Here is a 110,434-nt window from a genome sequence, read left to right on the forward strand (position 1 = left end):
GGATATGTCAGGGGCAGAAATCATCCAGGCCAATCAGATCGGCGGCACGGTGATCGAGGCGTTGGCGGGCGGGTCGGTCGTTGTGGAAAATGTCGAACGGATCGCGGGCGACCGGGCCGCGGAAACCGCGCTGTTTCACCTGCACAATCTGGTGCTGGCGGAAGAGGGCTGGTTGATGCTGACCGCCAATGACGCGCCGTCGCGTTGGGGGCTCACCCTGCCTGATCTGCGATCCCGTATGGAAGCCACCACGCTGGCGCGGCTGGACGCCCCGGATGACATGCTGTTGTCAGCGGTTTTGGTGAAGCTGTTTGATGACCGGCAGATCAGTGTGAACGCCAATCTGGTCGAGTACCTTCTGCCGCGCATGGAACGATCTTTGGCGGCCGCGGCGCAGATGGTTGAGGCGTTGGACCGGATGGCGCTGGCCGAAAAGCGCCCGGTCACACGGGCCTTGGCGCAGCGACTGTTCGGAGCGGAGTGATAAGGGGCTTTGCCCCTCGCCTCATCAGGTCAAGGGCTCCGCCCGTTCTTTGGGCGAATTGATCCCCGGATCAATTCCGAGAAGCCCTCGACCCCCGGGATATTTTTGACCAGAAAATAAGGAGCGCGCACGGCATGCGGTTTGCTGGACAAGAATGCGGCGCGGGCGTAACGTCATCTCTCTGTTACATATCCCAGCGATAGAGCCGTCATGACCAAGCCCGACACGCCGCACACCCCGCTCGCCGATTTCCTGCACGCCCCCTTCCCGCAGCCCGTCGATCTGCCGGACGAGGACACCGCCGGGCCGAAGCGGTTTTTCAATCGCGAACTGAGCTGGCTGGGCTTCAACTGGCGGGTGCTGGAAGAGGCGGAAAATCCTCGGGTGCCGCTGTTGGAACGGCTGCGCTTTTTATCCATTTCGGCCACCAACCTGGATGAGTTTTACACCGTGCGTGTGGCGGGCCTGCGCGAACTGGTGCGTGAGGATGTGACCACGCCCGCGGCCGACGGGTTGCTGCCCGCCGAGCAGTTGAAGCTGATCGACGAGGACGCGCGCGCCCTGATGGCGCGCCAGCAATCCACCTTCAACGCGCTAACCGGGCAGATGCGCGAGCACGGCATCACCATTGAAAAGCGCGACAACCTGACCGACGCGGATCGCGCCCATCTGGACCATGTGTTCCTGACCCAGGTGTTTCCGGTGCTGTCGCCGCTGGCGATTGACCCGGCCCACCCCTTCCCGTTCATTCCGAACACCGGGTTCACGCTGGCGCTGCAACTCGAACGCAGTTCGGACAAGCAAAAGCTGAAGGCGCTGTTGCCGATCCCTCATCAGATCAACCGCTTTGTTCGCCTGCCCGCCCCCGACGGGCAGGCACGGTTCCTGACGCTGGAAGATCTGCTGCTGGAACATCTGGGCAGCCTTTTCCCCGGCTACGTGGAAAAGGGCCATTGCGCCTTCCGCATCCTGCGCGACAGCGATCTGGAGGTCGAGGACGAGGCCGAGGATCTGGTGCGCGAATTTGAAACCGCCCTGAAACGGCGCAAACGCGGCGAAGTGGTGCGCATGAAGATCACCCAGGGCACGCCGGATGCCCTGATGCGGCTGATCAAACGCGAACTGCGCGTGTCAGATGACGAGATTGTCGAGGTGGACGGCATGATCGGTATGGCCGACCTAGGGGAATTGGTTCTGAAAGACCGCCATGATCTTCTGTGGCCCAGTTTTTCCCCCCGCGTGCCGGAACGTGTGCAGGATCACGAAGGGGACATGTTTGCCGCGATCCGGCAAAAGGACATGCTGCTGCACCACCCCTATGAAACCTTCGACATGGTGGTGCGCTTTCTCAACCAGGCGGCGCGTGACCCCAATGTGGTGGCGATCAAACAGACGCTTTACCGCACGTCCCATGACAGCCCGATTGTGAAAGCGCTGTGTGAAGCGGCGGAGGATGGCAAATCCGTCACCGCCCTGGTCGAGTTGAAAGCCCGCTTTGACGAGGCCGCCAATATTCGCCAATCGCGGCGCCTGGAACGCGCGGGCGCCCATGTGACCTATGGGTTTATCAACTATAAAACCCACGCCAAAATCTCGACCGTGGTGCGGCGCGAAGGCGATGAACTGGTGACCTACACCCACTACGGGACCGGCAACTATCACCCTATCACGGCGCGGATTTACACCGACCTCAGCCTCTTTACCTGTGATGCGGCCCTTGGACGGGATGCAACCAAAGTCTTCAACTACCTGTCCGGCTATGCCGAACCTCAGGGGCTTGAAAACCTTGCCATTTCTCCGATCGACCAGAAATCCACCCTGATCAAGCGGATCATGCGCGAAGCGGAACTGGCCAAGGAAGGCAAACCGGCTGAGATCTGGGCCAAGATGAACTCATTGGTGGAACCCGATGTGATCGACGCGCTTTATCAGGCGTCTCAGGCCGGGGTGAAGATCGACCTCGTCGTGCGCGGCATCTGCGGGCTGCGCCCCGGCATCACAGGCCTGTCGGAAAACATCCGGGTGAAATCCATTGTCGGGCGGTTTCTGGAGCATTCGCGCATTGTCTGTTTCGGCAATGGGTACGGGCTGCCCTCGAAAAAGGCGCGGGTTTACATGTCCTCCGCCGACTGGATGGGGCGCAACCTGAACCGCCGGGTGGAAACCCTGGTCGAGATCAAGAACGCCACCGTGAAGGCCCAGATCGTGAGCCAGATCATGGCGGCCAACCTTGCCGATGTGGCGCAAAGCTGGGTGATGGGGCCGGATGGAAAATTCATCCGCCCGGACCTGAGCCAGCTGGATCACCCCTTCAATTGCCACCGCTTCTTCATGGAAAACCCGTCGCTGTCGGGTCGCGGGTCGGCGGGGGCCTCGGACGTGCCGAAACTTGCGCACAGCCCCGAGGAGCGGGCGGATCTGGATTGACCCATTCCGGATTGACCCATGCCCCCAAACACAGGCATAGTCACGCCGTAAACAGGGGTCACCGGCGGGGATTTCCAGCATGAATACAGAGACTTCCACCGACGAGTGGGGGCCTTTTGGCCGCCCGATCTTTGAAGACCCCTCGGCGCGGGCGCTCTCGCGCGTGGGCGTCGTTGATGTGGGGTCGAACTCGGTTCGGATGGTGGTGTTTGACGGCGCGGCCCGTTCCCCTGCCTACTTTTTCAATGAAAAGATCCTCTGTGGGTTGGGCAGCGGGCTTGCACAAACCGGATATTTGAACCCCGAAGGCCGCGCGCGTGCCCTGGCGGCAATTAAACGATTTCAACTTCTGGCCAAGGGCATGCATTTGCCGCCCTTGACCGCCGTGGCCACCGCCGCGGTGCGCGAAGCAACCGATGGGCCAGACTTCCGCGACGAGGTTCTGCGCGAAACCGGCCTGAACCTCTATGTCATTGACGGCGAGGAAGAAGCGCGCTTGTCGGCACAGGGGGTGCTTTTGGGCTGGCCCGAGGCCAAAGGGCTGATGTGCGACATTGGCGGCAGCTCGCTGGAGCTGGCAGAAATCACCGGCGGAGAGGTTGGCAAACGGGTCACATCGCCATTGGGCCCGCTGAAGCTTGCCGATGTGCCGGGGGGCAAAAAGGGCCTGAAGGCCGAGATTGCCCGCGTGGTGGATGACCTGGCCGCCGAGATGGGCACCGATCACAAACGCCTGTTTCTGGTGGGCGGCAGTTGGCGCGCCATTGCGCGGCTGGATATGGAGCGGCGCGGATACCCGCTGACCGTGTTGCACGAGTATCGTATGCCTCAGAAATCCCTACAGAAAACCCTGAGATGGATTGAAGAGGTGGATCTGGAAGAGGTGCGGCAGGCCACTGGCACATCCGCCACCCGTATGGCGCTGGTGCCAATTGCCGCGCAGGTTCTGAAACGCCTCATCCGCACCTTCCGCCCCAAGGACATCGCCGTCAGCTCTTATGGTATTCGCGAAGGTATGCTTTTTGAACAGATGCCCGAGCGGATCCGCAAACGCGACCCGCTGATCGAGGCCTGCCGCTTTGCCGAACAGAAAGACGCGCGTGTGCCGGGCTTTGGCAAGGCGCTCTATGAATTTGTGATCCCGCTCTACAAATCCGCGAAATGGGAACACAAGCGCCTGATCAAGGCGGCCTGTCTTTTGCATGATGTCAGCTGGCGCGCGCATCCCGATTACCGCCACGAGGTCTGTTTTGACAACGCCACCCGCGCCAATCTGGGCGGGCTGACCCATGAGGAACGGGTGTTCCTGGGTCTGGCCCTATTGCATCGGTACAAAAACAGCCGTCAGGGCTCACGCTTTGAAAACCTCTTTGAAATTCTGGACGAAAAAGACATGACCCGCGCCGAGGTCCTTGGCAAGGCGATGCGCTTTGGCGCGATGTTTGCGGTTGATGGTCCACAGGACAAGGCCGAGCTCAGATGGTTCCCGAAAAAACGTGAACTGCATTTGCGGCTGACGCGCGACGCCCGGGATCTTTACGGCGAAGTGGCCGCCAACCGGTTTGATGCGTTGGCCGAAGCGCTGGACGCCGAACCGATCGTCAAGACGCTGCGCTAAGCCGGCGCCCTCTTTTTCTTGCCTGAAATACCTCGGGGTGAGCCTCGAAGAGGCGAGGGGCAGCGCCCCTTCCCCCTGCCCTGATCGCGTCGCGCTTGACAGAATCCCCGCTCTGCGCCACGACTGTCAATGATGGTTCCCGGGCCGTTCAAACTGAACATCCGGGTGAAAAGGGAATGTGGTGCGGCCCCGTCAAAATCTGGCGCGGCCTAGTCCACAACTGCCCCCGCAACTGTAAGCGGCGAGTTGTTTCGATAGACCACTGGGTTGGCCGACGCGCCCCCGGGAAGGATCGAAACCGCAATGACCCGCAAGTCAGGAGACCTGCCATCGAATGAAACTCAACCCGGGCGGGGTGCCCCGGCAGGAGGATCGCGCAGTGGCCCCGTGCCCCTACCCGTCCATCTTGCCACCACATCCCGCGACCTTACGCGCGGAGGGCGTCATGAACCGGACCCAAACTCAGACGGTGGGAGAGACCACAAAACCAGCCCCAATGCGGGCCAAGCAGGATATCACGCTCTGCACCATCTGCCCGCACAAGGACACCGCCTGCCAGACGGGATTTGCCCTGATGGCCCAGCTGCAAAGGGCGATTGCCGCCGCGGGTGACAGTATCGAAGACGGGTTTGAAATCTCGGGCTATGCGGAAATGGGCGGCTGTGACCGGCCCTGCCTGCTGGCCTATCACGGCACACGCGACACGACCCACCTGTTTGGCGATGTCGACGAAGGTGCGGATATTGATGCGCTGGTGACCTATGCCGAAACCCATGCGGATGCGCTCAACCGTGGCGAGACACCGCCGATGCCCGGGGGCCGCCCCCCATCCGCCGTTTTGGCAATGGCATCCGGCATGGCGCTGGCCTGACGTGACCTTCGGCCAGACCGAACTTACAATTCGGTCTCGCCATCCCCATCGATGTTGTCCCCCGGCTTCGGGATCACCGGGTCTTTGCGGCGGATGATGATATCCCCGTTATCCAGGAATTCCGGCGGTTGATAGGCCGATATGTCATCCATTTCCAACAAGAGCTTTTGCCAACCCTTAGCCAGGCCTTCAACCATATCGCGGGTCACCTGATCTTTCAGAGGTTCCATTTCCTGCGCCAGACCGTCCAGAAGCATCTGGAAACCGCGCGACATCATGTCGGCACCTTCCTGCATCTCAGAGGGCGGGTCCTCTGCCAAAGCCGCAGGGCTTGTGGACAGAAGGGCGATCCCGATCACGGCGGCCCATTTGGTGGGTAATTTTGCAATCTGTGTCATGGGAAGAATATGGGGGGTGCCGGGGTACATTTCCACCCCGTACACCGTCCCGTTCACCGCCCCCTTCCCCGTCTCTCAGAGGTCAATATCCAACGTGACGGGGAAGTGGTCAGATGCGGTCAGCAGCGCCTCGCGCAGCGCATCCGCGCGGTAACATTTCGGGTCATCAAACGGATGCCAGATCCGCCACTCCGGCTGATACGCGCGCAGGTCCTGCGAAATCATCACATAGTCCAGAAGCGCCTGCAGGTATCGCTTTTGCTGCGGGATGTAAAACCGTGCAGAACTGGGCCGCGCGCCGATGCGGCGCGACAGGGTCTGGGCTGCGTGCGGATCATACAGGCGGGGCGCGCTCCCCTCGCCCATCACAATCTCGACCCCCGATCGACCGAACAGCTTTTCATATTCATCCAGCCCGGGACCATCGTTGAAATCCCCTAGCACAATCATGCTGTGCCCGGCGTCCAGATGTTGATCCACGCGCTGTCGGATCCAGATACATTGCGCCATCTGTTTGCGGCGGTTTTCGATACTGATGCGCATCGCCTCTTCGGCATTGCGCGCCCCATGCGGGGCCTTGGATTTCACATGCACGCCGATCAGGCGCAGCTTGCGCCCGTCTTTCTTCTGGGTCAGCGCCACCTCGAGCGGGGGTTTGGAAAACCGCACCGGATCGGGCGAGGCATCGATATCAAGATCCAGTTTAAACTCGGCATCAAAGCGCGGGGCGTATTGCCCCTGCGCCGCGCCCCACGGGTCATGTTCGGCCTCATATTGATCGGGGTCATACAGAAGCGCAATTTCCTGCTGCGTGTCATTGGCAAAGCCAATCATCGCACGGCGGGCGCGCAGGCCAAAGATGCGGGCAAAGGTTTCCAGGGCTTTGACAGAAGAGCGGCGGCGATTTTGGTCCGGGGCTTCGACCACCATCACCAAATCTGCATCCATCATTTTGAACACCACTCCCGCCGCCTTCAGTTGCGCCCGACGGGTCACGCCGCGCCGCGTGGCCAGCTCTTCATCCGCCAGTGGGCGGCCGTCATCGTCAAACAGGGTGTTGAACCATTCGACATTATAGGTGGCAATCCGCATTGATCAGACCCCGTTTTCTATGGGCTTCACCTGCTGCGCGTTGATTTCTTCCCAGGCGCGATTGACGGCGATCAACCGCTTTTCCGCCAGCTTCACGGCCTCTTCCGGCACACCACGGGCGATCATCACATCCGGGTGGCTGTCACGCACTTCGCGTCGCCACACCTTTCGGATATCGTCCAGCGTCATGTCTTTGCTCACCCCCAGAACCTGGTAGGGGCAAGGGTTGGCATCCCGCACAAACCGTGCGCGCAGGGCAAGGAACTTGCTTTCCGGCATGCCGAAAATCTCGGCCACGTGGCGCAGGAACTCATCTTCGTTCGGGTGGTATTCCCCATCCGCCATGGCGATGAAGAAAAGCCCCTCCATCAGGTCGGCAAGCGCGGGATCGTCGGGGCCAAACATGTCAGCAATACGTTTGGCATAAAGGTCAAACCCGGCCACATCGGTACGCGCGAGGTTAAACACCCGGGCCGCCTGCGCCTCTTCCGTGCGTGGGATGGTAAACACCTCGCGAAAGGCCGAAACCTCATCACGGGTCACCAACCCGTCAGCCTTGGCCATCTTGGCCCCCAACGCAATCACCGCAATGGCAAACCCGGCCGACCGTTCCGGCGGCGTGCGCAGATGCGCAAACACGTCCGACAGGCTTTCGCCCTTGGCCAGCGCCGAAAGCGCCTCGGATATGCGGGTCCAGATCGACATGGGTCTTTCCTACACGCTCTGATTTGGAATAACGAGAAGAAAGACCAGAGTTTTCCTTTGCCATCCGCTTGTCTGCACAGAGGTTGCCAATTGGTCGCAGGACGACGAAATCCGGACTGATTCAGGCGCACAGAGCTTGAAAATCGGCCTCTTGCATCCAATCTAGACTGAAACATGACCAAAACAATCAGGGATCCGCATGCTCACCCGCTTTTTCGACAGTTTTTTCCGCCATGACGCCGCCGGTGGTATCATTTTGATGCTCTCGGCCATCGCCGCATTGATCGCGGCCAACTCCCCCGCTGCGTCCACGTTTGCCAGTGTGTTCGACGCGAAGTTTTCGGTCCTGATCAATGACGACGGCCTGTCAAAGCCATTGATCTTGTGGATCAATGACGGGTTGATGGCGATTTTCTTCTTCCTGATCGGGCTGGAGTTGAAGCGCGAGTTGCTGGAAGGCAAGTTGAAAAATCCGCGCGATGTGGTGTTGCCCGGCATGGCAGCGGTGGGGGGCATGGTCGTGCCGGCTGTGATCTATGCGGCAATCAACTGGTCCAACCCGGCCACTTTGGGCGGCTGGGCCATTCCTGCGGCCACGGATATTGCATTTGCACTTGGGGTTCTGGCGCTGTTGGGCAAACGCGCCCCCACCGCGTTGAAAGTGTTTCTGCTGACGCTGGCGATCCTCGACGACCTTGGGGCGATCATCGTGATTGCGCTCTTTTACACCGCAGAACTGAAGGTCTCGTACCTGATTTACGCCCTTGTGCCGTTGGTGCTGATGGGCTGGCTGAATATAAAGCGCGTCCACCGCGTGGCCCCCATCCTGATGTTGGGGGTGGTGCTGTGGGTGCTGGTGCTGAAATCCGGCGTCCATGCGACTTTGGCCGGGGTGGCCACGGCGTTTTTCATCCCGCTGACGGATAAATGGGGCAAATCCCCCCTGCACGCGCTCGAACATGCGCTGACGCCTTACGTGTTTTTCCTGATTGTGCCGATCTTTGCCTTTGCCAATGCGGGGGTGAGTTTCGAGGGCATGTCGCTGGCGGCCCTGATGGCCCCTGTGCCGTTGGGCATTGCGGCTGGCCTTGTGGTCGGCAAGCAAGTGGGCGTCTTTGGCCTGACCTGGCTGACCGTGAAAACCGGCCGCGCCCACCTGCCCCATGGGGTCGGCTGGCAGCATATTTACGGTGTCTCGGCCTTGGCCGGGATCGGTTTCACAATGTCGCTTTTCATCGGCGGGCTGAGCTTTTCGGACCCGGCCCTGATGAATGATGTGCGCCTTGGGGTACTGCTGGCCTCGGGTCTGTCGGCCCTGATCGGCTTTGCGGTGCTTTATCTGGCGGGCAACCCCGTCGAGGCGGCGCAAGCCAAACCCCTTGCGCAGGATCAGGCACAGGCTTGATCCCGCCAAACGCGAATTCAAACACGATCCCAAACACGATCAACGGGCCGTCCTGATGGGCGGCCCTTTTGCGTTGGGGTCAAAGCATTTTCTGCATCAACACCAGATCATGCCAGGCGCCGAATTTGTGCCCGGCCTCCGGGATCCCCCCCACTTTCACGAAGCCAAGGGCGGTGTGAAAGGGCTCCCCCATCGGGTTCGACCCGGAAATCCCCGCGATCAGGGAATGCACGCCGGCGGCCCGCGCGTGATCCTCAAGCGCCCGTATCAGCGCACGCCCCAGCCCGGCCCCGCGCGCGTCCGGCGCAAGGATGATCGAATGTTCCTTGGTGTGGGCATATCCCGCGCCGGACCGAAACGCGCCATAGGCGACGTAGCCCACAACTTCTCCGTTCCGCGTGGCGACGAAACAGGCGTCAAACCCGCGCAGCGCCTCGGCAACCTCGTCCAGAGTTTTCTCTGTGCTGTTGAAGGTGATCAGCGTGTCACGAATGGCGTGGTTCCACAGCCGATGAATGGCGGGGATGTCGTCTTCCGTGGCCGGGCGGATCACAGTTGCACCATACCTTTGGGCGTATCGATCCAGGCGGCAAGGCCGGGGGGGCCGGAGTGCAGCGTGACCCGGGGATCCGCCACCAGGGGCAACAGCGCCACCCGCAGCGCCTCGGCCTCGGGATGGGTGATTTCCAGCGCAACGAGGCGCAGCCCCTGATCGCGCAGGGTGTTGGTGGGCGGGTCGGTGTGCCACTGCAACAGCCCCGGCGCGCAGGCCGAAAACGGCAGGCGGCCATTGTCCGGCACCGCCATCTGCCAGCGGTAATCTCCGCGCGCCAGATCCAGCACATCCCCGGATCCCTCTGGCGCGCGATGCAGGGCCTCGTCCAGATCGGGCACGTTCACCACCCAATTGGTCAGCCGGGCGTCGCCGGTGAAATAATCCAGATCAAACCAGCGCGCATGACTGGGGGCCGTCGCGTCAGGATCGACGGCGATCACCTCAAGATAACAGGTCGGCCCCAGCGACAGCAGCCGGTTATGGGTGCCCATCACAGGATGCGCGCCGCCCCCCGCCATGGGGACGCCCAACGTGGTTTCGACATAGCGCACCCCTTCGTCGAGGGTGGCCGCGGATATAACAAGGTGGTCGATTTTGCCCAGTGCCATGGATCGTTCTCCATTTGCCTTGGGGAAGATGCTGGCGGGAATTGCCGCCAGCATCAAGAGATTTATGTGCGGTCAGGTCGGGACCGGCCGCCACGCAGGCATCAGCTGCGCACGTCGCGCACGATCTTCAGCACCTTCTCGGCCGCCTCCGGGATATTGGTGCCCGGGCCAAAGATGGCCTTCACGCCGTTTTCATAAAGGTAATCATAGTCTTGCTGCGGGATAACCCCGCCACAAATCACGATGATGTCCTCGGCGCCCTGCTCTTTCAGCGCGTTCACCAGTTGCGGGGCCAGCGTTTTGTGGCCTGCCGCCTGCGACGAGATGCCGACGATGTGCACGTCATTGTCGATCGCATCCTGCGCGGCCTCTTCCGGGGTTTGAAAGAGCGGACCAACGTCCACGTCAAAACCGATATCGGCAAAGGCGGTGGCGATCACCTTGGCGCCCCGGTCGTGCCCGTCCTGGCCCATCTTCACGACGAGCATGCGCGGGCGGCGGCCTTCGGCCTCGGCAAACTCTTCGACCGATTTCTGGATCTGGGCAAAGCCCTCGTCGCCTTCGTAAGCGGCGCCATACACCCCGGCCAGTGTTTTCACTTCGGCGCGGTGACGGCCAAATTCTTTTTCCATTGCCATGCTAATCTCTCCGACTGAGGCGCGGGCGCGGGCGGCTTCAACAGCCGCTTCAAGCAGATTGCCACCCTCTTTTGAGCGGCGGGTCAGCTCATCCAGCGCGGCCTGACAGGCCGCTTCGTCGCGGGTTGCGCGGATGTTTTCAAGACGGGCAATCTGGCTTTCGCGCACGGCCATATTGTCCACGTCAAGGATTTCGATCTCGTCTTCCTGGGCCAGCTTATATTTGTTCACGCCAACGATGACTTCGTCACCCTTGTCGATCATCGCCTGGCGTTTGGCCGCTGATTCCTCGATGCGCAGCTTGGGCATACCGCTGGCGACGGCCTTGGTCATGCCGCCCATCTCCTCGACCTCTTCCATCAGGGCCCAGGCCTTGTTGATCAGCTCATCCGTCAGGCTTTCGACATAGTAGGAGCCCGCCAGCGGATCGACCACGTTGGTGATACCGGTTTCTTCCTGCAAGATGATCTGCGTGTTGCGCGCGATGCGGGCCGAGAAATCGGTGGGCAGCGCAATCGCCTCATCCAGCGCGTTGGTGTGCAGCGACTGGGTGCCGCCAAGGGCGGCCGACATGGCTTCATAGGCGGTGCGGATCACGTTGTTATAGGGGTCCTGTTCCTGCAGGCTGACGCCCGAGGTCTGGCAGTGGGTGCGCAGCATTTTGGAGCGTTCAGATTTCGCGCCAAATTCGGTCATCACGCGGTGCCACAAGGTACGCGCGGCGCGCAGTTTCGCGGCTTCCATGAAGAAGTTCATGCCGATGGCGAAGAAGAACGACAGGCGGCCTGCGAATTTGTCTACATCCATACCGGCCTCAATGGCGGCACGCACATATTCACGACCGTCGGCCAGCGTATAGGCCAGCTCCTGCACCAGGTTCGCCCCGGCCTCTTGCATGTGATAGCCGGAAATCGAGATCGAGTTGAACTTCGGCATCTCGTTCGAGGTATATTCGATGATGTCCGAGATGATCCGCATCGACGGTTCGGGCGGATAGATATAGGTGTTGCGCACCATGAACTCTTTCAGAATGTCGTTCTGAATGGTCCCTGCGAGCAGCGATTTGTCATGGCCCTGCTCTTCGCCCGCCACGATGAAATTGGCGAGGATCGGAATGACCGCCCCGTTCATGGTCATCGAGACCGACACTTTATCCAGCGGGATGCCGTCGAAGAGGATCTTCATGTCTTCGATCGAGTCGATCGCCACACCGGCCTTGCCCACGTCACCCACCACGCGGGGGTGGTCACTGTCATAGCCGCGGTGCGTGGCCAGGTCGAAGGCCACCGACACGCCCTGCTGACCGGCGGCCAGGTTGCGGCGGTAAAAAGCGTTCGATTCTTCTGCGGTCGAGAAGCCCGCATATTGGCGGATGGTCCACGGGCGGCCCGCATACATGGTTGCCTTCACGCCACGGGTGAAGGGGCCAAAGCCGGGCATGCCGCCCATATGGTCCAGATCCTTGGTGTCCTCCGCCGTGTAAAGCGGTTTGACCTCGATCCCTTCCAGGGTGTCCCAGGTCAGATCCTCCAGGGCACGACCGCGAAGTTCCTTCTCGGCCAGTTCTTTCCACTTGGCTGTATCGCTCATGGCGTCTTCCTTTCCATCGCCCGTCTGATGGGCGTCATAGCTCTCGCCCGCGTCCCCGGGCGCATTCACATTCTGCAGGGCTGGTCATCCGCCCCGGTTGAGGTCACATTCCGCCGGATCAGTAGGTATCCCCGGCGGCAAAAAACAGTTTTCGGTCCACAGGATCGAGCACGATGACCCCGTCAAGCTCTGCCGAATAGGCCAAAAGCGCGCCCGGCCGGGTCATGGCAAGGCGGAACCCGGTTTCGATTTCGTCATTCAGGCAAGGGCCCACCTGCGCGGCGGCGCCCAGGGCGTGTTTGCCAAACCAGCCGTCATTGGCCAGCAGCATGGCTTCGGTCATTTCATGCGGGGTCACGCCCTCCATGCGAATGCCCGCAAGGCCCACCAAGCCATAGATCCCCTGCGCCTCGGACGGGCTGTCGCCCAAAGGCAGGCTTGGCCCCACGTCGTTGGTGCGGGCGCGAAACACCGCCGCCGTACAGCGCATGCCGCTTTCAAAAGACAGGGTTTCACCCAGTTGGAACCACGCCGACAAGGTCGCGCGCAGACTGCTTTCGCGATGCAGGTCACAGCCGCCCAGCGTCAGCAGAATGCCGGCGGCAACGGTTGCCTTGAGGGGGGACAGGGGGGAAACAGACAGGGTCATTGCGCCCCCTCCGCAAATTCGAAATGGGCACCTTCGGGAAGGGTTGGGACAAATTCATCCAATTTCGCCCCGAGCGGGGCAACATGCTCAGGAGAGGTGGCATAAAACGCCACCCGCGACTGGGCGATGATCCCGTTTGACACATCCAGCACCAGATCCCCGAGCTTGACCCAGTTCTCTCCAACCGCCTCATACAGCCAAGCTTCGTAGATCATCGCAAGCTCGACCCCGGTCTGATCCGCCAAGGGCCCGGCCCAATGCGGGGCTGGGTCAGATTTGCGGATCGCCAAAGCATCTTTCGAGGCCAGCCCCCATAGATCAAGCACATAGTTTGGATTGCGCCAGACCACATATCCCAGATCATTCACGGCCACCGGCGCCTGCACGTATTCCTTGGCAAAGCGCGCCATCTGCGCCTGTTGCAAAGACACGGCCCGCGGCGAAACAACACCGCGAAGCATCGTGTCTTTCCAATATTCCTGCCCGAGGAACAACAGAACCAGCAATAGGACCAGACGCATCCGCGAAGAGGCTGCGACATAGCCAAGCACCAGAACGCCCATCGCAAACAGGAAAAACAGCGCATAAATCTCGTAGCGGTTCATCCAGCCGAACTGGCCCAGCAGACAATGGCCGGAGAACGCAAAGAGGGCTGGGGCCAGAACCGCATAGGTGGTCCAGAGCTTTGAGCCGCGCGGCAAACGGATCAACTGTGTCAGCGACCAGGCCAGGCCGATCAATCCGGGAATGGCCCAGAAGCGATAGGGGCGAAGCCATGGTTGCCCGCCCAGCTTGGCCAGCACCGAATTGGGAAGGGCGGACAGGCCAAGGGATTTCAGGAACGCCATATAAAGGATCAGCGGCAGCAGAGTGGCCAGCCCCAAAACCAGTGCCAGACGCATCCGCCCATGTAACATCAAAAACATGATCGCCGCGGCAGAGACCGCAAGCCCTTCGAACCGCAACAGCGGACCAAGGATCACGGCGGGCACGATTAGCCAGAGGCCCTCATCGCCACGCGCCTCAAGCTGGATACCGCGCACCACGGCCATGGTGGCCCAGACATGCAGCGTATGTTCCATGCCCGCAAAGGCCAGCCCGGAAATGTTCAGCGCCAGGGGGCCGGCAAGCGCAATGCCCCAGCTAAGCGGGTCGCGCCCAAGCGCATCCGCCACCACCCGGCCCCACAACCAGGCGGCCCCAAGCAGCCCCACAACATTCCAGAAGATCGGCACATAAATCTGCGCGTCTTGTCCCGCAAACGGCAAAAGCAGCAGGGAAAACAGCGGAGAAGAGGAGGCGGAGGCGAACTCGCCCGCATTTACGCCATACCCACCGGCCATGATCTGTTCGGCCATGGCCATGTGGATATAGACATCATCAAGAGGAAATTCGAACATGCCCGCCAGGCGCCAGGACAGCCCCACCAGAAGCAGGTATCCCGCCAGCGCTGCAAGACTGCTTGCGCTGGCCAGGGCCCGTCCGGTGGTGGCCACAGGATCATCCTGCAGCCGATCCTGAAACGCCAGGCTGGTCATGGGTTATTCGAACTCCATGATCACTTCGTCGACCGCCAGGCTGTCGCCCGCGCTCGCGTTGATCTTTGACACCACACCGGTTTTCTCGGCGCGCAGGATGTTTTCCATCTTCATCGCCTCGATGGTGCAAAGGGCCTGCCCTTCCTGCACTTCCTGCCCCACTTCGACGTCCAGTTTCACAACCAGACCCGGCATCGGGCACAGCAGCATTTTCGAGGTATCCGGCGCGACCTTCTCAGGCATCAGCTTGGCAAGTTCCGCCTGACGCGGGGTGCGCACGCGCACGTCCAGATCCGCACCGCGCGACCGCATGCGGAAGCCCGAGGTGATCTTGTTCACCTTCAGCACCAGCTTTTCGCCATCGATTTTGATCTTTGCGAGGCTGTCGCCCGGGGTCCAGTCGCTTTCGACGCGCAGCTTGGTCCCATCATCGAACTTGACCGTGGACCCTTCTTTGTCGGCTTTGATTTTCACTGCAAACTCCTGATCTTGCAGCGTCACAACCCATTTTTTGCCGACCTTGCGTTCGTGGTTGTCCATCCGGCCCGAGATGCGGGTGCGGCGGATTTCAGCGACGCGGTACATGGCAGCGGCCGAGGCGGCGATACGTTTCAGCGCCTCCTCGTCGAGGGTCACGCCCTCGAACCCGTCCGGGTACTGCTCTTCGATGAAGGCCGTGGTCATGTCGCCCGAGATGAAGATCGGGTGATCCATCACGGCCGCAAGGAACGGCAGGTTGTGGCCGATGCCTTCCACTTCAAAGCTGTCAAGCGCCACGCGCATCGCCTCGATCGCCTCGTCCCGGGTCGGCGCCCAGGTGCAAAGCTTGGCGATCATCGGGTCGTAATACATGCTGATCTCGCCGCCTTCATAGACGCCGGTATCGTTGCGCACCGCATGTTTGCCGGATTTGGCATCACCCTGCCATTTATCGTTCTCCAAAAGCGGGCCAGCGGCGCGCTCTGCCGGGGGACGATAGGCGGTCAGGCGACCGATTGAGGGCAGGAAGTTGCGATAGGGATCTTCGGCATACAGGCGGTTTTCAATCGCCCAGCCCTGCAGTTTTACATCGTCCTGGGTAATGGTCAGCTTTTCCCCGGCGGCGACGCGGATCATCTGTTCCACAAGGTCCACGCCAGTGATCAGCTCGGTCACCGGGTGTTCCACCTGCAGGCGGGTGTTCATTTCGAGGAAGTAGAAGTTCTTGTCGCCATCGACGATGAATTCCACGGTGCCCGCAGAGGAGTAACCCACGGCCTTGGCCAGGGCCACGGCCTGTTCGCCCATGGCGCGACGGGTCTCTTCATCCAGGAAGGGGCTTGGGGCTTCTTCGACAACTTTCTGGTTGCGGCGCTGGATCGAACATTCACGTTCGCCCAGATAAATACCGTTGCCGTGGCTGTCGCACAGCACCTGAATTTCGATGTGGCGCGGTTGGGTCACGAACTTCTCGATAAAGATCCGGTCGTCGCCAAAGCTGCTGGCCGCTTCGTTCTTGGATGACTGAAAGCCTTCGCGGGCTTCGTCATCATTCCAGGCAATCCGCATGCCTTTACCGCCGCCACCGGCCGAGGCTTTGATCATCACCGGATAGCCGATTTCATTGGAAATCTTCACGGCCTCTTCCGCGTCCTCGATCAGACCCATGTAACCGGGCACGGTGGACACGTTAGCTTCTTGGGCGATTTTCTTCGAGGTGATCTTGTCGCCCATGCTTTCAATGGCGCCCACCGGGGGGCCAACAAAAGCGACGCCAGCGGCCGACAGGGCCTCGGCAAACTTCGAGTTTTCCGACAGGAAGCCATAGCCCGGATGCACCGCCTGTGCGCCCGATTGCTTGATCGCGTCCATCACCTTGTCGATGACAATGTAGGACTGGTTGGCGGGCGGCGGGCCGATATGGATGGCCTCATCCGCCATTTCCACATGAAGCGCGTTTTTATCCGCATCCGAATAGATCGCCACGGTTCCGATGCCCATTTTGCGGGCGGTCTTGATCACGCGGCAGGCAATTTCGCCCCGGTTCGCAATCAGGATCTTATTGAACATGTCCTGTCCCTTCTTCATGTGTATGCGGGGCGGACCCCCGCGGATTGGCAACAAAAAACCCACCAGAGGCGAAACCTCTGGCGGGCGTATTTTCGCGATGGGCGCACAACTGGCGCGTCATCGAAATTTCATAATGACCAGACTGGTCGGCAGCTGCCTCAGCAGGCCCCAACGTCGTCGCACAGCGCCCCAGCACCCGCGCCGATGACGGCCCCGGTAAGCACATTGCCGTCGCTGACGCCCGAGATGACAGCCCCGGCTGCCGCCCCCGCGCCTGCACGTTCAAGATCGTTCCACTGGCACCCGGCCAGCACAGCGGCCACGCAGAGCCCTGCGAATAGTTTTGCGATTTGCATGTTTCACTGCCTTGATCAGTTGTATGAGTGGCTCTGGTAGAGCGCCGATCGCGACGTGGTGCAAGCCCGCCTACCCGCAATGCGCGAGGGTTCGCGCAACGGATCGCCCGTGCGCAAAAGAAACCCGGCTCAGACCAAAAGGTCTGAAACCGGGGAGAAGAAGGGGAAGGGTTGTGGTTTCGACGAACCACGGCGAAACGCGGGGATAATGCGTCTGCCTGTGAAAGAGATTGGCACGCATTCGCCCCATTGCAAGAGCCCAGCCCGAAAGACCTTGTCTTTTGAGCCGGTTCTTGCCGGTTTTGAATGTTGCCAAGCGAATTCATGCCTAAACCTCACCAAACACTTCGGGAAAGGCAGCACGGGCGCGATCAACATCGATCACCAGCATCGCTTCATAGCTGGATGCATCAAACGGATCTTCGGCGGGGATCACCTCGCGGCCAAAAAGCCAGCTCAGACGGCCAGCATCAAGATTGCCACGCTCAAACGGCTGATCGCCAAAATTTTCCCACAGCGCTTGCATAAAACCTGCATCAGCCCGGCGGTCGGCCGGTTTACGATCCGCAAAGCGTTCGCGCGCCTTCAACTCGGTCGCGCCGGTTTTCGACGCACGGCGCAGGGTGAATTGATAGTCGGTGCCGGGCAAGCGGCCCGGAAATCCACGGTGTTTCAGCATATATGGCAATGCCATGTCAGAAGCCCTCCCAGAAACAGGCCCCATCCTCGGGGCGGTAGGCTTCGAAATACTGGGTTGCGTCGGGGTCTGCCACACCGAACTCGACCGCGCGGTCGGACAGCACGATGATGATCTGGTCCGGCAGCTTGCCGGCAGCAACCTCAATCCATGGCAGAACATAGTCCTGACACAGGGCCTCCATGTCATCAGCGGCCTGAACAAAACTCACATGGGTCATATCACGGGAAATGGCGGGCGCGAGAAAGCGATAGCGCAGGGCGGTGCCCACGGCGCTGTCAACATCCCGGATCACATCAAGAAATTCAATGGGTTGGCCAGAAGGGACCGAGATCACCATGTCGCGATCCCAGTCTTCATCCTTGGCCTGACCCGGCGCAGGCAAGGCAAGGGTCAGGGCGAGGGCCGCGGCCATAGCCCCTGCCCCGCCCCGGCCGATACAGCCCTGATATGTCTGCGCCAGTGTCATTGTCTTACGGTCTCAGCCTTGCCTTACAGCGGAATGTTGTCGTGTTTTTTCCACGGGTTCTGCAGCTTTTTGCCCCGCAGCGAGGCGAAGGCACGGCAGACGCGTTTGCGGGTGGATTGCGGCTGGATCACCTCGTCGATGAAGCCACGCTCTGCGGCCACAAACGGATTGGCAAACCGATCTTCGTAATCGGCGGTGCGCTGCGCGATCTTCTCGGGGTCGCCCAGTTCCGAGCGATAGAGGATCTCGGTTGCGCCCTTGGCGCCCATCACCGCGATCTCGGCTTTCGGCCAGGCGTAGTTGAAATCGCCGCGCAGGTGTTTCGATGCCATAACGTCATAAGCACCACCATAGGCCTTGCGGGTGATCACGGTCACTTTCGGCACCGTTGCTTCACCATAGGCAAAGAGCAGTTTCGCACCGTGTTTGATCACGCCGCCATATTCCTGGCCGGTGCCCGGCAGGAAGCCCGGCACGTCGACCAGCGTTAGGATCGGAATTTCGAACGCATCACAGAAGCGCACAAAACGCGCGGCCTTGCGCGAGCTGTCAATGTCGAGACAGCCAGCCAGCACCATCGGCTGGTTCGCCACAACGCCCACGGTCTGCCCTTCCATACGGACAAAACCGGTGATGATGTTCTTGGCGTAGTCTTCCTGGATCTCGTAGAAATCGCCCTCGTCACCGATTTTGGTGATCAGCTCTTTCATGTCATAGGGCGTGTTCGGATTGTCCGGCACCAGCGTATCGAGGCTTTCGTCAATCCGCGAGGGGCTGTCGAAGAACGGGCGCACCGGCGCTTTGTCGCGGTTGTTTTGCGGCAGGAAATCGACCAGGCGGCGCACTTCGGTCATCGCCTCCACGTCGTTTTCAAAGGCGCCATCCGCGACCGAGGATTTCTTGGTGTGGGTCGAGGCGCCGCCAAGCTCCTCGGCGGTCACAACTTCGTTGGTCACGGTTTTCACAACATCCGGACCGGTCACGAACATGTAAGACGTGTCTTTCACCATGAAGATGAAGTCGGTCATGGCGGGCGAATACACGGCACCACCGGCACAGGGCCCCATGATCACGCTGATCTGCGGCACCACGCCCGAGGCCATGATGTTGCGCTGGAACACTTCGGCGTAACCGGCCAGGCTGTCGACCCCTTCCTGGATCCGCGCGCCCCCCGAATCGTTCAGGCCGATAATGGGCGCGCCGTTTTGCATCGCCATATCCTGGATCTTGCAGATCTTTTCGGCGTGGGTTTCGCTGAGCGATCCGCCAAACACGGTGAAATCCTGCGAGAAAACATAGACCAGGCGACCATTGATGGTGCCCCAGCCGGTCACAACGCCGTCACCTGCAGGCTTGTCATCTTCCATACCAAACTCGGTACAGCGATGGGTTTTGAACATGTCGAACTCTTCAAACGAGTCCTCATCAAGCAACAGCTCGATCCGTTCACGGGCAGTCAGCTTGCCCCGGGCATGTTGACTGTCAATCCGGCGTTGACCGCCCCCGAGGCGGGCTTTGTTACGGCGGGCATCCAATTCTTCGAGGATATCTTTCATCTGGCGGCACTCCTTGATTTCAAGGAAACCTAGCCGGGATTGCTGCATCGCAAAAGGAAAAAGGGGCGAATTTGCAAACTTATTGCAATGCGTTTTTTGCAAATTGCATAGTTGCAAATTTGATCATCATTCCCCGGACTAATACCTCAAATCACCGGAAATGATTGGACCTCTCTTCGGCACCGGCGTAGCGATAGGTCATGTCCTCCTCTGACGCCAGCCTGTTGCCCAAGTCGCGGTTTCTTGACCCGACAACACCCCCCAGCCTGTTCACCCTGACCTTTGTCGCGGCGATGGCGGCGGTGTCAATGAATGTGTTCCTGCCCTCGCTGCCCGGCATGGCCGCCCATTTCAACGCGGATTACCACTTGGTGCAGCTGTCCGTTGCGCTTTACCTGTTTGTGAACGGCGCGTTGCAGATCGTGGTCGGGCCCTTGTCCGACCGGTTTGGCCGCCGCCCGGTGATCCTGTCGGGCTTTGCGATCTATATTCTGGCGACGCTGGGCTGCGTCATGGCCCCAACCATCGAAGTGTTTCTGGGCTTTCGCATGATGCAGGCCACAGTGGCGGTGGGCATGGTTGTGTCGCGCGCGGCGATCCGCGACATGGTTCCGGGGGATCGGGCGGCCTCGATGATCGGCTATGTCACCATGGGCATGTCGCTGGTGCCGATGTTGGCCCCCACGCTGGGCGGATTTCTGGACCAGCTTTTCGGCTGGAAGGCAAATTTCTGGCTGCAAAGCCTGACCGGCCTGCTGGCGCTGGCATTGATCTGGCGGGATATGGGGGAAACCTCTGCCCGGCAATTTGCGGGCTTTGGTGCCCAGTTTCGGGCCTATCCTGCGCTGCTGTCTTCGCCCCGCTTCTGGGGCTATTGCCTGACCGCCACCTTCACCTCTGGCGCATTCTTTGCCTATCTGGGCGGCGCACCCTATGTGGGCAGCGAGATCTACCACATGGAACCCTCGCGCCTTGGCCTGTTTTTCGGCTCGCCCGCCGCGGGCTATCTGGTGGGCAACTTCCTGTCGGGACGCTATTCCATGCGCATGGGCATGATGCGGATGATCCTGGGGGGAAGCCTGGTCACGGCAGGAGGGATGGCGATGCCTATCCTGCTCTTTGCCTTGGGGCTGGGCAATGAGTTCGTCTTTTTCGGCTTCATGATCCTGGTCGGCGTCGGCAATGGCATGACCCTGCCCTCCACCAGCGCCGGCATGATGTCGGTGCGACCGGAACTGGCGGGCAGCGCCGCCGGGCTGGGCGGCACGTTGATGATGTGCGGCGGCGGGGTGATTTCGGGCTTTGCGGGCCTTGCCCTTGGCGATGGAAACTCGGCCATGCCCTTGTTGTGGCTGATGTTCCTGTCCTCAATCATCGCGGTTCTGTCGATGATGATGGTGCTGAAGCGTGAAAAAAGACTGGGAATTCACTAGGCGCCCCCACTGAAAATTCGATTTTGACGGCACCGCTTTGCAAATGCTACTGAGAGGAATGCAATAATTTGCAAACCTCAGGCAGCAACCCGCAAAATCGAGGTGCCCCATGGCCACACAGAAACTCTATGCCGGTGTCAAACTGCGCGAAATCCGCTCGCGCCTTGGGCTGACACAAAAGGTATTTGCGGAAAAGCTGGGGGTCAGCCTGCCCTATCTGAACCAGATGGAAAACAACAACCGGCCGGTATCGACCGGGGTGGTGTTGGCGCTGGCGCAGGAATTTGGATTTGACGTGGCTGAACTGTCCACCGGAGATGCGGAGCGGCTGGTCAGTGACATGCGCGAAGCCTTTGCCGACCCGGTCTTTTCCGACGCCCCCCCACTTGCCGATCTGCGCCTAGCGGCCTCCAACGCCCCGGCGTTGGCCCACGCCCTTCTGGAACTGCACCGCGCCTATCGCATGGGGCATGAACGTCTGGCCGCGATGGATGAAAACCTGGGCGAGCAGAACATGGGCGAGCCGCGCAGCGCGCAGGCCTCCCCCTGGGATGAGGTGCGCGACTTTTTTCACTATTGCGACAATTACATCGATGCCGTGGATCGGGCGGCGGAGCATTTTTCCACAAATGCGATAACCCGCGGGTTGGGCAAATATGCGATGGCCGAAACCACATTGACCGAGCGCGGCATCACCATTCGCCACGAAGATTGCCAGACCACGCGCCAATATGACCCCGAAACCCGCACGCTGACCCTGTCAACCCGCCCCCCGCGCGCCACGCAGGAGTTTCAGCTTCTGATGCAGGTGGCGCTGATCACTCAGGACGCCCTATTGGAAGCCACGTTGGATTTTGCGCGGTTTCAGACGGACGAGGCACGCTCGATCGCCAAACTGGGCCTGGCCAACTATTTCGCAGGTGCCGCCCTGTTGCCCTATGCTGCCTTTCTCGAGGCGGCCCATGAGACGCGTCATGACCTTGAACGGCTGGCCGACCGGTTTGGGGCCTCCATTGAACAAGTGGCCCACCGATTGTCGACCCTGCAACGGCCGGGCGCAAAGGGCATTCCGTTCTTCTTTGTGCGTGTCGATCAGGCGGGCACCATCACCAAACGCCACTCGGCCACGCGACTGCAATTTGCCCGGTTTGGCGGCGCATGTCCGCTGTGGAATGTGCATCAGGCCTTTGAAACCCCGGGCCGTTTTCTGCGGCAATTGGCGCAGACGCCGGACGGGGTGAAGTATTTCTGCCTTGCCCGCAACGTGACCAAATCCGGTGGCACCTTTGCCGCCCCGGTGCGCCGCTACGCCATTGGGCTGGGGTGTGAAGTGAAACACACCGGCGCATTGGTGTATGCCGATGATCTTGACGTGTCGAATGACGCCGCCTTTGAACCGATTGGCGTCAGCTGCCGGATCTGCGAACGAGCGTATTGTCACCAACGCTCAGTTCCTCCCCTTGAACGCAAGCTGCGGGTCGATCCATATTCACGGGGTGTTTTGCCCTATGAGATAGACAGATAATGATCAGACGAACTTTTGTGCTTTATATCAGTGCCTTCCTGATATCGCTGATTTCTTTGCCCCCTTCGGGCGCCCGGGCGAACCCTTTTGAGTACCCGGTCTTTTATTCCAAGTTCAGTCCCAAACAGGTACCCGTTGAAAAGGCGCAGGGCGGTCGGCTGAAAGGGTTGATGAAAGAGGTTCGGAAGGATGGGTTGGTTTTATGGGTTGCCAAGCCCAAAGACGGCCACCCAACAGTGATGTTCTTTCACGGCTCCACCGGGGGGCTTGCAAAACGAGCATGGAAATACAGGTGGTTTGTGACACGGGGCTTTGGCGTGGTTGCTATGAGTTACCCTGGATCATCTGGCAGCAAGGGCCGTGCCAGTACGCAATCAATTATGACCGCCGCTCATAAAACCTATCAGGCCATCCCAGGGCTGGTTGGCCAGACCAAGGTCGTTGTGATGGGGGAAAGCTTTGGAACCGGAGTAGCGGTTCGTTTGGCGTATGAGCTTGCCCGGAAGGGAACACCGCCAGCGGGTATCGCCCTGCAGGCCCCTTATACCTCGGGATATGCGCTTGTGCGCCACCAGGCACCGCAGATCGCAAGACTGTTTAAAGGACGCGCCGACCCCTGGCCGAGTGACCGCTATATTCGCAAACTCAATGTGCCCCTGTTCATCATGCATGGGGGGAAGGATAAACGCGTTCCGATTGCGCATGGAAAACAGCTTTTCAAACTGTCCCCGTCCCAGCAAAAGCTTCTGATTACGCGTGACAACGCTGGCCACGGCAATATCTTCGTAAAAGATGGCGTCCGCCCTGAGTTTGCGAAGTGGATGCGCGCGCGCATGTGACCGCAATCAAAAAAACCCCGCTCGGATGAGCGGGGCAAGGGAGGTATCTTGTTGAGTTTCTCCCGATCCGGGATCAGGCGCTGAGCATTCGGTAGATTTCGTCCTTCAGAGCCGCGCGTTTTTTGCGCAGGTCCTCTTCATTGAACTGGTCGGTCGGCTCCACGTTGGTCTCTGCACGGTGCACCGCACGGTTCACCTCGTGATATTCATCGGCCAGCTTGGCAAAATGGGCGTCCGATGTTTTCAGACCTTGCATCTTCTCGGCAAATTCCGGGAATTCTTCGTGCAACTCGTGGGGGGTGTTGGACATTCGCGGCTCTCCTCTCGCTTTGTTCGATATCAGAGTGCGCCCGTGGATGAGTCGGGGCTTTGACGCGGATCAAAAAGCACGAGGTTTTATGTCGGAAATTGAATGTGAGGGCGGCAGGGGCGCTGCCCCTCGCGAGGCAAGCTCGCTCAGGGCTCCGCCCGTTCTTCGGGCAAAATGGTCCCCCGGACCATTTTCGGGAAGCCCTCGAACCCCGGGATATTTAAAGCGTTTCGGGATGAACTTGAGACACAAGTTTGCCCCGAAACGCCCATGACATTGATATCTTTTGCTGCGTTTCGGTTTTCCCCTGTGTCAGGTTGAAACCGAAACGCTTTGAAGACCAAAGATGGCAGGCCCCTGCGCTATCTTTGGTCTTCAAATATCCTGGGGTGAGAACCGAAGGTTTGAGGGGCAAAGCCCCTATAAAAAACAAGGGCGGCCCCGAAGCACCGCCCTTTTTCGATTTTACCGCTGACTGGTTTTCCAGTTTGGATTGATCCACGGGCCTTCATTGGCGCGCGGCAATTGGCGACCCAGAATGTGATCTGACGCCTTTTCACCTACCATGATCGAGGGCGCATTGAGGTTGCCATTGGTGATGCGCGGGAAGACGGAACTGTCAGCGAGGCGCAGCCCATCCACGCCGATCACCCGCATCTCGGGGTCGACCACGGCGGTGGGATCATCGGCGCGGCCCATGCGGCAGGTGCCGCAGGGGTGATAGGCGCTTTCGGCGTGTTCGCGGATGAAATCATCCAGCTCGTCATCCGACTGGTAATTCACCCCCGGCTGGATTTCATGCTTCACGAAAGGTTCAAACGCGGGCTGCGCAAAAATTTCGCGCGTCAGGCGCAGGCAGGTGCGGAAATCCACCCAGTCCTGTTCGGTGGACATGTAGTTGAAAAAGATCCGCGGCGGTTCTTTCGGGTCGGCGGATTTCAGGGTGATTTCCCCGCGGGACGGCGAGCGCATCGGGCCGGTATGGGCCTGGAACCCGTGCCCTTCCGCCGCCGCCTGCCCGTCATAGCGCACGGCAATCGGCAGGAAGTGATACTGAATGTCCGGATATTCGACGCCCGCGCGCGAGCGGATAAAGGCCGCGCTTTCAAACTGGTTCGACGCGCCCAACCCGGTTTTGGTAAAGAGCCACTGCGCGCCCAGAATGCCTTTCCAAATGAGGTTCCAGTAGCGATACAGCGTGATCGGCTGCTTTGACGCATACTGCATATAGACCTCGAGGTGGTCTTGCAGGTTCTGGCCCACGCCCGCGCGGTCGGCGACCACATCAATCCCATGTTCCGCCAGATGCGCGGCAGGCCCGATGCCGGACAGCATCAGGAGCTTGGGCGAATTGATCGAGCTGGCCGCGATGATCACTTCGCCCTGCGCGTGGATTACTTCGATCTTGCCACCACGTTCCACCTCAACCCCGGTGGCGCGACCGTCTTCGATCACCACCTTGCGGGCAAAGGCGCGGATCACCTGGCAATTGCCGGTCTTTTGTGCCGGTCGCAGATAGGCATTGGCGGCGGACCAGCGGCGGCCTTGCCAGACGGTCTGCTCCATCGGGCCAAAGCCCTCTTGTTGTTCGCCATTGTAATCCCCGGTGACTGGGTATCCCGCCTGTGCGCCTGCATCCACAAACGCCTGAAACAGCGGGTTTTTACGCGGCCCACGGGTGACATGCAGCGGGCCATCCCTGCCGCGCCAATCCTCATCCCCGCCATGCCCTCCGGAATGCCAGGTTTCCTGCCGTTTGAAATAGGGCAGCACGTCGGCGTAAGACCAGCCATCTGCGCCCTGTTCGGCCCAATGGTCAAAGTCACGCGCATGACCGCGCACATAGACCATTCCGTTGATCGAGCTGGATCCACCAATGACCTTGCCACGCGGGGTCACCAACCGGCGCCCCCCCAGATGCGGTTCCGGTTCGGTCTGAAACCCCCAATCATAGGTTTTCATGTTCATCGGATAGCTGAGGGCCGCGGGCATCTGGATAAACGGCCCCGCATCCGTGCCGCCATGTTCAATCACGATCACTTTTTTGCCTGCTTCCGCAAGACGGTAGGCCATGGCACAGCCTGCGCTGCCGGCCCCAATGATCACGTATTCTGCTTGCATGTCTTGATCCTTAGAACGGCGCTTCGATCTGGCTCATCCGCACGTAAACGGTCTTGAGCTCGGAATAATGGTTGATCGCGGCCTTGGAGTTTTCGCGCCCCACGCCGGATGCTTTGGACCCACCAAACGGGGCCTCGACCGGCGCGTCATTGTAGGAGTTGATGAAACAGGTGCCGGCTTCGAAATTGGCCACCACGCGGTGGGCGCGGGTGATATCCTGGGTAAAGACGCCAGCGGCCAGTCCAAACTCGGTGTCATTGGCGCGCGCCATCACCTCTTCTTCCGTGTCAAAATCCAGAACCGCCATGACCGGGCCGAAAATCTCTTCGCGCGCGATCACCATGTCGTCTTTTACATCGGCGAAAACGGTGGGCTGCAGGTAGAACCCCTCGCCCTCGATGCGCTCGCCGCCATAGGCCACCCGCGCACCTTCTTCGCGGCCCTTTGCGATGTAATTCATCACGATATTCAGCTGCCCTTCGCTGACCATCGGCCCGAAAGACGTGTCAGGGTCGAGCGGATCGCCGATCACCGCATTGTCCAGACGCTCGGACAGGCGTTTCAAAAACGCCTCCTTGATGCCCTTTTGCACAAAGACGCGGGTGCCGTTGGAACAGACCTGACCGGTGGAATAGAAATTGCCAAGGATCGCCCCCGACACCGCATCATCCACATTGGCGTCGTCAAAGACGATCATCGGGGATTTGCCGCCCAGTTCCATCGTCACATGTTTCATCCCCTCGGCGGCGGCGGCATAAACCTTGCGCCCTGTCGGCACCGATCCGGTCAATGAGACCTTGTTCACCTCGGGGTGGGTCACGAGGGCCGCGCCCACATCGCCATAGCCCTGCACGACGTTGTACACACCAGCGGGCGCGCCCGCCTCGACCAGGATTTCCGCGACTTTCAGCGCACAAAGCGGCGTGGTTTCCGAGGGTTTGAACACCATCGTATTGCCACAGGCCAATGCAGGCGCCCCTTTCCAGCAGGCAATCTGGGTCGGGTAGTTCCACGCGCCAATGCCCACGCAGACGCCCAGCGCCTCGCGCCGGGTATAGACGAAATCGCCGCCCGGCAGTTGGATGTGCTCTCCGGTCAGCGAGCCGGCCAGACCGCCGAAATACTCCAGCGCATCGGCCCCGGATGTGGCATCGGCAACTGAGGTTTCCTGATACGGTTTGCCGGTGTCATAGGTTTCCAACACCGACAGATCATGGTTGCGTTCGCGCATGATGTCGGCGGCGCGGCGCAGGATGCGGCCCCGTTCGGTGCCGGACATGGCTTCCCATTCCTTCTGTGCGGAACGGGCTGCGATCAGCGCACGTTCGACAATCTCATGCGTCGCGGAATGCAGCCGCGCCACCACCTCGCCGGTGGCCGGATAAATCACGTCGATCGGCGCACCATTGGTGTCTTCGACATATTCGCCGCCGATGAAATGGCTGGCTTTTGGTTGGGTTTCAATTTTCATGACTTGCCTCCGGCGGGGGTATTGGTGGTCAGAAGAAAAGGTGCACGCGGATCATTCGCCCCGCGGGAACCGTTTGCTGTCTTCCAGATTGTCGAGATTCATGTGGTTGCGCATGTAGCGCTCGGATGCTTTTTGCAGCGGCTGGTAGTCCCAGGGGAAATAGGCCCCGTTGCGCAGCGCTTCGTAGACGACCCAGCGCCGCGCCTGGCTTTCGCGCACCTCATTGTCATAGGCCGCCAGATCCCAGCGCGCATCGGCCTGCGCCCGGAACCCGGCCAGCACCTCCGCATGGGCCGGATCTTCGGCCAGGTTGGTCAGTTCGTGCGGATCCTTGGTGACGTTGAACAGCTGATCGGGGTCCAGCGCACAGCGGTTGTATTTCCAATCCCCCTCACGGATCGACACCAGCGGCGCGTAAGAGGCCTCGGCGGCATATTCCATCGCCACCGGGCTGGTGCGCGCCTCGCCTTGGGCCAGCGGCAGCAGGCTTTCACCATCCACCCAGGGCATCACCTCGTCCAGCGAGACACCGGCCAGATCGGCCAGCGTTGGAGTCACGTCAAGCGTGGACACGGGCGCTGTGATCAGGCCGGGTTCCAGACCGGGGGCCGAGATCATCAGCGGCACGCGGGCCGAGCCTTCGTAGAAGTTCATTTTGAACCACAAGCCCCGTTCGCCCAGCATATCGCCATGATCCGACACAAAGACGATGATCGCTTCCTGGCGGGTGGCTTCGAGGATATCCATCATCTCGCCGACCTTGTCATCGAGGTAAGAGATATTGGCAAAATACGCCCGGCGCGATTTGCGGATATCCTCTTCGGTGATGTCGAAATTGCGCCAGTCATTGGCGTCGAAGATGCGTTTTGCGTGCGGATCGTGATCTTCGTAATCCCAGGCCGGGATTTCGGGCAAAAGATGGTCGCAATCTTCGTAAAGATCCCAGTATTTGCGACGCGCCACGTAGGGGTCATGCGGGTGGGTGAAGCTGGCGGTCAGACACCAGGGGCGGTCATCGTTGCCACGCGCGAGATCATACAATTTGGCGCAGGCGTTATAGGCCACCTCGTCGTCATATTCCATCTGGTTGGAAATCTCGGCCACACCCGCGCCGGTGACCGACCCCATATTGTGATACCACCAATCAATCCGCTCGCCGGGTTTGCGGTAATCCGGGGTCCAGCCGAAATCGGCCGGGTAGATGTCGGTGGTCAGGCGCTCTTCGAACCCGTGCATCTGATCAGGGCCGACAAAATGCATCTTGCCGCTAAGCGCGGTGTAATATCCCGCCCGGCGCAGGTGGTGAGCATAGGTCGGAATGTCAGACCGGAACTCGGCCGCATTGTCATAGACCCCGGTTCGGCGCGGCAATTGACCTGACATGAACGACGCGCGTCCCGGCGCACAAAGTGGGGAAGCCGTGTAACTGTTCTGAAACCGCACCGATTTTGCGGCCAGCTTCTTCAGGTTCGGCGCATGCAACCACTCAGCCGGGCCATCCGGGAACAGCGTGCCGTTGCACTGATCCACCATAATGATGAGGATGTTCGGTTTCGTCATTTGCGCGTCTCCCTGTTTTGATCGGTGTGATGGGGGGGTGCGGGATGGCACGTCATTGCCCACGCAGCTTCAGCATCACGTCCAGAAACTCGAGCACCTGGGCGGTGGCCCGTTTGCCGCTGGGGGTTTCTTCGCGAAGCGCGTGGCGAATGAATTGCCCGTCAATCTGGGCGGCGATCATATCGGCCAGATCATGGGCGTCCTGCACGGCCCCATTTCCGAGAATCACCCTCAGTTCATGCACGAGGTTGGAATGCAGCCGGTGCTGATAAACCGCCAGCAGACGGCGCGCCCCATCCGAGGATTGGCTGAGCACATAGAAATTCAACCAGGCGGCAATGACCTCTGGCCGAAAGTTACCCGCTTCAAAATTGGCGCGGATGATTGCCTCGACCCGGTCACGTGGGGTCTTCGCCCCCAACAGCGCCGCGCGCACCTGCGCGCCATAGACCGAGAGAATATGACGCATGGCCGCCAGGAAAATCTGGTCTTTCCCGCCAAAGTAGTGGTGTGCCAGGGCGGATGACATGCCCGCCCGTTTGGCAATCTGGCTGACCGTCACGTCAAGCGACCCGACACGCCCGATCTCACTTATCGTCGCGTTTACAAGGGCTTTGCGCCGGATTGGTTCCATTCCCACCTTGGGCATCTGCAGGTCCTTTGAAGATTTCTTTTGACAGGCTTGCGTTTTTTTAATTGACTCGTCAATCAATAAAAAACAGAAATCAACGCCAATGAACGCGGTTTCACCCAGCCGGTCGCTGGGATAGGGTCGCAATCAAGTGCGAAGGGGGCGTTTTTTCCCTTTCCCTTGCAAGCGATGAAACCGCACCAAACAACGGGAGCGAAACATGAAATTGAAATCCACCCTTTCCGCCCTGGCCCTGATGGCCACCGCGACCACCGCCTTTGCCGACGGCCATTGTGACAAGGTGACCTTCTCGGACGTGGGCTGGACCGACATCACCGCCACCACCGCCGCGACCACCGTGGTACTGGAAGCGCTGGGTTATGAGACCGACATCAAGGTTCTGTCCGTGCCGGTGACCTACACCTCGCTTGCCAAAGGCGACATCGACGTGTTCCTCGGCAACTGGATGCCGACCATGGAAGCTGACATTGCCCCCTATCGCGAAGCGGGCACCGTCGACACCGTGCGCACTAACCTTGAAGGCGCAAAGTATACGCTCGCCGTGAACAAGGTTGCCGCCGATCTGGGCATCAAGGATTTTGCTGATATCGCCAAACACGCGGATGCGCTGGACGGCAAGATTTATGGCATCGAACCAGGCAATGACGGCAACCGCCTGATCCAGTCGATGATCGACGGCGACGCCTTTGGCCTGAAAGACTTCGAAGTGGCTGAAAGCTCGGAACAAGGCATGCTGGCCCAGGTGGCGCGTGCTGACAAGAAAGACGAGCCGGTTGTGTTCCTGGGCTGGGAACCCCACCCGATGAACGCCAATTTTGAAATGTCCTACCTGACCGGTGGCGATGATTTCTTTGGCCCGAATCTGGGCGGTGCCGTGGTCGACACCAACACCCGCGCCGGTTACGTGACCGAATGCGCCAACACCGGTAAGCTTCTGCAAAACCTGAGCTTCTCGCTGGCGATGGAGAACGAGATCATGGGTGCCATCCTGAATGACGGCCAAGATCCGGCTGACGCCGCCAAAGCCTGGCTCGCTGCCAACCCGGATGCGTTCATGGCATGGCTTGATGGCGTGACCACCAAAGATGGTGACGACGCCGTGGCCGCCGTGAAAGGTGCCCTGGGTCTCTGATCTGACCCTCCCCCCTTCTGCCGATCCCTGTCTGGTGGAAGGGGGTTTTCTTTGCCCTCTTGTTGGTACGATCCCTATGTCCCTCGCTCTGCTTGCCTTGTTCATCCCAGCCTGTTTTGCGCTGAATGCGGCCCCCGGGCCGAACAATGTGCTGGCCTTTGCCAATGCATCGCGTCTGGGGTTCGGGACCGCATTGATTGGCGGGTTGGGGCGGATGTTGCCCTTTGCCGCGATGATCGCGCTGGTGGGGCTTGGGCTGGGGGCCATTCTGGCCACCTCTGCCACGGGTTTTGCCATGGTGAAATATGCCGGGGCCGCCTATCTGGCCTATGTGGGTTGGCGCATGTGGCGCGCGCCTAACCCGGATGCGGATATCACCTCGCGCGACACGACTTTGGGCGCCTTGATGCGCCGCGATTTCCTGATCGCCATTGGCAATCCGAAAGCGATTGCGATCTTCACCGCCTTTTTCCCGCAATTCACCGACCTGAGCCAACCGCTCGCACCGCAGTATCTGTTGCTGGGCGCGCTGTTTCTCGGGCTCGAGGCGTTGGCCGTGGCCCTTTACGCGGGTCTTGGCGCGGGCATGAAAGGTTTTCTCACTCCGACCCGTCTTCACCGGTTGAACCGGGGCGTGGGCGGGTTTCTCATCTTTTCGGGCCTGACCATGGCCCTCAGTGAAAGGCATTGACCCTTGGACTGGTTGACTGACGCAAAAATCCCTGTCGGCAAGAGCATTGCCGATGCCTTTGACTGGCTGACCGACGCTTTCGGCCCGTTCTTCGATACCGTCGATGACGTGTTGAGCAGTGGCATCGATGGGTTCCTCTGGCTGCTGCAATACCCGCCTGCCCTGCTGATCGTGGCGCTCTTTGGTGCGCTGACCTGGTATCTTCAGCGCAGCTGGGGCCGGGTTGTGGTGGTGGTGCTCTGCTTTCTCTACGTGCTCAACCAGGGCTATTGGGAGGAAACCACCGAAAGCCTCACGCTGATCGTCTTTGCGGTGATCTTTTGCATGGGTGTGGGCGTGCCGATTGGCATTTACGCAGCACACCGCCCGCGGTTCTTCAAGGCGATCCTGCCGATCCTCGACATGATGCAGACGATCCCGACCTTCGTTTACCTGATCCCGATGATTGTGTTGTTTGGCATTGGCATGGTGCCGGGGCTTGTGGCCACCTTCATCTTTGTGATCCCGGCGCCCATTCGCCTGACCCAACTGGGCGTGAGCCAGGTGCCCACCGCCCTGACCGAGGCGGGCGCCGCCTTTGGCGCCACCAAGATGCAGACGTTGTGGAAGATCGAACTGCCCTCGGCCTTCCCACAGATCATGACCGGCCTCAACCAGACCATCATGCTGTCGCTGTCGATGGTGGTGATTGCCGCGCTTGTGGGCGCGGATGGCCTTGGCGTGCCGGTGGTGCGGGCGCTCAATACCGTGAACGCCTCTTTGGGGTTTGAAAGCGGGCTGGTGATCGTTGCGGTTGCCATCGCCCTTGACCGTATGCTGCGCGTGGAGAGCTGATCATGACCGCTGTTGAATTTGATAACGTCTCGATCGTCTTTGGCGACAAACCCCAAAGCGCCCTGCCCGCGATGGATGCCGGCAAGGAACGTGGCGAGGTGCAGAAAGAAACCGGCCAGGTGCTGGGCGTTCACAACTGCTCTCTGTCGGTGGCCGAAGGGGAAATCCTGGTGCTGATGGGCCTGTCAGGCTCGGGCAAATCCACGCTCTTGCGCGGTGTGAATGCGCTGAACCCGGTGGTGCGCGGCACCGTGCGGGTGAACGATGGCAACGGGCTGGTGGATGTGACCCACGCCGACGCCGCCACCCTGCGCCGGATCCGGCAAAACCATGTGGCCATGGTGTTCCAGCAATTTGGCCTCTTACCCTGGCGCACCGTGCGTGAAAATGTCGGCCTGGGGTTGGAACTTGCCGGGATGAGCAAGGGCGAACGCGCCGCCAAGGTGGACGAACAGCTTGACCTGGTGAACCTGACCGACTGGGCCGAGCGTAAAGTGGGCGAGCTGTCGGGCGGGATGCAACAACGGGTGGGCCTGGCCCGCGCCTTTGCCACCGACGCCCCGATCCTTCTGATGGATGAACCCTTCTCGGCGCTTGACCCACTCATTCGTGCGCGCCTGCAAGACGAGCTGATCGAACTGCAATACAAGCTCAAGCGCACCATCATCTTCGTCTCCCATGATCTGGACGAGGCGTTCAAACTGGGCGACCGGATTGCGATCATGGAAGGCGGGCGCATCGTGCAATGCGGCACCCCGCGCGAGATTTTCACCAATCCGGTGAATGAATATGTGGCCGATTTTGTCGCCCATATGAACCCGCTGGGCGTGCTGACCGCGCGCGACGTGATGGACCCGCCCGGTGAGATGCTACCGCTCACCGTGGGCAAGTTCACCCCGGTGCGTGAGATCCTTGAACTGATGACCGACACGGAAAACCGCGTGTCCGTTGTGCATGAAGGCGAACTGATCGGCGAAGTGGTGCGCGCGCAGGCGATCGAAGGCCTGCTTGATCCGCGCAGCATCAGCGCCGGATAGCCAGACACCCAAGGGCAGGACGGTTTCGACCAGTTCCTGCCCGACGGGTTGGGGCCTCTGAAAAACGGGATTTCTGCCCGCCTTACTTGCTGTTATGGTGCAGTTATCTTTCGGAGGCCCCACATGTTTCGTTCCGTCATTCCCGTATTGACCCTGTTGCTGGTGACCGCCTGTGCAACCCCGCAGCAAAAATGTATTTCCCAGGCGTCGTTGAAGATGCGCAAAGCAGAACGACAGGCCGCAAAGATCGAAAAGGATCTGGCACGGGGATATGCGCTGCACCGCCAGACGGTCCTGGTGCCGACCGTCGAGATCTGCACCGACGCAAAGGGCAAAAGCTATCACTGCGTTGACCATGATCACCGTACCATCCAGACCCCGGTCGCCATTGATGCGGATCTTGAAAAAAGCAAACTGGCCGCTCTGCGCAAGCTGATCAAATCAGAGCGCCCCAAGGTGGAAGCGGCAACCAAATCCTGCGTCATGCAATTCCCGGAATGACGGATCCCGGATCGCCCCGTGTGGCGCTGGTTCTTGGGGCCGCACTGCGGGCGGACGGACGCCCCACCCCGGCGCTTAGGCGTCGTGCGCGCCATGCGGCGCAGTTGTACCTGTCGGGGGACGTCGATCTGATCGTAATGAGCGGCGGCGTGCCGCGCGGTGGGACAAGCGAAGCAGAGGTCATGCGCGACATTGCCCTGGCCGAAGGTGTGACCGGCACGGATATCCTTGTCGAAAATCAAGCGGGCAACACATGGGAGAACCTGCTGTTCTCGCGCCCGATGCTGCCTGAACATGCGCAGGTGGTGCTGGTCACCGATTCCTATCACGCGCCAAGGGCCTTGATGATGGCCCGGCGACAGGGTCTTGCCATGAGCGCAAACGGCCCTTCACCTGCGGATATCCCGATCAGAAAGCGCCTGAAAGGGCGGCTGCGCGAATGGGCGGCAACCGCGCTTTATCTGGTGCGAGGGCCGCGCCGATCTCGGTAATGGATCACTTGGAGACAGTGACCTGAACCGAGGTGCCCAGGCTGCCGCGCCCATAGATACGCACAAAGACCGTCGCCCCGCCATCAACCAGGTTCTTGGCGGCCCGCGGGTCGATCTTGCCGTTCATCACCATCTGTTCCATCGCGGCGCGATTGTCGATCGAACCAAAAAACGGATCCCATTCATCGCCTGCCTGGCTGATGCCATAGCGGTGATAATTGGCCCGGTCCTGGCGCAGCACCTGCCAGGGTTCGCGCAGCCGTTTGCCCTTGGAGTTGGTCAGGTCCGCCTTGCCGATATAGGCCACATAGGCCCCGATCAGATCATCGGCAGTTGCCGTCAGCGGCGCGGCGAGCAATCCGATGGCGGCAACAGCCGAAAAACAGGCAGATTTGAATAATTGCATGGTGATCCCCTCTTCCTTTTTAATTTGGGGGCCTGCGCGGCCAAGGTCAATCACCCTGCCCGGCGCTTTGTCTGAAATCGGCGGAAATCTGAACTGACTTTGGGTCACTCCGCGGTCACTCTCCTCCGGTCACTGTCAACCCCAGCAGGCGCCAGGCCTGCATGCCTCCGCGATAATAGTGGATGCGGTCCGCCGGGTATCCGGCCTCGATCATGCGGCGGATGGCGGTGGGGGATTGGCCGCACCAGTTCCCGTTACAAAAGAGCGCCACGGTTTTGGCCCCTTCGCAATCAAATCCGTCAAAATCCACCTCGCAGCCCAGCTCATCTAGCCGGTCGGGCGCTTCGTTATAGGGGATCGAAATCGCCCCAGGAATGGTGCCGCTGGCATGGTGATCCGGCACGCGGCTGTCGACCACGACCACCTCGGGGTCTTGCAGGAAGGCAAGCATTTCAAGTTCGCCAATTGTGGTCACCCCGGGGGCTGGCGTCATCGGCTGCACGCAGAAGTTTGGGCAGTTGCGCGAGGTGCGCGCCCATTCGCCAGAAATCCTGTTGTCCGGGTCCTGCACGCGTTCGATCACAACATCCCCGCCTTCGGTGGGCACGGTGACCGACGCCATGTCCTTGGTGATATTCACGCCCTCGGCAAACACAGGCGCGGCGACCGCCGAAAAAAGGGCGGCCAGAAAGGTCTTCTTCATCATGATGGGGTCCTAATCCTGTTGTTGAAAATGATCAGTTGAAGGTCTCGAACACGTCATACATCACCGGCTCAAAGCTTTTGCACAGCTCAGCAATCCGCCGGTTGCGTTCGCGCATTTCCGATGTGCGCAGCATCGCCTGGAAATCCTCGCGCCGGGTCCATTGCGAATAGTTTGCGATACGGGTCTGGGCGTCATTCACATGAAGCCCCGCGCCCACGAACCCGGGCTGTTTCGAGATGAAATTCTCATACGCATCGGTCAGGGCATCCAGCAGATCCTGACAGGTGCCGGGGGTCATTTCAAACGTGGTGATGACGGTCTGATAGTCGGGGGCTTTGCTGATTGTCGGCATGGCTTCCTCCTTATTACAGGTTCAGCCTAGCCCGATCGTTCAAATATATGAATAGTTTATTCGTCGCAGGCGCTTCGATCAGTCAAAGATGTCAAAGATCTCTTTCAGAACCGATTTGCGCTTTTTCTTGCGATAGGGTTTGCCGCGCCCTTCATATTTGTCGCGCCCGTCTTTTTCCCATCTGTCGTATTTGCCGCGTTTGTCATATTTGTTATCGCGATCATCGTAACGGTCGTCCTTACGGCGCTCGTCATATCGACCTTCACGCCGCTCTTCATGGCGCGGTTCAGGTTCCCGGGCTGCGCGCGGCTCTGGCATCGGGGGCGACGGGGGCAGATCTGGCGCGCCCAAATAGGGATCAGGGTCCTCCAGCTCAATCGCCGGTGTCGCCTTTTCGATGATCTTGTCCAGCTCGCCACGGTCCAGCCACACACCGCGACATTTGGGGCAATAATCGATCTCAACCCCTTGTCGTTCGGCCATCAACAGCTCGGCTCCATCAACCGGACATTTCATCAAACGCTCCTTTTTCTCGTCCACCAGTCTCATCTCATATGGGAACGAAAAAGGCGGGCCGCAAGGACCCGCCATTCAGCACTTCATTCGAACTGTGACGTCCGCTTAGCGTGAGACATGCACGCAGCAGGGCGCATGACGCACAACGCGGGCCGCGGTCGAGCCCAGGAAGAAATCGGTCAGCCCCGGACGGTGAGACGCCACCACGATGCAGTCCACATCATGCCGCGTGGCGTATTCGACGATGGCATGGCCCGCATGGCCCGACACCACTTTGGCCTCGACGCCTTCCATTCCGGCCAGCTCTTCATTCAACCGCGCTTCCAGCTGATGGGCATTGTCTTCGATCTGCCCCTGCGGCAGGTATTGCGCCACATAAGACGGCACCTCTTCCATCACATGCAGGGCGGTGATCTTGGCACCCTCATCGGCCAGCACTTTTGCAATCTTCAGCGATTGATTGCTGTCACGGTCGTGATCCAGGGCAATCGGGACGAGAATATTCTTGTACATCTCAGCGCTCCTTTTCTGCGCACCATTTCTTGTTTGAGATAAGGATAGGAGCCCGCTGCGAGCGCCACCATGATCGAAGTCAAACACTTGTCCCGATCCCTTCCCCGGCTCGTGCCACCGCGCGCCCTCTTTTTTCTTGTCACAAATATCCCGGGGTGAGGCCCCGCGGGGCCGAGGGGCAGCGCCCCTATAGCAACCAGCCCTGTTTGCTTGACTCCACGCCCATGCTGCACTACATCCAGCCCAAACCCCGGGAGTCGTGAAACTTCCGGTCCCTTGGCCCATGCCGGGATCGCCCCCTGTCAGCGCGTCGCGCCCACAGGGGCGTTACTGGTTTGAGCGTCTGGGGACAGTTGGATATGCACCCGCGCGCCCTTATCTAAGGGGCAATGAAACGGCGAAAGGAGCCGCAAATGTTTGAGAGCCTGTCAGATCGCCTCTCCGGTGTCTTTGACCGCCTGACGAAACAGGGTGCGCTGTCCGAGGATGACGTGAAAACCGCGCTGCGCGAAGTGCGTGTGGCCTTGCTTGAGGCCGACGTTTCGCTGCCGGTTGCGCGCGATTTCATCAAGAAAGTGCAGGACGCAGCCACCGGCCAATCCGTGACAAAATCGGTCACCCCCGGCCAGCAGGTTGTGAAGATTGTGCATGATGCGCTGGTGGATGTGCTGACCGGCGAAGGCGAACCCGGTGCGCTGAAAATCGACAGCCCCCCTGCCCCGATCCTGATGGTGGGTCTGCAAGGCGGCGGTAAAACCACCACCACGGCAAAGCTCGCCAAACGGCTGAAGGAAAAAGACGGCAAACGCGTGCTGATGGCGTCATTGGACGTTTATCGCCCCGCCGCGATGGACCAGCTGGCCGTGTTGGGCACGCAGGTGGGCGTTGACACCCTGCCGATCGTGAAAGGCCAGAAACCCGCCGACATCGCCAAGCGCGCCAAGCAACAGGCGACGATGGGCGGTTATGACGTCTATATGCTCGACACCGCCGGGCGTCTACACATTGACGACGTGTTGATGGGCGAAGTGGAAGAGGTCTCCAAGATCGTTGACCCGCGTGAAACCCTGCTGGTGGTTGACGGGCTGACCGGTCAGGTCGCCGTGGAAGTCGCGCAGGAATTTGACGACAAGGTTGGCATTTCCGGCGTGGTCCTGACCCGGATGGATGGGGACGGGCGCGGTGGTGCGGCCCTGTCGATGCGCGCCGTGACCGGCAAGCCGATCAAATATGTCGGCCTCGGCGAGAAGATGGACGCGCTGGAAACCTTTGAACCCGACCGGGTTGCAGGCCGCATCCTCGGCATGGGCGACATTGTGGCGCTTGTGGAAAAGGCGCAGGAAACCATCGAGGCCGAACAGGCCGAACGCATGATGAAGCGCTTCTCGAAGGGTCAGTTCAATATGAACGACCTGAAGATGCAGCTGGAGCAGATGATCAAGATGGGCGGCATGCAGGGCATCATGGGGATGATGCCGGGCATGAACAAGATGGCCAAACAGGCTGAGGCCGCAGGCATGGATGACAAGGTGCTGAAACAGCAGATTGCGCTGATCCAATCCATGACCAAACGCGAACGCGCCAACCCGCAAATCCTGCAGGCCAGCCGCAAGAAACGCATCGCGGCGGGTGCTGGCATGGAAGTGAGCGACCTGAACAAACTGCTAAAAATGCAGCGCCAGATGTCCGACATGATGAAGAAAATGGGCAAGATGGGCAAAGGCAAGATGCTGAAACAAGCGCTCGGCGGCATGTTCGGAAAAGGCGGCGGCATGCCCGATATGGGCGGCATGGATCCGTCGCAAATGGACCCCAAGGCGCTGGAACAAGCCGCGAAAGCCATGGGCGGCAAACTGCCCGGTGGCCTGCCCGGTCTGGGTGGCCCCGGAGGCCTGCCCGGTGGCCTGTCGGGCCTTGGCAAGAAGAAGTAAGGTTGAGATAGCCCCACAATGACCGTCACCATCGACACCCCGCGCCTGTTGCTGCGCCAGCCCGAGATGGGCGACTGGGAGGCCTTCGCCGCCTTCCTGGGGTCGGATCGTGCCGGGTTCATTGGTGGGCCGTATAGCGACCGCAACGCCTGGCGCAGCTTTGGCCATATGGCGGGCCACTGGACCCTGCTGGGGTTTGGCCTGTTTGTCGGCGTCGAGAAGGCATCCGGCAAACCGGTGCTGTCGGCAGGTCCATGGAGGCCGGTTGGCTGGCCCGAGCCGGAAATCGGCTGGTCGGTCTGGGACAAGTCGATTGAAGGCAAAGGGCTGGCGTTTGAAGCCTCTCTCGCCACCCGCAACTGGGCCTATGAGACCCTCGGCTGGGACACCTGCGTCAGCTATATCGACAACACCAACACGCGCTCCAACGCTCTGGCCGAACGTCTGGGCTGTGTGATTGACCCGGATGCACCCCGGTTTGCAGACGAAGGCGACGACTATCAGGTCTGGCGCCACCCGGCCCCCGATGCCGATGGCAATCCGGAGGCCTACGCATGACCTCGGTTGACCTGACATATCCCGCTGCTGCGCAATCGCGGATTGACGCAATCGCCGCCGCCCTGCCCCGGATCACAACGGATCGGCTGACCCTGCGCGCACCGCGCTTGGCAGACTGGCCCGTTCTGGCCCCGATCTGGACCACGGAACGCGCGACACATATCGGCGGCCCGTTCAGCGAAGACGATGCCTGGCTGGATTTCACCCATATCTGCGCGCAATGGGCGTTGCGCGGCTTTGGCGGGTTGACCATCACATTGACCGAAACCAATGAGGTTCTGGGAATGGTGTTGCTTGGGCGCGAATTGAAAGACCCGGAACCCGAGTTGGGCTGGCTTCTGATCGAATCCGCCGAAGGCCTTGGCTATGCCAGCGAAGCTGCTCTGGCACTTCGGTGTGAAGGGGTGCGCCTGTTCGGAGCAGGTGGGTTTGTCAGCTACATCGAAGAGAGCAACACCCGCTCGATCTCGCTCGCGGATCGGATCGGGGCAGTCGCGGATAAGGCCCGCCACCCGATTGCACCGGAAGTCCTGGTGTATCGCCATGGCAAAAAAGGCGGTGCCGCATGACACATCTCACCGGCATCCCCACTTTGACCACAGACCGCCTGACCCTGCGTGCGCCGACTGAGGCAGATTTTGAGCATGTGGCGACCTTCTTTGCCTCGAAAGAGCGCAGCTGGGGCTTTGGCGGCCCGCTGGATCGCACCGGCGCGTGGCGCTGGTTTGCGTCGAACATTGGCCATTTTGCCCTAAAGGGCCATGGCTTCTGGTTTCTCGACACCGCTGAGGGCGACACCGTTGGCATGGTTGGCCTGTGGGGACCGGAAGGGTGGAACGAGACTGAGCTGGGCTGGGTGATGTTTGAAGGCGGCGAAGGCAAGGGCTATGCCTTTGAGGCCGCCGAAGCGGTGCGCGCTTATGCCTATGACACGCTGGGTTGGGGGCCGCTGTGTTCCAACATCTTCCCCGGCAATGACCGCTCGGTCGCTTTGGCCGAACGCATGGGCGCAACGTTGGAAAGCGATTGGGACAGCCCGACACATGGGCGCGAAATGGTCTATCGCCACCCCTCGAAACAGGCATTGGACGATCTGAAGGAGGCCTCCGCATGAGCGACGCCGTGACCCGCGCAGCCGAGCTGCTGAAGGAACATCGCGAAAGCATCGACCGTCTGGACGCGATCCTGGTCTACACGCTGGGCGAGCGGTTCAAGCACACGCAGGCCGTGGGCAAGCTGAAGGCCACCCATGACCTGCCGCCCTCCGATCCGGCGCGCGAAGCCAAGCAGATTGAACGGCTGGAAGATCTGGCGCGCCGCGCCGATCTGGATCCGGAATTTGCCAAGAAATTCCTGAACTTCATCATTGATGAGGTCATCAGGCACCATAAGAAACATCAGGAATAAAACCCTGAGATCACAGGAACAACCGAACACCGAAATTGGGGCCGCGCCCACAGAAGCAACGCCCCTCAATAGCTGGAAAAAAGGAAAACTCTCATGGCTATGAAAATCCGTCTCGCCCGTGGTGGCTCGAAAAAACGCCCCTTCTACCGTGTTGTGGCCGCTGACTCGCGCATGCCGCGCGATGGCCGTTTCATCGAGAAACTGGGCACCTACAACCCGCTGCTGCCCAAAGACAGCGAAGAGCGTGTGAAACTGGACATGGAACGCGTTCAGTACTGGCTGGACCAGGGCGCCCAGCCGTCGGACCGCGTGTCGCGCTTCCTGGAAGCCGCTGGCGTTCTGGCCAAGAAAGAGCGTAACAACGCCAAGAAAGCTGTTCCCGGCAAAAAAGCCCAGGAACGTGCTGAAGAGAAAGCTGCCAAGGCTGCTGAAGCTGCTGAAGCCGAAGCTGCTCCGGCCGAGGAATAATCCTCTTTGGGGGCGGTAAGCTGATTGGGTTTGCCGCCCCTTGTGACAGGGACTGGGAAGGCGCAGATGCACGCATTTTCTGACGAGTTTCAGTCGGATCTTGAGACCCTGATGCGGTGGCGGCGCGATGTGCGCCGCTTCCGTTCTGACCCGGTGGATGAGGCCGTTTTGCAAGACTGCCTCGACGCTTTCCTGCTGGCCCCCTCCGTGGGTCTCAGTGAACCCTGGCGGGTGATCCGGGTGGAAAGTGACGCGGCGCGCGCGGCGGCACTTGCCAATTACCAGGCAGCGAACACGGCTGCCCTTGCCGGATATTCCGGTGAAAAAGCAAAGATTTACGCAGGATTGAAGCTGTCGGGGATGCAGGATGCCCCGGTGCAGCTTGCAATCTTTTGCGATGAAACCACCGACAAAGGCGCGGGGCTGGGCGCGGGCACCATGCCCGAAATGCGCCGCTATTCGGTGGTGTCGGCCATTATGCTCTTTTGGCTGGCGGCACGCGCGCGCGGGTTGGGGTTGGGCTGGGTGTCGATCCTGGACCCGAAACAGATGTGCCGCGACCTGGACGTGCCCGAGAACTACGCCCTTGTCGGGTATTTCTGCCTGGGCTGGCCGGAAGAGGTGGCCGAGAGTCCGGAGTTGGAAGGCACCGGCTGGGAAGCGCGGCGCGGCAGCCTGCCAATGGAGGTACGATAAGCACATGGGTTTCCTCTTTCGCCCGATCCGCACCCTCATATTGCTGGGCATCGTCTTTGTGGCCGGTGTCCTGTATGAACGGGCCATGATGAAAGACCGCTGCCTTGACGCGGGCGGCGCGGTGCAAGGGAACCTGTGCGCAGGCATTGAATGGACATATCCAGATGAGCGATGAACGAATTTGCGTAGGGGTGTTGGCCGGGGCCTTTGGGGTCCATGGCGAGGTACGGGTCAAAAGCTTTTGTGCAGACCCCGAGGCGATTGCCGATTACGGCACGCTGTGGTCCGAAGACGGTCGCAAGAGTTTTGACCTGACCCTGACCCGCCCGATCAGCAATGGTTTTGCGGCCCGTGTCAGCGGCATTGCCACCAAGGAAGAAGCGGACGCAGCCCAGGGCGTTCAGCTTTACGCCGACCGAGACGCCCTGCCCTCGCTGCCCGATGACGAGTTTTACCATGCCGACCTGATTGGCCTGTTGGTGCTGGACACCGGGGGCAAAGAACTGGGCCGGGTGAAAGCTGTGCATAACCACGGGGCGGGGGATGTGCTGGAAGTGCTGGGCGCGGGCATGCGCACCGGTGCCCTTCTGCCCTTCACCCGCGCAGCGGTGCCTACGGTTGATCTGGCTGCTGGCCGGATCATTGCCGACCCGCCTGTGGGCATATTCTCGGACGACTAAAGCGTTACCCGGACAGATCGAACACCTCTTTGGCGAGGGTCAACAGGCGTTTGAACTGACGCTGCTGTCCCGCGCTGCGGTCTTCCCGGCGTTTCGGCATCTTGCGCCAATCGCCCAAAAGCTGGATCGGAAAGAGAAACCGGACCGCAGCCGCGTTTTCATCTTTTGCGCCATAGCCCTGCCAAAAGGCCTGTACGGGCGGGCTGTCGTCGCGGCCACCAAACCAGATTCGATACCGCAACAGGAACTTGGACAGGTCGTGGCCCGGGGGCACAAAACGGGTGGGGTCAAAATCCAACCCATAGGTTTTATCGTCATCCAACAAGAGGTTGCGAAGGTGAAAATCCCCATGTGACGCCGCCACGGGCGTATGCGCGCCGCGCACCGATTCACAAATGGCAAAGGCCTGTTCTGCGCAGATCAGGTAAAGGTCACGCCGGGGCACATCCACCTGTCGCGTCAGTACCGAGTTTTGCATTTCCGCGACCCAGCCCATCATCGCATCAGGGCGGATGGCCCGGCCCGGTTGGGCGGTCGCCTGATGAAACGCGGCCAGCCATTTGCCGCTGCGGCGCATAGCGTCTTGTGCATCTGCAAGACCAAATTCCGCCAGCTCCAGCGTTTCATGCACGGTGCGCCCCGGCACATGCTGAAAGATCACGCTTTGCGCCGCGGGATCCACCGACAGAAGCTGCGGCACCCGCTGCCCACCTAACGCGTCATAAGCGAAACGATGCGCCTTTAGCTTCTGTTCAAACCGCGCGGCATCTGCCGGTCCGTCCTTGAATTTATAGACCACAGCCTTGTGCGCGGCATCATGGCGCGCATCAGACAACATCAGGACAATCCGCTCCTCCTCTGGCAAGAACCGACTGCTCAGGATCCGCGGCGGGACATGACGAAACCGCTGGCCAAGCGCCCCGTGCCCCGGCAGCGCGGCCATGGCTTTCGCCAGTAACGTTTGTTCGCGCTCCGCCTTGTTCATGCCTGCCCCATGGTTTGCATTCTGCTGAAACTGTCGTAGACAGCGCCCATGTCCGACGTCAACAAGAATACCCCGCCGAACGGCCCCGCCAAAGCAGCCGCCAAGTCACATGGCCGCCTGTCCATTTCGGCCAGCGTAAAACCGCGCGAGCTGATGACCCACACGCCGCGTCTTGCGGGCGCGTGGACGGCGAAAATCATCACGCTGTTTCCCGACGCCTTTCCGGGGGTGCTGGGCGAAAGCCTGACGGGGCGGGCGTTGAAGGACGGGAAATGGGCACTGGAGACGATTGATTTGCGCAGCTTTGGTGTGGGCAAGCATCGCAATGTGGATGACACGCCAGCGGGCGGGGGCGCGGGCATGGTGTTGCGCCCCGATGTGCTGGGTCGGGCGATCGAAACGGCACAATCCGGCGCGCCGCTGGACCGGGCCCAATGGCCGATCATCTATATGTCACCGCGCGGCAAGCCGCTGGATCAGGCGATGGCGCGGCGGTTTTCGACCTGTCGCGGCATGACGGTGCTGTGTGGTCGGTTTGAAGGGGTCGATGAACGGGTGCTGGAGCATTACCAGATCGAAGAGGTCAGCCTGGGCGATTTCGTTCTGACCGGCGGCGAGATCGCCGCGCAGGCGATGCTCGACGCCACGGTCCGGCTGATCCCAGAGGTGCTGGGTAATGCCGACAGCATTGAAGAGGAAAGCTTTTCCAACGGGTTGTTGGAGCATCCGCAATACACCCGGCCCGCCGAATGGAAAGGGCGCAAGATCCCCGACATTCTGATGTCCGGCCACCATGGCAAAATCGACGAGTGGCGCCGGGCCCAAAGCGAAGAGATCACCCGCACCCGCCGCCCCGACCTTTGGGCCGCCCATCAGGACGATGGCGACAGCTAGGCGCCAATCCGCCCCAGCTTTCGCACCTTCGCGGTCCAGCCCTGCACCTGCGCCGTGTTTGTGTGGCTGGCCTGGGCAAAATGAGTCATGCGAAACGGTTTGATTCCGACAAATTCGAAAATCTGACGGCGCAACGCCCAGTAAAGCGGGCGATGCAGGAGGAACCGAAAATACCACCACGGGCTGTCTGATGTCAGGATCACCCGGCCACTGCGCCCGGTCAAAAGCGGTTTCGGCAGGCCTTTGCCGCGGCTGTCAAACACCCGCCCCGGCCAGAAACTGCGGTCAATCAACCCCTTCAGCTTTGCGGGCAATCCGCCCCACCACATCGGCGAGATCAGCACAAAGTGGTCACAGTGATGAAGCGCGGTCAGGAAGCGTTCAAGATCCGGTTCAAACGGCTTGTGCTGCCTGTATCCGGCAAACCCGTGATCAGGATCGAATTGCAGGTCGCGCAGATGCAAAAGCGTCACGTCATGCCCCGCCGCGTTTGCGGCATCCGCATATGTTTCCGCCAAATGGCGCGAGAGCGAGCTCTCTGCGGGGTGACCATTCAGAACAAGGATCTTACGGGCAGGCATAGGGGCGCTCCTATCTTCGCGGCACAGAATTGACCACGGTCAATTTCTTTCAGCGCCATAACGCACCATAAATTGACCGCGGTCAATTCCTTATTTTGACCGCGGTCAATAAATGTGTCACATAAACGCATGAGCACCCCACAACCCCGCACCCTGAAAACACGCGCCCGCCTGATCCAGGCCGCGCGTGATGTGATCGCAGAAACAGGATATTCTGCCCTGCGCACCGAAAACGTGGCCCAACGGGCCGGGGTGGCGAAGGGAACTTTCTTTGCGCATTTCAAGGACAAAGACGCCTTGATGGATCTGTTGATCGGGGAACGGATTGACGGCTTTCTTGACCAGATCGAAGCCGCCCCCGCCCCGCGCACCATTCCTGAACTGGTCGAGGCGATGATGCCCATGATGCGGTTCATGTCGCATGAACGATACGTGTTTGACGTGATTTTGCGCTATTCCGGGGCGGCCGCAAAGGAAGAGATTGGGCCGATTGCCATGACGTTTGAACGGTTTGTGACCGTCATGGAGCGCTGGCTGGTCCAAGGGGGATTTCGCAATGATGTCTCACCGAACCTGCTGGCGGAGGGTGTTCAGGCCTTTATGTTTCAGGCTCTTGCCCTGCGGTTTTGTGCCCGCAACAACACAACCCCGCTGGATGAAAGCCTGCGCCCCTATCTCGAGGTCTGGCTGACGGCCCCTCAGGACGTGCGGTAATACTTTCGCCGGGCGTCCTGTTCGATGGACAGGCGCAGCTCCAGATCGGCCAGCCGCGCCATCGCCGATTTGCGCGCGACGGGGTCCGTGGTCTCGGCCAGAGCGGTCTTTGCGGCATCGACCGCTTTCTTCAACTCGATCTCGCGGGGCAGAACCCCCGCTTCGGCCATGATCCGCATCCCGGCCGCATCGGTGGTGTTGCCGCCCTCCATCTTCAGGGGGGTGCCCGCCCCTTTCAGATCATCCAATTGCCCTTCGGCCTTGGCTTTCAGGATCTGTCGTTCTGCCAAATCGCGCCATTTCATCGGTCGCATCCTTTCCTATCCTATATGGGCGTGCCGATCTGCCCCGGCAAGGTGGCGGGGTCACTCGCCCGCTTTCACAGCCTCCATATTGCCGCGCAGTTCGACCTCCCATTCCGCCTGCATTTCGCGCACCCGCGCCACATAGGGTTCGTTTTCCAGGGGCGGCGTGTCGATGTCGTACAGATCTGCCAGTTCCAGCATGGTCTTGCGGTCCATGTCGCTGAACGCATCCACCAGCCCCTGCGCCTCGGGCCGCGCATGGCCCAGCGCCTCGAACGCGGACCGGGTGGTGCGCAACGAGCTGTCGAACACCTCGCGGATGATGTCGCGGCAGCCCACGGACCACAGGTCATAGACATGCCAGCGGTCAATCGCGCGGGCGATCACATGCACATGCGGATGGTGTTCGGTGACGTGGCGCACCAACCCGGTGATCGCCTCTTTGTCGTCAATCGCAACCACCAGGATTTTGGCGTCGTCAATCCCGGCGGCGTGCAGAAGATCGGGCCGCGTTGCGTCGCCGAAAAAGGCAGACAGGCCAAATTTGCGCAGCATGGTCAGCTGTTCCGCGCTGTAATCCACCACGGTGGTGTCATACCCCGCCCCACGCAGCGCGCGGTTCACGATGCCGCCAAATCGCCCGTGCCCGGCGATGATGATCCGCGCCTCGCTGTCGATCTCGTCGGCCTCTTGTTCCTGTTGGCGCGAATAGCGTGGGGCGATGACGCGGTCATAGAGGATGAACAGCGCGGGTGTCAGCAGCATGGTCAGCGCCACCACCAAAAGCAGCATGTCAGAGACCGATCCGGGCAGCACGGCGTTCGCCACGGAATAGGAAATCAGCACAAAGCCAAACTCGCCCGCCTGCGCCATGCCCAGCCCAAACAGCCACTTGTCCCCGCCGGTCAGGTTAAAGGCCCGGGCAAGGCCCAGCAGCACCGCGGCTTTCAGTGCGATCAAGCCGAGGGTCAGACCCAGCACCAGAACAAGGTTTTCCCACAGCAGCACAAAGTCGATGCTTGCGCCCACGGTGATGAAAAAGACGCCCAGGAAGATGCCGCGAAACGGGTCAATGTCGCTTTCCAGCTCGTGCCGGAACTCGTTCCCCGCCAGCACCACACCGGCAAGGAAGGTGCCTAGCGCAGGGGACAGGCCAACCATGGTCATCAAAAGCGCAATGCCAAGCACAATCATCAGGGCGGTGGTCACGTAAAGTTCGCGCAGGCGGGCGCGGGCGACGAAGCGGAAGATCGGCCCGACCAGGTACTGCCCCGCCGCGATCACCCCGACGATGGCCGCCAGCGTGACCAGCGCGGTCTGCCAGCCATTCAGCCCCTCGACAAGCGACAGGTTCAGGCCCGACCCGTGATCATCATGCCCCGCGCCATGATGCGCCGCGTCCACCAATTCAGGCAGGGCCAGAAGCGGCACCAAGGCCAGCATGGGAATGACCGCGATGTCCTGAAACAACAGCACGGCAAAGCTCGACTGGCCGCCATCGCTTTTTAACAGGCCCTTTTCCTTGAGCGTCTGGTTCACGATGGCGGTCGAGGACAGGGCGAAGATCAGGCCGATGGCCAGGCTGACCGTCCAGGGTTGCCCAAACGCCATGGCGACCGCCATCACCAGACCGGCGGTCACCCCCACCTGCAAACCACCCAACACAAAGATCCGCCCACGCATCTGCCACAGCGATTTCGGGTTCATCTCGAGCCCGACAATGAACAGCATCATCACCACGCCAAATTCGGCAAAATGCTGCAATGACACCACATCTGCCCCCGCCCAGGTCAGGAATGGACCGATCAGGATCCCGGCGATCAGATAGCCCAGAACCGATCCCAACCCAAAGCGGCTGGCAATTGGCACGGCAAGAACCCCTGCCAAAAACAAGACAAAGGTGATCAACATGAACTCAGGTGTCATCGCGCGCTCCTTCGGTTTCGGAACAGGTTAGCGCAAAACATTGCAGTTTGCTTCGCAAAATCAAACGTCGTGAGCGAGCACATGGAAAACAAACACTGGCAACCTGCAGACGTTCATCAAAATGCAGACGTCAGCCTTCGCAGGTTCTCTGACCGTTCGGAACGAAGTCAAATATGCAAGATCATCGCAGCCGCCGGCCCGCTGCATGTTAACGTCTGTACCGACCTTGCCCCCACATCAAGCGCCAGGTCCCGCAAGTTTTCGTGGTTGAGAAACCGACCTCGCCCTCGCCGGGACACGCAATATCGTAAAGCGGATCCCATCAGGGATTGCGCCGGGCGATCAGCACAAAATGCCAGGCAAATATGACCTCCGGGTCGCGTCACCCGTGTAAACTCTGCCAGAGCAAGATCCGGCCGTTCAACTGTTTCCACGCCCCAGGCACAGGTTAGAAGGTCGAATTGGTCTGACTGAAACGGCAGATCCATCATACATCCCAATACCCGTCTGGCTGGAATATCTTTGCAACTTCGGAGCATTTTTTCAGAGTTGTCCAGCAAGACCAACTGAACATCCCCTGCTGTCCGGCGTAGCAACCTGCGGCTGACCTTTCCGGTACCACAAGCAACGTCTAGAACCGTGGAATTTGGGCGCAGCAAGGCCGTTGCAGCCCCTTCATAAGCACATTGCGCTTCGCCCCCAGCGTAGCGCAGCCACCGCCGATGCGCCTGATCATAGCGATCAGCCAGGGCATCATATACGTGAGATTGTGAAACAATAGCCATAAACGTTGAACTCAGAGCCTGAGGCAGTATAGTCAATTTAGTTGACTATCATCGGAGCGCGATTTGGTCAAGAAGATTGACGATATTCACCCAGACCACATCGGATGGCGCCTTTGGGATGCTGCCGCCGTGTGGAAAGAGAAATTTGCCCAGCAGATGATTGACATGGGGCATGACTGGTATGCCGAAGCCCGATCTAGCGTCGTACCCTATGTTGGCTTGAACGGCACCCGTCAGGCCGAGATCGTGACCCGGATGGGATTGAGCAAACAAGCGGTTCAACAACTCATCGCCGACCTCGAACGCTCGGATATTCTACGCCGTGATCCCGACCCCGAAGACGGGCGTGGCAAGATTGTGCGCTTTACCGACGCCGGATTGCGCGCGCAGCGCGATAGTGCAACGGCCAAGCAACATGTCGAGGATGAAATGAAAGCCCTATTGGGGGCCGAAAACTTCGACCAGTTGATGGTTCTCCTCAAGAAGATCGGATCCAAACCCTAACCTTCCCCTTATAGCCATCCCCAAAGGAGGCGCCCAAACCGAAGGCTGATATAGGTGGCAATCCCCCTTGATCCCCTGCCCCCATTGGCCTATACCCCGCGTGTTCACCGGTTCAATGAGTCGTGTGGACCTGTTTTGTTTGGGCCGTGTTCTTTCCACGGGGCAAACCGGCGAGGCAGCAAAAAGAAACGACGACGTATTCTCCCGCGGGCGCAGATGAAGACCCGATGAAGGCGCGGAGCTCTGGGCGGCAGCAACCTTTGTGGAAAAACCACAAGCAGTTTAGGAGAGATCAGATGGACCTGATCGCACAGCTCGAAGCGGAACAGATCGCTTCGCTGGGGAAAGAGATCCCCGATTTCAAAGCCGGCGACACTGTTCGCGTAGGCTTTAAGGTGACCGAAGGCACCCGCACCCGTGTGCAGAACTATGAAGGCGTTTGCATTGCCCGTAAAAACGGCGCAGGCATTGCCGGTTCGTTCACCGTGCGCAAAATCTCGTTCGGCGAAGGTGTGGAACGTGTGTTCCCGCTTTACTCGACCAACATCGAATATATCGAAGTGGTACGTCGTGGCCGTGTGCGCCGCGCCAAACTGTACTATCTGCGTTCGCGTCGCGGCAAATCTGCCCGTATCGCAGAAGACACCCACTACAAGCCCAAGAAAGCCTGAGGAGCGTCAGCATGAAAAAGGATATCCATCCCGACTACCACATGATCGACGTCAAAATGACCGACGGCACGATCATCCAGATGAAATCGACCTGGGGCAAAGAAGGCGACACGCTTGCCCTCGACATCGACCCCTCGGCCCACCCGGCCTGGACCGGCGGCAACTCGCGCCTGCTGGACACCGGCGGCCGCGTGTCGAAGTTCAAATCGAAATACGAAGGTTTCGGCTTCTAAGCCCAGCTTCTTTCGAACAGGAAACGCCGCTCCATCCGGGGCGGCGTTTTTTATTGGCCAGGTGCACTGGCCGCATTTGATCCCCCCCAAGGGTCGCACGTGTCGCAATTTCAACCAATCCGACGCCTGCGCGTGGGTCGGCCCAAAAGCGCACAGGTTAACCACCCCCATCCAAACCAACCCATCACATCCTGACCAATGGGGGTCCATCGCATGTCTGACACGGATCAGAACATCTCCAAGCCAGGGCTTGGCCTGGCGCTTTTGCCAATCCTGCTGACGCTGATTGTTCTTGGCATTCAGCTGTTCTATTTCGGGGATTTCACCCCGCATATTCCGTTGACCATCGGCATTGCCATAACCGCTTTGGTGGGGCTGAAGCTGGGACATAAATGGCCCAATATCGAAGAGGGTGTGTTTCACGTTATCACCATCTCGCTGCCGTCTGTGTCGATCCTGATTACGGTGGGCATGATCGTGGGGGTCTGGATTGCCAGTGGCACTGTCCCGACGCTGATCTATTACGGTTTGAAAGTTCTATCGCCAGAGCTGTTCCTTGCCGCAGGTATGGTGCTTTGTTCGATTGTCTCTGTGTCGCTGGGCACATCCTGGGGCACGGTTGGCACCGTGGGCCTGGCCTTGATGGGCATTGGTGCGGGGTTTGGCATTCCGATGTATTGGACCGCCGGTGCGGTGGTTTCCGGTGCCTTCTTCGGCGACAAAATTTCGCCCCTGTCTGATACCACCAACCTGGCCCCTGCCGTGACCGGCACCAACCTGTTCGATCACATCCGAAACATGCTGCCGACCACCATCCCGTCGATGCTGATTGCCTTGGCGATCTATCTGGTGGTGGGATTCACCCTGATCGACACATCCAACGTGTCTTTCGAACGGATCGACGCCATCACCGAAGCGCTTGACAATGCGTTTTGGATTTCACCGATCATGCTGCTGCCTGCCCTTCTGGTGATTATCCTTGCGGTGAAAAGGCAACCGCCCATCCCGTCGCTGTTTGCCGGTGCGCTTGTGGGCGGCCTGATGGCGATCTTCTTCCAGGGCGCCGGTCTGCATGAAACCTTCACCTTCGCCAATTCCGGCTATTCGATCGACACCGGGGTGCCGGAAATCGACCCGCTGCTCAATCGCGGCGGCATCCAGTCGATGATGTGGACCATTTCGCTGGTGCTTCTGGCGCTTGGGTTCGGTGGCGCGCTGGAACGCACGGGCTGTTTGCAGGCGATCATCGAGGTGATCATCAGCCGGGTGAAAAGCTTTGCCGGCATTCAGACCTCGGCCATCCTGACATCGGTTGCCACCAACACCGTGGCAGGGGATCCGTACCTGTCGATTGCCCTGCCCGGCCGGATGTATGCACCGGTCTATCGCGCGATGAAATATTCGCCCCTGAACCTGTCACGCGCGATCGAGGAAGGCGGCACGCTGGTTTCGCCGCTGATCCCGTGGAACGCAGGTGGTGCGTTTGTGATCAGCGCGCTGGCGCTTGGCATTGCGGATGGGAACTTCGAAAACCTGCTCTACATCCCGCTGGCCTTTGCCTGCTGGCTCTCGCCGCTGATTGGCATCTTCTATGCGATGACCGGGATGTTTTCCCCGAAAGCAACCGAAGAAGAGGTCCGCGCCTGGGAAGAAAGCAATGAGCCGGTGACCGAGATGGCCCGCTGATTTGAACGCGGGCCCTTTCCTCCCCGCCCGCGATCAGACGAAAGCGCCGCCCCTTTGGGCGGCGTTTTTTGCACGGGACACCTGGGTGGAACTGAAACAACCAAAAAGGGCTGCCTGCCGACACCAGCAGGTCGCGTGGCGGGTTAAAAATTCGACTGTAGCCCCAGCCCAATTTGCACATCGGTGCTGGAATATCGTGCAACGTTTGAATTTGTCTGGGTGGCAGATAGCGACAGGCGGGGGGAGAAGCCAAAATAGGACAGCTGCTCAAACACCGCATTTGCCCCAAGGGAGACGTAGGTATCCTGCCGCCCATTCAACGACAATGTGAATTCGTCATAGGTCTTGCGGCCCAGCTCTGCCCAAACATCCAGTTTTGTGCCCAGCACGGGCCGTGACAGGGCGTATTGCACACCCGCGCGCAGATCCGAATGCGTATAGGTCGCCTGATCTGCATCCGTGAAACGATATCCCAAAGACCAGCGCAGCACATCCTGATTGCCCAGCCGCTTCGAATAAGAGCCTTGAAGGTCATACACCGTCGCGTTGGGTTGCGAAGCGGTCAGGGCCTCCTGCACCTCGACAAACCCACCGAGGGAGATCAGCGCGTCCTCTCCCAACGGAAGGTCCTGATCCAGTTGAACCCGCAGATGTCGCCGCAACGGATCGCCCCCATACCAAAGCTGGCCAATATGGGCCGACACGCCGGTCGCCCCAAGACCCTCAAACAGATATTGGCGGTGCGCCACGGACACCTCTGCAAGGGCAAGCGCATAGTCAGATCCATCGACATCCGGAAACGCATCCCGTGCCGCAGAAGAGACGCTGTACGTGCGGCCATACAGGAAGGCCCCAATGGTGGTGATATGCCGGTCGGATTGCGACAGGCGATAGCTGAGATCGACACTGCCGGAATACTCCAAGCCCGACAAAGCCAGGCTGCTGGGGTGAAACACAAAGCGGTAGTTCTCGATGTCAAAATATTCTTCTCGCGTACCCCCGTTGATGTTGGTAGAGGGGGCGATCGCGAAGTTGAGAGTGACAGACAGTGGATTGTCCTGCCGGATCGCGTCAAACTCTTCGGCGACAATGCGGGCGTCATTCTCATCGCCCACATAGTTGCTGGCCCTGCGCAGCCACCAGCCCGCCCGCATATGTTGCCCGGATTGAAAGCGGGCCGCACCGGACAGGCGCGCCGCTTGCACCCTTTCTTTGTCCGTGCGCGCAAGTTGAAACGCCCGCTCCGCAGCCTTTGCAGCGGGCTGTGGTTGCCCTTGATCGACATAGGCAAGAGCAGAAATCATATGCCCCTGGAAACTGTCGCCGTCACGTTTCAAAAGCTCCTGGGCCAGCGTCAAAGCCTGCTCTGCACGCCCCTCATCCAGAGCAATTTCCGCGCGATATCCAATATCGTGCTTTGGCGGCGTGTCTGCCTCTGCCGCCAACGCGCCACTGGCAGACAGGCCCCCCAGCGCGATCACTGTTATATATATGGCTTTGTTCATGTGTCCTCATCCCCAGACCTTCCCGATGGACAAGAAAGCCCCTTTGCGCGTGATGCCCGCCGTGCAGGACCGAATGGGGCCCTGCGCGCTGACACCCAACAGTGCTGCTCAGTTGGGAAAGAGATGTGCCGTACCCCCTTGCGTCCTGCAATCAACACTTCGGACATTCCCGGTTGTCGCGCGTATTTCTGCTGACCACACCGAATGATCAGCACATTCTCGCCTTTTGATATACGCCCAAGGCCGAACGGTTTACTTCGAAGGCTGATTTGCGTTCGGTGGCGGCAACAAACAAAGGAGAGCACAGATGAAAATCGCACTTGTTTTGGCATCCGCCTTGGCCGTATCAGCATGTATGAGCAGCGGTGGCGGGAAGGCCCCGGTGAACGGCCCGGTGACCCCCACGGCATCTCCGAAACCGCAACCCAAATCCGGCCCCGGGCCGACCACCCCAAACCGGGTTGAAAACAACTCGTTTGCCGGTCTTTTGAACAATGTGCGGATCGCGAACGGTGCAGGCGCGGTTGCCTATGACAATCGCCTTGGCGCCGCTGCGCAGGGCCATGCGAATGACATGCTGGCGCATAACTACCTCAGCCACACTGGCCGCGATGGTTCATCTGCAGGGGATCGGATCACAAGAGCCGGGTACAACTGGCGCACCTATGGCGAAAACATCGCGCAGGGTCAGGACAGCCAGTCGGATGTTTTGAAAAGCTGGACCAATTCCCCCGGGCACCACGCCAACAACATCAATCCGAACTTCAAGGATTTTGGCCTGGGCAAAGCCGGATCCGGAAGCAACAAGAGATGGGTTTTGCTTCTGGCCGCCGAAAACTGATCACCAATCTCCGATCAGGCAACAGCTTTTCTCGCGATCTCACCCCGGAATACTTTCTTGTCAATCAAAAGCCACGCCCCTCTTCCCCCGGTCTCATAACGCAATTATAGTCCCTTTAACCTGACGAAGCTGCAGGCATAACAACCGGGGATACAGGCGTGGCACATATTATTGTTGTGGGTAACGAAAAAGGCGGGGCGGGCAAATCGACCGTGTCAATGCATGTGGCCACGGCCCTGGCGCGACTTGGCAAATCCGTTGGGGTGCTGGATCTGGACCTGCGCCAGAAAACCTTTGGCCGGTACATGGAAAACCGTCGGGCGACGATGGAGCGGGTGGGGTTCGAACTGCCCACGCCGCATTATCAGGACCTGCCCGAGATTGACCAATCCGCGCTGGAACCGGGCGAAAACCCGTTTGACCGCCGCCTGTCCATCGCCGTGGCCGGGATGGAAGCGGATCGCGATTTCATTGTGATCGACTGCCCCGGGTCGCATACCCGCCTCAGCCAGGTGGCCCATTCGCTGGCCGACACGCTGATCACGCCGATGAATGACAGTTTTGTTGATTTCGACCTTCTGGCGCATATCGACCCGGAGACCAACAAGGTCAAGGGCCCGTCGGTCTATTCGGAAATGGTCTGGAACGCACGCCAGCTGCGCGCGCAGGCCGGGCTGAAACCAATTGACTGGGTGGTGGTGCGCAATCGTCTGGGCGCCCAGATGATGCACAATAAGAAGAAGGTCGGGGATGCGCTGGAGGATCTGTCGCGCCGCATCGGATTTCGTGTCGCCCCGGGCTTCAACGAGCGCGTGATCTTCCGCGAGCTGTTCCCCCGCGGCCTGACCCTTCTGGACCTGCGCGACGTGGGCGTGAGCGGTCAGATGAACATTTCAAATGTCGCAGCACGCCAGGAACTGCGAGAGCTTTTGAAAGCGCTCAAGCTGCCGGATGTTGAGGTTCGGATCTAATCCGCCACCCCCAAAACCGACCCAATAAATGCGCGAGGGGCGCGCCCCTTGGCCGTGTGCATCTGCCCCTCCGTAGCACATGATTTTGCGTATCCGCATGGTCACGTGCGGCGGCGGATCGCATTTGGTGTGGCCCCAAACCACCGGTGAAACGCGCGAAAAAAGGCACTTGGTTCTGCATACCCCACCTGACGGGCAATCTCGGCAATGGGCAGGTCGGTTTTCTTAAGCAGTGAAATGGCAAGATTGCGGCGACGCTCTTCCTTGATCTCTCCAAAGCTCTGACCTTCTTCTTTCAGTCTCCGATGCAGCGTTGACGTGGACATGCCAAGCTTTTCTGCCATGTCATCAATGCTGCCCCAGGCGTCAATTGCACCGGCTGACAGCTCTGCAATAACCCTTGCCTTTATGCCGTCCCCATGACGATAGCCGGTCAAAAAAGCGGTTGGGGCAGATGTCAGAAACCGTTTCAACGCGCGGTCGGACCTGTTGATCGGCTTGCGCAGGTATTTCCGCTCGATCGCCAAGCGGGCACAATTGGCGTCAAACAGCACCGGGACGCCGAAAAAATCGCCGTAGTCGTTTGTCCATGCCGGTTCGGCGCAGGGAAACTGAATGTGCTGAATGGGAATGCGTGTCCCGATCAGCCAGCAATTCAACGCATGCAAAATCGTGAAATACAGCCGATAGGAAAACGCCGACCTCGCGGGACCTTTTTCTTCCAGGGTGACAATCGCCTGCCGCCCCTCAATGCCGAGTTTCCCCGCAGGATCCTCCAACAGAATGGTCAAAAACCGCAAGGCGCGCGCCATTGCAATTTCCAGATTGGGCGCGTGGCGGGTGGCGTGGCCCAACATGGTAAAGCTGCCCGGGGACATGGGCCGCGCCGCCAGACCAAAAAACTCGTCCTGCATCTGAAACGACAGCTCCAGCCAGATCTGCCCGAACTGTTCTGTGGTCACCTGCGGCGGGCGGCCATGGGGAATACCAAGCCCCTCCAGAAGCGCCTTCATATCCACGCCTGCGCCTTGCCCGCACGCCAGGGCTTCGTTTACAAACGCAGGAGAGATCGTGGCGGTCTCGGGCATGGCATTTCCTGTCAGAATTCTGAAATATACTGGCATCGCCTGCAATATGTTTCAAGCTTACAGTGCCACGCAGACCGCCCCGGACCCAACGCCCCCAGATCCATCTAAGCTGGACCGTGATCAGAGACGTTCCGCACATCTTGCACACCTTGGGCAGACAGGAGACATGACATGCTTGACGAAACCCAAACCGCCATTCGCGATATGGCTGCACAGTTTGCCCAGGACCGCCTGTGGCCCGGTGCTGAAGAGCGCGACCATACCGGCGCGTTTCCCCGGGAACAATTGACCGAAATGGGCGATCTCGGGTTTCTGGGCATGCTGGTCCCGGAAGAATATGGCGGGATCGAACTGGATACCGTGACCTATGCCAGCGTGGTCGAAGAAATTGCAGCAGGCGACGGCACCTGCTCGACCATTCTTTCCGTTCACAGTTCGGTGGGCTGTGGCCCGATTGTGAAATACGGCACGGACGCGCAAAAACAGAAATACCTGCCCAAACTGGCCAGCGGCGAATGGATCGGGGGCTTTGCCCTGACCGAACCCCAGGCCGGATCGGACGCCTCGAAACTGCGCACAACCGCGGTGCTGGACGGGGACCACTACGTCCTGAACGGCTCTAAACAGTTCATTTCCTCGGGCAAGAACGGCAAGGTGATCATCGTCTTTGCGGTGACCGACAAAGACGCCGGGTCCAAAGGCATCAGCGCCTTTATCGTCGAAACCGACACCCCGGGATACGAGGTGGTTCGGGTCGAAGAAAAGCTGGGCCTGCACTCTTCCGACACCTGCCAGCTGTCGTTTGAAGACATGCGTGTGCCGAAGGAAAACCTGCTGGGGGCCGAGGGCGAAGGCTATAAGATCGCCCTGGCAAACCTGGAAGGCGGGCGCATCGGCATTGCATCGCAGGCGGTTGGCATGGCGCGCAAAGCCATGGAGCTTGCGGTTGACTACGCCCAGGAACGCAAGGCGTTTGGCAAGGAGATCGCCCAGCATCAGGCCGTGGGGTTCCGCCTGGCGGATATGGCAACCAAGGTCGAAGCCGCCCGCCAACTGGTCCACCACGCAGCGCGGCGGCGCGACGCCGGTCTGCCCGCCCTGCGCGAAGCGTCGATGGCAAAACTTTTTGCAACAGAGATGGCCGAAGAGGTCTGCTCTGCCGCGATGCAAACCTTTGGTGGCTATGGCTATCTGCGCGATTACCAGGTGGAACGCCTGTGCCGCGACGTGCGTGTCAGCCAGATTTATGAAGGCACCAGCGATATTCAGCGTCTGGTGATCTCGCGCGACCTGCTGGCCAATCCGGGCCCGCGCTGACAACTGAAAAGAGGAGTTGCCACGACCGGGATCTTCACGCATCGTGGCAACGCCCATCCCGCACCGGGCCATTCCCCCCCGGACAATCATGTTCTTCGATCATGAAACCGGGGGACCTGCGGCGTCATCGTGTTTTGCACCGGCCACGCACCGCATTTGCGCTTTCGCACAACGGCGGTCGCGGCTAACGTCTTCGCATGTTTCGCTATCTCGCCCTGCGCGCCCTGTCATTGGGGCTAAGCCTCGTGGTCGCCTCCTGGGTGATCTTTGCGATGATTGAACTGGTGCCCGGCGATCCGGCCTCTTTCATGCTGGGCCTGAATGCCGATGCCCAAACCGTGGCCGCGCTGCGCCGCGATTTGGGGTTGGAAGGATCTGCGCTCAGCCGCTATCTGGGCTGGGTTGGCGGAATGATGACCGGGGATTTCGGCACCTCTTACACCTATCGCGTTGCGGTATCTGAACTGGTGCTGGAACGGGTAACTGTGTCCCTGCCGCTGGCGCTTTACGCCCTCGTCCTGTCCACCATCATTGCTATTCCGGTGGGCATGATGGCCGCCAGCCGCCGTGGCGGGATTGCCGATTACGGCATCATGGGGGCCACGCAACTGGGCATTGCGGTCCCAAATTTCTGGTTTGCGATGTTGTTGGTGCTGGTCTTTGCCATCAGTCTTCGGTGGTTTTCGGCCGGCGGTTTCCCGGGGTGGGAAGCGGGTTTCCTGCCCGGGATGAAAGCACTGACCTTGCCTGCCATCGCGCTCGCGCTGCCCCAGGCGTCGATCCTGGCCCGCGTGATGCGCTCGGCCCTTCTGGATGTGCTGCACCAGGATTATATCCGCACCGCGCGCGCCAAGGGGTTAAGCATGGCGCAGGCCACAAGACGCCACGCGCTGCGCAATGCTTTGATCCCGGTTCTGACCATATTGGGTCTTCAGTTTTCCTTTTTGCTGGCTGGGGCCATCATCATCGAAAACGTATTTTTCCTGCCCGGCCTGGGGCGGTTGATCTTTCAGGCGATCACCCAGCGCGACTTGGTGGTGGTCGAAAGCGTGGTCATGCTGCTGGTCTTTGCGGTAATTCTGGTGACCTTCATCGTTGACGTGACCTATGCGTTGGTGGATCCGAGGCTGAGGACACGCGTATGATACGGCTCCCCCCTCAGCTTTGGATCGGCGCGGTGCTCTCTGCGATTTTTCTGGCCGCAGCGCTGCTTTCGCTGATCTGGACCCCCCATGATCACACAGCCTTGAATATCTCCTCAAAGCTGCTGGCACCATCTGGCCTCCACCCGCTGGGCACCGATCATTTCGGGCGCGACCTTGTGTCGATGCTGATGGTGGGTGCGCGCACATCCATGGCCGTGGCATTGGTTGCGGTGGGGATCGGGATCCTGGTTGGCGTCCCGCTTGGGCTGGCCGCGGCCGCACAGCGCGGGTCATGGCTGGACGAGTTGATCATGCGCGGAAATGACCTGATCTTCGCCTTCCCTTCGCTGGTCATTGCGATCCTGATCACCGCCACGTTTGGCCCCTCGGCGACAAACGCCATCCTTGCCATTGGTATTTTCAACATCCCGGTTTTTGCCCGCGTCGCGCGCGCCGGGGCGCTGACCATCTGGACCCAGGATTTCATCCTCGCCGCGCGCGTGGCGGGAAAAGGGGCCATTCGGATCAGCGCCGAACATATCCTGCCGAATATTGCCAACCTGTTGATTGTGCAGGGGACCATCCAGTTTTCGCTGGGTATTTTGGCCGAAGCGGGGCTCAGCTATGTGGGGCTCGGCGCGCAACCACCAACCCCCAGCTGGGGACGGATGTTGGCCGATGCGCAAACCATGATCTACACCGAACCACGGCTTGCGATGGTGCCCGGGCTGACCATCGTGGCAATGGTGCTTGGCCTCAACCTGATGGGCGACGGGCTGCGCGACCTTCTCGACCCGCGCCTGCGCCGATTGCGTGAGGGGGCGGCATGATTGAAGTCCGCGACCTGTCGTTGTCCATCCACGGCACACCGATCCTGCGCGATGTGGACCTGTCGATCGCACCCGGGCAGGTGGTCGGGCTGGTGGGTGAAAGCGGGTCTGGCAAGTCGATGAGCGCGCTTGCGCTGATGGATCTTTTGCCCAAAGGGGCTGTCACCAAAGGCCACATGGCGCTGGACGGCGCCCGCTTGCCCCATGGCGACGACAAAGCCATGTGCAAGATCCGCGGCAACCGGATTTCGATGATCTTTCAAGAACCGATGACCGCGCTGAACCCGGTCAAGACCATTGGCGAACAGGTCGCCGAAACCCTGCTGATCCACGGCGCGGCCTCGCGCTCAGATGCCCTGCGCATCGCCGGGGAAAAACTCGCGCGGGTGGGCCTGCCACCGGACCGGTTCCCGCTGGGTCGCTATCCGCACGAACTGTCCGGCGGTCAGCGCCAACGCGTTTGCATCGCTCAGGCCATAGCCCTGCATCCAGACCTTCTGATCGCGGACGAACCGACCACGGCGCTGGATGTGACCACCCAGGCACAGATCCTTGATCTGTTACGAGACCTGGTTGCCGAAGAGAATATGGGGCTTTTGCTGATCACCCACGACCTCGCCGTGGTGGCGGACATGGCGGACCACGTGGCCGTAATGAAAGCAGGGGAAATTGTCGAACAGGGCCCGACAGAAGCGCTGTTTCGTAATATGTCCCATCCCTATACGCGGCAGTTATTCGAGGCATCCGGGCATCAGCCAGACCGCCACGCCACCGGCAAGGACGCGCCGCTTCTGGAGGTGCGCAAAGCGGTTCGTGACTATCCCTTGCCGCGAAAAACCCTCTTTGCTCCGCGCGCGACCTTTCGGGCGGTAAATGGGGTCAGCTTCACTTTGCGAAAAGGCGAAAGCCTGGGCCTGGTGGGCGAAAGCGGCTGCGGAAAATCCACGCTGACCCGGGCCATTCTGGGGCTGGATGCGTTGCAAGGGGGCGAGATTTGCCTGAATGGCGCCCCGGTCACTCCGCACATGGCACCCGCCCGACGGGCTGGATTGCAGGTCGTGTTTCAAGACCCCTACGGGAGCTTCAACCCGCGCTGGACCGTGGAACACATCGTTGCAGAACCGTTTCACCTTGTGGGCCGCCCCGCTGATTGGCGCGCAAAAATCCGGCAGGCCCTGGAGGTTGTTGGACTGGCGGCTGAGGCCATGACCCGCTATCCACATGAGTTTTCCGGCGGGCAGCGACAACGCATTGCCATCGCCCGCGCCCTTATTCTGGAACCGGAGCTGATTGTCCTCGACGAGGCCGTATCAGCGCTGGACGTCTCGGTGCGCGCGCAAATCCTGGACCTTCTGGCCGATTTGCAGGCTCGCAAGGGGCTCAGTTACCTGTTCATCAGCCACGACCTGAGCGTGGTGCGCAATATCACCGACCGGGTTTTGGTGATGCGCGCGGGGGAAATTGTCGAAGAAGGCCCCACCGAACAGGTCTTCGCAGACCCACAACATGACTACACGAAATCATTGATCAATGCCGCGCCGGTGATCCCGCCTGCGTGGAAGGAGGACAGCGATGGACGCGCTTTGGTTTGACCCTTCGGAAACCCTGGTTGGCGGGCAATGGTGCCCGGCCTCCGGCGGCCTTTTGCCCGTGGAAGATCCCTCGACCGGGAAAACCATTGCGCACATCAGCCGGGGCCGCGCCGAGGACATTGACGCCGCAGTGACGGCGGCCCAGACCGCACGAGACGGGGTTTGGGGGCGCATGACCGCGCTTGACAGGGGCCGCATTCTGACGCGGATCGGGCAGCTTGTTTTGGAGCGGGCCGACACGCTCGCCAGTTTGGAAGCCACCGATGTGGGCAAGCCCCTGACCCAGGCGAAGAACGACGCCATCGCGCTGGCGCGCTACATGGAATTTTATGGCGGCGCGGCGGATAAGGTGATGGGGGAAACCATCCCCTATCTGGATGGCTACACGGTTTATACGCTGCGCGAACCGCATGGGGTGACCGGGCATATCATCCCGTGGAATTACCCGATGCAGATCATTGGCCGGTCGGTCGGGGCCGCACTGGCCATGGGAAACGCCTGTGTGTTGAAACCCGCAGAAGAGGCCTGCCTGACCGCCCTCGCCTTTGCCCGGATTGCCGAAGAGGCGGGGCTGCCTGCCGGTGCGCTCAATGTGGTGACCGGGCTGGGGGCTGAGGCCGGCGCGGCGCTGGCCGCACATCCCGGCGTCGATCATCTGAGCTTCACCGGCTCGGTCCCCGTTGGCGGGCTGGTGCAAGCGGCCGCGGCCCCCAACGTGGTGCCCGTCACGCTGGAGCTGGGCGGAAAATCCCCGCAGCTGGTCTTTGACGATGCAGATCTGGACGCCGCCCTGCCCTTCCTTGTGGGGGCCTGTATCCAGAACGCAGGCCAGACCTGTTCGGCCAGTTCGCGCGTGTTGGTACAGCGCGGCGTTTATGACGAGGTGGTCACGCGCATGGGCGCGGCCTATGACGCCTTGCGCGTTGGCCCGGCGATGGAAGATATGAACGTGGGGCCCTTGATTTCCGCGCGGCAAAAAGAGATCGTCGAGGGGTATCTGTCCAAAGGGCATGATCTGCGGGTCGTTGGGCGTGGTCGGGTAAAGGATGCGCCCGAGGGCGGGCATTACGTTGCCCCGACCCTATTCGCCGATGTGCCAGCGGATCATGTGCTTGCGCAGGAAGAAATCTTTGGTCCGGTGCAGGTTGTAATCCCGTTTGACACCGAAGACGAGGCGGTGGCCATTGCCAATGGCACCGATTACGGGCTGGTCGCCAGCATCTGGACCGACAGCGGCGCGCGGCAGATGCGGCTCGCGAAACGCCTTCGGGCGGGGCAGGTCTTTATCAACAATTACGGTGCAGGCGGCGGGGTTGAATTGCCCTTCGGCGGTGTCGGAAAATCCGGCCACGGGCGCGAAAAAGGGTTCGAGGCGCTTTATGGGTTTTCCACCCTGAAAACCGTGGCGGCGAAACATGACTGACCCCACTCCACCTGACATGAGGCAAAGCGCACCATGGCGAAACTGACACTCTCCAACCAGGACGCGCGGCGCCTGTGGATCTGGAGCAACGGGCTGGCCGAAACGCCCACCGGGCCATGTGATCTGATGGGGATCGTCAACCGGCTGGGGTTTGTGCAGATCGACACGATCCGCAATGTGACCCGCGCGCATAATCATATCCTGTGGTCGCGCAACCAGAACTACCGCGAAGGGGCGATTTGGGGCCACCTGGCCCGACGTGATCTGTTTGAACATTTCACCCATGATGCCAGCCTGATTGCAGGCCATGTGCTGCCCTATTGGGGGCGGCAATTCAAACGGCTGGGCGCGCATGTGGCGCGGCACGCGTGGTATCAGTCGAACCTGGCGAAGGAGCAGGTGGCCGAGATCGTGGAACGGATCCGCAACGAAGGCGCGCTGTCGACCCATGCCTTTGATACAAAGGTCGAAAACCGCGCGATGTGGGCGCGCCCACCGCACAAAAAAGCGTTGGACCAGCTGTGGTATGCGGGCGAACTGGCCACCTGTCACCGCGAAAACTTTGTGAAATTCTACGATCTGGGTGAACGCGTATTTCCTGATCACGATCCGGTGGACGCGGCGACATCTGCCGATTGGCTATGCGACGCGGCACTGGACCGGCTGACCCTGGGAACCCCGGGCGACATTCAACGGTTTTGGGACGCGATGAGCGCCAAGGAAGCAAAAGCCTGGGCTGATGCGCAACGGGATTTGGTCGAGGTCGAGGTGATCGGGGCCGATGGCAGCCGCCACACCATGCTGGCCCATCCGGAAATTGAGACCCGGCTCGCCACCGCCCCAGCCCCCACCTCGCGCCTGCGCATCCTCAATCCGTTTGACCCAATGATCCGCGACCGAAATCGCACCGAAAAGCTGTTCGGATTTGCCTATCGCAACGAGATGTTCGTGCCCAAAGCGCAGCGCAAATGGGGGTATTACGTCTATCCCCTGCTGGAAGGCGCGCGGTTTGTTGGGCGGGTTGAACTGAAGGCCGATCGCAAGACCGATGTGCTGTCGGTGGTTGGGTTCTGGCCCGAGGCGAAGGTGGTGTGGGGCCCGGCGCGATGGGCAAAACTCGACGCGGAACTGATGCGGTTTGCCCGCTTTGCGGGGCTCGCGCATGTCGACTGGCAGACCCCGCGCGGCTGAGGCTTGCGTGCTGCGGGAAAGCGGCGCAAGCTGGGCAAGAGATTGAAACGCATGACATTTGGAAAGGGCAGTCCAATGCGACTTCAGGGAAAACGCGCCATTGTGACCGGGGCGGCATCCGGTTTCGGGGCCGGGATCGCCCGGAAATTCGCCTCTGAAGGCGCACAGGTGATGGTGGCGGACCTGAACGGGGTGCAGGCCGAGAAGATCGCCGATGAAATCGGAGGTCTGGCACAGCGTGTGGACGTGGCGCAAGGCGACAGCGTGAACGAAATGGCCGAGGCCGCGCGGACCGCGTGGGGCGGCGTCGACATTTTGGTGAACAATGCAGGCGTCACCCATCTGCCCAAGGTGATGGAAGAGGTCACGGAGGAGGAGTTTGACCGGGTCTTCGCCGTGAACGCAAAATCCGTCTACCTGACCGCCCGCGCCTTGGTGCCCGGCATGAAGGCGGCGGGTGTTGGCGCGATCCTGAACGTTGCGTCCACGGCGGGTCTGAGCCCGCGCCCGAAGCTGAATTGGTATAACGCCTCAAAGGGTTGGATGATCACGGCGACCAAGGCGATGGCGGTGGAACTGGCCCCCTTTGGGGTGCGGGTAAACGCGATCTGTCCTGTGGCGGGGGAAACGCCTTTGTTGTCCAGTTTCATGGGAGAAGACACGCCCGAAATGCGTGAGAAATTTCTGTCGACCATCCCGTTGGGGCGGTTTTCGACACCGGAAGACATGGGCAACGCGGCTTGTTTTCTGTGCTCGGACGAGGCCAGCATGGTCACAGGGGTTGCGATGGAAGTGGATGGCGGGCGTTGTATTTGACGCCGCGCTGGGGGTTTCACACCCCCAGACCCCCGTGGGATATTTCTGATTAGAAAATAAGAGGGTGAAATGAAACCGGGCACGCGAAATCTGATCACCGATGTGGCGGGGCTTTATGTGGGCAATGCCGAAGATCATGACGTTAAGACCGGAACAACCGTACTGGTGGGCGATGCGCCGTTCACCGCGGCGGTGTCGGTCATGGGCGGCGCACCGGGCACGCGGGAGACCGACCTGTTGGCCCCGGACAAATTGGTGCAGCAAGTAGATGCCCTTGTACTGTCCGGCGGGTCGGCCTTTGGGCTGGACGCTGCATCCGGTGTGGCAGACGGGCTGCGTGCCAAGGGGCGCGGATTTCTGGTGGGCGATCAAAACGTGCCAATTGTGCCGGGCGCGATCCTGTTTGATCTGCTGAATGGTGGGAACAAGAGTTGGGGCGACAACCCCTATAAGGCGCTTGGGCACTTGGCCTTGGACAGCGCGTCGGAGGCGTTTGACCTGGGCTCCGTCGGGGCTGGATGCGGGGCTACCATCGGCAAGGCGTTTGGCACGGCGCTCAAGGGCGGGCTGGGGTCGGCGTCACTGGTTCTGGACAATGGCGTGACCGTCGGCGCGCTGGTCGCGGTGAACGCTCTGGGGGCGGTGACCATGGGGGATGGGCCGGAGTTTTGGGCCGCGCCGTGGGAAATGGATGGCGAGTTTGGCGGGCTTGGTGCAGGTCACCACGACCCGACTATGGAACCGCGCCCCGAAGAGGCGCTTTCCAAGAACACCACCATTGCGATCATCGCAACCGATGCGGATTTGACCCAGGCCCAGACCACACGCCTGGCCACGGCGGCCCATGACGGGATGGCACGGGCGATCCACCCGAGCCACACGCCGTTTGACGGGGATTTGATATTTGCGGCCAGCACGGGAAAACTCCCCCTGCCGGGTGGAGATTTCGACGCCTTGCGATTGGGACATGCAGCCGCCACTTGCCTGGCACGCGCCGTTGCACGCGGTGTTTATTCAGCGCAAGCTGCCGAAGGAGATATTGTTCCCACATGGGCCACGCGATTCGGCCCGTCCAATGCAATTTGAGAGTTGAGGATCAGATGAAGCATATTGCGAAAATCACCTGTGTTGCCGCCTGCCTGATGACCGGGGCGGCCCATGCCGACGATGTGACCGATACGTTGGAAAGCGCAATCAAAGCCTATGGCGAAGGGGATCTGAAATATGCGCTGGAAGAGCTGGACTATGCCAGGCAGCTGATCCAGGCGCTCAACACCGCCTCGCTGGCGACCTTCCTGCCCGACGCCCCTGATGGCTGGACGCGCGAAGTTTCCACGGAAATGACCCAAGGCCTTGGGATGATCGGTGGTGGCGCGGGGGCCGAAGCCACCTACACGATGGGCGATGACATGTTTTCGATCACCATCATGGCTGACAATCCGATGGTGGGCGCGCTATCAGGTATGATGGGCAGTGCCGGCCTGATGGGCATGAAACTGGAGCGGGTTGGGCGGATGAAATACCTCAACCAGGATGGAGAGCTTTCCGGCATCGTTGACAATCGCATCCTGATCCAGGCCAAGGGCGCGCCGGTCGACACCCTGATTCCGGTGCTGGAGGCGATTGATATCAAGGGGTTGTCGGACTTCGGCAGCTGACCCGCATTGCCAGCTTCTTTCTGACGAGTGTTCTGCCCGCCCAATGGCACGGGCAGAGCCTTTCGAGCGGCGTTTTGACAAGATGGTCGTCACCCAGAATGCTGTTTCTCACGAAATTGGATCCAATCTGCAAAGAGTATCTTCTTCAATTGCCCCCGCCTGTCGAAGAATCTTCGAACTGTAGCAGCATAGGCTGGAATATTCTTCGATTTGATCAAATTCCCAACGGCTTTTTTGGATGAAATACGCCCGCGTATCGGCTATGTCGAAGCAAAGGGAAAACCCCTCGATGAACCAACGTGCCAATTGATCAGTTGAAACCAGATGTTTCGCTGTCAAAACGCGGATGTTAGAGGGAAGACTGTTATGGGAGACACACATGGCCGCCACTGCAACCGAGCTGAAAAGCCTTCTGAAAGATCCGTCGCTGGTCGAAACCCGCGCCTATGTCAACGGCGCGTGGATCCATGCCGATGATGGTGGCACTTTCCAGGTGACCAACCCCGCGCGCGGCACGGTGATTGCCGAGGTGGCCGACCTGAACCGCGCCGAAGTGGCGCGCGCCATCGAGGCCGCAGACATGGAAGGCCGCAAATGGGCCAAGCGCACCGCGAAAGAGCGCGCCAACATCCTGCGCCGTTGGTTCGACCTGATGATGGAAAACCAGGGCGACCTGGCCACCATCCTGACCGCTGAAATGGGCAAACCCCTGTCCGAAGCAATGGGCGAGATCGCCTATGGTGCGTCCTTCATCGAATGGTTCGCCGAGGAAGCCAAGCGGATTTACGGCGAAACCATTCCCGGCCACCAGCCCGACAAACGCCTGATGGTGATCAAACAGCCGATCGGCGTGGCCGCGTCGATCACCCCGTGGAACTTCCCCAACGCGATGATCACCCGCAAATGTGGCCCGGCGATTGCGGCGGGCTGTGGCTTTGTGGCGCGCCCTGCAGAACTGACCCCGCTGTCAGCCCTCGCTTTGGCCGTATTGGCCGAACGCGCAGGCCTCCCAGCGGGGGTGTTCAACGTGGTGCCCAGCTCGCGCTCGTCGGATATCGGCAAGGAGTTCTGCGAAAACCACAAGGTCCGCAAGCTGACCTTCACCGGGTCCACCGGCGTGGGGCGGATCCTGTTGGGTCAGGCCGCCGATCAGGTGATGAAATGCTCGATGGAGCTGGGCGGCAACGCGCCGTTCATCGTGTTTGACGACGCCGATCTGGATGCTGCGGTGGAAGGCGCGATCGCCTGTAAATTCCGCAACAACGGCCAGACCTGTGTCTGCGCCAACCGGATCTACGTGCAGGAAGGTGTCTATGACGCCTTTGCCGAAAAGCTGGCGAAAGCCGTGTCGGAATTGCCGGTGGGTGACGGCCTCAATGAAGGCATCGCCCTTGGCCCGCTGATCAATGAAGGGGCGGTGCAGAAAGTGCGCGACCATATCGCGGATGCGACTTCGAAAGGGGCCGAAGTGATTTTGGGCGGCAAGGAGCATGAGCTGGGCGGGCTGTTCTTTGAGCCGACCATCGTGAAAGGCGCCACCAAGGACATGGCGTTTGCCCAGGACGAAACCTTTGGCCCGCTCGCGCCGCTGTTCAAATTCAAGGACGAAGACGATGTGATCCAGCAGGCCAATGACACGATTTTCGGGCTGGCCTCCTATTTCTACGCCAACGACCTCAGCCGCGTTTACAAGGTCGCGGAAGAACTGGAATACGGCATTGTCGGTGTGAACACCGGGATCATTTCAACCGAAACCGCGCCGTTTGGCGGGGTGAAGCAATCGGGTCTGGGGCGTGAAGGGTCGCGCCATGGGATCGAGGATTACCTGGAGATGAAATATATCTGCATGTCGGTCTGATCCGCGCGGATTGAGATTGGGAAAGGGGGGCTTTGGCCCCCCTTTTTCATATTGACCCCTCCCCCTGCTCCGCCCTAGGGTCGCGTCGCTGCCCAGACGGGTGGCAACATTCTCAGGGCGGGGTGAAATTCCCCACCGGTGGTAAGTTTTTTGCGGGAACACGCTCAAAGACCCCGCATTTCAAACAAACAAGGTTTGAAATGTGGATCCGTCGAACCGCACAAAAACAAAGCCCACGAGCGGCCTTTCCGTGGGAAAGGTGTCAGCAGATCAGGTGAGACTCCTGAGCCGACAGTTATAGTCTGGATGGAAGAGAATGGGACGGGACGCAGGGTCATCTGCGCACCCGCCTTTCTGCCTTGAGTCACGCGCGTAAGGAAGAAAGGACACACGCCATGACTCGCATATCTCAACAGACCAAGGCCGCCGGGCTGATGGTCGCCGCCGGGGCCAGCTTTGCCCTGGTCAACACCGCCCTTCAGGGGGCCACAATGGGCCAGGGCGCGGCGGCCCCCACGGTCACCTTCTGGCAATATCTGATTGCTTTGGGCTTCTACCTGCCCTGGATTGCGCGGCACAAGGGCGCGCTGGCCACGGATCAGTTGGGGCTGCATATCCTGCGGGTCGCTCTGGCCGCAGGGGGCGTGCAGCTCTGGACGATGGGACTTGCACATGTGCCGATCTGGCAGGCCATTGCCCTGATCCTTTTGTCGCCCTTCTTCGTCACCATCGGCGCGGGGATGGTGCTGCGCGAAGAGGTATCACCCTCACGCTGGGGGGCGGTCCTTGCCGGGATGATCGGCGGCATGATCATTCTCGAACCCTGGTCCGACCGGTTCACGCTCGCGGCCCTTCTGCCCGTCGGAGCCGCGGCGTTGTGGGCGGCCAGTTCCGTGGTTACCAAACGGCTGACCCACCGCGAACGGCCGGAAACGGTAACGATTTACCTTCTGCTCCTGCTGTCGCCGATCAATGCCGGGCTGGCGCAAACCACGGGCTTTGCCTTGCCCTCCTCCGCGGTGTGGCTGGTCCTCGGGGCGGGTCTTTTGACCGCTTTGGCACAACATCTGCTGGTGCGTGCCTATTCGATGGCTGACGCGGCTTTCCTGCAACCATTTGACCACCTGAAACTGCCCTTCAACGTGGTGCTGGGGTTTGCGGTCTTCGGCTTTGCCCCCACCGGGTCCATGTGGTTGGGCACGGCGGTGATCCTGGCGGCGAGCTTCTATTTGCTCAACCGGGAAACACGCCCGGCCGTGGCCTGAAACAAGCCTGACACGAAAATGGCGTGGAGGTCCCCCTCCACGCCATCCGGCATTCACATTTCACAGGAAATCAGACCTCGACGGCCTTGCTTTCCACCGCTTTTGGGCCATTGATTTCAATGCGGCGCGGTTTCAGCGCCTCTGGCACTTCGCGGGTCAGGTCGATATGCAGCATGCCATGTTCATGGCTGGCCCCGGTCACGCGCACATGGTCGGCCAGATGGAACCGACGTTCAAAGGCGCGGGTGGCAATGCCACGGTGCAAGTAGGTGCGTTTGTCCTCTTCCGGCGTTTTCTTGGCCGAGATCAGCAGGGCATTTTCCCGCACTTCAACATTCAGCTCGTCATCGGTGAAACCGGCCACGGCGACGGAAATGCGCCAGGCATCTTCATCGGTTTTTTCAATATTGTAAGGGGGATAGGCATCGCGGCTGCCTTCATTGGTCATCACCCGATCCATCAGGTCAGCAACCTGGTCAAATCCGACGGTGGCGCGATAAAGCGGCGACAGGTCAAAGTTACGCATCATGTGTCCTCCTAAAAGCGACATATTTGTTAGGCCTTCCCAAGCGGGACAGGCGGGATCACGGACCCGATTTCGGCGCCCGCATCACAAATTTAGGTGTGTTTTTTACCGGTTCAAGGGGGTCGGTTTCTGGCTTTTTCAGGGACGAACGAACTTGGCACCAGAACGCGCACGATTGCCGATTTGCACCCGTTTGGGCGGCGCACCGTGGCCCACCTGACCAGACCCAATCACGCCGCGCCCGGCCCGCAACGCCTGTTTTACCTCGGCAAGCCGCACGGCAAGCTCCATGCCAAACGCGATCACCCCGTCCTTGGAACGCGACCCTGCCGAGATGAGCGAGATGATGCGCGGGCGCGGCCCGGACGTGTCAAAAACCGGTGCGCCAGAAGACCCAAACGTGACATTGCAGTTAAAGGCCAATAGGCCGTTTTGGCGCCCCAACACCGAACATATGGCCTGACGCGACAGCGCTTCGGCGCGGCCTTGCGCATAGCTGACCACCGACACGTCACGGCCCCGTCGGGGAAGCTGGTCGGCCGCAAAAGGCGCGGCAGTGGCTGTTGGAATAGGCTGGTCCAATTGCACAAGCGCAATATCAACGCGAACATTGGCTGCATTCATGGGGCCAAACGGGCGATATTCCGGGTGCATGACCCCGGCTTTTGCCTGACGCGAGGCAATCGCTTCGCCGTCCCGATACCCGGCCCGAAAGGTGATGCCCGCCATTTGCCCGGCTTTGGCTGCCCCCCGCAGGCAATGCGCGGCCGTCAACACCAGATCGCTGGCCACCAACACCCCGGAACAAAACCCGCCACCGGGAAAATCCAATCGCCCCACGGCCTCGAACCCCAACAGATCATGGCGCAAGGTCAGCCGCTTCAAGCCCGCATTCTGATCCTGCGCCATGGCTGCTTGACCTGCCAAGATCAGCGTCAGAGCAAGTGCTATGCGGGCCAGCGCGATCACGGGCGAACGAACTTGGCGCCCCCGCCACGATTGGGCTCGATCTGCAGACGGCGCACGGATGTTTGCGAGGTGGGCTGCACGCTTTTGAACACCCCATCATTCGACGCAAGCAGCGATTTCAATTCGGCCAGCGGCGCTTCGAGGTTGGTGCCCAACGAGACCGGAATATCACGCACCATCGCCTTGGCCGAGACGACCGACACGATGCGCGGCTCGCCATTTTCAACCACAAAAACCGGGGCGCCAGAGGATCCGTAATCCACCTCGCACGACATCACCAACACGCCGGATTGCCGCGCCAGAACCTGGCACATTTCCTGCAAGGCGGGGCTTTCAGAGCGGTCATGGGCATAAGAGACCACCCCCACTTCGGCCCCTTTCCGGGGGCGATGGTGTGTCGGGAAAGGTTGCACCGAATGTTTGCGGATCGGTTGATCCAGCTCCAACAGCGCCAGATCATTCACCACACGGGCGGCATTGTTGAGGTCTTCGAATTCAAACTCCGGATGCACCACGGCCCGGCGCACCCCGCGATAGGCCGAGGCGCGCCCATTACGCCACCCGGCCAGGAACTCGATCTCGGTGGGGTCATAACGGCGCCCGCTGGTCTTATCGAACAGACAGTGGCCCGCGGTCAGCACCAGGTTGTCCGCAATCAGCGCCCCGGTGCAAAAGCTCTCGCCATTCATGTTCAGGCGGCCCACACCTTCCCAGCCCCGGCTGTCGTCGCCGGTCATCAATTTGCGCAAGGGGGACGGGTCGGATGCCCCGAGCGGACCTGTGAACCACAGAACCACCGCGAGGAACGCGATCAGTTTCTTCATGTCTCTGCCTCAAATCGGGGCATTCTTGCCCTCTATATGCACAAGCTTAGGGGCAAATTTGGGGCAGGAAAACGAAAAAACGTGAATTCTCGGTTAATCCGAGGTTAATTTTCGTGGCTGTGGCCCACCGGTCGCCCAATCCAACAGCTCGACCGTATGCACCACAGGGACCTCCGTGACCGATCCGATCTGCATCATGCAGCCAATATTGCCAGCTGCGATGATCTCCGGCGCGCGGGCCTCCAGCGTCTTGACTTTACGACGTTTCAGCTCGCCCGAAATCTCTGGCTGCATCAGATTGTAGGTCCCGGCGGATCCGCAACACAGATGCGGATCGGCAGGTTCCACCACCTCAAACCCGGCGCGCTTCAACAGAACCTTGGGGTGGGTCTTGATCTGCTGCCCGTGTTGCAGCGAACAGGCCGCGTGATAGGCGACACGCAGGTCCCGCTGTCCCTCTGGCATCTCTAATTGCATGAGCAACTCACTGATATCCATCGCCAATTCAGACACTTGCGCAGCGTCCTCCGCCAGCGCGTCGTTCCGGAACATATGCCCGTAATCCTTCACCGTGGTCCCACAGCCCGAGGTGTTGATGACAATCGCATCAAGCCCCTCGCCCTGCACCTCTTGCATCCAGGCACGGATGTTGCCCGCTGCCTGAGCATGGCTTTCATCGGCGCGCCCCATGTGGTGGGTCAGCGCGCCACAACACCCCATGCCTCTGGCCACAACAACTTCGCAGCCCAATCGCGTCAGCAGGCGGATGGTCGCGTCGTTGATATCGGTGTCCAGCACCCTCTGCGCGCAGCCCGTCATCAGCGCCACCCGCTTTTTGCGCGGCCCCTTCGCGGGAAACACTTGTGGCGCATCCTTGGCCGAGGCGCGTGGCAGTTTCGGCGGCGCCATTTCCAACATTGCCTTCAGGCGCGGATCGGGCAGGAATTTCCGGAAAGGTCGCCCCAGTCGCGCCGCCATCAACGCCGCCCGGAACCGGCCCGGATAGGGGATGACCTTCGCCAGCGCCCATCGCATCAGCCGATCCATCACGGGGCGCTTATAGGTCCGTTCGATATGCGCCCGGGCGTGATCCACCAGATGCATGTAATGCACACCCGACGGGCAGGTCGACATGCAGGCCAGACAGGACAGGCAGCGGTCCACATGTTTTACCGTTTTCTCATCCGCAGGCCGGCCCGCTTCCAGCATATCCTTGATCAGATAGATCCGACCCCGCGGGCTATCGAGTTCATCGCCCAGCACCTGATAACTGGGGCAGGTCGCCGTGCAAAACCCGCAATGCACACAGGATCGCAAGATGTCATTGGCGCGCTTGATCGCGGGATCTCGCAGTTGCGCTTCGCTGAAATGGGTCTGCATGTCAGTCTCCGATCAGGCCGGGGTTCAGGATGCCGCGCGGGTCGAATTTCTGTTTCAGCGCCCTGCTCAGTGCCTCGATCGGCGCAGGTTCGGGCGGAAAGACCGGCACCTGCGCGCGTGTCGTGGCGCGCGCCCGCACCAGGGTTGCGTGCCCCCCCAATCGGGCCACCTCGCCCCGAATGACCGGGGCAAACGCCTCGCCGGTGTCCTCAACCCGCAGCCAGACCAAACCGCCGCCCCAGTCCAAAATTGCCTCGGGGTCCAGCGATGCCAGGGCGTCCACCAGCACCGGACCGTCTGATGGCTTGACCGAGATGCGCCAGACCGCGCCGGGTTTGTCGGCAAACGGGGTCACATCCCGCAGATCCCGCCACATTTGGGCGGATGCCTCCCCCTCAACCAGATCAAACCCGCGCAAAACGCCCGATTGCAACGCCGCCGCCCGGTACGCCACCGACGCGGACAGACCTTCCAACCGCACCCGTGTTTCACCACCCAGATGCGCCGCACCGGTCACGTCAAACGGCGAGCCGAGCGCCGCCGACAGGCGCGCCACGGCCGCGTCCAGCGACAGGCCATGCCCCACCAACGTCGCCTCGGTCTCCGGGATCGCCATGACCTTCAGACTAACCTCGCTGATCACCCCCAGCCGGCCCCAACTGCCGCAGATCAGTTTCACCAGATCGTAACCGGTCACGTTTTTCATCACCCGGCCCCCGTTTTTGATCACCTCTCCCCGCCCGTCGACAAAGCGCACACCAAGGCAGAAATCGCGCGCGGCCCCCGCCTGAATGCGGCGCGGACCAGAACTGTTGGTGGCCAGAACACCGCCAATCGTCGGCGTGCCCGCGGTGCGCAAAAGCGGCCGGTAATCTATCGGTTCAAACCCCAGGCGCTGCCCCTCGCCCGCCAACAACGCCTGGATCTCGGCCACCGGCGTGCCCGCCTTGGCCACCAGCGTCAGAGCACCGGGTTCGTAAAGCGTCACGCCGCTCAGGCCCGCCACTGACACCACGTCGCCCCCCACCGGGCCTCCAATGTCACGGGTGCCGCCGCCCTGAATGCGTAGCGGCCTTTTGGCCGCCGCAATCATCTGCGCAAGATCCGCTTCGCTGTCCGGTCTCATCATTTTCTGGTCCTAAATATCCTGGGGTGAGCGGTGAAACCGCGAGGGGCAAAGCCCCTTAAGCCGATCTGCGGCTGGCGGTGACGTCAAGCGGGAACACTTTCGCCGGGTTCAAAATCCAAGTCGGATCAAACACATCTTTCACACAAAGCTGCGCCTCCAGATCCGCCTCGGTGTATTGCGCCCCCATCAGATCGCGCTTTTCCACGCCGACGCCATGCTCGCCGGTCAAACAGCCGCCGACCTCGACACACAGGCGCAGGATATCGGCCCCTAACGCCTCGCATTTTTCAAGATCACCGGGTGTGTTGGCGTCAAACAGGATCAGGGGGTGCATATTGCCGTCCCCCGCGTGAAAGACATTGCCAACGCCCAGCCCGTATTCGGTGCTCATCTCGCCAATGCGTTTCAGCACGTAAGGCAACTCGCTGACCGGGATTGTGCCATCAAGGCACATGTAATCATTGATCTGCCCCATCGCACCAAAGGCAGACTTCCGCCCCAACCAGATCTTGGCGCTTTCTTCTTCCGAGCCGCTTTCGCGGATTTCCACCGGGTTGTGGCGGCGGGCAATCTCGATAATCCGCGCAAGCTGGTCGTCAATCTCTGCGTCTGACCCCTCGACTTCGATGATCAACAGCGCCTCACAATCGGGGTATCCCGCCCCCGCAAAGGCTTCGGTTGCGCGAATGCAGGGGCGGTCCATAAACTCGATGGCGACGGGCAGAATGCCGGATTTGATGATGTCGGACACGCAGCTCCCCGCCACCTCGTTGCTGTCAAACCCCACCAAAACGGGCCGCGCCCCTTCGGGTTTGGCAAGGATGCGCAGGGTGGCTTCGGTCACGATCCCCAACTGCCCTTCGGATCCGCAAATCAGCCCAAGCAGATCCAGCCCGCCCGCATCCAGATGGGCGCCTCCGATTTCGACCACCTCGCCATCGGCCATGACCATTTTCACGCCCATCAGGTTGTTGGTGGTGACCCCGTATTTCAAGCAATGCGCGCCCCCGGAATTCATCCCGATATTGCCCGCAATCGCACAGGCCAGTTGTGACGACGGGTCAGGGGCGTAAAAGAACCCCTCGTCCTCTACCGCGCCTGTCACCGACAGATTGGTGCGCCCGGTCTGTACGCGAATGAACCGGTTGTCGTAATCGGTCTCGATCACCTCGGTCAGGCGCGCAACACCCAAGATCACGCTGTCCGCCGTGGGCAGCGCCCCCCCGGCGAGCGAGGTCCCTGCCCCGCGCGGCACCACCGGAATGCCTTCGGCGTGGCAGATCTTCATCACCGCCGATACCTCTTCGGTCGAGGACGGCAAGACGGCGCACAGCGGCGGGCATTTATAGGCCGTCAGCGCATCACATTCATAGGCGCGCGTTTCGAACGGATCGTGAATCACTGCTTCGGTCGGCAACACGGCCATCAGCTGCGCGACAATCGCGTCTTTGCGATCAAGGATCCGCCGATCCGGCTGTGGCATCTGCATGGGCGCCTCCCGTGGGCTGGATAGTCAATTGGTCAAAAATTATAACCAATCATTGAATTTGGCAAGCGTGACCGAACGTTCTATTGAGGGCACATGACCCTTGCTGACCGACTGACCCTGTTTTCCCCGCTTGATGGCCTGGCCGTGGCCCTGATCCTTTTTGGCTGGATCGGGATTGGTTGGCGCATCGAAAACCCTTCGTCAGGCCGCCCCTCGGTCTCGTTGCTCATGGGGCGATATCGTGCGGAATGGATGGTGCAGATGGTCACCCGCCAGCCGCGCATCTTTGACAGTTCGATCCTGGCAACCCTGCGCCAGGGCACCACCTTCTTTGCCTCGGCCACGATGATCGCCATTGGTGCGGGCCTGGCCCTGCTGGGCCAGACAGATGAGCTGCGTGGCGTGGCACGGGACCTGACCCAGATCGACGCCCCCGCGCTGGTGTGGGAAGTGAAAATCCTGCTGACGCTTTTGTTTCTGGCCAATGCGTTTTTGAAATTCGTCTGGTCACATCGCCTGTTTGGCTATTGCGCCGTGATGATGGGGTCCGTGCCAAACGACCCGGACGATCCGCATGCCTTCCCCCGCGCCGAAAAGGCGGGCGCCCTGAACATCACCGCCGCGCGCAGCTACAACCGCGGGCTTCGCTCGATCTATTTCGCCATGGCGGCGCTGGCCTGGTTGCTTGGGCCCACGGCTTTGTTACTTGCCACCGCCATCACGCTTCTGGTGTTGTGGCGGCGCGAGTTCGCCTCGCATTCGAGATCCGTCCTGATGGAAGAAAGCCCGTGATGCCCCGCGCCCTGCCCGCCAACGCCCTTGTCCTGATGCTGATGTCGGCCCCTGCGCTGGCGGATCCCCCGGTTGTTGAGGCTGCGGTTTTGAACGGGCAAACCCTGTCGGTCACCCTCAGCCACCCGGACACTGGATGGGATCACTATGCAGACGGGTGGGAAGTTCTGACCCCGGACGGCACATCCCTGGGTATTCGCGAACTGGCGCATCCCCACGTGAACGAGCAGCCCTTCACACGGTCCTTGTCCGGGGTTCAGGTGCCGGAAGGGATCGAGGCCCTGCATATCCGCGCCCGTTGTAACGATACCGGTTGGTCGGAAGAGGTGTTTGTTCTGCCGCTGAACTGAAGCGTTTCGAGATAAACTTGACTAACACGTTGAGTTCGAAACGCCTGCAACATCAATAGGTTTCGAGCGTTTCGCCTCATTATTGTGTCTCAGCAATACGTCGAAACGCTTTAGGGCCCGTCAGAGCGCGCCTTGTTCGGCCCGACGGCCCTCGACCCACCAGGCCAGCACCACGGCCCCCGCGACGACCAATAGCCAGATCCAGGCCGGCAAAGCCGGTCGAACCCGCAGGTCGCGGCTCAAATACGCCTCGCGTGGGACATATCCGACCCACCCCCGGCCAATGGCCGGACGCCCCTCTTGTACGGCCCGCAGGCGCGGCAGGCCGTTTTCCAGCTCCCATACCCCGCCTCGGGTCGGGGCCAGCACCTCGGCCATGGGGCTGTTGCGCGCCAAAGGATCAGCAAATTCTAGCGGGGCCGCTTCGCCGCGCACCGCAACCACGCTACGCCCCCCCTGCGTAAAACGATAAACCCCCATTGGCAGGGGATCATCGGAACCGTCAGTTTCATCTTGCTCTGCCCTTGGGCCCTGACCCTCATTTTCGGCCAATCGAGCGACAAACCGCCCCGGTCCATCGTGCTGCATCGGCAGGATCATCCGCCGCCCATCCGGGGTTTCAACCTCCAGCGGGCCGGGTGCATCTTCCAATGTCTGACGGGTGATCAGAATGCTGCCATCCGCATCTTCCGTGGTCCCCAATGCCTCTTCCTCAAGTTCGGGTTCCCCCATCATCCAATGGGCCAGGCGGCGCAAAAGCTCCAGTTGTGGACCGCCGCCATCAAAGCCGCGTCCCCAAAGCCAAACCTGATCGGTGCCAATCAGCGCCACGCGCCCCTCGCCCACCCGGTCAAGCGCCAGCAACGGATCACCCGCCGGGCTTTGCATCACCACCTGTGACGCCACGCTTTCCAGTTCCACATGGCGCAGCCACGCGCCCAGATGATCCTGCTCCCCCTGTGCCATCAAGGATTTGGTTACCGGGTGGCGCAATCCTGTATCGGTCAGTTCCGGGCGCATTGGGTCCACGTTGACGCGGCCCGACGGGCGCAGCGGCAGCACCTCGCCCAAAGGCGAGCGCGAGAGGCTTTCCACGCTGGCAAATTCCGGCCCGGCCGCCACCAGAACCGCCCCACCACGTTCCACATAGTTGCGCACGCTGGACAGATAGGCGCCGGGCAAAATGCCGCGCAACCTGTAGCGGTCAAAGATGATCAGGTCGAACTCGTCAATCTTGTCGATGAACAGATCCTGTGTCGGGAAAGGGATCAGGCTGAGTTCATTGACCGGCACGCCATCCCGTTTGTCAGGCGGGCGCAAAATGGTGAAATGCACCAGATCCACCGAGGCATCCGATTTCAGCAGGTTGCGCCAGGTGCGGGTTCCGGGATGGGGTTCCCCCGACACCAAAAGCACGCGTAACCGATCGCGTATCCCATTGATCCGGACCGCCGCCTGGTTGTTGCGGTCCGTCAATTCGCCCTCCAACGGGGTCAGAGTCAGATGCACCACGGTTTCACCCGCGTGATCCAATACCAGCGGCAATTCCAGATCCTGCCCCACCCGCACCGCATGGCGGCTGGGCGGGGATCCATCAACCGACAGGCTCAGTTCGGCCGGGGCATTGGGGGCCGCGCCCAAGGCATCCACCCGCAGCTGCAGCACAATTTCTTCCCCCGTCACAGCAAATCGCGGCGCATTCAGAATGGTCAGGCGACGATCCCATTCCGCGTCTGAACCGCTGCGCAAAAGATGCATCGGCGCGGGCAGGCCCGCCAGGCGAGGCACCAAGGCAGAGGCATCATGGATGCCGCCATCCGACAACAGGTACACCCCCGCCAACTGCCCCACTGGAAGCTCAGCCAAGGCCCGATCCAATATCGGCCCCAGCTCCGTTCCCTTCCCCCCGGCAGCATCAGGAAATGACACCACCTTCAACTCCGCCCCCAGAGCAGCGCTCACCTCTGTCAACCAGGCCAGGGCCGCATCGCGCGCCTCGGGTCGCCCCGGCAAATCCTGCGAGGCACTTTCATCGACAAGAGCCAGCAAAATGTCCGGCAGCGGATCTCGGGTTTCGTCCTGCAAGGTTGGGCCGGACAGCGCGGCCAGAAGGATTGCCAGCGCCGCGGCACGGTAAAACCAACCGCTTAACCCACGCCAGATCGCGATCCCCAAAAGCGTGAATGCACCCACCGCCAGCACCACCAGCACAGACCACGGGATCAACGGCACAAAGAAGATCTGGCCAACCGCGCTCATTGCCCCAACCTTTGCAATAGCGCCGGCACATGCACCTGATCAGATTTGTAGTTTCCCGTCAGCACATGCATGACAAGGTTGACCCCAAACCGCAGCGCCATTTCACGCTGGCGTTCCCCTGCCTGCCCGCGCCCAACAGGCAACAGCGGTGCTCCGGTCGGGTCAACCGCCCAGGCCCCTGCCCAGTCATTGCCGCCAATCAGCACCGGCGTGACCCCATCATTGAGCAACCGGAACGGCAAGTCTTCGCGCGCAACGGCGCCGGGCGGAGCGGCTTCGGCCCAGACCGGGCCCGAAAATCGTCCGGGAAAGACGTCGATCAGGTAAAAGGCGCGGGTCAGCACATGATCCACCGGAACCGGATCCAATGGTGGCAGCGACAAGGGCGCGGCCAAGGCCTGCAGTTTGCGCATTTCGGTGCCGCCTCCTCCGGCCCCGGCATCCCGTGTGTCAAACAGGATCAACCCACCCGCCGAAAGATATTGCGCCAACCGCGCATAGGCATCGGCGCTTGGCAAGGGCTGGCGGGGCGAAATCGGCCAGTAGAGGATCGGGTAAACCGAAAGCTCATCTTCCTCCAGATCCACCCCGACCGGCGGGGCAGGTTCCACCGAACTGCGCAAAAACAGCGCATCGGACAAGCCCGCCAACCCGGCGCTGGCCAATGCGTCCAGATCTGCATCCCCGGTAAGCACATGGGCCAGCGTTACATCTGCCGCCGCCGCGATCACCTGTGCTTCGACACGCAGATCCTCGGGCTGAGAGGATTGCGCCAAAACAGGGTCTCCCGCCAGGAAAAGCGCCAGAACAACCGTGGCCCCGGCCCCATATGCGCCCCGCAGGGACAATCGACCGGTCACCCACAAGGTCGCCAGAATATCCGCAAGAATCAATATCAGCGCCGCGCCAAGAACGGCACCGGACAGATCCCGTATCGGCTGCAGGCCCTGCCATTCCGGGGTGATCCGCGCAGGCCAGGCCGCCGGGGCAAGATCGGCCCCTGCCGCCAGCGCATTGACCACAATCTGCCGCGATCCATTGCCGTAGACCCCGGGGGGCGCATCGGCTGTTCCGCGTGCTTGAACGGCGCGTTGCAAATCGGCCCCTGCGGTCTGCGCCGGGGGATCCTCGATTTGCACTTGCCCTTGGGCGGAAAGAAGCTGCTCTCGCTGCCATGGGCTGGCATCGGTTTCAAAGTCGCCCCCCTCAGCAGCCAAGGGCGTGATGGCGGTCGCGGCCGTCAAACGCCCCAACATATCGACAAAGAGACCCGACAGGACCAAGCTTGACCATTCCGCATTGGCCCCCACATGGATCAGCACCACCTGTCCCGCCCCGATCAGTTTGCGCGTCACCAAGGGGGTGCCATCTGCCAGCCGCGCCAGGGTGCGATCCGCCAGATCGGGGCCGGGTTCGGCCAAAACCTGACGGGACACGCTGACCTCATCGGGAATGGGCAACCCGTGAAACGGGCTGTCTGCGGTAAAGGGCGCGATCTTTTGTGGGGCACCCCAGCTCATCGCGCCGCCCACGGTGCGCCCTGCCCCCCGCAGACGCACGGGCAACAGCACATCCTCCGTCGCGGAGACGACACCACGTGCAGATGATTGTGCCGCCGCCAGCCGCGGCCCGGCAAACCGCAACAAAAGCCCGCCCTGCGCAACCCATTTCGCAAGCGCGCGCTGGTCAGGTTCAGCGATATCCGCCACATCGGGCAAGATCACCACATGGGGGCTCGCCCGCAAGGCATCCTCCAGACGCAGGGCCTCGACGATCTCGCTATGGGGGGCGAGGGCCGCGCGCAGAAAATGATCGGGGGACAAAAGCGCCAGGGTTTCGCTTTCCTGCCCGCCCAAAAGCACCACGCGGCGCCGGGTCAGCGCCTCGCCCACCAAGGCCACCTGACCGGCGGAAAGCGCAGGGGCGGCGGTGCTATCATCGTTGAAATCGGATAAGGTAAACCACTGGATCCGGTGACGCAATTCCGGCGGCAACGACAACGTATGCAGCACCTCACCCTCGCCGGAGGAAAAGCTGAGCTTGGTTGTGACCAACGCCCGCAACTGCCCGGCAGGATCAAGACCAAAGCCAGTCAACTGCACCTGATGTTCGCCATCCGGTCGGGCGCGCAAGGCGCGAAGCTGCACCTCGCCCTCTTCCAGTGTTGGCGGAGTCAGCCCCAACGTCACCTGCTCTTTTTGCCAGATCCGAACCTCTCCGGCGGCCTCGCGATGGGCCAGAACCTCATCGCGGCCCGCGCGATCGATCCCGTCTGACAGCCAGATGGTCTGCCCGGTTGGCAAGCCGTCCAGAACCGCCACCTCATAGGGCGCATCCCAGGCCACCGGCTGCATCGCCGCCAGACGCTCGCGCCAGACCTGCGCGGAGGACAGCACGGCAGGGGTGGGGTCATGTGCCAGCATCACTGCCACCTGCCGCCCGCCCTGCTGTGCCTCTTGCAACAGCGCATCTACGGCCTCGACCCGGCTGGTCCAGTCGCCAGCCGCAGGCCAGAACGCATCGATCAGCACCACAAGGGGGCCGGTCTCACGGGCGCTCTTCTCGGGGTTCAGCACGGGTCCAGCAAAGCCAAGGATCAACCCGGCCACAGCCAGAAGGCGCAACAGCAACAACCACCAGGGCGTGGTGCGGGTTTCGACCCTCTCGTCGTCCAGGCCAAGCAGCAGGGTCAGCGCGGGAAAGCGTTTGCGCACGGGCGCAGGCGGCACAGCGCGCAACAGCCACCACAGGATCGGCAGCGCGATCAGCCCCGTCAAAAGCCAGGGCGCGGTGAAGCCCAACGCGCCCATCAGCGTCGCGCCTCGAGCGCGTGGTAAAGCCACAACAACACCCCGGTGGGCGGCGTGATCGTATCATGGCAATGATAGGCCCAGCCCGCCTTGCGACAGGCGCGCGCCAGCATGTCTTTGCGCTCGGCCAGCCGTTCCAGATAGGGCGCGCGCAGGTCAGAGGCCTGTTGCGTTTCAAACCGGGTTTTGTCCTGCATATCGATGAAAAGATTGCGACCCGCAAACGGAAATCGCTCTTCTTGCGGGTCAAGCACCTGCACAAAAGCCCCTTTCACACGGTCCTGTGCAGCGGCCTCCAAAGCCGTCTCATATATCTTCGGATCCGCCAATCCATCAGTCAGAATCAGGGCTCGGGCGCGACGGGGAAACCCCGTGGGGTGTGTTGGGGGCGCATCGAGATCAGACAGGCGTGCAGGCAACACACCTTCGCCCAGCATCGGGCGACGATCCGCACCAAGGAACCCCACACGCTCGCCCGCCCGTAAAAACAACAGCGCCGCGGCCAGGCCGATCACCCGGGCGCGGTCGGCTTTGGTATGGCGATCGGGCGAGGACCCAAATCCCATCGAGGCGGCCGGATCAATCCAGATCATCACGGTCTGCGCCGCCTGCCATTCGCGGTCGCGGATATAGGCCTGATCGGACCGGGCCGAGCGGCGCCAATCGATCCGATGCGCGGGATCGCCGGGTCCCGCAGGGCGGAACTGCCAGAACGCGTCGCCCTGACCGGCCTGTCGGCGCCCATGATCCCCAAGCTGCACCGTATCCGCCAGATGCCGCGCGGCCACCATCAGGGGCGGCAGATCCTGCGCCAGATGCGCGGCGGCGTGCAGCCGGGGATGGGCGTGGTGCCGGGTCTCTGGGCGCGGTCCAGCTGTCATGCGGCCCGATCCATCTGATCCAAGACGGTGGCGATCAGATCGGCAAGCTGCACCCCTTCGGCGCGCGCACCATAGCCCAGCGCCATACGATGGCTGAGCACCGGGCGGGCCAGCGCCCGCACATCATCGGCATTTGGCGCAAGCCGCCCGTCCAAAAGCGCGCGCGCGCGGGTCAAAAGCATCAGGGCCTGTGCGGCCCGCGGCCCCGGCCCCCAGCTGACCGCCTCGCGCAGGGCGTCGGGCGCTTGCGGATCTTCCGGACGACAGGCCCGAACAAGATCCAGGATCCTCTCGACCACGCTGTCACCCACCGGCATCTGCCTGATCAGCTCTTGTGCGCGGATCAAATCGGTATGTGTCATGACCTCTTTCGGAGGCGTTTCCTTGCTGCCTGTTGTGGCCAGAATGATGTCGCGCTCGGCCTCGCGATCCGGGTATTCCACATCGATCTGCAGCAAAAACCGGTCCAACTGTGCCTCGGGCAGCGGATAGGTGCCTTCCTGTTCCAGCGGGTTTTGCGTCGCCAGCACATGAAATGGCGCGGGCAGCGCGTGGGTGTGACCCGCCACCGAGACCTCGCGTTCCTGCATCGCCTGCAGCAGCGCGGATTGCGTGCGCGGGCTGGCGCGGTTGATCTCATCCGCCAGCAGCAGCTGACAAAAAACCGGGCCGTTCACAAAGCGGAAATGGCGTGCCCCGTCGTCACTTTCTTCCAGTACCTCCGCCCCAAGAATATCCGCCGGCATCAAATCCGGCGTGAACTGGATCCGGTTGGCATGAAGCCCCATCACATGGCCCATCGTGTCCACCAGCCGCGTCTTACCCAGCCCCGGCAGGCCAATCAGCAGGGCATGCCCCCCGGACAACAGCGCCGACAGGGCCTGTTCGACCACCAGATCCTGACCGATAATATGTCGAGAAATCTCATCTTTCGCGGTGACAAGCTGATCCCCCAGCGCTTCGAGTTCGGCAATCACTTCGGTCTGCATGATGGTCCCTTCGTCGCTGTCACAGCCGTTGCCCTGGCCGGGCGGCCAAGGTGCCATGGGCAGGCTGCGCAAGATCTGGTTTCAAATATCCTCTTCGCATAAAACCACTTTTCAGCCTTATGCGAAAACGCTTTAAGCTGTATTTAAGTCCGAAACTGCGTGGGGAACAAATGACAAAAGCGCCAACTGACGGGAATTCGCCCATCGAAACCTCCGGGCCCAGCGCCGAACACCTGGCGAAATCAGCCGAATCCGCGGCGAATAAAACCCGCTCAAAGGGTCTGCCCCCGGTGCATTTATGGCACCCGCCCTTCAGTGGCGACATGGACATGCGGATCACATGTGACGGTCAGTGGGTTCACGAAGGGCGCCCGATCACGCGCGATGGGTTGGTGCGGCTTTTTGCGTCTATCCTGCGCTATGATGACGGTTCTGACGGGGGCGAAACAGGGTATATGCTAGTCACCCCGGCGGAGCGTTTCCGCATTCAGGTGGACGATGTGCCTTTTGTGGCCGAAGCGGTGGACATCACTGGCGACGGGCGCGACCAGACCCTGACCTTCACCACCAATCTGGGGGATGTGACCACCGCCGGCCCCGATGCGCCGCTGCGGGTGGTGCTTGATCCCGAAACCGGTGAACCCACACCCTATGTGCGGGTGCGTGGCGGGCTGGACGCCCGGATCGACCGCAAGAGCTTTTATCACCTGATTGACCGCGCCACGCACGAAGACCATGATGGCGGGCGCTGGTTCGGCCTTTGGTCCGCAGGCCGGTTCTTTCCGATCATCCCATCTGACGCGTTGGAGGAGTAATGCCCAGATTTGCCGCCAACCTGACCCTGCTGTTCAAGGAACTGCCGTTTCTCGAACGGTTCCAGGCCGCCGCCGACGCCGGGTTTGAGGCGGTAGAAGTTCTGTTTCCCTATGATGACGCGGCGGGTTTGATCACACGGCAATTGACCGCGCATGGGTTGCACATGGTTTTAATCAATACGCCGCCCCCCAACTATACCGGTGGCGAGCGCGGTTTTGCCGCCACCCCAAACGGGCAAAAGCGGTTTCAGCACGATTTCAAGCGCACGCTGCGTTACGCGCAAGCCTTTCATGCCAGCCATATCCACATCATGGCGGGCAAAGCCAACGGGTTGGTGGCCAAAAAGACCTATGTGGAGAACCTGAAATGGGCCGCCGCCCAGGCCCCGCGCCAAAGCCTGACCATCGAGCCGATCAATCCGGACGACATGCCGGGCTATTTCCTCAGCACGTTTGATCAGGCCGCAGAGATCATTCATGAGGTGAACGCCCCCAATGTCGGCCTGCAATTCGACGCTTATCACGCCGACAAGATTACCGGCGATGTGCTGAGCTGCTGGGACAGCTACCGCCATCTGGTGCGCCATATTCAAATCGGCGGCATCCCGGACCGACACGAACCCTTGCGCGGTGAATTTGACTACCCTGCGTGGTTCCGGCAGTTGGACCGGGAAGGCTATAACGGATGGGTCAGCGCGGAATATCACCCGCGCAAGATGACCGCGCAAGGGTTGGACTGGCTCGCGGCTGCAAAGGGGTAATCCCTCTCAATTCGACCGCGCCGGGATGTTCCTGACAACACGCTGTCAGGAGGGGGCTGCCATACTGCCGTCATCACATCTGATGAAGGAGTATACATCATGACACCCCCCGTCGTTTGCTGGGCCGAAATCCCCGTCGCCGATCTGGACAAGGCCATTGCCTTTTATAACGCCGTGTTCAAATGGACGATGACCATCGACAATACCGGCCCCAACCCGATTTCGATCCTCGGCGGCGCGATGGACACCACCAGCGGGCACCTATACCCGGGCACCCCCGCCACCGATGGCAATGGACCAACCGTGCATATCGTGGTCCCGGACAAGCTGGAAGACGCAGCAGCTCGCTGCACCGATGCAGGCGGCACCGTGTTGTGTGACCCGATCGAAATCCCGCCGGGACGTTTCGTCTATGCCACCGACCCGGACGGCAATTCCATTGGCCTGTTCGAAGCGAAACCGGCGTAACGTCGCCCTCTTGCCTCCCATCCCCCCGCAGGCGCATTATCCGCTTGCGGGGGGCGTTCTGAAGGAAAACATCATGAACGAGATCACACTTCTTCTGGCCGATGCCTTTGCCGATTGGGAATATGCCTTTATCGCGGGGACAGGTGGGGCGTATTTCGATTTCAACATTGGGTTCATCACCCCCGATCCCGGCATGGTCCGCTCTCAAGGGGGGCTGATGGTGCATGTCGCAGATGGCATTGACAGGTTCACACCCGATGCCTCGACAACACTGGTGGTGATTGGCAGTGCGATCTGGGCGGGCGACACGGCCCCTGACACGCGCGCCGGACTGCCAGAACTTTTGCAGGCTCACCATGATGCCGGGGGCGTGGTGGCAGGGATCTGCGGCGGCACGCTTCCCCTGGCGCGCGCAGGTCTGCTCGATCACTGCGCTCATAGCTCGAACAGCCTGGCGTTTTTGACCGACGCCGTCGCACCCTATAAAGGGCAAGGGCATTATGTCGCCGGGCCGAAAGCCGTGTCAGACAATCGCATTGTCACCGCCCCTGGCACCGCCCCCGTCAGCTTCACCGCCGAGGTGTTTGCCCAATCCGGGTTGGATCCCGAGGCCTGCGGGCAATTCCGTACGATGCTGGCCGCGGAACACGCGTAACTCAAACCCAAGGACATCCCTATGCGCCGTGCAGATCGCCTGTTCCAGATTGTGCAACTCATGCGGGGCGGGCGCCTGACCCGCGCCGCGGATCTGGCAGAGGATCTTGAGGTCAGCGAACGCACCATTTATCGCGATATTGCCGATCTGATTGGATCGGGCGTGCCAATTGAAGGCGAAGCCGGGGTTGGGTACGTGATGCGGGCGGGTTATGATATTCCCCCCCTCATGTTCACCCGCGACGAGGTGATGGCCCTGATTGCAGGCATCTCGATGATCGACCGGATGGGCGGCGCGGCAATGGCCAAGTCGGCCCGCGAGGCGATGATCAAGATCCGCGCCGTGCTGCCCGAAACGCTCGCTGCCGAGGCGGATCGGGTGGAAATCCACGCGGGCCCCACCCTGACCCCGTCTGAACGTGACCGCCATTTCATCGACCAGATCGAAGCCGCCATCGGCGCGCGTCACCGGCTGCATCTGACCTATGCGGATGAGGCGGGACACCGCACCACCCGCACCCTACGCCCGCTGGGCCTGTGGCTCTGGCATACCGGTTGGTGTGTGGTCGCCTGGTGCGAACTGCGCCAGGATTTCCGCATGTTCCGCATCGACCGGATCGAAGGCTTTTCGACAGGTGACCGGTTTCGCGAAGAGCGTGATAAATCGCTCCCTGCTTTTTACGCAAAGATGGAAGCGGAGGCCTGCAAGACATAGACCATGGCAGGAGGGGCGCGGCCCCTCGCCTTTTCAAGGCTCACCCCGGGATATTTCAGGACCAAAGATGGACGCGTGTGATCCTATCTTTGGTCTCGAAATATCCCCGCCGGAGGCCAGAAATTCACCGAGCAAAGCGAGGCCACCAAAAGCGGCCCGATGCGTCAGCAGAGGGCCCCCTTCCCGGTTCCGCCCCTTGCCTTGCCCCCTCATACCTTTCCCCTTAATGCGCCTCGGCCCAGTTCATGCCAACACCCGCATCCACAACCAGCGGCACGTCGAGCTTGATGGCGGGTTCAGACGCGCTTTCCATCACCTCGCGCACCACGCCGATCACCTCATCCACGGCGGCGGCGTCCACCTCGAAGATCAATTCGTCATGCACCTGCAACAGCATCCTGGCGGGCAGTTTCGCAATCGCGTCCGGCATACGGATCATCGCGCGGCGGATAATGTCGGCGGCGGTGCCCTGAATGGGGGCGTTGATCGCGGCGCGTTTGGCAAAGCCCGCCTGCGGGCCTTTGGCGCCGATTTCCGGCGTGTGGATCTGACGGCCAAACAGAGTTTCCACCCGCTTGTGTTCCTTCGCAAATTCCACCGTTTCATCCATATATTTGCGAATGCCCGGGAAGCGTTCAAAATAGCGGTCGATGAACCCCTGCGCTTCAGAGCGAGGAATGCGCAGGTTGCGCGCCAGGCCAAAGCCCGAAATGCCGTAGATCACACCAAAGTTGATCGCCTTGGCCTGACGGCGAATGTCGGGCGTCATCTGATCCAGCGGCACATCAAACATTTCCGACGCGGTCATCGCGTGGATGTCCTGCCCCTCGCGGAAGGCCTGTTTCAGCGCGTCAATATCCGCCATATGCGCCAGAATACGCAGCTCGATCTGGCTATAATCGAGGCTGATCAGCTTCTTGCCTTCGGGGGCGACAAAAGCTTCGCGGATGCGGCGGCCTTCCTCGGTGCGCACGGGAATGTTCTGAAGATTGGGATCTTTAGAGGCAAGGCGTCCGGTGTTGGCGCCGGTGATCACGTAAGAGGTGTGCACGCGACCCGTGTCCGGGTGAATGTGGTCCTGCAGCGCGTCGGTATAAGTGGATTTCAGCTTTTGCAGCTGGCGATAATCCAGAACCCGCGCAGCGAAGGGATGTTCGGTCGCCAGATCCTCGAGCGCGTCAGCGGGCGTCGACCATTGCCCGGTCTTGGTTTTCTTGCCGCCCGGCAGCTCCATCTCGCCAAACAGGATTTCCCCCACCTGGGCCGGGCTTTGCACGTTAAATGCGCGGCCCGCGATGTCATGCAGCTCCGCCTCAAGCCCCGCCATTTTTTGCGCAAACGCGTTGGACATGCGCGAGAGCACATCGCGGTCCACCTGAATGCCCGTCATCTCCATCTCAGCCAGCACCGGCACCAGCGGGCGTTCGAGGCGTTCATACACGCGCGTCACGCCCGCCCGGTGCAGGCCGGGCTTCAGGATCTGCCACAGCCGCAGGGTGATGTCCGCATCTTCGGCGGCATATTTCACCGCGTCCTCAATCGGCACCCGGTCAAAGGTGATCGCGGATTTGCCGGTGCCCAGCAGTGTCTTGATCGAGATCGGCTTGTGGTCAAGGTAACGCTCGGACAGCACATCCATGCCGTGATTGTGCCGCCCGGCATTTTGCGCGTAGGACATCAGCATCGTGTCATCAATCGGCGCCACATCGAGCCCATAGCGCGCAAAGATCTTGGCGTCATATTTCATATTCTGGCCGATTTTCAGAACCGCCGGATCCGCGAGCACCGGTTTCAGGATCGCCAGCGCCTCGTCCCGGTCCATTTGCCCACCCGCCAGATCATCACCGCCGAACAGGTCATCACTGGCTGCGGTCTTGTGAGCGAGCGGGATATAACAGGCCTGTCCCGGGTCTACGCAAAGCGAAATGCCAACAAGGTCGACGCGCATTTCATCCAGGCCCGTGGTTTCCGTGTCGATGGCGACGTAGCCGCGTTCGCGGATGGCCTGCACCCATTTGCCCAAACCTGCCGCATCCTTGACCCATTCATATTTCTCGGGGTCGATCTCGGGCGCCTCGGGGGTGGCTACATCGGGTGTGCCTTCGGGCTGTTTGATCTCGGGCGCGTCTACGCCAAGCTTGCCCGCGACCCGGTTGGTCAGCGTGCGAAACTCCATTTCCGCGAGGAAAGACAAAAGCGTTTCGGGGATCGGGTCCTTCAGTTCGAATTCCGCCAGATCCAGGTCCAGATCCATCTGGTCGTCGAGCTTGACCAACTGGCGCGAGATGCGGATCTGGTCCGCCTTTTCAATCAGGGTCTGGCGGCGCTTGGGCTGTTTGATTTCCTCGGCGCGGGACAGAAGGTTGTCGAGGTCGCCATATTCGTTGATCAAAAGCGCCGCCGTTTTCAGGCCAATGCCCGGCGCACCCGGCACATTGTCAACACTGTCCCCGGCGAGCGCCTGCACGTCGACCACGCGATCAGGGCCGACGCCAAATTTCTCTTCCACGCCTTCTACGCCAATGCGCTTGTTTTTCATGGGATCAAGCATTTCCACGCCACCGCCCACAAGCTGCATCAGGTCTTTGTCAGACGACAGGATGGTCACCCGCCCCCCGGCGTCATTGGCGCGGCGGGCAAGGGTGGCGATGATGTCATCAGCTTCGAAGCCTGCCACCTCGATACAGGAGATGTTAAAGGCGCGGGTGGCGTCGCGGGTCAGCGGGAACTGCGGCACCAGATCTTCGGGCGCGGGGGGGCGGTTGGCCTTGTAGTCCGGGTAGATATCGCTGCGGAAGGTCTTGCCTTTATGGTCAAAGATCACCGCCACATGGGTTGGCGCATCAGGCCCGGTCTGGTCCTCGATGAACTTGAAGAGCATGTTGCAAAACCCGGAGACCGCACCGATGGGCAACCCGTCGGATTTGCGCGTCAGCGGCGGCAGGGCGTGATAGGCGCGGAAGATAAAGGCGGAGCCATCCACCAGATGCAGGTGACAGCCTTTGCCGAAGGCAGGTGTATCGGTGGTCATGTCGCGCGTCCTTTAATCCTTGTGCCCCGGTTTAATCCATCATGATCCCCGGGGATAAAAAACGGCCGCGAAGCGCCTGCCCGCGACCGTGGTTTTCAAGCCAGAAACAGCCAATCAGGCTGCTGCGTCTCCGGCTTTTTCCTGGTGATCCTTATGGACAAACTTGCAGTCACAATAGGGGCATTCCACCCAGCCATGTTCATGGGGGATCTGCAGATAGACGCGCGGGTGGCCCAGCGCGCCTTCGCCGCCATCACAGGCCACTTTGTAGCTGTCAACGATCTTGGTTTCCGGTGCAGTTTGGCTCATGGCTCACCTCATAGAATATGTTGCCGGCATGATAGTGATCAGGCGCGTGGCGGCAAGGGGGAAGCGGGTTTCTCCCGCCGAAAAGCGGATCTGGCGATCCGTTTTCGTTGGGGGTGGCTCAAACCCCGGGTTTGAGCCTGAGGGGCGTCGCCCCTCGGACCCGCTTTTCAAGCGCGTCCTCACCCGAGGATATTTATGACCAGAAAATGCACTCAGCCCTGAACGCGGCCGAGCATCCGGCCCAGCGGGCGACCGCCAAGGATATGGGTATGGTAGTGCGGCACTTCCTGCACGCCGTGCGCGCCGGAATTGGCGATGACGCGATATCCGTCCCCTTGCTCACCCGGTGTGATGTTCAGCAGTTTGCACACGTCGCCGATGGCGCGGGTGTAGCCGATGATTTCCGCATCACTGGCATCATTCGCGAAATGGTCGGCATTTACGTAAGGGCCCTTGGGGATCACCAGCACATGATGCGGGGCCTGGGGCGTGATATCACGAAACGCAAGCGCATGCTCGGTCTCCAGCACAGTGTCATTGGGGATCTCGCCGCGCAGGATTTTGGCGAAGATGTTCTGGTCGTCATAGGTATAGGCCATTGGGCGCTCCTGCATCTTGGGTCAATGATGTGGGGTCAGTCGGCAAACAGGTGGTCTGTTTCGACGATCTCTTTGGCGCGATCTTCGGGGATCGTGAGGAAACGTGCAAGGGCGCGGGTGTTTGTTTCATGGGTGCCGTTTTCGCTGATCCGAAAATAGCCGTCGAACCCCTCATCGCGAATGGCATCCGCCTCATTCATCACATCTGACCGGATGGTGGGCAAAAGGCGATCGATGGTTTCCTGAGGCGTGTTTTCCCCCGCCAGCCCGATCCGCATGGCGTGCCCCAACAGGTAGTCATCCGAAAACTGGTTCTCGACCTCAAGCAGTTTGGTCTGTGAGCGATCCGAGAAGAAATCCCGCAAAAGGTCGATATTGCCAGGATCCATGCAGATGATCAGCCGGTCGGTGTCGTAATAGTCAAACAGCATCCGCATCAGGGCCCGGCGGTGGCGGGTGCGTTTGCCAAGTTTCGACTGGATGCCGCCAAGGTCGGGCATCGGGCAGCTTTCTTCGTCAAACAAATAGTCGATCATCGGGATATTGGTGACCTGGCGGATCCGGTCGGCCACCCGTTTGCCCACATGCCATTTCTTGGCCACCACGATCAGCAGTTCACGTTCGCGACCCAGGGTGCTTTCCTGCTCCCAAAACCGCGGCGCAAACCGTTGCCCAACCCGGCCGCGCCCGGTGAGGAATTTGAACAGGGACCGGCCTTCGTTCGAGATCTGAAACTCGACCCCCTCGGCGGCATAAAGATCGCCCAGCCGACGTTTCAGAACATGGGCTTCTGGGCTGATCTTGCGGGCAAACAGAAAATCCTGACTGAGCAACAGATCGTAGTGGTCATTGTAAAACGTCACCGGCATCCCGTAATCGGTGAACATCAGGAAAGTCAGCGTGCGGGTCTGGATTTCCTTGTCCGGTACGATATGGCGCACAAGGGTCTGGAAAAAGGTTTCATCCGGGATCCAGGTGGTGCGGAAAAAGCGCATCACATCTTTGCGCTTGCGGGTGAATTCGAGGATCCATTCAATGGTGCGGCGGCGCAGGCACCACCATTGGCTGCCGATCTGCACCTGAATATCATGGGGAATGTCGCGCGTCAGGCCAAGTCGTTTTTGCAAGTTGAAGCTTGTGTAAAACAACCTGGGCTGTGTGCGTTCATTGAAGAAATGGCGATAGATCAGCCGCTCTTCCTTCATGCCGGTCTTGATCCAGTCGCTGCCGAAATAGTCGAAGCTTTCGATGTAATCCATGTCATGACGGTCAAGGAAATCATGGGCGTATTCGGCAGATTTGATCGCCATGCAATCGCCGGACACCATGTAGAAATGGGTGGCCCGCGGGAAGGCCTCAACCGCCGCTTCCACCGCATAAAGCGTGGCCTGCACCAGCGACCACGCCCCCCAGCCGCATTTGATCCGCTTACGGGCAAAGGTCACATTGGGGTTGTCTTTCAACGCATCACGAATTTTCTGAAAATGCTCAGGCTTGGAACGCGCATCGAAGTGAATCGCCATGCAATCCCCGGCCGCCGTCAACCGCGTGGCCTGGTTGATGATCGCATCGGGGTCCTTGTGACACAACAAAATGAAGGCAATTTTTGCCATTTACGGAACCAATCCCTCGTATTCAGCGACATTGTTGCCATAGATAACGTGAAGAACCATTGAATAAACAGAGTTTCTTTGCTTTTTTCTGCGCATATTGAAAAGAGAAACGTTACGCAGGCGTAAAAGGCTCGCAAGGGCTGCGCAAATGATCGGTAGGAGGCAGAAGCATATGGGATTTCCCGGCACCTGGATGACGGAAAGTGAAAGCGTGGTGTATCGGGTGGTGCCAAAATGCGCCTGTTCGACCATTGGCCAGATCATGTTCTATTCTGATCATGGTGAATTTTTTGACGGCGACATTCACGACAGCAAAGATCGCCTTCACAAATGGTCGCAAGAACAGTCGCAGCCGTTGATCACCGACAATGTGACCTCGCATAAAAGCTATGCCTTCACCTGTGTGCGCAACCCTTACACTCGCATCCTGTCGAGCTTTTTTGACAAGATCTGTGGCATTCAGCGCAATGGCAAACGCTATCGCGGCAACCTCGTGCCGCTGCTGATCCAGAAATACGGGATCGAGGTGGGCAGCCCGGAAGATGAATTTGACTTTGACCAGATCAAATCCTTCCGCCGCTTTCTGCTGTTTGCCCGCGACACCATCCGTTGGCGCCGCCCGATGGACCCGGACATTCACTGGTCCGCGATGTCGGGCCATGTGTCGACCTTCATCCACAATGGCGGCACCTACGACAAGATCTTCTGGACCGAACAGTTCAATGACGGGATGCAAGAGGTGCTGGACCATATCGAGACACCGCACAAGGTCGACCTGGCCGAGATCCCGCGCTTTAACGAAAGCGAAGGGCACGGGCCGAAACGTGCCCACCCGGTTGAGGATTACTTCGACGATCTGTCGATGCATCTGGTCTATGAAATCTACAAACGCGATTTCAACCTGTTCAAATACGACTTCGAAAATCCGGGCAACAAGATGCCCATTGGCGAGATTGACCTGGATGAGGTACACGCCAAACTTGGTGAATGATCCCTGGCTGTTGGGCGGGGCAATATTGGAGTGAGACCCTCATGAAAGCGCGCGTGAAATGGGCCGAGGCCCGTACCTTTGTTGGCACATCCGGCACAGGCCATAACATCGTCTTTGGCGCCAAACACGAAGACGGCGACACGCCAGGGCCCAGCGCCATGGAGCTGCTGCTTCTGGGCACCGCCGGTTGTTCGGCCTATGACGTGGTGTCGATCCTGGAAAAACAGCGCCAGAAACTGGATGATGTGTTGGTCGAGGTTGACGCAGACCGCGCTGAGGACCACCCGAAGGTGTTCACCAGGATCCACCTGCATTTCATCGTGAAAGGCCGTGGTATCAGCGCTGACAAGGTAAAGCGGGCGATTGATCTGTCGGTCGACAAATATTGCTCGGCCTCAGCGATGATGGCGGCGGTTGCCAAGGTCACTCATGATTTTGACGTGGTGGATACCGAATAACTCCCCCCACCCCGATCATCAGAAACGGCCCCGATATTTCGCGGGCCGTTTTTATTTCGGCAAAGCCCCAATGCCCGCGCACAACATCTCGACCGACGCTTCGGCCAGCGCAACGATGCCCGTCTCATCCAACCTGCCACGATGCAAAAGCGCGTCATTTCGCGGTGACAGAAGCATGGCAAACCACAGGCGCAGCGGCATGTCTGGGTCGGCCACCCCAAGACGCTCCACAAAAAAGCGTTTCAGTCGATCCTGGGTCCCCCCCGGCCCCACGGCAAAGAACACCGACACCATTTCAGGCGCTTGCCCGGCTTCGGCAATCAAAAGGCGCTGCGTCGCAAGATGGCTTTCGCTCATGTGCGCGCGCATAAAGCCGATGGCGAATTCGGTCAGCGCCTGCCGCGTGTCTGGCAGATCCAGCGGGGCGAAAAGATCCGCATGGGTCTGCGTGCCCATCTGTTCCAAAGTGGCGCGGAACAGCTCGGTTTTTGAGGGGAAATAGCGATAGACCGTCTGCTTGGTGACCCCGGCCAGTTCGGCGATCCGGTTCATATTGGCGCGCAGATAGCCTTCGGACAGGAACACCTCTTCTGCAGCCACCAGGATCAGGCGGCGCTTCTCTGCTTTTCTTTCTGCCAGTTTGGCCATGGCTGTTTGGTCCCCCAAGGGGCTGCGGTCAAATCATACCAGAAAGTATGATTTAATTGACAGGCGTGCAAGACCCACATAAATCATACCCGCGAGTATGATTCTTAAAGGCGCGACACATGACCTCCCTTTTTCAAACCTCGATACAAAAAGATCCCCGCCTCTCCGGGGTGCTCATCGCCCTCCTGGGGGCTTTTCTGATGAGCCTTGATCCGATTTTCATCCGCTTCTCGGGTGTCAGCGGGTTTGATACCGCCTTCCTTTTTGGCCTGTTCACCACCATTTCGATGCCGCTGTTCATCCAGTGGATTGACCCGCGCGGCCTGATCGGCGCGCTGCGTGCCAGTGGCTGGCCAATGATCCTGTCAGGGCTTTTGATGCTGGGCAGCGCCACATCACTGGTCTTCAGCATCAAGCTGACCACCGTTGCAAACACCTTCCTGATCCTCAGCATCATCCCGGCGATGACGGCATTTTTCTGCTGGATCTTCCTGGGTGAAGTCACCAAACGCAGCACCTTGATCGCGATTTCCTTTGCCATGCTGGGGGTCGCCATCGTCGCATGGGGGTCGCTTGGCAGCGTCCATATTGTCGGGGATGCGCTGGCGTTATCAGCCGTGATCTTCGTGTCGCTGAACCAAACCCTCGTGCGCAAATTCCCCGACATGAGCCGTATGGCCAGCGTGGGGATGGGCGGCTTTTTTCTCGCCGTGACCATGGCCTTTCTCGCCACCCCATCCGGCTACAGCGTCAACACATGGGTTATCATGGGCATCATGGGTCTGTTCACCGCACCTTTTGGCAGGGTGCTGCCCCGTGTCGCGATACGCTACATCACAGCACCAGAAGTCGGCATGATCCTGATGATCGAGGCCGCGCTTGCCCCGCTGCTGGCCTTCGCTTTCTTTGCTGAAATCCCTGCCCTGGCGAGCTTTGTCGGCGGTGGCGTGATTCTGGCGACCATTCTGGTCTACGCGCGGGCCACCGCACGGGATGGCCAGTAAGGGGCGCCGCATAGGCTGCAGGGGACTGCAGGTCTCACCTCATCCGGCCCAACCGATGCGCTGACGTTACACCAGCCCCTGATCGCGCAAAAGCGCCAGCAGATTACGGTCTGCGCGCGGCCCCATGTGGCGGATCACTTCACCGGCCACCGCACAGCCCATCTCGCCACAGCTGCGAATGTCCGCGCCCGTTGCGAGCCCGTAGAGGAACCCGGCGGCAAACCCGTCACCTGCCCCGGTGGCATCCACCGGAGTGATCTCGTCCACCGGCACGTCCACACGCGCGCCGTTCTGGAGGATGGTTACCCCATCGCCCGACCGGGTGCAGGCCACCAACGGGCAAATTGCAGAGGTCTTCGCCAAGGCCTCTTCCAGATCATCTGTTTCAAACAGAGATTTGATCTCGTCTTCATTGCCGATCACGTAATCCAATTCGTGTTCGATCAGCATCAGGAAATCGGTGCGGTGGCGTTCCACGCAGAACGGGTCAGAGATGGCGATCCCGGCCTTGCCCCCTGCCCCGCGACAGGCCCGCGCCATGGCGATAAAGGCGTCTTTGCCTTTGTCCTTGTCGAAGAGATACCCTTCCAGAAACACAATCTCGGCATCTGCGGCGACATCCGGATCCACATCGTCGGGGCCAAGTTCGGCCGAAATGCCCAGATAGGTGTTCATCGACCGCTCGCCATCGGGCGACACAAAGATCATTGACCGCGAGGTGGGCAGCTCGCCGCCTGGCACCGGCGGGTTTACAAACCGGGTGCCGTCCATCTCCATTGCGTCGGCATAGAAATGGCCCAGCGCATCATCGTGCACACGGCCCACAAATCCAGTCTTCAAGCCCAGATTGCCGATCCCGGCCAGCGTGTTCGCGACCGAGCCCCCCGCCGCCTGTTTGCGGTTTTCCATCGCCCCGTACAGCACCTCTGCCCGGTCTTTTTCAACCAGTTGCATGATGCCTTTCTCAATGCCCATCAGTTCCAGAAACGTGTCATCGGCCGTGGTCAGCACATCGACAATCGCGTTGCCGATGCCGACAACCTTGTAGGTTTTTGTCATAGATTCTTTTCCTCAAAGGGGCAGATGTCGCGGATCAGGCAATTGCCGCACATGGGTTTGCGCGCCTTGCAGACATAGCGACCATGCAGGATCAGCCAGTGATGCGCGTGTTGCAGATATTCAGCGGGGATATTGTCTTCGATGGCGCGCTCGACGGCGACCACATCTTTGCCGGGGCAGATCCCGGTCCGGTTGCCGATGCGAAAGATATGCGTGTCCACCGCCTGTGTCGGCACGTTCCACCACATATTCAACACCACGTTGGCGGTCTTGCGGCCCACACCGGGCAGGCTTTCCAGCGCCGCGCGGGATGAGGGCACCTCGCCACCATAGTCCTCGACCAGAATGCGCGACAGCTTGATCACGTTCTTCGCCTTCTGGCGATAAAGGCCGATCGTCTTGATATGTTCGATCAGACCCTCTTCGCCCAGATCCAGCATCTTTTGCGGCGTGTCGGCGATGGGAAACAGATCGCGGGTGGCCTTGTTCACCCCCACATCCGTTGCCTGCGCCGACAGGGCCACCGCCACCACCAGCGTATAGGCGTTGGTGTGATCCAACTCGCCCTTCGGCTCGGGTTCTGCGGCGTGAAACCGGCGAAACACCTCGCGGATCTGGTGATAGCTCATCTGTTTTGTGGCACGTTTTGTCATAGGGGCGGTATGCCCGCCCGCCCCTTGTGACACAAGACTGTTCTGCGGCCTGCCCGCCAACACAATGTCAAAAGCGCAACATTCGGGTCGCACCGACGCACGGATTGCGCCATCTTGGGGGGGAAAGGACGTGCCATGACCGCGACGGAAGACAGCTATCACTACAAGATCATCGGCCGCGCGATCGAGGAAATCGACGCCGCCGACAGCACCCTGTCGCTGGACGAGCTTGCCACGCGGATTGGATTGTCGCCCGCGCATTTTCAGCGGGTATTTTCGCGCTTTGTCGGGGTGTCCCCCAAGCGGTATCAACAGTTTCTCACGCTCGGCCATGCCAAGACACTTCTGCGCGACCGCCACACCACACTCTCGACCACCCATTCCGTGGGCCTGTCGGGGCAAGGGCGGCTGCATGACCTCTTTCTGCGCTGGGAAGCGATGAGCCCCGGTGAATATGCCCGCAAGGGCGAAGGGCTGACGATTTATTGGGGGTGGTTTGACAGCCCCTTTGGACCGTCATTGGTCATGGGCACCGAAAAGGGGATCTGCGGCATCGGCTTTGCCGAGGAAACCGGGACAGAGGTCGCCCTGCTGGATCTCACCTCGCGCTGGCCCAAGGCAACCTATATCGAAGATCCCATGTTCCTGCGCCCCTGGGTGCTCGCGGCCTATGACATGGCACCGGGCGACCAAGGCAAAACACCGTTGCACCTGATCGGTTCCCCCTTGCAGATCAAGGTATGGGAAGCCTTGTTACAGATCCCTTCGGGTCATGTTTCGACCTATTCCGAGATTGCCGAGGCCGTAGGCAACCCACGCGCCGTGCGCGCGGTGGGCACGGCAATTGGCCGCAATCCCGTCAGCTGGCTGATTCCCTGCCACCGCGCCTTGCGCAAATCCGGCGCTTTGGGCGGATATCACTGGGGGTTGCCGGTCAAACGGGCACTTCTGGCCTGGGAAACGGCGGATCTGGAAAGCGCCCGGACACAGCAAACCGCGACCCCGGGGATCATGGCGGGATAAACGGCGCGTCCCGACGTTGTAGAATGGCGATCTGTCGCGCATTCTCCCCCTTGTTATTCGATAACAATGCCCCAAGATGTTAGGAAAATCACAACGTAACATTTTGAGGACGGCAGAGATGTTCCAAACCAAACCCCTTCTGATTCTCGGCACCATCGGTGCCCTTTCGATCACCGCATGTACCTCGCCCACCGGCGAACTTGGCCCGCGCACCAAAAACGGTGCCGTGACCGGAGCGGCGCTTGGCGGGATCATTGGCGCAATCAGCGGCGATGATAACAAACTGGGCAGCGCAGCCCTGGGTGCCGCAATCGGCGCTGGCGTCGGTGGTGCGATCGGCTCGCATCTCGACAAACAAGCGCGCGAGCTTGAAGCCTCGATGGCCAATGACCAGGTGCGCATCGTGAACACCGGCGACAGCCTGGTGGTGACCATGCCGCAAGACATCCTGTTCGCCACCGACAGCGCAACGGTCAACCCCGGCCTGCGCAGCGATCTTGGCGCCCTGTCGCGCAACCTGCTGAACTACCCGAACTCGGCCGTTGAAGTCATCGGCCACACCGACAATGTGGGCGACGCTGACTATAACCTTTCGCTGTCGCGCCGCCGTGCGGCCTCGGTGGCCTCGGTTCTGTTTGAAAACGGTGTGCCCAGCTCGCGCGTGGTCACCGTGGGTCGTGGCGAAGATGCCCCTATTGCTTCAAACCTGACCGATGCAGGCCGCCAGCAAAACCGTCGGGTGGAAATCATCATCCGCCCCTATACCTGACCTGAATTTCCAACCAGGTGTCATGAAAGGCCGGGACGTTCACGCGCCCCGGCCTTTTTATTGACAAATCGGCGATGCCATATCTTCAGAAAAAGAGACAGCGCAACGTGGGATTTCAAACCAACGTTAGCCTTTCACTCACCTAAAAGCGTTTCGGGATAAACGTGAGAGGCTTGTTTGTTCTGAAACGCCCAGGTTTTTGGTATCGTGACTGCATTTCGGTTTTCCCCTGTCTCTGGTTAAAACCGAAACGCTTTAGTTGCAGCGAATTTCGACAAGACCATTTTTCCGCTTCAACGTCACAACTTCGGCTTTCACAGCAATCGAAGCTTCGGCGCTTTCATCGTAAGGGCCCGGGGACTCTAGTTTGCAAAGCTGTTTCATCGCTTCGGCCAGCCCTTCTGTCACGCCGGACATCCGCCCGAGCTCTCTCCACTTTTCCCTGGTATGCCAATAGGTTGATGCGTTTGAAGCCCCAATGGCCAAAATCACCAACCCACACAGTCCCCATACCCTCAGCTTGCTCATCACAGCTCAACCTTGTTTACACCATTTGCCTTGCGATCTTGTAGCGCCTTTGACCCGCAATTGCACTTGAGCCCATGCAGCGCATGTGGTCATATCTTTTGACCAGTCATGAGAGGGGCATCATGCCGTTTCAGAAAATCAACGCCGGCAAACTGTCAAAATCCGTGGTGGATCAGATCGAGCTTCTGATCCTGCGCGGTGTGCTACGCCCCGGCGAACGATTGCCGTCGGAACGGGACCTGTCAGACCGCATGGGCGTGTCGCGCCCCTCGCTTCGCGAAGCGGTGGCTGAATTGCAAGAACTTGGCCTGCTGGAAAGCCGCGCCGGGTCCGGGATCTTCGTGTCTGAAGATCTCGACAGTTCCTTTTCCCCGGCGCTCACCGGGCTGTTGGGGCGCCATGACGAAGCGGTTTATGACTATATCGACTTTCGGCGTGACCTCGAAGGGCTGGCCGCAGAACGTGCCGCACGACTGGCCTCTGACACCGACCTCAAGGTGATCGACAGCATCTTTCGCAAGATGGAGGCCGCGCCGGTGGGCAAAGGCGCAGATCTGGATGCAAATTTTCATTCGGCCATTGTCGAAGCCAGCCACAATGTGATGATCGTGCATGTGATGCGGGCGATGTTCGACCTGCTCAAACGCGGTGTGTTCTACAACCGACAGGTTGTCGTGCAGATGTACAACACGCGCATGGACCTGCTCAATCAACACCGCGATATCAATGACGCCCTGCAAGCCCGAGATCCCGCCCGCGCCCGCGCCGCCGTAGAAGCCCATTTGGATTTTGTGCGCGGGGCCTATGCTGATTTTCGTCGGGCCGAACGCAACGAGGAAATCGCCAAACAACGCCTGATGCATGAAGAAGGTCAGGCGTAGTGCGGCCTGTCCACTCCCTCCTCATTTTCTGGACATAAATATCCCGGGGTGAGGACGAAGTCCGAGGGGCAGCGCCCCTAAGGCTCACGAAGTGAGCCACGCCCAAGCCTGTCGACCGAAGGGAGAAAAGGCGCGGGAGAACGCCCCTGATCAAACAAAAAACCCGACCACCTGGGCCGGGCTTTTCAATCTCTTATCCTCAAGGCTTAGTGAAGCTTGGCTTCCACATCCTTGATGGCGGCGTCGATCAGCTTGTTGCCGTCGGTCGCGGTCATCTGCTTGGCGATCACGTCCTGAGCAGCACCAATCGCCACGGAAACCGCGCTGTCGCGCACTTCCTTGACGGCAGAGGCTTCGGCCGATGCGATCTGATCTTCGGCGGCGGCCAGACGGCGCGCAATCGAAGCTTTCAGATCTTCCTTTGCCAGCTCAGCGGCATTGGCGGCTTCTTCCTTGGCATGGGCGACGATGCGCTCTGCCTGTTCAGCCACTTCCTTCTGCTTGCGCTCATAAGACGCGAGAACCTCGCGCGCTTCATCCGCAAGCTTCTGGGCCTCTTCGATCTCGGACTTGATGGTTTCGGCCCGCTCGTCGAGCTTGCCCCCCAGCAATTTGTGAACGCCCATGTAACCCAGGAAGGTTACAAAAAGGAGGAACGCCATCAAAACAACCAGGTTGGTGTTCGACAGGTCCAGCCCACCACCCGCGGCAAAGGCCGGTTGGGCAGCAATCAGGGCGATCGGGGAGAGAACGCGTTTCATCATGTCCTTACCCTTTCATCCGAGCGGTCACAGCCGCGGTCACGGTTTTGGCATCTGCCTTGTGACCCAACGCGCCAATGATTTCCTTGGCAGCATCTTTGGCCACAGCCTTGACGCTGTCCACGGCACCGGCGCGGATCTCGGCAATGGCAGCTTCGCTTTCAGCGGCCTTTGCAGCGATCTCGGCATCTGCCTTGGCAGCGGCGGCATCCACCTCAGCCTGAATTTCAGCACGCGCTTCGGCCACGATCTTGTTGGCCTCAATGCGGGCATCCGCCAGCGCCTGATTGTATGCAGCTTCGGCCTCGACGGCTTTCTGCTTCATCTCTTCGGCAGTGGACAGATAGTTGGTGATCCGGGTTTGACGCGACTGAAGAATGCCTTCGATACGGGGAAGGGCAATCTTCGAGAGCACGAAGTAGATCACGACCAGCGTCACCACGAGCCAGAAGATCTGGTTCCCGAAGGTCGAGAAATCCAGCTGCGGCATGCCTGCAGCTTCGGCAGCGCCGTGTGCAGCATCCGTGGTATGTGTGTTACTTGCCATGTCTTCTCTCCTGGAACCGAGTTACTTAGGGTGGGTCAGGTCATGACCCACCCCGGCGTAAGGATGGTTCAGGTCTTAGACGGCGAACATCAGGAGCAGAGCAACCAGGAACGAGAAGATGCCCAGTGCTTCTGCAAATGCGATACCGATGAAGAGGGTGGCGGTCTGTGCGGCAGCAGCCGACGGGTTGCGCAGAGCACCGGCCAGGAAGTTACCAGCAACGTGGCCCACACCGATAGCGGCGGCACCTGAACCGATAGCTGCCAGACCTGCACCGATGAATTGACCCATTTGAGCGATATTGCCTTCCATTTTCGTTTCTCCTTACGTTGGAATGCTTTGAATTAGGTGTGTTTGCGGGCTGCGCCCGTCGCCTTAGTGCGACGGATGCAGAGCGTCTTTCAGGTATACGCAGGTCAGGATGGTGAACACGTAGGCCTGGATAAAGGCCACGAGCACTTCCAGCGCGTAAACCGCTGCGATTGCGAAGATCGGGAAGAAGCCAAACAGGCCCAGTGCTGCGGCAAAGCCTGCAAACACTTTGATCACCGCGTGGCCGGCCATCACGTTACCAGCCAAACGAATGGAATGGCTGACCGGGCGCACGAAGTAAGAGATCAGTTCGATCACGGCCAGGATCGGGCGCAGCGCCAGCGGGGCCGACGAGACCCAGAACAGGCCCAGGAACCCGGCGCCGTTTTTCACGAAACCCAGAACGGTCACGAAGACGAACACGATCATTGCCAGCACCGCGGTCACGGCGATATGCGAGGTCGCGGTGAACGAATAGGGGATCAGACCCAGGAAGTTCGCCACAACGATGAACATGAAGAGCGTCATAATACCGGGGAAGAACTTGACGGCGTCTTTGCCAGCCACGTCTTCAACCATCTTGTACACAAAACCATAGGCCAGCTCGGCCACCGATTGAATGCGGCCCGGGATTTCCTTGCCGCCCGCGGTGCCAACCACCAAAAGAAGGATGATGACCAGCACGGTCAGCGCCATCCAGAAGGTCTGGTTGGTCACGGTAAAGGTGCCAATGTGGTCCCCGCCAAACAGCGGGGCCAGCTGGAACTGATCCATCGGGTGGATCGCCAGACCTGCATGCTCCGGCGCAAAGATCAGACCCGAGACCATCACAATCGCCAGCACGACGAAGAATGCGATTTTGGCGAGACCGCCAGACCCTTTGTTTGCGCTTTGATCAGCCACCTGTCTTACCCTTTTCTTCTTCGGAACCTGCTTTGGGGTTTGCCCCCTGACCGGCCTCCGGTGTCTTCTGCATCTGGGCCGCGGTGCCAAGCATCACTTTCACGCCGGCCGCAAACCCCAACAATATGAACAGCACCATCATGAAGGGTTTTGTGCCGAAAACAGCGTCCAACCCGTATCCGATGCCGAAACCGATCCCAAGACCGGCAATCAACTCGATGACCATCTGCCAGGCATATTGCGCCTGATTATAGCCCTTGTCGCCACTGTGTTCCTCTTCCTCCGGTCCTTTCGCCTTTTTCAGGCGCGCCTCAAGCGCTTTCAGACGCTCGGGATCAGGATCGTTGGACATGGTTCACCCTTGGATGAGCACAGTGGTAACAGTTGCGCCTTTGCTAAGCGGGGAAGGGCAGTGAGTCAACGCTGTTTAGCGCCAACATGAGACGCCTTAAGTGCTTGAAAAACAATAACTTTCAAATTCACTGGATTCGCACCCCATCTCAGAACGGCGTCAACCCCGTTATTTCCTTCACTTTCGCAAATTCAACCGATCGGTTGACGATCCGCGCCCTTGCCCATAGGCATAATCGCATGACCACCCTGCCCGACCCACATCTTGACTTCGTCTTCGCCGCCCTGGGGGATCCCACAAGGCGGTCGATCCTGACCATGCTTCTGGAAGATGACATGGCGGTCACGGATGTGGCAGCCCCGTTCGACATGTCGCTTGCGGCCATCTCGAAACACCTGACCATCCTGACCCGCGCAGGCCTGATCAGCCAGGAAAAGCGCGGCCGGGTCAAGTGGTGCAAACTGGAACCCGACGCGCTCAAGGGCGCCTCGGTCTGGATGCAGGGGTTCGGCCAGTTCGAACCGGTCAATCTCGACGATTTCGAACGCTTCCTTGCAAGCGAACTCTCTGAAAGCTGATACCGCTATTTTCTGGTCATAAATATCCCGGGGTGAGCCGCGCATGCGGCGAGGGGCAGCGCCCCTCTCTCGCGACGCAAAGCGGCGCAACACAAAACGCCCGAGCAACGCGAGGCCCGCCTAGCGCGCTGACGCGTGAGCGGAAGCGCCCCTGCCCTCTCGCAACAGCATCAATAGTGCAATGACTGTCAGGACAATCCCCAGCAGAATGGCAGGGCTCGGTCCACCATGCCCAAGTGCCAGTTCCCACAAAATCACCCAGCTTGGCGTCAGATAGCCATAGGCCATCACCTTGGCCGCGGGCAGACGGAGTGACGCAAATTGCAGGCAGTAAAAGGAGGTCGCGGTGGAAAACACAACGAGATAGGCCAAAACCACCCAGACCCGCAGCGGCACCATCGCCCAGTCGATCGCCAACAAGGCCCCAAAGGACAAGGCCAGAAGCAGCAGCCCTCCCCCCATCAGGACACCAAAGGTGAAAACCAAGCCATGCTCGCCCCGGTTCAGGCGCTGCAGAAGCGGGATGTATATGGCGTGCGCCACCACACCCAATACATAAACCGCCTCGCCATAGCCCAGATCAAAAGCAATAAGCGCGCCAATATCCCCACGAAACACAACCCAAAGCGCGCCCACGGCCCCCACGGCAAGGGCTGCGCCAATCCGCCCGGTCGTCACCTGCCGCATGATCAGCCAACCAAACGCGGCGGTCAAAATCGGCACCAGCGTAAACAGCGCCGCGGTATTGACCGGAGGGGCGGTTTTCAGGGCTTCAAACATCAAGACAAAATAGACGGCAAAGACGCCACCCGCGAGCAGATAGCGCCAGGGTGCCTGCAGATCCGTTCGGCGAATCCCCGGCCCCAGTTGCACCAGAACGCCAATCACCACAGCCGCCCCCAAAAACCGCAGCGTCATCAGTGGCAAGGGGGCCATATCACCTGCCACCAACCCGCCCAGCGCGTGGGACCCCGCCACCAAAGCGGAAAACGCCAGCATCACCAGATGGCCAGACATTTCACGCCGGCTCATGGCAGATGGATCCCCTCTTCCGAGGCCGCCCAATCCCGCGCCGCCTGCTTGAAGGCAGCCAACGCCGCCTGCACCTTTACCGAGCGGTGCAGATCTACATGGGTCACCAGCCAGGTCGAGGCATGCCATTCCGGCTGCCGCTCCATCACTTCCACCAATCCGTCCGCATTGCTGACAGCCATGAACCCCAGACCCGCCCCGGCGCGCACGGCCGCCTCCAGCGCGCGGTCATCGGTGGCGCGATAGGCCACGGCACCTGCGGGCACGTGTTTTTCCTGCCAGCGCATAAAGGGCGCGCGCGATCGGATGTCGGCAAAGCCCACAAAGCGATGATCCGCCAGCGTGTCCAGGGTTGGCCGCCCGAAGCGCTCCACATAACAAGGTGCCGCATAAAGCCCGATATCAAGGGTAAAAAACGGCTGCGCCACATTGTCGGGTTCCTGAGGTGCAGCGCCTGCGCGCAGGGCCACATGGGCCTCGCCATATTCCAGGCGGAACACGCGAGCATCGGTCAGGAACCGCACATTCACATTGGGATGGTCGCGTTGAAACTGTACCAGAACCGGGGTCACACGTTCCGCAAACGAGGGCAGCGCGGTTACGACCAATTCGCCGGTCACGCTTTCCCCCTGCCCTTTCAAGCGCCCCCCAAGTTGGGAAAACTGTTCATCCGTGGTTTGCGCCACCCGCGCCAGATCAGCCCCGGCTTCGGTGGGGGTATAGCCGCGCGCGTGCCGTTGGAAAAGCTTCACCCCCAACCGCTCTTCCAACGCATCAATGTGGCGGATCACGGTGGCGTGGTGCACCCCAAGAACATCCGCCGCCCCGCTGACGGTCCCTTCGCGCACCACGAAATAGGCGGTGCGCACCTCATCCCAATGTTCCATCTGGCACTCCCATAACTGGCCCTGATCTGCGGGTTGGTAATAATGTGCGCATTCGCACAATTAATGTGGTTTATCTCAGATTGAGTTCAAAAATGCAAAGCCTCATGTTGGGGGCAACACGAAGACACCCAGAAATATCCCTGAAAGGTTCCTCCCATGACCAAGATCCTGCGCATCGACAGTTCCGCCCGTACCGAAGGCTCTGTATCCCGCCAATTGGCTGACCGTTATATGGCCCGCCTGTCGGGCGACGTGACCACCCGTGACCTGGCGGGGGGCCTGCCGCATCTCGACGCCACCTGGACCGGCGCCACTTTCACCCCGCCCGAGGCGCGCAGTGACGACCAGAACGCCGCCCTTGCCCTGTCGGATAAGTTGCTGGCCGAGGTTCAGGACGCCGACACCATCGTCATCTCATCGCCCATTTACAACTTCACCATCCCCTCAACCCTCAAGGCCTGGCTTGATCATTTGGCCCGCGTGGGCGTCAGCTTCACCTATACCGAAGACGGCCCCAAAGGGCTTTTGGGGGACAAGCGGGTTGTGGTCCTGCTGGCATCAGGTGGCGTCCCCGTGGGGTCACCCTATGATTTCGCCTCGCCTTACCTGAAGCAGATGTTCGGCTTCATGGGCATCACGAATGTCGAAATCATCGGCGCTGCGGGGGACGCGGGCCTTGCTGATGCCGAAGCAGGGATTGACGCGCTCGCGGCTTGATCGCACGACATTTGCAATACACCCCGCTCTGGCTAGGATCATCCCGTCCCGGCCGGAGCGTTTTCATGAAAGTCACCCAAAACACCCCCGATCTTTTGGTGCTGGATCATGTGCCCTGGCTGATGGGGGTCGGCATGATCTTCATGATCGTGACCTTTCTGGGCATTGGCATTTTCCTGATCCTGGACGAGACTTGGCCCGGTCTGATTTTTGCCGCGTTTTCCTTAGTCCCACTGCTGTTTTTGGTAAAATTCACCGCCCGTGTTCAGGTGATCTTCGACCGACCCGGCGATCTCGTCACACTTCGGCGACGCGATTTCATGGGGTTCAGCGAAGACCACGTGCCCCTTTCCTCGATCGATCATGCGAAAATAGAACGCCAGGAAAGCCGCGATAGTGATGGCGACCGGAGTGTCACCTATCGTCCGGTTCTGACACTATATAACGGGGACATCCGCCCGCTGATCCGCATCTATTCCAACCTGCGTGGAATGGACCGGATGGTGGAAGAGGTGAATGGCTGGTTGCGGCGGTAATCCACGCGTCAGTCCGGTTTGGCGTGTACCACGATGGCCCGGAAATCATTGACATTGGTGCCTGTGGGGCCGGGGCTGAACAGATCGCCCAGCGCATCAAACGCCGAATAGGCATCATTGCGCGACAGCATTGCCATCGGGTCTTTGCCCATTGCCCGCAACCGGGTCACCGTTGCCCCATCCGCAAAGGCACCGGCATTGTCCTCGGACCCGTCGATGCCATCCGTGTCCGCAGCCAGCGCCGACACCCCTTCGACCCCATCCAAATCCAGCGCAAGTGAGAGAAGGAATTCTGTATTACGCCCCCCGCGCCCCTTCCCCTTCAGCGTGACCGTGGTTTCGCCTCCAGACAGGATTACGATCGGGCTTGGAAAAGGGCGGTCTTTCTGGGCCACTTCGCGGGCGATAGCGGCATGCATCCGGCCAATGTCACGCGCTTCCCCTTCGATGGCATCCGACAGGATCACCGCTGGCAGACCAAGTGTCCCGGCCCGTTCGGCTGCGGCCTCCAGCGACTTGGCGGCAGAGGCAATCACATGCACCTCATTATTGACAAATACGGCATGGGTCGGGTTCGGGGCGGCGTTGTCCTTTATATGAGCCAGAATGTGTTCCGGCAGGTCGATGCCATAGGCATCAATCGCGGCAAGCGCCTCCTTGCGACCTGTGTCATCCGGCACGGTTGGGCCAGACGCCACCTGCGCCGGATCATCCCCCGGCACGTCCGAGACGATCAGGCTGATCACTTTCGCCGGGTGACAGGCCGCGGCCAGTCGCCCACCTTTAATGCCGGACATATGTTTGCGGATCGCATTCATCGCGGAAATCGGCGCGCCGGATGCCAGAAGCGCCGTGTTCAAGGCTTGCTCATCCGCAAGCGTCATTCCGTCCGGGGGAGAAGGCAGCAAGGCCGACCCTCCTCCGCAAATCAGCGCAATGACCAGATCATCTTCGCTCAGCCCGTCCACCGCCCGAAACAAGGCGGCGCTGGCCGACAGTCCCGCCTCATCCGGCACAGGATGGGCGGCTTCCATCACGCGTATCTTGTCGGATTCAGCTCCGTACCCATATCGCGTGACCACCACGCCCTCGACCGGCCCATCCCACAGTTTTTCGAACGCCGCGGCCATCTGCGCGGCCCCTTTGCCCGCCCCGATCACCACCGTGCGCCCTTTCGGAGGGGCTGGCAGGTATCGGGCTAGGGCGCGCTCGGGATCCGCTGCCCGGATTGCAGCATTGAACAAAGAGGTGAGCAACGTGATGTCAGCGCTATCTGTCATGAGGGCAGAATAACCGGGGGGGATCATCTGGCAACGTTCTTTTGAAGATGACGTCAGGCAAGCAGATTTGTGCGAGGTCGATACATCGGTCATGCCTCGGTATAAACCGATCAGATCACATGGAATTTTGGGGAAAGTAAGTGGTGCGGTCGGTGGGCATTGAATTACTGTACCATGCTGTTTCATTCCCTATCAGAATTTCATAATTCCCAACAAAACAAGCTGTTTAGTTGTCTCACCCTGTTTCATCCCGCCCCATTCCATACTATATATAGGGGTGGATAGAAATGAGAGCACTCAATAAACTCACCGCAACGAAGGTCAAAGCGGCCACGCCGGGCAAATATTCGGACGGAGGCGGTTTGTGGTTTCACAAGCGCGCTGACGGCGGGGGGCAATGGTTCTTGCGTGTGACTGTTCATGGCAGGCGAAGAGAAATGGGGTTGGGTTCCATTCCTGGCGTCTCTCTCAAGGAAGCTCGCGAACAGGCCGAAAAATGGCGCTCGATCACACGACAAGGTAAAGATCCGATCAAAGAGCGTGAACGCGAGAGACGAGAAGCCGCCAAAGCCGACAACACCCTATCCCACATTTCCGAGGCCGCATATGAGGCCCGCAAGGCAGAGCTTAAGGGCGATGGCAAAGCAGGGCGGTGGTTTAGCCCTCTGGAACTGCACGTTCTCCCAAAGCTTGGTAAGGTGCCAATCGAAGACCTGGATCAGACCGACATTAAGAATACGCTTCAACCCATCTGGCACACTAAATCCGACACCGCAAAGAAAGCGATGGATAGGCTGGGCATCGTGATCCGCTACGCCGCCGCGATGGGCTTGGACGTTGACATTCAGGCGACCGAGAAAGCCAAGGCGCTTCTTGGTAAGAGCCGCCACATAGCAAAACACATTCCGGCCCTTCCGTGGAAAGAGGTGCCTGTGTTCTATCAGAGCCTCCATGACGATACAGTAACCCACCTGGCTTTGAGATTGCTGATCCTGACCGCATCCAGGTCCAAACCAGTGCGGTTTGCCCATGTCGATCAGTTTCAAGGTGAAAACTGGATCATCCCGGCCGAGAACATGAAATCGCAAAAGGGTAAGGAGCAAGAATTCTGGGTGCCCCTCTCGACCGAGGCGCAGGCAGTCGTGCGCGCTGCCCTTCCCCACGCCCGTGATGGGTTTCTATTTCCAAGTGCGCGCAAGGGTGTCATTTCTGATGCTACCATGGCGCGCTACATGGAGCGCAGGGGAATGGAAGCCCGCCCGCACGGTTTCCGTTCCAGCTTTAGAACATGGTGCTCGGAGGCAAGTGGTGCAGCGTCCATCCGGCGAATACGACGACGACGGCAAGCCGATATACGAGAACGTTCACAAGATCCGCTTTTGGGACAAGCTGTCGGCGCTCGAAAAGCTCGGCAAGCACCTCGGCATGTTCAACGGTTCCGGCGGGGAAGATGACGACGAAGCGCAACCAATGACCTTCAATATCAACGTGCGCCCTCCGGTTAAAGACGTCCGTATCACCAAGCCTTCTTCTTGATGTGGAGTAGTTGGCGTTTTGTGCAAACTATTCCAACCCCCAACGAACGTCCGAAACAATCCAAGGCCACACCATCGGCCGTGAGGTTGAACGCGCCTATGGCCGGTCGGATCTCCTCGAACGGCGCCGCGTCGCTATGGAAGCATGGGCACGCTATGTGACTGGCCCCAAGTCCAATGTGGTCGCCTTGGCTGCAGCCAATTTGTCAACATTATAAAAGTTCCGTATACTCGGATCTCGCGTATATCTGCCAAGCCCGCTGTGGAAACCGGATTTCAACCTTTCATGTCTACAAA

At 60.2% G+C, this 110,434-nt stretch carries 116 protein-coding genes and 2 riboswitches (1 of these 118 cut by a window edge); of the genes, 59 read left to right on the top strand and 57 right to left on the bottom strand.

The genetic code is table 11. From position 1 onward, the window contains the following. From ACP15V_RS13275 to ACP15V_RS13290, 4 genes are all read left to right on the top strand, one after another. Window positions 1–484, top strand: partial view of an HdaA/DnaA family protein gene (locus tag ACP15V_RS13275; RefSeq protein ID WP_424944189.1) — the 3' portion only. Its footprint begins 185 nt before the window's first position; the window shows 484 of its 669 coding nt (coding positions 186–669); the start codon falls outside the window, past its left edge; its stop codon occupies window positions 482–484. A gap of 210 nt (window positions 485–694) precedes the next feature. Beyond that, window positions 695–2,911 (top strand): RNA degradosome polyphosphate kinase, encoded by a 2,217-nt coding sequence (locus ACP15V_RS13280; RefSeq protein WP_424944190.1) that lies wholly within the window; start codon window positions 695–697, stop codon window positions 2,909–2,911. A 79-nt stretch (window positions 2,912–2,990) separates the two neighbouring features. Next, window positions 2,991–4,529, top strand: coding sequence for a Ppx/GppA family phosphatase (locus ACP15V_RS13285; RefSeq protein WP_424944191.1), 1,539 nt, complete (start codon window positions 2,991–2,993; stop codon window positions 4,527–4,529). A gap of 116 nt (window positions 4,530–4,645) precedes the next feature. Continuing rightward, window positions 4,646–4,875: riboswitch (cobalamin riboswitch) on the top strand. Window positions 4,876–4,974: 99 nt separating this feature from the next. Next, window positions 4,975–5,400: a DUF1636 family protein gene (locus ACP15V_RS13290; protein ID WP_424944192.1), complete on the top strand. Its 426-nt coding sequence runs from the start codon at window positions 4,975–4,977 to the stop codon at window positions 5,398–5,400. 23 nt (window positions 5,401–5,423) lie between these two features. On the opposite strand, the gene ACP15V_RS13295 is transcribed toward ACP15V_RS13290, so the two are convergent. The 3 genes from ACP15V_RS13295 to ACP15V_RS13305 all read right to left on the bottom strand — a co-directional run bounded on the left by ACP15V_RS13295 (window position 5,424) and on the right by ACP15V_RS13305 (window position 7,595). Then, window positions 5,424–5,798, bottom strand: coding sequence for a hypothetical protein (locus ACP15V_RS13295; protein ID WP_424944193.1), 375 nt, complete (start codon window positions 5,796–5,798; stop codon window positions 5,424–5,426). 75 nt (window positions 5,799–5,873) lie between these two features. Beyond that, complete coding sequence (locus tag ACP15V_RS13300) at window positions 5,874–6,890, bottom strand: endonuclease/exonuclease/phosphatase family protein (RefSeq protein ID WP_424944194.1); 1,017 nt, start codon at window positions 6,888–6,890, stop codon at window positions 5,874–5,876. A gap of 3 nt (window positions 6,891–6,893) precedes the next feature. Further along, the gene (locus ACP15V_RS13305) at window positions 6,894–7,595 is read right to left on the bottom strand and encodes a TerB family tellurite resistance protein (RefSeq protein ID WP_424944195.1); all 702 of its coding nucleotides are present in this window, start codon (window positions 7,593–7,595) and stop codon (window positions 6,894–6,896) included. Between the two features lie 199 nt (window positions 7,596–7,794). On the opposite strand from ACP15V_RS13305, the gene nhaA reads away from it, so the two are divergent. Next, the gene (gene nhaA / locus ACP15V_RS13310) at window positions 7,795–9,000 is read left to right on the top strand and encodes a Na+/H+ antiporter NhaA (protein WP_424944196.1); all 1,206 of its coding nucleotides are present in this window, start codon (window positions 7,795–7,797) and stop codon (window positions 8,998–9,000) included. Window positions 9,001–9,079: 79 nt separating this feature from the next. Here the strand turns inward: nhaA and ACP15V_RS13315 are convergent, their stop codons facing one another. The 10 genes from ACP15V_RS13315 to ACP15V_RS13360 all read right to left on the bottom strand — a co-directional run bounded on the left by ACP15V_RS13315 (window position 9,080) and on the right by ACP15V_RS13360 (window position 19,706). Further along, a complete protein-coding gene (locus ACP15V_RS13315; RefSeq protein ID WP_424944197.1) occupies window positions 9,080–9,553 on the bottom strand; it encodes an N-acetyltransferase family protein in 474 nt (157 codons plus the stop codon). Further along, complete coding sequence (locus ACP15V_RS13320; protein ID WP_424944198.1) at window positions 9,550–10,164, bottom strand: VOC family protein; 615 nt, start codon at window positions 10,162–10,164, stop codon at window positions 9,550–9,552. The genes ACP15V_RS13315 and ACP15V_RS13320 overlap by 4 nt, the downstream gene beginning before the upstream one ends. 101 nt (window positions 10,165–10,265) lie before the next feature. Continuing rightward, window positions 10,266–12,392, bottom strand: a complete 2,127-nt coding sequence (scpA, locus tag ACP15V_RS13325; RefSeq protein ID WP_424944199.1) for a methylmalonyl-CoA mutase — start codon at window positions 12,390–12,392, stop codon at window positions 10,266–10,268. 118 nt (window positions 12,393–12,510) lie between these two features. Then, entirely contained in the window at window positions 12,511–13,041 is a 531-nt protein-coding gene (locus tag ACP15V_RS13330) for a hypothetical protein (RefSeq protein WP_424944200.1), read from the bottom strand. After that, window positions 13,038–14,579, bottom strand: coding sequence for a hypothetical protein (locus ACP15V_RS13335; RefSeq protein ID WP_424944201.1), 1,542 nt, complete (start codon window positions 14,577–14,579; stop codon window positions 13,038–13,040). The genes ACP15V_RS13330 and ACP15V_RS13335 overlap by 4 nt, the downstream gene beginning before the upstream one ends. A gap of 3 nt (window positions 14,580–14,582) precedes the next feature. Beyond that, window positions 14,583–16,628, bottom strand: coding sequence for an acetyl-CoA carboxylase biotin carboxylase subunit (locus ACP15V_RS13340; protein WP_424944202.1), 2,046 nt, complete (start codon window positions 16,626–16,628; stop codon window positions 14,583–14,585). A gap of 158 nt (window positions 16,629–16,786) precedes the next feature. Then, window positions 16,787–16,984 carry a hypothetical protein gene (locus ACP15V_RS13345; RefSeq protein WP_424944203.1) on the bottom strand — a complete coding sequence of 66 codons (198 nt, stop codon included), beginning with the start codon at window positions 16,982–16,984 and terminating at the stop codon, window positions 16,787–16,789. Between the two features lie 328 nt (window positions 16,985–17,312). Continuing rightward, window positions 17,313–17,663, bottom strand: coding sequence for a hypothetical protein (locus tag ACP15V_RS13350; protein ID WP_424944394.1), 351 nt, complete (start codon window positions 17,661–17,663; stop codon window positions 17,313–17,315). A gap of 16 nt (window positions 17,664–17,679) precedes the next feature. After that, complete coding sequence (locus ACP15V_RS13355; RefSeq protein WP_424944204.1) at window positions 17,680–18,150, bottom strand: DUF6497 family protein; 471 nt, start codon at window positions 18,148–18,150, stop codon at window positions 17,680–17,682. 23 nt (window positions 18,151–18,173) lie between these two features. Next, entirely contained in the window at window positions 18,174–19,706 is a 1,533-nt protein-coding gene (locus ACP15V_RS13360; RefSeq protein ID WP_424944205.1) for an acyl-CoA carboxylase subunit beta, read from the bottom strand. 200 nt (window positions 19,707–19,906) lie between these two features. Here ACP15V_RS13360 and ACP15V_RS13365 point away from each other — a divergent pair, with 200 nt between their 5' ends. From ACP15V_RS13365 to ACP15V_RS13375, 3 genes are all read left to right on the top strand, one after another. Continuing rightward, window positions 19,907–21,139 carry a multidrug effflux MFS transporter gene (locus ACP15V_RS13365; protein WP_424944206.1) on the top strand — a complete coding sequence of 411 codons (1,233 nt, stop codon included), beginning with the start codon at window positions 19,907–19,909 and terminating at the stop codon, window positions 21,137–21,139. Window positions 21,140–21,248: 109 nt separating this feature from the next. Continuing rightward, window positions 21,249–22,664, top strand: a complete 1,416-nt coding sequence (locus tag ACP15V_RS13370; RefSeq protein WP_424944207.1) for a helix-turn-helix domain-containing protein — start codon at window positions 21,249–21,251, stop codon at window positions 22,662–22,664. Continuing rightward, on the top strand, window positions 22,664–23,503 hold the full coding sequence (locus ACP15V_RS13375; RefSeq protein WP_424944208.1) for an alpha/beta hydrolase: 840 nt from the start codon (window positions 22,664–22,666) through the stop codon (window positions 23,501–23,503). Before ACP15V_RS13370 ends, ACP15V_RS13375 begins: the two co-directional genes overlap by 1 nt. A 73-nt stretch (window positions 23,504–23,576) precedes the next feature. On the opposite strand, the gene ACP15V_RS13380 is transcribed toward ACP15V_RS13375, so the two are convergent. The 6 genes from ACP15V_RS13380 to betI form a co-directional block, all read right to left on the bottom strand. After that, window positions 23,577–23,813 (bottom strand): YdcH family protein, encoded by a 237-nt coding sequence (locus ACP15V_RS13380; protein ID WP_424944209.1) that lies wholly within the window; start codon window positions 23,811–23,813, stop codon window positions 23,577–23,579. Between the two features lie 220 nt (window positions 23,814–24,033). Then, window positions 24,034–24,315: a hypothetical protein gene (locus tag ACP15V_RS13385; protein ID WP_424944210.1), complete on the bottom strand. Its 282-nt coding sequence runs from the start codon at window positions 24,313–24,315 to the stop codon at window positions 24,034–24,036. Further along, window positions 24,279–25,934 carry a choline dehydrogenase gene (betA, locus tag ACP15V_RS13390; protein WP_424944211.1) on the bottom strand — a complete coding sequence of 552 codons (1,656 nt, stop codon included), beginning with the start codon at window positions 25,932–25,934 and terminating at the stop codon, window positions 24,279–24,281. Before betA ends, ACP15V_RS13385 begins: the two co-directional genes overlap by 37 nt. 10 nt (window positions 25,935–25,944) lie before the next feature. Then, complete coding sequence (betB, locus tag ACP15V_RS13395) at window positions 25,945–27,405, bottom strand: betaine-aldehyde dehydrogenase (RefSeq protein WP_424944212.1); 1,461 nt, start codon at window positions 27,403–27,405, stop codon at window positions 25,945–25,947. 51 nt (window positions 27,406–27,456) lie between these two features. Next, window positions 27,457–28,965, bottom strand: coding sequence for a choline-sulfatase (betC, locus tag ACP15V_RS13400; protein ID WP_424944213.1), 1,509 nt, complete (start codon window positions 28,963–28,965; stop codon window positions 27,457–27,459). 52 nt (window positions 28,966–29,017) lie between these two features. Continuing rightward, complete coding sequence (gene betI / locus ACP15V_RS13405) at window positions 29,018–29,614, bottom strand: choline-binding transcriptional repressor BetI (RefSeq protein WP_424944214.1); 597 nt, start codon at window positions 29,612–29,614, stop codon at window positions 29,018–29,020. A 202-nt stretch (window positions 29,615–29,816) separates the two neighbouring features. On the opposite strand from betI, the gene choX reads away from it, so the two are divergent. The 6 genes from choX to ACP15V_RS13435 all read left to right on the top strand — a co-directional run bounded on the left by choX (window position 29,817) and on the right by ACP15V_RS13435 (window position 34,303). Next, entirely contained in the window at window positions 29,817–30,749 is a 933-nt protein-coding gene (gene choX / locus ACP15V_RS13410; RefSeq protein WP_424944215.1) for a choline ABC transporter substrate-binding protein, read from the top strand. A gap of 76 nt (window positions 30,750–30,825) precedes the next feature. Continuing rightward, a complete protein-coding gene (locus tag ACP15V_RS13415; protein WP_424944216.1) occupies window positions 30,826–31,440 on the top strand; it encodes a LysE family translocator in 615 nt (204 codons plus the stop codon). Between the two features lie 3 nt (window positions 31,441–31,443). Next, window positions 31,444–32,274 carry a choline ABC transporter permease subunit gene (gene choW / locus ACP15V_RS13420; RefSeq protein WP_424944217.1) on the top strand — a complete coding sequence of 277 codons (831 nt, stop codon included), beginning with the start codon at window positions 31,444–31,446 and terminating at the stop codon, window positions 32,272–32,274. Window positions 32,275–32,276: 2 nt separating this feature from the next. Continuing rightward, complete coding sequence (gene choV, locus ACP15V_RS13425; protein WP_424944218.1) at window positions 32,277–33,311, top strand: choline ABC transporter ATP-binding protein; 1,035 nt, start codon at window positions 32,277–32,279, stop codon at window positions 33,309–33,311. Between the two features lie 123 nt (window positions 33,312–33,434). Continuing rightward, window positions 33,435–33,812, top strand: coding sequence for a hypothetical protein (locus ACP15V_RS13430; protein WP_424944219.1), 378 nt, complete (start codon window positions 33,435–33,437; stop codon window positions 33,810–33,812). After that, a complete protein-coding gene (locus tag ACP15V_RS13435; RefSeq protein WP_424944220.1) occupies window positions 33,809–34,303 on the top strand; it encodes a YdcF family protein in 495 nt (164 codons plus the stop codon). The genes ACP15V_RS13430 and ACP15V_RS13435 overlap by 4 nt, the downstream gene beginning before the upstream one ends. Window positions 34,304–34,307: 4 nt before the next feature. Here ACP15V_RS13435 and ACP15V_RS13440 read toward each other — a convergent pair whose 3' ends face one another. From ACP15V_RS13440 to ACP15V_RS13460, 5 genes are all read right to left on the bottom strand, one after another. Then, complete coding sequence (locus tag ACP15V_RS13440) at window positions 34,308–34,709, bottom strand: hypothetical protein (protein WP_424944221.1); 402 nt, start codon at window positions 34,707–34,709, stop codon at window positions 34,308–34,310. A 115-nt stretch (window positions 34,710–34,824) separates the two neighbouring features. Then, window positions 34,825–35,415: a rhodanese-like domain-containing protein gene (locus tag ACP15V_RS13445; RefSeq protein ID WP_424944222.1), complete on the bottom strand. Its 591-nt coding sequence runs from the start codon at window positions 35,413–35,415 to the stop codon at window positions 34,825–34,827. Between the two features lie 31 nt (window positions 35,416–35,446). Beyond that, window positions 35,447–35,767, bottom strand: coding sequence for an antibiotic biosynthesis monooxygenase family protein (locus ACP15V_RS13450; protein ID WP_424944223.1), 321 nt, complete (start codon window positions 35,765–35,767; stop codon window positions 35,447–35,449). A gap of 78 nt (window positions 35,768–35,845) precedes the next feature. Beyond that, window positions 35,846–36,283, bottom strand: a complete 438-nt coding sequence (locus ACP15V_RS13455; protein WP_424944224.1) for a zf-TFIIB domain-containing protein — start codon at window positions 36,281–36,283, stop codon at window positions 35,846–35,848. Window positions 36,284–36,388: 105 nt separating this feature from the next. Beyond that, complete coding sequence (locus ACP15V_RS13460; RefSeq protein ID WP_424944225.1) at window positions 36,389–36,796, bottom strand: universal stress protein; 408 nt, start codon at window positions 36,794–36,796, stop codon at window positions 36,389–36,391. Window positions 36,797–37,209: 413 nt separating this feature from the next. On the opposite strand from ACP15V_RS13460, the gene ffh reads away from it, so the two are divergent. From ffh to rimM, 9 genes are all read left to right on the top strand, one after another. Further along, the gene (gene ffh / locus ACP15V_RS13465) at window positions 37,210–38,727 is read left to right on the top strand and encodes a signal recognition particle protein (protein WP_424944226.1); all 1,518 of its coding nucleotides are present in this window, start codon (window positions 37,210–37,212) and stop codon (window positions 38,725–38,727) included. Window positions 38,728–38,745: 18 nt separating this feature from the next. Continuing rightward, on the top strand, window positions 38,746–39,285 hold the full coding sequence (locus ACP15V_RS13470; protein ID WP_424944227.1) for a GNAT family N-acetyltransferase: 540 nt from the start codon (window positions 38,746–38,748) through the stop codon (window positions 39,283–39,285). Then, window positions 39,282–39,854 carry a GNAT family N-acetyltransferase gene (locus ACP15V_RS13475; RefSeq protein WP_424944228.1) on the top strand — a complete coding sequence of 191 codons (573 nt, stop codon included), beginning with the start codon at window positions 39,282–39,284 and terminating at the stop codon, window positions 39,852–39,854. The genes ACP15V_RS13470 and ACP15V_RS13475 overlap by 4 nt, the downstream gene beginning before the upstream one ends. Continuing rightward, window positions 39,851–40,399 (top strand): GNAT family N-acetyltransferase, encoded by a 549-nt coding sequence (locus tag ACP15V_RS13480; protein ID WP_424944229.1) that lies wholly within the window; start codon window positions 39,851–39,853, stop codon window positions 40,397–40,399. Before ACP15V_RS13475 ends, ACP15V_RS13480 begins: the two co-directional genes overlap by 4 nt. Next, the gene (locus tag ACP15V_RS13485; protein WP_424944230.1) at window positions 40,396–40,692 is read left to right on the top strand and encodes a chorismate mutase; all 297 of its coding nucleotides are present in this window, start codon (window positions 40,396–40,398) and stop codon (window positions 40,690–40,692) included. Before ACP15V_RS13480 ends, ACP15V_RS13485 begins: the two co-directional genes overlap by 4 nt. Before the next feature lie 93 nt (window positions 40,693–40,785). After that, entirely contained in the window at window positions 40,786–41,160 is a 375-nt protein-coding gene (gene rpsP, locus ACP15V_RS13490; RefSeq protein ID WP_424944231.1) for a 30S ribosomal protein S16, read from the top strand. 66 nt (window positions 41,161–41,226) lie between these two features. Further along, window positions 41,227–41,856, top strand: coding sequence for a 5,6-dimethylbenzimidazole synthase (gene bluB / locus ACP15V_RS13495; RefSeq protein WP_424944232.1), 630 nt, complete (start codon window positions 41,227–41,229; stop codon window positions 41,854–41,856). Between the two features lie 4 nt (window positions 41,857–41,860). Further along, window positions 41,861–42,031, top strand: a complete 171-nt coding sequence (locus ACP15V_RS13500) for a hypothetical protein (protein ID WP_424944233.1) — start codon at window positions 41,861–41,863, stop codon at window positions 42,029–42,031. Beyond that, a complete protein-coding gene (rimM, locus tag ACP15V_RS13505; protein ID WP_424944234.1) occupies window positions 42,021–42,536 on the top strand; it encodes a ribosome maturation factor RimM in 516 nt (171 codons plus the stop codon). Before ACP15V_RS13500 ends, rimM begins: the two co-directional genes overlap by 11 nt. 4 nt (window positions 42,537–42,540) lie before the next feature. Here the strand turns inward: rimM and ACP15V_RS13510 are convergent, their stop codons facing one another. Further along, window positions 42,541–43,521, bottom strand: coding sequence for an aminoglycoside phosphotransferase family protein (locus ACP15V_RS13510; protein WP_424944235.1), 981 nt, complete (start codon window positions 43,519–43,521; stop codon window positions 42,541–42,543). Window positions 43,522–43,569: 48 nt separating this feature from the next. Between ACP15V_RS13510 and trmD the strand changes: the two genes are divergently transcribed. Continuing rightward, window positions 43,570–44,415 carry a tRNA (guanosine(37)-N1)-methyltransferase TrmD gene (trmD, locus tag ACP15V_RS13515; protein ID WP_424944236.1) on the top strand — a complete coding sequence of 282 codons (846 nt, stop codon included), beginning with the start codon at window positions 43,570–43,572 and terminating at the stop codon, window positions 44,413–44,415. On the opposite strand, the gene ACP15V_RS13520 is transcribed toward trmD, so the two are convergent. Next, a complete protein-coding gene (locus ACP15V_RS13520; RefSeq protein WP_424944237.1) occupies window positions 44,412–44,996 on the bottom strand; it encodes an NAD(P)H-dependent oxidoreductase in 585 nt (194 codons plus the stop codon). The genes trmD and ACP15V_RS13520 overlap by 4 nt on opposite strands. Window positions 44,997–45,125: 129 nt before the next feature. Between ACP15V_RS13520 and ACP15V_RS13525 the strand changes: the two genes are divergently transcribed. Next, on the top strand, window positions 45,126–45,710 hold the full coding sequence (locus ACP15V_RS13525; RefSeq protein ID WP_424944238.1) for a TetR/AcrR family transcriptional regulator: 585 nt from the start codon (window positions 45,126–45,128) through the stop codon (window positions 45,708–45,710). On the opposite strand, the gene ACP15V_RS13530 is transcribed toward ACP15V_RS13525, so the two are convergent. The 3 genes from ACP15V_RS13530 to ACP15V_RS13540 all read right to left on the bottom strand — a co-directional run bounded on the left by ACP15V_RS13530 (window position 45,695) and on the right by ACP15V_RS13540 (window position 48,726). Continuing rightward, complete coding sequence (locus ACP15V_RS13530; RefSeq protein WP_424944239.1) at window positions 45,695–46,015, bottom strand: DUF1992 domain-containing protein; 321 nt, start codon at window positions 46,013–46,015, stop codon at window positions 45,695–45,697. The genes ACP15V_RS13525 and ACP15V_RS13530 overlap by 16 nt on opposite strands. Before the next feature lie 60 nt (window positions 46,016–46,075). After that, window positions 46,076–47,941, bottom strand: a complete 1,866-nt coding sequence (locus ACP15V_RS13535) for a monovalent cation:proton antiporter-2 (CPA2) family protein (protein ID WP_424944240.1) — start codon at window positions 47,939–47,941, stop codon at window positions 46,076–46,078. Between the two features lie 167 nt (window positions 47,942–48,108). Beyond that, window positions 48,109–48,726 (bottom strand): methyltransferase domain-containing protein, encoded by a 618-nt coding sequence (locus ACP15V_RS13540; RefSeq protein WP_424944395.1) that lies wholly within the window; start codon window positions 48,724–48,726, stop codon window positions 48,109–48,111. A 63-nt stretch (window positions 48,727–48,789) separates the two neighbouring features. Between ACP15V_RS13540 and ACP15V_RS13545 the strand changes: the two genes are divergently transcribed. From ACP15V_RS13545 to nhaC, 4 genes are all read left to right on the top strand, one after another. Beyond that, the gene (locus ACP15V_RS13545) at window positions 48,790–49,230 is read left to right on the top strand and encodes a MarR family winged helix-turn-helix transcriptional regulator (RefSeq protein ID WP_424944241.1); all 441 of its coding nucleotides are present in this window, start codon (window positions 48,790–48,792) and stop codon (window positions 49,228–49,230) included. A gap of 296 nt (window positions 49,231–49,526) precedes the next feature. Continuing rightward, on the top strand, window positions 49,527–49,901 hold the full coding sequence (gene rplS / locus ACP15V_RS13550) for a 50S ribosomal protein L19 (RefSeq protein ID WP_424944242.1): 375 nt from the start codon (window positions 49,527–49,529) through the stop codon (window positions 49,899–49,901). Window positions 49,902–49,912: 11 nt separating this feature from the next. Further along, the gene (gene rpmE, locus ACP15V_RS13555; protein ID WP_424944243.1) at window positions 49,913–50,134 is read left to right on the top strand and encodes a 50S ribosomal protein L31; all 222 of its coding nucleotides are present in this window, start codon (window positions 49,913–49,915) and stop codon (window positions 50,132–50,134) included. Window positions 50,135–50,347: 213 nt separating this feature from the next. Continuing rightward, window positions 50,348–51,820 carry a Na+/H+ antiporter NhaC gene (nhaC, locus tag ACP15V_RS13560; protein ID WP_424944244.1) on the top strand — a complete coding sequence of 491 codons (1,473 nt, stop codon included), beginning with the start codon at window positions 50,348–50,350 and terminating at the stop codon, window positions 51,818–51,820. Between the two features lie 143 nt (window positions 51,821–51,963). On the opposite strand, the gene ACP15V_RS13565 is transcribed toward nhaC, so the two are convergent. Next, window positions 51,964–53,325, bottom strand: a complete 1,362-nt coding sequence (locus tag ACP15V_RS13565) for a surface lipoprotein assembly modifier (RefSeq protein ID WP_424944245.1) — start codon at window positions 53,323–53,325, stop codon at window positions 51,964–51,966. Window positions 53,326–53,632: 307 nt separating this feature from the next. On the opposite strand from ACP15V_RS13565, the gene ACP15V_RS13570 reads away from it, so the two are divergent. Continuing rightward, window positions 53,633–54,166 (top strand): CAP domain-containing protein, encoded by a 534-nt coding sequence (locus tag ACP15V_RS13570; protein ID WP_424944246.1) that lies wholly within the window; start codon window positions 53,633–53,635, stop codon window positions 54,164–54,166. Window positions 54,167–54,324: 158 nt separating this feature from the next. Next, complete coding sequence (locus tag ACP15V_RS13575) at window positions 54,325–55,137, top strand: division plane positioning ATPase MipZ (RefSeq protein WP_424944247.1); 813 nt, start codon at window positions 54,325–54,327, stop codon at window positions 55,135–55,137. A 101-nt stretch (window positions 55,138–55,238) separates the two neighbouring features. Here ACP15V_RS13575 and ACP15V_RS13580 read toward each other — a convergent pair whose 3' ends face one another. After that, the gene (locus ACP15V_RS13580; RefSeq protein WP_424944248.1) at window positions 55,239–56,225 is read right to left on the bottom strand and encodes an AraC family transcriptional regulator; all 987 of its coding nucleotides are present in this window, start codon (window positions 56,223–56,225) and stop codon (window positions 55,239–55,241) included. A 171-nt stretch (window positions 56,226–56,396) separates the two neighbouring features. Here ACP15V_RS13580 and ACP15V_RS13585 point away from each other — a divergent pair, with 171 nt between their 5' ends. From ACP15V_RS13585 to ACP15V_RS13635, 11 genes are all read left to right on the top strand, one after another. Further along, window positions 56,397–57,542 (top strand): acyl-CoA dehydrogenase family protein, encoded by a 1,146-nt coding sequence (locus tag ACP15V_RS13585; RefSeq protein ID WP_424944249.1) that lies wholly within the window; start codon window positions 56,397–56,399, stop codon window positions 57,540–57,542. Window positions 57,543–57,739: 197 nt separating this feature from the next. Further along, complete coding sequence (locus tag ACP15V_RS13590; protein WP_424944250.1) at window positions 57,740–58,687, top strand: ABC transporter permease; 948 nt, start codon at window positions 57,740–57,742, stop codon at window positions 58,685–58,687. Next, window positions 58,684–59,517, top strand: a complete 834-nt coding sequence (locus ACP15V_RS13595; protein ID WP_424944251.1) for an ABC transporter permease — start codon at window positions 58,684–58,686, stop codon at window positions 59,515–59,517. The genes ACP15V_RS13590 and ACP15V_RS13595 overlap by 4 nt, the downstream gene beginning before the upstream one ends. Further along, window positions 59,514–61,109, top strand: coding sequence for an ABC transporter ATP-binding protein (locus tag ACP15V_RS13600; protein ID WP_424944252.1), 1,596 nt, complete (start codon window positions 59,514–59,516; stop codon window positions 61,107–61,109). Before ACP15V_RS13595 ends, ACP15V_RS13600 begins: the two co-directional genes overlap by 4 nt. Further along, the gene (locus ACP15V_RS13605) at window positions 61,090–62,532 is read left to right on the top strand and encodes an aldehyde dehydrogenase family protein (protein ID WP_424944253.1); all 1,443 of its coding nucleotides are present in this window, start codon (window positions 61,090–61,092) and stop codon (window positions 62,530–62,532) included. The genes ACP15V_RS13600 and ACP15V_RS13605 overlap by 20 nt, the downstream gene beginning before the upstream one ends. A gap of 33 nt (window positions 62,533–62,565) precedes the next feature. After that, window positions 62,566–63,723 carry a winged helix-turn-helix domain-containing protein gene (locus tag ACP15V_RS13610; protein ID WP_424944254.1) on the top strand — a complete coding sequence of 386 codons (1,158 nt, stop codon included), beginning with the start codon at window positions 62,566–62,568 and terminating at the stop codon, window positions 63,721–63,723. Between the two features lie 75 nt (window positions 63,724–63,798). Then, entirely contained in the window at window positions 63,799–64,539 is a 741-nt protein-coding gene (locus ACP15V_RS13615; protein WP_424944255.1) for an SDR family oxidoreductase, read from the top strand. Window positions 64,540–64,608: 69 nt separating this feature from the next. Continuing rightward, window positions 64,609–65,625 (top strand): P1 family peptidase, encoded by a 1,017-nt coding sequence (locus ACP15V_RS13620; RefSeq protein ID WP_424944256.1) that lies wholly within the window; start codon window positions 64,609–64,611, stop codon window positions 65,623–65,625. 14 nt (window positions 65,626–65,639) lie between these two features. Further along, entirely contained in the window at window positions 65,640–66,197 is a 558-nt protein-coding gene (locus tag ACP15V_RS13625) for a hypothetical protein (protein ID WP_424944257.1), read from the top strand. 379 nt (window positions 66,198–66,576) lie between these two features. Further along, entirely contained in the window at window positions 66,577–68,055 is a 1,479-nt protein-coding gene (locus tag ACP15V_RS13630) for an NAD-dependent succinate-semialdehyde dehydrogenase (RefSeq protein WP_424944258.1), read from the top strand. A gap of 104 nt (window positions 68,056–68,159) precedes the next feature. Beyond that, a riboswitch (FMN riboswitch) is annotated at window positions 68,160–68,377 on the top strand. A 73-nt stretch (window positions 68,378–68,450) separates the two neighbouring features. Continuing rightward, entirely contained in the window at window positions 68,451–69,320 is an 870-nt protein-coding gene (locus ACP15V_RS13635) for a DMT family transporter (RefSeq protein ID WP_424944259.1), read from the top strand. A 70-nt stretch (window positions 69,321–69,390) separates the two neighbouring features. On the opposite strand, the gene ACP15V_RS13640 is transcribed toward ACP15V_RS13635, so the two are convergent. The 6 genes from ACP15V_RS13640 to ACP15V_RS13665 form a co-directional block, all read right to left on the bottom strand. Then, complete coding sequence (locus tag ACP15V_RS13640; RefSeq protein WP_424944396.1) at window positions 69,391–69,846, bottom strand: Hsp20 family protein; 456 nt, start codon at window positions 69,844–69,846, stop codon at window positions 69,391–69,393. 138 nt (window positions 69,847–69,984) lie between these two features. Next, window positions 69,985–70,755 carry a trypsin-like serine peptidase gene (locus ACP15V_RS13645; RefSeq protein WP_424944260.1) on the bottom strand — a complete coding sequence of 257 codons (771 nt, stop codon included), beginning with the start codon at window positions 70,753–70,755 and terminating at the stop codon, window positions 69,985–69,987. A 56-nt stretch (window positions 70,756–70,811) separates the two neighbouring features. Next, a complete protein-coding gene (locus ACP15V_RS13650) occupies window positions 70,812–71,639 on the bottom strand; it encodes a trypsin-like serine peptidase (RefSeq protein ID WP_424944261.1) in 828 nt (275 codons plus the stop codon). Window positions 71,640–71,732: 93 nt separating this feature from the next. Next, window positions 71,733–73,019: a glycolate oxidase subunit GlcF gene (gene glcF, locus ACP15V_RS13655; RefSeq protein ID WP_424944262.1), complete on the bottom strand. Its 1,287-nt coding sequence runs from the start codon at window positions 73,017–73,019 to the stop codon at window positions 71,733–71,735. A 1-nt stretch (window position 73,020) separates the two neighbouring features. Further along, window positions 73,021–74,145, bottom strand: coding sequence for a glycolate oxidase subunit GlcE (glcE, locus tag ACP15V_RS13660; protein WP_424944397.1), 1,125 nt, complete (start codon window positions 74,143–74,145; stop codon window positions 73,021–73,023). 58 nt (window positions 74,146–74,203) lie between these two features. Continuing rightward, complete coding sequence (locus tag ACP15V_RS13665) at window positions 74,204–75,637, bottom strand: FAD-linked oxidase C-terminal domain-containing protein (RefSeq protein WP_424944263.1); 1,434 nt, start codon at window positions 75,635–75,637, stop codon at window positions 74,204–74,206. Window positions 75,638–75,730: 93 nt separating this feature from the next. On the opposite strand from ACP15V_RS13665, the gene ACP15V_RS13670 reads away from it, so the two are divergent. Then, window positions 75,731–76,429 carry a DUF599 domain-containing protein gene (locus tag ACP15V_RS13670; protein ID WP_424944264.1) on the top strand — a complete coding sequence of 233 codons (699 nt, stop codon included), beginning with the start codon at window positions 75,731–75,733 and terminating at the stop codon, window positions 76,427–76,429. Then, on the top strand, window positions 76,429–76,779 hold the full coding sequence (locus ACP15V_RS13675; RefSeq protein ID WP_424944265.1) for a hypothetical protein: 351 nt from the start codon (window positions 76,429–76,431) through the stop codon (window positions 76,777–76,779). The genes ACP15V_RS13670 and ACP15V_RS13675 overlap by 1 nt, the downstream gene beginning before the upstream one ends. A 120-nt stretch (window positions 76,780–76,899) precedes the next feature. Here the strand turns inward: ACP15V_RS13675 and ACP15V_RS13680 are convergent, their stop codons facing one another. Genes ACP15V_RS13680 through ACP15V_RS13695 form a run of 4 tightly spaced genes read right to left on the bottom strand, consistent with a single transcriptional unit; the run spans window position 76,900 to window position 83,718 of the window. Further along, window positions 76,900–79,038: a hypothetical protein gene (locus ACP15V_RS13680; RefSeq protein WP_424944266.1), complete on the bottom strand. Its 2,139-nt coding sequence runs from the start codon at window positions 79,036–79,038 to the stop codon at window positions 76,900–76,902. Further along, window positions 79,035–81,848, bottom strand: coding sequence for a DUF4159 domain-containing protein (locus tag ACP15V_RS13685; protein ID WP_424944267.1), 2,814 nt, complete (start codon window positions 81,846–81,848; stop codon window positions 79,035–79,037). The genes ACP15V_RS13680 and ACP15V_RS13685 overlap by 4 nt, the downstream gene beginning before the upstream one ends. Continuing rightward, entirely contained in the window at window positions 81,848–82,729 is an 882-nt protein-coding gene (locus ACP15V_RS13690; RefSeq protein ID WP_424944268.1) for a DUF58 domain-containing protein, read from the bottom strand. Before ACP15V_RS13690 ends, ACP15V_RS13685 begins: the two co-directional genes overlap by 1 nt. Then, window positions 82,726–83,718, bottom strand: coding sequence for an AAA family ATPase (locus tag ACP15V_RS13695; protein WP_424944398.1), 993 nt, complete (start codon window positions 83,716–83,718; stop codon window positions 82,726–82,728). The genes ACP15V_RS13690 and ACP15V_RS13695 overlap by 4 nt, the downstream gene beginning before the upstream one ends. Window positions 83,719–83,888: 170 nt before the next feature. On the opposite strand from ACP15V_RS13695, the gene ACP15V_RS13700 reads away from it, so the two are divergent. The 5 genes from ACP15V_RS13700 to ACP15V_RS13720 all read left to right on the top strand — a co-directional run bounded on the left by ACP15V_RS13700 (window position 83,889) and on the right by ACP15V_RS13720 (window position 87,131). Further along, the gene (locus tag ACP15V_RS13700) at window positions 83,889–84,533 is read left to right on the top strand and encodes a DUF1285 domain-containing protein (protein WP_424944269.1); all 645 of its coding nucleotides are present in this window, start codon (window positions 83,889–83,891) and stop codon (window positions 84,531–84,533) included. Next, a complete protein-coding gene (locus ACP15V_RS13705) occupies window positions 84,533–85,294 on the top strand; it encodes a hydroxypyruvate isomerase family protein (protein ID WP_424944270.1) in 762 nt (253 codons plus the stop codon). Before ACP15V_RS13700 ends, ACP15V_RS13705 begins: the two co-directional genes overlap by 1 nt. A 99-nt stretch (window positions 85,295–85,393) precedes the next feature. Next, window positions 85,394–85,762, top strand: a complete 369-nt coding sequence (locus ACP15V_RS13710; RefSeq protein WP_424944271.1) for a VOC family protein — start codon at window positions 85,394–85,396, stop codon at window positions 85,760–85,762. 73 nt (window positions 85,763–85,835) lie between these two features. Beyond that, window positions 85,836–86,417: a DJ-1/PfpI family protein gene (locus tag ACP15V_RS13715; protein ID WP_424944272.1), complete on the top strand. Its 582-nt coding sequence runs from the start codon at window positions 85,836–85,838 to the stop codon at window positions 86,415–86,417. A gap of 21 nt (window positions 86,418–86,438) precedes the next feature. Next, window positions 86,439–87,131, top strand: a complete 693-nt coding sequence (locus ACP15V_RS13720) for a helix-turn-helix transcriptional regulator (RefSeq protein ID WP_424944273.1) — start codon at window positions 86,439–86,441, stop codon at window positions 87,129–87,131. 223 nt (window positions 87,132–87,354) lie between these two features. On the opposite strand, the gene polA is transcribed toward ACP15V_RS13720, so the two are convergent. From polA to ACP15V_RS13740, 4 genes are all read right to left on the bottom strand, one after another. Beyond that, window positions 87,355–90,162 (bottom strand): DNA polymerase I, encoded by a 2,808-nt coding sequence (gene polA / locus ACP15V_RS13725; protein ID WP_424944274.1) that lies wholly within the window; start codon window positions 90,160–90,162, stop codon window positions 87,355–87,357. 114 nt (window positions 90,163–90,276) lie between these two features. Beyond that, window positions 90,277–90,471: a zinc-finger domain-containing protein gene (locus tag ACP15V_RS13730; protein WP_424944275.1), complete on the bottom strand. Its 195-nt coding sequence runs from the start codon at window positions 90,469–90,471 to the stop codon at window positions 90,277–90,279. A 212-nt stretch (window positions 90,472–90,683) separates the two neighbouring features. Then, window positions 90,684–91,070, bottom strand: coding sequence for an HIT domain-containing protein (locus ACP15V_RS13735; protein ID WP_424944276.1), 387 nt, complete (start codon window positions 91,068–91,070; stop codon window positions 90,684–90,686). A 35-nt stretch (window positions 91,071–91,105) separates the two neighbouring features. After that, entirely contained in the window at window positions 91,106–92,683 is a 1,578-nt protein-coding gene (locus ACP15V_RS13740) for a DUF5928 domain-containing protein (RefSeq protein ID WP_424944277.1), read from the bottom strand. A gap of 172 nt (window positions 92,684–92,855) precedes the next feature. Here ACP15V_RS13740 and ACP15V_RS13745 point away from each other — a divergent pair, with 172 nt between their 5' ends. Both ACP15V_RS13745 and ACP15V_RS13750 read left to right on the top strand, forming a co-directional pair. Next, complete coding sequence (locus tag ACP15V_RS13745; protein ID WP_424944399.1) at window positions 92,856–93,674, top strand: sulfotransferase family protein; 819 nt, start codon at window positions 92,856–92,858, stop codon at window positions 93,672–93,674. Window positions 93,675–93,715: 41 nt separating this feature from the next. Then, entirely contained in the window at window positions 93,716–94,132 is a 417-nt protein-coding gene (locus tag ACP15V_RS13750) for an OsmC family protein (protein WP_424944278.1), read from the top strand. A 51-nt stretch (window positions 94,133–94,183) separates the two neighbouring features. Here ACP15V_RS13750 and ACP15V_RS13755 read toward each other — a convergent pair whose 3' ends face one another. Continuing rightward, window positions 94,184–94,780 (bottom strand): TetR/AcrR family transcriptional regulator, encoded by a 597-nt coding sequence (locus ACP15V_RS13755; RefSeq protein WP_424944279.1) that lies wholly within the window; start codon window positions 94,778–94,780, stop codon window positions 94,184–94,186. A 119-nt stretch (window positions 94,781–94,899) separates the two neighbouring features. Here ACP15V_RS13755 and ACP15V_RS13760 point away from each other — a divergent pair, with 119 nt between their 5' ends. Then, a complete protein-coding gene (locus tag ACP15V_RS13760; protein WP_424944280.1) occupies window positions 94,900–95,784 on the top strand; it encodes a DMT family transporter in 885 nt (294 codons plus the stop codon). Window positions 95,785–95,850: 66 nt separating this feature from the next. On the opposite strand, the gene ACP15V_RS13765 is transcribed toward ACP15V_RS13760, so the two are convergent. Both ACP15V_RS13765 and nth read right to left on the bottom strand, forming a co-directional pair. After that, entirely contained in the window at window positions 95,851–96,843 is a 993-nt protein-coding gene (locus ACP15V_RS13765; protein ID WP_424944281.1) for an adenosine kinase, read from the bottom strand. Beyond that, the gene (nth, locus tag ACP15V_RS13770) at window positions 96,840–97,472 is read right to left on the bottom strand and encodes an endonuclease III (RefSeq protein WP_424944282.1); all 633 of its coding nucleotides are present in this window, start codon (window positions 97,470–97,472) and stop codon (window positions 96,840–96,842) included. Before nth ends, ACP15V_RS13765 begins: the two co-directional genes overlap by 4 nt. A gap of 159 nt (window positions 97,473–97,631) precedes the next feature. On the opposite strand from nth, the gene ACP15V_RS13775 reads away from it, so the two are divergent. Both ACP15V_RS13775 and ACP15V_RS13780 read left to right on the top strand, forming a co-directional pair. Next, the gene (locus tag ACP15V_RS13775; protein WP_424944283.1) at window positions 97,632–98,519 is read left to right on the top strand and encodes a bifunctional helix-turn-helix domain-containing protein/methylated-DNA--[protein]-cysteine S-methyltransferase; all 888 of its coding nucleotides are present in this window, start codon (window positions 97,632–97,634) and stop codon (window positions 98,517–98,519) included. Window positions 98,520–98,637: 118 nt separating this feature from the next. Then, window positions 98,638–99,288 carry an OmpA family protein gene (locus ACP15V_RS13780; RefSeq protein WP_424944284.1) on the top strand — a complete coding sequence of 217 codons (651 nt, stop codon included), beginning with the start codon at window positions 98,638–98,640 and terminating at the stop codon, window positions 99,286–99,288. A 255-nt stretch (window positions 99,289–99,543) separates the two neighbouring features. Here the strand turns inward: ACP15V_RS13780 and ACP15V_RS13785 are convergent, their stop codons facing one another. After that, complete coding sequence (locus ACP15V_RS13785) at window positions 99,544–99,816, bottom strand: hypothetical protein (RefSeq protein WP_424944285.1); 273 nt, start codon at window positions 99,814–99,816, stop codon at window positions 99,544–99,546. Between the two features lie 122 nt (window positions 99,817–99,938). On the opposite strand from ACP15V_RS13785, the gene ACP15V_RS13790 reads away from it, so the two are divergent. Continuing rightward, window positions 99,939–100,697, top strand: a complete 759-nt coding sequence (locus ACP15V_RS13790) for a FadR/GntR family transcriptional regulator (RefSeq protein ID WP_424944286.1) — start codon at window positions 99,939–99,941, stop codon at window positions 100,695–100,697. A 206-nt stretch (window positions 100,698–100,903) separates the two neighbouring features. On the opposite strand, the gene ACP15V_RS13795 is transcribed toward ACP15V_RS13790, so the two are convergent. The 5 genes from ACP15V_RS13795 to ACP15V_RS13815 form a co-directional block, all read right to left on the bottom strand. Then, entirely contained in the window at window positions 100,904–101,461 is a 558-nt protein-coding gene (locus ACP15V_RS13795; protein ID WP_424944287.1) for a F0F1 ATP synthase subunit B, read from the bottom strand. Between the two features lie 4 nt (window positions 101,462–101,465). Beyond that, entirely contained in the window at window positions 101,466–102,005 is a 540-nt protein-coding gene (locus ACP15V_RS13800) for a F0F1 ATP synthase subunit B' (RefSeq protein WP_424944288.1), read from the bottom strand. A 75-nt stretch (window positions 102,006–102,080) separates the two neighbouring features. Further along, a complete protein-coding gene (locus tag ACP15V_RS13805; RefSeq protein ID WP_055188564.1) occupies window positions 102,081–102,317 on the bottom strand; it encodes a F0F1 ATP synthase subunit C in 237 nt (78 codons plus the stop codon). 63 nt (window positions 102,318–102,380) lie between these two features. Continuing rightward, complete coding sequence (locus ACP15V_RS13810) at window positions 102,381–103,145, bottom strand: F0F1 ATP synthase subunit A (RefSeq protein ID WP_424944400.1); 765 nt, start codon at window positions 103,143–103,145, stop codon at window positions 102,381–102,383. A gap of 67 nt (window positions 103,146–103,212) precedes the next feature. Continuing rightward, entirely contained in the window at window positions 103,213–103,572 is a 360-nt protein-coding gene (locus ACP15V_RS13815; RefSeq protein WP_424944289.1) for an AtpZ/AtpI family protein, read from the bottom strand. Window positions 103,573–103,811: 239 nt separating this feature from the next. Between ACP15V_RS13815 and ACP15V_RS13820 the strand changes: the two genes are divergently transcribed. After that, the gene (locus ACP15V_RS13820; protein WP_424944290.1) at window positions 103,812–104,150 is read left to right on the top strand and encodes an ArsR/SmtB family transcription factor; all 339 of its coding nucleotides are present in this window, start codon (window positions 103,812–103,814) and stop codon (window positions 104,148–104,150) included. A gap of 120 nt (window positions 104,151–104,270) precedes the next feature. Here the strand turns inward: ACP15V_RS13820 and ACP15V_RS13825 are convergent, their stop codons facing one another. Both ACP15V_RS13825 and ACP15V_RS13830 read right to left on the bottom strand, forming a co-directional pair. Continuing rightward, window positions 104,271–105,182, bottom strand: coding sequence for a DMT family transporter (locus tag ACP15V_RS13825; RefSeq protein ID WP_424944291.1), 912 nt, complete (start codon window positions 105,180–105,182; stop codon window positions 104,271–104,273). Further along, window positions 105,179–106,069, bottom strand: coding sequence for a LysR family transcriptional regulator (locus ACP15V_RS13830; RefSeq protein WP_424944292.1), 891 nt, complete (start codon window positions 106,067–106,069; stop codon window positions 105,179–105,181). The genes ACP15V_RS13825 and ACP15V_RS13830 overlap by 4 nt, the downstream gene beginning before the upstream one ends. Before the next feature lie 156 nt (window positions 106,070–106,225). Here ACP15V_RS13830 and ACP15V_RS13835 point away from each other — a divergent pair, with 156 nt between their 5' ends. After that, window positions 106,226–106,786, top strand: coding sequence for an FMN-dependent NADH-azoreductase (locus ACP15V_RS13835; protein ID WP_424944293.1), 561 nt, complete (start codon window positions 106,226–106,228; stop codon window positions 106,784–106,786). A 65-nt stretch (window positions 106,787–106,851) separates the two neighbouring features. Continuing rightward, window positions 106,852–107,322, top strand: coding sequence for a hypothetical protein (locus tag ACP15V_RS13840; protein ID WP_424944294.1), 471 nt, complete (start codon window positions 106,852–106,854; stop codon window positions 107,320–107,322). Between the two features lie 8 nt (window positions 107,323–107,330). Here ACP15V_RS13840 and ACP15V_RS13845 read toward each other — a convergent pair whose 3' ends face one another. Beyond that, a complete protein-coding gene (locus tag ACP15V_RS13845) occupies window positions 107,331–108,602 on the bottom strand; it encodes a glycerate kinase type-2 family protein (RefSeq protein WP_424944295.1) in 1,272 nt (423 codons plus the stop codon). A 287-nt stretch (window positions 108,603–108,889) separates the two neighbouring features. On the opposite strand from ACP15V_RS13845, the gene ACP15V_RS13850 reads away from it, so the two are divergent. Next, window positions 108,890–110,056 carry a tyrosine-type recombinase/integrase gene (locus tag ACP15V_RS13850; protein ID WP_424944296.1) on the top strand — a complete coding sequence of 389 codons (1,167 nt, stop codon included), beginning with the start codon at window positions 108,890–108,892 and terminating at the stop codon, window positions 110,054–110,056. Window positions 110,057–110,434: the final 378 nt, after the last annotated feature.

Origin of the sequence: Aliiroseovarius crassostreae, assembly GCF_049803815.1 — a bacterium.
Classification (GTDB): Bacteria; Pseudomonadota; Alphaproteobacteria; order Rhodobacterales; family Rhodobacteraceae; genus Aliiroseovarius; species Aliiroseovarius crassostreae_A.

Coding starts and splice junctions, on each gene's coding strand:
- ACP15V_RS13280 (WP_424944190.1), top strand. CDS start 695: ATGACCAAGCCCGACACGCCGCACACCCCGCTCGCCGATTTCCTGCAC.
- ACP15V_RS13285 (WP_424944191.1), top strand. CDS start 2,991: ATGAATACAGAGACTTCCACCGACGAGTGGGGGCCTTTTGGCCGCCCG.
- ACP15V_RS13290 (WP_424944192.1), top strand. CDS start 4,975: ATGAACCGGACCCAAACTCAGACGGTGGGAGAGACCACAAAACCAGCC.
- ACP15V_RS13295 (WP_424944193.1), bottom strand. CDS start 5,798: ATGACACAGATTGCAAAATTACCCACCAAATGGGCCGCCGTGATCGGG.
- ACP15V_RS13300 (WP_424944194.1), bottom strand. CDS start 6,890: ATGCGGATTGCCACCTATAATGTCGAATGGTTCAACACCCTGTTTGAC.
- ACP15V_RS13305 (WP_424944195.1), bottom strand. CDS start 7,595: ATGTCGATCTGGACCCGCATATCCGAGGCGCTTTCGGCGCTGGCCAAG.
- nhaA (WP_424944196.1), top strand. CDS start 7,795: ATGCTCACCCGCTTTTTCGACAGTTTTTTCCGCCATGACGCCGCCGGT.
- ACP15V_RS13320 (WP_424944198.1), bottom strand. CDS start 10,164: ATGGCACTGGGCAAAATCGACCACCTTGTTATATCCGCGGCCACCCTC.
- scpA (WP_424944199.1), bottom strand. CDS start 12,392: ATGAGCGATACAGCCAAGTGGAAAGAACTGGCCGAGAAGGAACTTCGC.
- ACP15V_RS13330 (WP_424944200.1), bottom strand. CDS start 13,041: ATGACCCTGTCTGTTTCCCCCCTGTCCCCCCTCAAGGCAACCGTTGCC.
- ACP15V_RS13335 (WP_424944201.1), bottom strand. CDS start 14,579: ATGACCAGCCTGGCGTTTCAGGATCGGCTGCAGGATGATCCTGTGGCC.
- ACP15V_RS13340 (WP_424944202.1), bottom strand. CDS start 16,628: ATGTTCAATAAGATCCTGATTGCGAACCGGGGCGAAATTGCCTGCCGC.
- ACP15V_RS13345 (WP_424944203.1), bottom strand. CDS start 16,984: ATGCAAATCGCAAAACTATTCGCAGGGCTCTGCGTGGCCGCTGTGCTG.
- ACP15V_RS13350 (WP_424944394.1), bottom strand. CDS start 17,663: ATGCTGAAACACCGTGGATTTCCGGGCCGCTTGCCCGGCACCGACTAT.
- ACP15V_RS13355 (WP_424944204.1), bottom strand. CDS start 18,150: ATGACACTGGCGCAGACATATCAGGGCTGTATCGGCCGGGGCGGGGCA.
- ACP15V_RS13360 (WP_424944205.1), bottom strand. CDS start 19,706: ATGAAAGATATCCTCGAAGAATTGGATGCCCGCCGTAACAAAGCCCGC.
- ACP15V_RS13365 (WP_424944206.1), top strand. CDS start 19,907: ATGTCCTCCTCTGACGCCAGCCTGTTGCCCAAGTCGCGGTTTCTTGAC.
- ACP15V_RS13370 (WP_424944207.1), top strand. CDS start 21,249: ATGGCCACACAGAAACTCTATGCCGGTGTCAAACTGCGCGAAATCCGC.
- ACP15V_RS13375 (WP_424944208.1), top strand. CDS start 22,664: ATGATCAGACGAACTTTTGTGCTTTATATCAGTGCCTTCCTGATATCG.
- ACP15V_RS13380 (WP_424944209.1), bottom strand. CDS start 23,813: ATGTCCAACACCCCCCACGAGTTGCACGAAGAATTCCCGGAATTTGCC.
- betA (WP_424944211.1), bottom strand. CDS start 25,934: ATGCAAGCAGAATACGTGATCATTGGGGCCGGCAGCGCAGGCTGTGCC.
- betB (WP_424944212.1), bottom strand. CDS start 27,405: ATGAAAATTGAAACCCAACCAAAAGCCAGCCATTTCATCGGCGGCGAA.
- betC (WP_424944213.1), bottom strand. CDS start 28,965: ATGACGAAACCGAACATCCTCATCATTATGGTGGATCAGTGCAACGGC.
- betI (WP_424944214.1), bottom strand. CDS start 29,614: ATGCCCAAGGTGGGAATGGAACCAATCCGGCGCAAAGCCCTTGTAAAC.
- choX (WP_424944215.1), top strand. CDS start 29,817: ATGAAATTGAAATCCACCCTTTCCGCCCTGGCCCTGATGGCCACCGCG.
- ACP15V_RS13415 (WP_424944216.1), top strand. CDS start 30,826: ATGTCCCTCGCTCTGCTTGCCTTGTTCATCCCAGCCTGTTTTGCGCTG.
- choV (WP_424944218.1), top strand. CDS start 32,277: ATGACCGCTGTTGAATTTGATAACGTCTCGATCGTCTTTGGCGACAAA.
- ACP15V_RS13430 (WP_424944219.1), top strand. CDS start 33,435: ATGTTTCGTTCCGTCATTCCCGTATTGACCCTGTTGCTGGTGACCGCC.
- ACP15V_RS13435 (WP_424944220.1), top strand. CDS start 33,809: ATGACGGATCCCGGATCGCCCCGTGTGGCGCTGGTTCTTGGGGCCGCA.
- ACP15V_RS13440 (WP_424944221.1), bottom strand. CDS start 34,709: ATGCAATTATTCAAATCTGCCTGTTTTTCGGCTGTTGCCGCCATCGGA.
- ACP15V_RS13445 (WP_424944222.1), bottom strand. CDS start 35,415: ATGATGAAGAAGACCTTTCTGGCCGCCCTTTTTTCGGCGGTCGCCGCG.
- ACP15V_RS13450 (WP_424944223.1), bottom strand. CDS start 35,767: ATGCCGACAATCAGCAAAGCCCCCGACTATCAGACCGTCATCACCACG.
- ACP15V_RS13455 (WP_424944224.1), bottom strand. CDS start 36,283: ATGAAATGTCCGGTTGATGGAGCCGAGCTGTTGATGGCCGAACGACAA.
- ACP15V_RS13460 (WP_424944225.1), bottom strand. CDS start 36,796: ATGTACAAGAATATTCTCGTCCCGATTGCCCTGGATCACGACCGTGAC.
- ffh (WP_424944226.1), top strand. CDS start 37,210: ATGTTTGAGAGCCTGTCAGATCGCCTCTCCGGTGTCTTTGACCGCCTG.
- ACP15V_RS13470 (WP_424944227.1), top strand. CDS start 38,746: ATGACCGTCACCATCGACACCCCGCGCCTGTTGCTGCGCCAGCCCGAG.
- ACP15V_RS13475 (WP_424944228.1), top strand. CDS start 39,282: ATGACCTCGGTTGACCTGACATATCCCGCTGCTGCGCAATCGCGGATT.
- ACP15V_RS13480 (WP_424944229.1), top strand. CDS start 39,851: ATGACACATCTCACCGGCATCCCCACTTTGACCACAGACCGCCTGACC.
- ACP15V_RS13485 (WP_424944230.1), top strand. CDS start 40,396: ATGAGCGACGCCGTGACCCGCGCAGCCGAGCTGCTGAAGGAACATCGC.
- rpsP (WP_424944231.1), top strand. CDS start 40,786: ATGGCTATGAAAATCCGTCTCGCCCGTGGTGGCTCGAAAAAACGCCCC.
- bluB (WP_424944232.1), top strand. CDS start 41,227: ATGCACGCATTTTCTGACGAGTTTCAGTCGGATCTTGAGACCCTGATG.
- ACP15V_RS13500 (WP_424944233.1), top strand. CDS start 41,861: ATGGGTTTCCTCTTTCGCCCGATCCGCACCCTCATATTGCTGGGCATC.
- rimM (WP_424944234.1), top strand. CDS start 42,021: ATGAGCGATGAACGAATTTGCGTAGGGGTGTTGGCCGGGGCCTTTGGG.
- ACP15V_RS13510 (WP_424944235.1), bottom strand. CDS start 43,521: ATGAACAAGGCGGAGCGCGAACAAACGTTACTGGCGAAAGCCATGGCC.
- trmD (WP_424944236.1), top strand. CDS start 43,570: ATGTCCGACGTCAACAAGAATACCCCGCCGAACGGCCCCGCCAAAGCA.
- ACP15V_RS13520 (WP_424944237.1), bottom strand. CDS start 44,996: ATGCCTGCCCGTAAGATCCTTGTTCTGAATGGTCACCCCGCAGAGAGC.
- ACP15V_RS13525 (WP_424944238.1), top strand. CDS start 45,126: ATGAGCACCCCACAACCCCGCACCCTGAAAACACGCGCCCGCCTGATC.
- ACP15V_RS13530 (WP_424944239.1), bottom strand. CDS start 46,015: ATGAAATGGCGCGATTTGGCAGAACGACAGATCCTGAAAGCCAAGGCC.
- ACP15V_RS13535 (WP_424944240.1), bottom strand. CDS start 47,941: ATGACACCTGAGTTCATGTTGATCACCTTTGTCTTGTTTTTGGCAGGG.
- ACP15V_RS13540 (WP_424944395.1), bottom strand. CDS start 48,726: ATGGCTATTGTTTCACAATCTCACGTATATGATGCCCTGGCTGATCGC.
- rplS (WP_424944242.1), top strand. CDS start 49,527: ATGGACCTGATCGCACAGCTCGAAGCGGAACAGATCGCTTCGCTGGGG.
- rpmE (WP_424944243.1), top strand. CDS start 49,913: ATGAAAAAGGATATCCATCCCGACTACCACATGATCGACGTCAAAATG.
- nhaC (WP_424944244.1), top strand. CDS start 50,348: ATGTCTGACACGGATCAGAACATCTCCAAGCCAGGGCTTGGCCTGGCG.
- ACP15V_RS13565 (WP_424944245.1), bottom strand. CDS start 53,325: ATGAACAAAGCCATATATATAACAGTGATCGCGCTGGGGGGCCTGTCT.
- ACP15V_RS13570 (WP_424944246.1), top strand. CDS start 53,633: ATGAAAATCGCACTTGTTTTGGCATCCGCCTTGGCCGTATCAGCATGT.
- ACP15V_RS13580 (WP_424944248.1), bottom strand. CDS start 56,225: ATGCCCGAGACCGCCACGATCTCTCCTGCGTTTGTAAACGAAGCCCTG.
- ACP15V_RS13585 (WP_424944249.1), top strand. CDS start 56,397: ATGCTTGACGAAACCCAAACCGCCATTCGCGATATGGCTGCACAGTTT.
- ACP15V_RS13590 (WP_424944250.1), top strand. CDS start 57,740: ATGTTTCGCTATCTCGCCCTGCGCGCCCTGTCATTGGGGCTAAGCCTC.
- ACP15V_RS13595 (WP_424944251.1), top strand. CDS start 58,684: ATGATACGGCTCCCCCCTCAGCTTTGGATCGGCGCGGTGCTCTCTGCG.
- ACP15V_RS13600 (WP_424944252.1), top strand. CDS start 59,514: ATGATTGAAGTCCGCGACCTGTCGTTGTCCATCCACGGCACACCGATC.
- ACP15V_RS13605 (WP_424944253.1), top strand. CDS start 61,090: ATGGACGCGCTTTGGTTTGACCCTTCGGAAACCCTGGTTGGCGGGCAA.
- ACP15V_RS13610 (WP_424944254.1), top strand. CDS start 62,566: ATGGCGAAACTGACACTCTCCAACCAGGACGCGCGGCGCCTGTGGATC.
- ACP15V_RS13615 (WP_424944255.1), top strand. CDS start 63,799: ATGCGACTTCAGGGAAAACGCGCCATTGTGACCGGGGCGGCATCCGGT.
- ACP15V_RS13620 (WP_424944256.1), top strand. CDS start 64,609: ATGAAACCGGGCACGCGAAATCTGATCACCGATGTGGCGGGGCTTTAT.
- ACP15V_RS13625 (WP_424944257.1), top strand. CDS start 65,640: ATGAAGCATATTGCGAAAATCACCTGTGTTGCCGCCTGCCTGATGACC.
- ACP15V_RS13630 (WP_424944258.1), top strand. CDS start 66,577: ATGGCCGCCACTGCAACCGAGCTGAAAAGCCTTCTGAAAGATCCGTCG.
- ACP15V_RS13635 (WP_424944259.1), top strand. CDS start 68,451: ATGACTCGCATATCTCAACAGACCAAGGCCGCCGGGCTGATGGTCGCC.
- ACP15V_RS13640 (WP_424944396.1), bottom strand. CDS start 69,846: ATGCGTAACTTTGACCTGTCGCCGCTTTATCGCGCCACCGTCGGATTT.
- ACP15V_RS13645 (WP_424944260.1), bottom strand. CDS start 70,755: ATGGCGCAGGATCAGAATGCGGGCTTGAAGCGGCTGACCTTGCGCCAT.
- ACP15V_RS13650 (WP_424944261.1), bottom strand. CDS start 71,639: ATGAAGAAACTGATCGCGTTCCTCGCGGTGGTTCTGTGGTTCACAGGT.
- glcF (WP_424944262.1), bottom strand. CDS start 73,019: ATGCAGACCCATTTCAGCGAAGCGCAACTGCGAGATCCCGCGATCAAG.
- glcE (WP_424944397.1), bottom strand. CDS start 74,145: ATGAGACCGGACAGCGAAGCGGATCTTGCGCAGATGATTGCGGCGGCC.
- ACP15V_RS13665 (WP_424944263.1), bottom strand. CDS start 75,637: ATGCAGATGCCACAGCCGGATCGGCGGATCCTTGATCGCAAAGACGCG.
- ACP15V_RS13670 (WP_424944264.1), top strand. CDS start 75,731: ATGACCCTTGCTGACCGACTGACCCTGTTTTCCCCGCTTGATGGCCTG.
- ACP15V_RS13675 (WP_424944265.1), top strand. CDS start 76,429: ATGCCCCGCGCCCTGCCCGCCAACGCCCTTGTCCTGATGCTGATGTCG.
- ACP15V_RS13680 (WP_424944266.1), bottom strand. CDS start 79,038: ATGAGCGCGGTTGGCCAGATCTTCTTTGTGCCGTTGATCCCGTGGTCT.
- ACP15V_RS13685 (WP_424944267.1), bottom strand. CDS start 81,848: ATGGGCGCGTTGGGCTTCACCGCGCCCTGGCTTTTGACGGGGCTGATC.
- ACP15V_RS13690 (WP_424944268.1), bottom strand. CDS start 82,729: ATGACAGCTGGACCGCGCCCAGAGACCCGGCACCACGCCCATCCCCGG.
- ACP15V_RS13695 (WP_424944398.1), bottom strand. CDS start 83,718: ATGCAGACCGAAGTGATTGCCGAACTCGAAGCGCTGGGGGATCAGCTT.
- ACP15V_RS13700 (WP_424944269.1), top strand. CDS start 83,889: ATGACAAAAGCGCCAACTGACGGGAATTCGCCCATCGAAACCTCCGGG.
- ACP15V_RS13705 (WP_424944270.1), top strand. CDS start 84,533: ATGCCCAGATTTGCCGCCAACCTGACCCTGCTGTTCAAGGAACTGCCG.
- ACP15V_RS13710 (WP_424944271.1), top strand. CDS start 85,394: ATGACACCCCCCGTCGTTTGCTGGGCCGAAATCCCCGTCGCCGATCTG.
- ACP15V_RS13715 (WP_424944272.1), top strand. CDS start 85,836: ATGAACGAGATCACACTTCTTCTGGCCGATGCCTTTGCCGATTGGGAA.
- ACP15V_RS13720 (WP_424944273.1), top strand. CDS start 86,439: ATGCGCCGTGCAGATCGCCTGTTCCAGATTGTGCAACTCATGCGGGGC.
- polA (WP_424944274.1), bottom strand. CDS start 90,162: ATGACCACCGATACACCTGCCTTCGGCAAAGGCTGTCACCTGCATCTG.
- ACP15V_RS13730 (WP_424944275.1), bottom strand. CDS start 90,471: ATGAGCCAAACTGCACCGGAAACCAAGATCGTTGACAGCTACAAAGTG.
- ACP15V_RS13735 (WP_424944276.1), bottom strand. CDS start 91,070: ATGGCCTATACCTATGACGACCAGAACATCTTCGCCAAAATCCTGCGC.
- ACP15V_RS13740 (WP_424944277.1), bottom strand. CDS start 92,683: ATGGCAAAAATTGCCTTCATTTTGTTGTGTCACAAGGACCCCGATGCG.
- ACP15V_RS13745 (WP_424944399.1), top strand. CDS start 92,856: ATGGGATTTCCCGGCACCTGGATGACGGAAAGTGAAAGCGTGGTGTAT.
- ACP15V_RS13750 (WP_424944278.1), top strand. CDS start 93,716: ATGAAAGCGCGCGTGAAATGGGCCGAGGCCCGTACCTTTGTTGGCACA.
- ACP15V_RS13755 (WP_424944279.1), bottom strand. CDS start 94,780: ATGGCCAAACTGGCAGAAAGAAAAGCAGAGAAGCGCCGCCTGATCCTG.
- ACP15V_RS13760 (WP_424944280.1), top strand. CDS start 94,900: ATGACCTCCCTTTTTCAAACCTCGATACAAAAAGATCCCCGCCTCTCC.
- ACP15V_RS13765 (WP_424944281.1), bottom strand. CDS start 96,843: ATGACAAAAACCTACAAGGTTGTCGGCATCGGCAACGCGATTGTCGAT.
- nth (WP_424944282.1), bottom strand. CDS start 97,472: ATGAGCTATCACCAGATCCGCGAGGTGTTTCGCCGGTTTCACGCCGCA.
- ACP15V_RS13775 (WP_424944283.1), top strand. CDS start 97,632: ATGACCGCGACGGAAGACAGCTATCACTACAAGATCATCGGCCGCGCG.
- ACP15V_RS13780 (WP_424944284.1), top strand. CDS start 98,638: ATGTTCCAAACCAAACCCCTTCTGATTCTCGGCACCATCGGTGCCCTT.
- ACP15V_RS13785 (WP_424944285.1), bottom strand. CDS start 99,816: ATGAGCAAGCTGAGGGTATGGGGACTGTGTGGGTTGGTGATTTTGGCC.
- ACP15V_RS13790 (WP_424944286.1), top strand. CDS start 99,939: ATGCCGTTTCAGAAAATCAACGCCGGCAAACTGTCAAAATCCGTGGTG.
- ACP15V_RS13795 (WP_424944287.1), bottom strand. CDS start 101,461: ATGATGAAACGCGTTCTCTCCCCGATCGCCCTGATTGCTGCCCAACCG.
- ACP15V_RS13800 (WP_424944288.1), bottom strand. CDS start 102,005: ATGGCAAGTAACACACATACCACGGATGCTGCACACGGCGCTGCCGAA.
- ACP15V_RS13805 (WP_055188564.1), bottom strand. CDS start 102,317: ATGGAAGGCAATATCGCTCAAATGGGTCAATTCATCGGTGCAGGTCTG.
- ACP15V_RS13810 (WP_424944400.1), bottom strand. CDS start 103,145: ATGGTCTCGGGTCTGATCTTTGCGCCGGAGCATGCAGGTCTGGCGATC.
- ACP15V_RS13815 (WP_424944289.1), bottom strand. CDS start 103,572: ATGTCCAACGATCCTGATCCCGAGCGTCTGAAAGCGCTTGAGGCGCGC.
- ACP15V_RS13820 (WP_424944290.1), top strand. CDS start 103,812: ATGACCACCCTGCCCGACCCACATCTTGACTTCGTCTTCGCCGCCCTG.
- ACP15V_RS13825 (WP_424944291.1), bottom strand. CDS start 105,182: ATGAGCCGGCGTGAAATGTCTGGCCATCTGGTGATGCTGGCGTTTTCC.
- ACP15V_RS13830 (WP_424944292.1), bottom strand. CDS start 106,069: ATGGAACATTGGGATGAGGTGCGCACCGCCTATTTCGTGGTGCGCGAA.
- ACP15V_RS13835 (WP_424944293.1), top strand. CDS start 106,226: ATGACCAAGATCCTGCGCATCGACAGTTCCGCCCGTACCGAAGGCTCT.
- ACP15V_RS13840 (WP_424944294.1), top strand. CDS start 106,852: ATGAAAGTCACCCAAAACACCCCCGATCTTTTGGTGCTGGATCATGTG.
- ACP15V_RS13845 (WP_424944295.1), bottom strand. CDS start 108,602: ATGACAGATAGCGCTGACATCACGTTGCTCACCTCTTTGTTCAATGCT.
- ACP15V_RS13850 (WP_424944296.1), top strand. CDS start 108,890: ATGAGAGCACTCAATAAACTCACCGCAACGAAGGTCAAAGCGGCCACG.